The organism is Macellibacteroides fermentans, from assembly GCF_013409575.1.
GTDB lineage: Bacteria > Bacteroidota > Bacteroidia > Bacteroidales > Tannerellaceae > Macellibacteroides > Macellibacteroides fermentans.
Genome location: NZ_JACCCY010000004.1, coordinates 57672 through 173014 on the forward strand (window position 1 = coordinate 57672; position 115343 = coordinate 173014).

Annotated in this window: 105 protein-coding genes, 5 tRNA genes and 1 pseudogene (2 of these 111 cut by a window edge); 58 read left to right on the forward strand and 53 right to left on the reverse strand. The window is 43.5% G+C overall.

From position 1 onward, the window contains the following. The 4 genes from F5613_RS13005 to rsgA all read left to right on the forward strand — a co-directional run. Positions 1-20, forward strand: partial view of a biotin--[acetyl-CoA-carboxylase] ligase gene (locus F5613_RS13005; RefSeq protein ID WP_179400083.1) — the 3' portion only. Its footprint begins 712 nt before the window's first position; only the last 20 of its 732 coding nucleotides appear in the window; its start codon lies off the left edge, out of view; the stop codon is at positions 18-20. 275 nt (positions 21-295) lie between these two features. Beyond that, complete coding sequence (gene pyrH / locus F5613_RS13010) at positions 296-1006, forward strand: UMP kinase (RefSeq protein WP_079684408.1); 711 nt, start codon at positions 296-298, stop codon at positions 1004-1006. A gap of 72 nt (positions 1007-1078) precedes the next feature. Continuing rightward, entirely contained in the window at positions 1079-1639 is a 561-nt protein-coding gene (frr, locus tag F5613_RS13015; RefSeq protein WP_079684407.1) for a ribosome recycling factor, read from the forward strand. A gap of 76 nt (positions 1640-1715) precedes the next feature. Next, on the forward strand, positions 1716-2648 hold the full coding sequence (rsgA, locus tag F5613_RS13020) for a ribosome small subunit-dependent GTPase A (protein WP_179400084.1): 933 nt from the start codon (positions 1716-1718) through the stop codon (positions 2646-2648). Here the strand turns inward: rsgA and dgt are convergent. The 5 genes from dgt to F5613_RS13045 form a co-directional block, all read right to left on the reverse strand. Next, complete coding sequence (gene dgt / locus F5613_RS13025) at positions 2645-3970, reverse strand: dGTP triphosphohydrolase (protein ID WP_179400085.1); 1326 nt, start codon at positions 3968-3970, stop codon at positions 2645-2647. The genes rsgA and dgt overlap by 4 nt on opposite strands. Before the next feature lie 135 nt (positions 3971-4105). Next, complete coding sequence (locus tag F5613_RS13030) at positions 4106-5299, reverse strand: pyridoxal phosphate-dependent aminotransferase (RefSeq protein ID WP_179400086.1); 1194 nt, start codon at positions 5297-5299, stop codon at positions 4106-4108. 81 nt (positions 5300-5380) lie between these two features. After that, complete coding sequence (locus tag F5613_RS13035; protein WP_179400087.1) at positions 5381-6598, reverse strand: bifunctional 3,4-dihydroxy-2-butanone-4-phosphate synthase/GTP cyclohydrolase II; 1218 nt, start codon at positions 6596-6598, stop codon at positions 5381-5383. Positions 6599-6600: 2 nt separating this feature from the next. Continuing rightward, complete coding sequence (locus tag F5613_RS13040; RefSeq protein WP_246303415.1) at positions 6601-8538, reverse strand: LptF/LptG family permease; 1938 nt, start codon at positions 8536-8538, stop codon at positions 6601-6603. A gap of 73 nt (positions 8539-8611) precedes the next feature. Continuing rightward, positions 8612-8995, reverse strand: a complete 384-nt coding sequence (locus F5613_RS13045; RefSeq protein WP_079684401.1) for an START-like domain-containing protein — start codon at positions 8993-8995, stop codon at positions 8612-8614. Positions 8996-9183: 188 nt separating this feature from the next. Here F5613_RS13045 and F5613_RS13050 point away from each other — a divergent pair. From F5613_RS13050 to F5613_RS13070, 5 genes are all read left to right on the forward strand, one after another. Next, positions 9184-9257 (forward strand) — tRNA-Met (locus F5613_RS13050). A gap of 1030 nt (positions 9258-10287) precedes the next feature. Further along, positions 10288-10776: an RNA polymerase sigma factor gene (locus tag F5613_RS13055; protein WP_179400088.1), complete on the forward strand. Its 489-nt coding sequence runs from the start codon at positions 10288-10290 to the stop codon at positions 10774-10776. Positions 10777-10835: 59 nt separating this feature from the next. Further along, positions 10836-11381 (forward strand): hypothetical protein, encoded by a 546-nt coding sequence (locus F5613_RS13060; RefSeq protein ID WP_179400089.1) that lies wholly within the window; start codon positions 10836-10838, stop codon positions 11379-11381. Between the two features lie 53 nt (positions 11382-11434). Continuing rightward, on the forward strand, positions 11435-12292 hold the full coding sequence (locus tag F5613_RS13065) for a helix-turn-helix domain-containing protein (RefSeq protein WP_179400090.1): 858 nt from the start codon (positions 11435-11437) through the stop codon (positions 12290-12292). A gap of 118 nt (positions 12293-12410) precedes the next feature. Further along, positions 12411-13124, forward strand: coding sequence for a pirin family protein (locus F5613_RS13070; RefSeq protein ID WP_179400091.1), 714 nt, complete (start codon positions 12411-12413; stop codon positions 13122-13124). A gap of 82 nt (positions 13125-13206) precedes the next feature. Here the strand turns inward: F5613_RS13070 and F5613_RS13075 are convergent, their stop codons facing one another. Continuing rightward, positions 13207-13527, reverse strand: coding sequence for a heavy metal-binding domain-containing protein (locus F5613_RS13075; RefSeq protein ID WP_068184722.1), 321 nt, complete (start codon positions 13525-13527; stop codon positions 13207-13209). Positions 13528-13565: 38 nt separating this feature from the next. Continuing rightward, a complete protein-coding gene (locus F5613_RS13080) occupies positions 13566-15779 on the reverse strand; it encodes a GH92 family glycosyl hydrolase (RefSeq protein WP_394353476.1) in 2214 nt (737 codons plus the stop codon). A 180-nt stretch (positions 15780-15959) separates the two neighbouring features. Here F5613_RS13080 and F5613_RS13085 point away from each other — a divergent pair, with 180 nt between their 5' ends. The 7 genes from F5613_RS13085 to F5613_RS13115 all read left to right on the forward strand — a co-directional run bounded on the left by F5613_RS13085 (position 15960) and on the right by F5613_RS13115 (position 22217). Continuing rightward, complete coding sequence (locus F5613_RS13085; protein ID WP_179400093.1) at positions 15960-16481, forward strand: RNA polymerase sigma factor; 522 nt, start codon at positions 15960-15962, stop codon at positions 16479-16481. Then, positions 16459-16962: a hypothetical protein gene (locus tag F5613_RS13090; RefSeq protein WP_139376666.1), complete on the forward strand. Its 504-nt coding sequence runs from the start codon at positions 16459-16461 to the stop codon at positions 16960-16962. The genes F5613_RS13085 and F5613_RS13090 overlap by 23 nt, the downstream gene beginning before the upstream one ends. Then, positions 16959-17474, forward strand: coding sequence for a DUF4252 domain-containing protein (locus F5613_RS13095; protein ID WP_179400094.1), 516 nt, complete (start codon positions 16959-16961; stop codon positions 17472-17474). Before F5613_RS13090 ends, F5613_RS13095 begins: the two co-directional genes overlap by 4 nt. A gap of 3 nt (positions 17475-17477) precedes the next feature. Continuing rightward, the gene (locus F5613_RS13100; RefSeq protein WP_179400095.1) at positions 17478-17861 is read left to right on the forward strand and encodes a hypothetical protein; all 384 of its coding nucleotides are present in this window, start codon (positions 17478-17480) and stop codon (positions 17859-17861) included. A 68-nt stretch (positions 17862-17929) separates the two neighbouring features. After that, positions 17930-18208, forward strand: coding sequence for a LysO family transporter (locus F5613_RS13105; RefSeq protein WP_179400096.1), 279 nt, complete (start codon positions 17930-17932; stop codon positions 18206-18208). Continuing rightward, complete coding sequence (locus F5613_RS13110; RefSeq protein ID WP_179400097.1) at positions 18205-18807, forward strand: lysine exporter LysO family protein; 603 nt, start codon at positions 18205-18207, stop codon at positions 18805-18807. The genes F5613_RS13105 and F5613_RS13110 overlap by 4 nt, the downstream gene beginning before the upstream one ends. Positions 18808-18947: 140 nt before the next feature. Next, complete coding sequence (locus F5613_RS13115; RefSeq protein ID WP_179400098.1) at positions 18948-22217, forward strand: S41 family peptidase; 3270 nt, start codon at positions 18948-18950, stop codon at positions 22215-22217. 89 nt (positions 22218-22306) lie between these two features. Here the strand turns inward: F5613_RS13115 and dacB are convergent, their stop codons facing one another. Then, a complete protein-coding gene (gene dacB, locus F5613_RS13120; protein WP_179400099.1) occupies positions 22307-23764 on the reverse strand; it encodes a D-alanyl-D-alanine carboxypeptidase/D-alanyl-D-alanine endopeptidase in 1458 nt (485 codons plus the stop codon). A gap of 60 nt (positions 23765-23824) precedes the next feature. Between dacB and F5613_RS13125 the strand changes: the two genes are divergently transcribed. Together F5613_RS13125 and F5613_RS13130 are read left to right on the forward strand one after the other, a co-directional pair. Next, on the forward strand, positions 23825-24970 hold the full coding sequence (locus tag F5613_RS13125; protein WP_179400100.1) for an AI-2E family transporter: 1146 nt from the start codon (positions 23825-23827) through the stop codon (positions 24968-24970). 80 nt (positions 24971-25050) lie between these two features. Then, positions 25051-25126: transfer RNA gene (locus F5613_RS13130), tRNA-Lys, on the forward strand. A gap of 49 nt (positions 25127-25175) precedes the next feature. On the opposite strand, the gene F5613_RS13135 is transcribed toward F5613_RS13130, so the two are convergent. The 17 genes from F5613_RS13135 to F5613_RS13215 all read right to left on the reverse strand — a co-directional run bounded on the left by F5613_RS13135 (position 25176) and on the right by F5613_RS13215 (position 43390). Continuing rightward, on the reverse strand, positions 25176-25898 hold the full coding sequence (locus F5613_RS13135; protein WP_179400101.1) for a hypothetical protein: 723 nt from the start codon (positions 25896-25898) through the stop codon (positions 25176-25178). Positions 25899-26062: 164 nt separating this feature from the next. Next, positions 26063-26713: a dethiobiotin synthase gene (gene bioD, locus F5613_RS13140; protein WP_179400102.1), complete on the reverse strand. Its 651-nt coding sequence runs from the start codon at positions 26711-26713 to the stop codon at positions 26063-26065. After that, the gene (gene bioC, locus F5613_RS13145) at positions 26703-27467 is read right to left on the reverse strand and encodes a malonyl-ACP O-methyltransferase BioC (protein WP_179400103.1); all 765 of its coding nucleotides are present in this window, start codon (positions 27465-27467) and stop codon (positions 26703-26705) included. The genes bioD and bioC overlap by 11 nt, the downstream gene beginning before the upstream one ends. Beyond that, the gene (locus F5613_RS13150; RefSeq protein WP_179400104.1) at positions 27452-28126 is read right to left on the reverse strand and encodes a pimeloyl-ACP methyl esterase BioG family protein; all 675 of its coding nucleotides are present in this window, start codon (positions 28124-28126) and stop codon (positions 27452-27454) included. The genes bioC and F5613_RS13150 overlap by 16 nt, the downstream gene beginning before the upstream one ends. 2 nt (positions 28127-28128) lie before the next feature. After that, positions 28129-29289, reverse strand: a complete 1161-nt coding sequence (locus F5613_RS13155) for an 8-amino-7-oxononanoate synthase (protein WP_179400105.1) — start codon at positions 29287-29289, stop codon at positions 28129-28131. Beyond that, positions 29286-30581: an adenosylmethionine--8-amino-7-oxononanoate transaminase gene (bioA, locus tag F5613_RS13160; protein ID WP_179400106.1), complete on the reverse strand. Its 1296-nt coding sequence runs from the start codon at positions 30579-30581 to the stop codon at positions 29286-29288. Before bioA ends, F5613_RS13155 begins: the two co-directional genes overlap by 4 nt. After that, a complete protein-coding gene (gene bioB / locus F5613_RS13165) occupies positions 30571-31524 on the reverse strand; it encodes a biotin synthase BioB (protein WP_179400107.1) in 954 nt (317 codons plus the stop codon). The genes bioA and bioB overlap by 11 nt, the downstream gene beginning before the upstream one ends. A gap of 12 nt (positions 31525-31536) precedes the next feature. After that, positions 31537-31932 carry a hypothetical protein gene (locus F5613_RS13170; protein ID WP_179400108.1) on the reverse strand — a complete coding sequence of 132 codons (396 nt, stop codon included), beginning with the start codon at positions 31930-31932 and terminating at the stop codon, positions 31537-31539. 78 nt (positions 31933-32010) lie between these two features. Continuing rightward, positions 32011-32472, reverse strand: coding sequence for a nucleoside-triphosphatase (locus F5613_RS13175; RefSeq protein ID WP_179400109.1), 462 nt, complete (start codon positions 32470-32472; stop codon positions 32011-32013). A 6-nt stretch (positions 32473-32478) separates the two neighbouring features. Continuing rightward, on the reverse strand, positions 32479-34473 hold the full coding sequence (locus tag F5613_RS13180) for a TonB-dependent receptor plug domain-containing protein (protein ID WP_179400110.1): 1995 nt from the start codon (positions 34471-34473) through the stop codon (positions 32479-32481). Continuing rightward, entirely contained in the window at positions 34470-35141 is a 672-nt protein-coding gene (gene narI, locus F5613_RS13185; protein ID WP_068184658.1) for a respiratory nitrate reductase subunit gamma, read from the reverse strand. Before narI ends, F5613_RS13180 begins: the two co-directional genes overlap by 4 nt. Next, positions 35138-35686 carry a nitrate reductase molybdenum cofactor assembly chaperone gene (gene narJ, locus F5613_RS13190; protein WP_179400111.1) on the reverse strand — a complete coding sequence of 183 codons (549 nt, stop codon included), beginning with the start codon at positions 35684-35686 and terminating at the stop codon, positions 35138-35140. Before narJ ends, narI begins: the two co-directional genes overlap by 4 nt. A 23-nt stretch (positions 35687-35709) precedes the next feature. Beyond that, positions 35710-37179, reverse strand: a complete 1470-nt coding sequence (gene narH / locus F5613_RS13195; protein WP_179400112.1) for a nitrate reductase subunit beta — start codon at positions 37177-37179, stop codon at positions 35710-35712. Then, positions 37176-40901 (reverse strand): nitrate reductase subunit alpha, encoded by a 3726-nt coding sequence (locus tag F5613_RS13200; protein ID WP_179400113.1) that lies wholly within the window; start codon positions 40899-40901, stop codon positions 37176-37178. Before F5613_RS13200 ends, narH begins: the two co-directional genes overlap by 4 nt. 9 nt (positions 40902-40910) lie before the next feature. Further along, entirely contained in the window at positions 40911-42194 is a 1284-nt protein-coding gene (locus F5613_RS13205) for an MFS transporter (RefSeq protein WP_079684376.1), read from the reverse strand. Further along, positions 42191-42760: a molybdenum cofactor guanylyltransferase gene (mobA, locus tag F5613_RS13210; RefSeq protein ID WP_179400114.1), complete on the reverse strand. Its 570-nt coding sequence runs from the start codon at positions 42758-42760 to the stop codon at positions 42191-42193. The genes F5613_RS13205 and mobA overlap by 4 nt, the downstream gene beginning before the upstream one ends. Positions 42761-42763: 3 nt before the next feature. After that, entirely contained in the window at positions 42764-43390 is a 627-nt protein-coding gene (locus F5613_RS13215) for a hypothetical protein (protein WP_179400115.1), read from the reverse strand. Positions 43391-43562: 172 nt separating this feature from the next. Between F5613_RS13215 and F5613_RS13220 the strand changes: the two genes are divergently transcribed. After that, positions 43563-44255, forward strand: a complete 693-nt coding sequence (locus tag F5613_RS13220; RefSeq protein ID WP_079684373.1) for a Crp/Fnr family transcriptional regulator — start codon at positions 43563-43565, stop codon at positions 44253-44255. A gap of 531 nt (positions 44256-44786) precedes the next feature. Continuing rightward, on the forward strand, positions 44787-46943 hold the full coding sequence (locus F5613_RS13225; protein ID WP_179400116.1) for a TonB-dependent receptor plug domain-containing protein: 2157 nt from the start codon (positions 44787-44789) through the stop codon (positions 46941-46943). A gap of 41 nt (positions 46944-46984) precedes the next feature. Here F5613_RS13225 and F5613_RS13230 read toward each other — a convergent pair whose 3' ends face one another. Next, positions 46985-47653: a bifunctional 4-hydroxy-2-oxoglutarate aldolase/2-dehydro-3-deoxy-phosphogluconate aldolase gene (locus tag F5613_RS13230; protein WP_068182015.1), complete on the reverse strand. Its 669-nt coding sequence runs from the start codon at positions 47651-47653 to the stop codon at positions 46985-46987. Between the two features lie 51 nt (positions 47654-47704). After that, the gene (locus F5613_RS13235) at positions 47705-48748 is read right to left on the reverse strand and encodes a sugar kinase (RefSeq protein WP_179400117.1); all 1044 of its coding nucleotides are present in this window, start codon (positions 48746-48748) and stop codon (positions 47705-47707) included. A 218-nt stretch (positions 48749-48966) separates the two neighbouring features. Here F5613_RS13235 and F5613_RS13240 point away from each other — a divergent pair, with 218 nt between their 5' ends. From F5613_RS13240 to F5613_RS13260, 5 genes are all read left to right on the forward strand, one after another. Then, positions 48967-49842: an AraC family transcriptional regulator gene (locus F5613_RS13240; protein ID WP_068182021.1), complete on the forward strand. Its 876-nt coding sequence runs from the start codon at positions 48967-48969 to the stop codon at positions 49840-49842. 110 nt (positions 49843-49952) lie between these two features. Then, entirely contained in the window at positions 49953-50315 is a 363-nt protein-coding gene (locus F5613_RS13245) for a BlaI/MecI/CopY family transcriptional regulator (RefSeq protein ID WP_068182024.1), read from the forward strand. 19 nt (positions 50316-50334) lie between these two features. Next, on the forward strand, positions 50335-51717 hold the full coding sequence (locus F5613_RS13250) for a M56 family metallopeptidase (protein WP_246303416.1): 1383 nt from the start codon (positions 50335-50337) through the stop codon (positions 51715-51717). Between the two features lie 107 nt (positions 51718-51824). Continuing rightward, positions 51825-52496, forward strand: coding sequence for a DUF2461 domain-containing protein (locus tag F5613_RS13255; RefSeq protein WP_179400118.1), 672 nt, complete (start codon positions 51825-51827; stop codon positions 52494-52496). A gap of 226 nt (positions 52497-52722) precedes the next feature. Then, positions 52723-53133, forward strand: a complete 411-nt coding sequence (locus F5613_RS13260; RefSeq protein WP_179400119.1) for a DUF3836 domain-containing protein — start codon at positions 52723-52725, stop codon at positions 53131-53133. 88 nt (positions 53134-53221) lie between these two features. Here the strand turns inward: F5613_RS13260 and F5613_RS13265 are convergent, their stop codons facing one another. After that, complete coding sequence (locus tag F5613_RS13265; RefSeq protein ID WP_068182032.1) at positions 53222-54583, reverse strand: TrpB-like pyridoxal phosphate-dependent enzyme; 1362 nt, start codon at positions 54581-54583, stop codon at positions 53222-53224. A 160-nt stretch (positions 54584-54743) separates the two neighbouring features. Here F5613_RS13265 and F5613_RS13270 point away from each other — a divergent pair, with 160 nt between their 5' ends. Then, positions 54744-55982 carry a hypothetical protein gene (locus F5613_RS13270; RefSeq protein ID WP_179400120.1) on the forward strand — a complete coding sequence of 413 codons (1239 nt, stop codon included), beginning with the start codon at positions 54744-54746 and terminating at the stop codon, positions 55980-55982. Positions 55983-56061: 79 nt separating this feature from the next. On the opposite strand, the gene F5613_RS13275 is transcribed toward F5613_RS13270, so the two are convergent. Further along, complete coding sequence (locus F5613_RS13275) at positions 56062-57348, reverse strand: UDP-N-acetylmuramoyl-tripeptide--D-alanyl-D-alanine ligase (RefSeq protein WP_179400121.1); 1287 nt, start codon at positions 57346-57348, stop codon at positions 56062-56064. 103 nt (positions 57349-57451) lie between these two features. Between F5613_RS13275 and folP the strand changes: the two genes are divergently transcribed. The 4 genes from folP (at position 57452) to F5613_RS13295 (ending at position 61458) form a co-directional block, all read left to right on the forward strand. Beyond that, positions 57452-58297 (forward strand): dihydropteroate synthase, encoded by an 846-nt coding sequence (gene folP, locus F5613_RS13280; protein WP_179400122.1) that lies wholly within the window; start codon positions 57452-57454, stop codon positions 58295-58297. A gap of 4 nt (positions 58298-58301) precedes the next feature. Continuing rightward, positions 58302-59087 (forward strand): diadenylate cyclase CdaA, encoded by a 786-nt coding sequence (gene cdaA / locus F5613_RS13285; protein ID WP_068182045.1) that lies wholly within the window; start codon positions 58302-58304, stop codon positions 59085-59087. 125 nt (positions 59088-59212) lie between these two features. After that, positions 59213-60229, forward strand: a complete 1017-nt coding sequence (gene pta / locus F5613_RS13290) for a phosphate acetyltransferase (protein WP_079683975.1) — start codon at positions 59213-59215, stop codon at positions 60227-60229. A gap of 26 nt (positions 60230-60255) precedes the next feature. Beyond that, entirely contained in the window at positions 60256-61458 is a 1203-nt protein-coding gene (locus F5613_RS13295) for an acetate/propionate family kinase (protein WP_179400123.1), read from the forward strand. Positions 61459-61592: 134 nt separating this feature from the next. Here F5613_RS13295 and F5613_RS13300 read toward each other — a convergent pair whose 3' ends face one another. The 6 genes from F5613_RS13300 to F5613_RS13325 form a co-directional block, all read right to left on the reverse strand. Then, complete coding sequence (locus F5613_RS13300; protein ID WP_179400124.1) at positions 61593-62348, reverse strand: UDP-2,3-diacylglucosamine diphosphatase; 756 nt, start codon at positions 62346-62348, stop codon at positions 61593-61595. Between the two features lie 10 nt (positions 62349-62358). After that, positions 62359-62676 carry a metal-sulfur cluster assembly factor gene (locus tag F5613_RS13305; protein WP_179400125.1) on the reverse strand — a complete coding sequence of 106 codons (318 nt, stop codon included), beginning with the start codon at positions 62674-62676 and terminating at the stop codon, positions 62359-62361. 39 nt (positions 62677-62715) lie between these two features. Beyond that, positions 62716-63438, reverse strand: a complete 723-nt coding sequence (radC, locus tag F5613_RS13310; RefSeq protein ID WP_079683979.1) for a RadC family protein — start codon at positions 63436-63438, stop codon at positions 62716-62718. Positions 63439-63513: 75 nt separating this feature from the next. Then, positions 63514-64077, reverse strand: coding sequence for an elongation factor P (efp, locus tag F5613_RS13315; protein WP_079683980.1), 564 nt, complete (start codon positions 64075-64077; stop codon positions 63514-63516). Positions 64078-64204: 127 nt separating this feature from the next. Next, on the reverse strand, positions 64205-64903 hold the full coding sequence (locus tag F5613_RS13320) for an LrgB family protein (protein ID WP_079683981.1): 699 nt from the start codon (positions 64901-64903) through the stop codon (positions 64205-64207). Continuing rightward, positions 64896-65246, reverse strand: coding sequence for a CidA/LrgA family protein (locus F5613_RS13325; RefSeq protein WP_179400126.1), 351 nt, complete (start codon positions 65244-65246; stop codon positions 64896-64898). Before F5613_RS13325 ends, F5613_RS13320 begins: the two co-directional genes overlap by 8 nt. A 284-nt stretch (positions 65247-65530) precedes the next feature. Here F5613_RS13325 and rimP point away from each other — a divergent pair, with 284 nt between their 5' ends. The 7 genes from rimP (at position 65531) to sufD (ending at position 74507) form a co-directional block, all read left to right on the forward strand. Then, entirely contained in the window at positions 65531-65998 is a 468-nt protein-coding gene (gene rimP / locus F5613_RS13330) for a ribosome assembly cofactor RimP (RefSeq protein WP_176134074.1), read from the forward strand. Between the two features lie 9 nt (positions 65999-66007). Beyond that, a complete protein-coding gene (gene nusA / locus F5613_RS13335; protein WP_179400127.1) occupies positions 66008-67273 on the forward strand; it encodes a transcription termination factor NusA in 1266 nt (421 codons plus the stop codon). A gap of 24 nt (positions 67274-67297) precedes the next feature. Then, positions 67298-70288, forward strand: coding sequence for a translation initiation factor IF-2 (gene infB, locus F5613_RS13340; protein WP_179400128.1), 2991 nt, complete (start codon positions 67298-67300; stop codon positions 70286-70288). Next, positions 70288-70815, forward strand: a complete 528-nt coding sequence (locus F5613_RS13345) for a CvpA family protein (protein ID WP_079683986.1) — start codon at positions 70288-70290, stop codon at positions 70813-70815. Before infB ends, F5613_RS13345 begins: the two co-directional genes overlap by 1 nt. 84 nt (positions 70816-70899) lie before the next feature. Further along, the gene (sufB, locus tag F5613_RS13350) at positions 70900-72354 is read left to right on the forward strand and encodes a Fe-S cluster assembly protein SufB (protein ID WP_079683987.1); all 1455 of its coding nucleotides are present in this window, start codon (positions 70900-70902) and stop codon (positions 72352-72354) included. Between the two features lie 52 nt (positions 72355-72406). Continuing rightward, positions 72407-73162 (forward strand): Fe-S cluster assembly ATPase SufC, encoded by a 756-nt coding sequence (gene sufC / locus F5613_RS13355; RefSeq protein WP_079683988.1) that lies wholly within the window; start codon positions 72407-72409, stop codon positions 73160-73162. Between the two features lies 1 nt (position 73163). Beyond that, positions 73164-74507 (forward strand): Fe-S cluster assembly protein SufD, encoded by a 1344-nt coding sequence (gene sufD, locus F5613_RS13360; RefSeq protein ID WP_179400129.1) that lies wholly within the window; start codon positions 73164-73166, stop codon positions 74505-74507. Positions 74508-74592: 85 nt separating this feature from the next. On the opposite strand, the gene F5613_RS13365 is transcribed toward sufD, so the two are convergent. Further along, a complete protein-coding gene (locus F5613_RS13365; RefSeq protein WP_179400130.1) occupies positions 74593-76422 on the reverse strand; it encodes a glycoside hydrolase family 13 protein in 1830 nt (609 codons plus the stop codon). Positions 76423-76624: 202 nt separating this feature from the next. Between F5613_RS13365 and F5613_RS13370 the strand changes: the two genes are divergently transcribed. Continuing rightward, positions 76625-77839, forward strand: coding sequence for an aminotransferase class V-fold PLP-dependent enzyme (locus F5613_RS13370; RefSeq protein ID WP_179400131.1), 1215 nt, complete (start codon positions 76625-76627; stop codon positions 77837-77839). 15 nt (positions 77840-77854) lie between these two features. Then, a complete protein-coding gene (locus F5613_RS13375) occupies positions 77855-78454 on the forward strand; it encodes a ribonuclease HII (RefSeq protein WP_068182097.1) in 600 nt (199 codons plus the stop codon). On the opposite strand, the gene F5613_RS13380 is transcribed toward F5613_RS13375, so the two are convergent. From F5613_RS13380 to F5613_RS13415, 8 genes are all read right to left on the reverse strand, one after another. Further along, positions 78455-78880 carry a SufE family protein gene (locus F5613_RS13380; protein WP_179400132.1) on the reverse strand — a complete coding sequence of 142 codons (426 nt, stop codon included), beginning with the start codon at positions 78878-78880 and terminating at the stop codon, positions 78455-78457. It lies immediately after the preceding gene. A gap of 14 nt (positions 78881-78894) precedes the next feature. Then, positions 78895-79881 carry a M20 family metallopeptidase gene (locus F5613_RS13385; protein WP_179400133.1) on the reverse strand — a complete coding sequence of 329 codons (987 nt, stop codon included), beginning with the start codon at positions 79879-79881 and terminating at the stop codon, positions 78895-78897. A 3-nt stretch (positions 79882-79884) separates the two neighbouring features. Next, on the reverse strand, positions 79885-81681 hold the full coding sequence (locus tag F5613_RS13390) for a gamma-glutamyl-gamma-aminobutyrate hydrolase family protein (RefSeq protein WP_179400134.1): 1797 nt from the start codon (positions 81679-81681) through the stop codon (positions 79885-79887). Between the two features lie 6 nt (positions 81682-81687). Further along, positions 81688-83643: a DNA topoisomerase (ATP-hydrolyzing) subunit B gene (gene gyrB / locus F5613_RS13395; RefSeq protein ID WP_179400135.1), complete on the reverse strand. Its 1956-nt coding sequence runs from the start codon at positions 83641-83643 to the stop codon at positions 81688-81690. Positions 83644-83838: 195 nt separating this feature from the next. Continuing rightward, a tRNA-Glu gene (locus F5613_RS13400) sits at positions 83839-83910 on the reverse strand. 60 nt (positions 83911-83970) lie between these two features. Further along, entirely contained in the window at positions 83971-84231 is a 261-nt protein-coding gene (gene rpsT / locus F5613_RS13405) for a 30S ribosomal protein S20 (RefSeq protein ID WP_068182113.1), read from the reverse strand. Positions 84232-84272: 41 nt separating this feature from the next. Beyond that, positions 84273-84344 (reverse strand) — tRNA-Glu (locus F5613_RS13410). A gap of 132 nt (positions 84345-84476) precedes the next feature. Further along, positions 84477-84872, reverse strand: a complete 396-nt coding sequence (locus F5613_RS13415) for a DUF2721 domain-containing protein (protein ID WP_179400136.1) — start codon at positions 84870-84872, stop codon at positions 84477-84479. Between the two features lie 93 nt (positions 84873-84965). Here F5613_RS13415 and recO point away from each other — a divergent pair, with 93 nt between their 5' ends. Beyond that, the gene (recO, locus tag F5613_RS13420; RefSeq protein WP_179400277.1) at positions 84966-85691 is read left to right on the forward strand and encodes a DNA repair protein RecO; all 726 of its coding nucleotides are present in this window, start codon (positions 84966-84968) and stop codon (positions 85689-85691) included. Between the two features lie 65 nt (positions 85692-85756). Then, positions 85757-85828: transfer RNA gene (locus F5613_RS13425), tRNA-Arg, on the forward strand. A 74-nt stretch (positions 85829-85902) separates the two neighbouring features. Here F5613_RS13425 and F5613_RS13430 read toward each other — a convergent pair. After that, complete coding sequence (locus F5613_RS13430; protein ID WP_179400137.1) at positions 85903-86604, reverse strand: precorrin-2 C(20)-methyltransferase; 702 nt, start codon at positions 86602-86604, stop codon at positions 85903-85905. 102 nt (positions 86605-86706) lie between these two features. Between F5613_RS13430 and F5613_RS13435 the strand changes: the two genes are divergently transcribed. From F5613_RS13435 to F5613_RS13445, 3 genes are read left to right on the forward strand one after another with little or no spacing between them, the layout of a single operon-like run. Next, positions 86707-87855, forward strand: coding sequence for an ABC transporter substrate-binding protein (locus F5613_RS13435; protein ID WP_179400138.1), 1149 nt, complete (start codon positions 86707-86709; stop codon positions 87853-87855). A gap of 6 nt (positions 87856-87861) precedes the next feature. After that, a complete protein-coding gene (locus F5613_RS13440; protein ID WP_068182122.1) occupies positions 87862-88899 on the forward strand; it encodes an iron ABC transporter permease in 1038 nt (345 codons plus the stop codon). Continuing rightward, complete coding sequence (locus F5613_RS13445; RefSeq protein ID WP_179400139.1) at positions 88892-89935, forward strand: ABC transporter ATP-binding protein; 1044 nt, start codon at positions 88892-88894, stop codon at positions 89933-89935. The genes F5613_RS13440 and F5613_RS13445 overlap by 8 nt, the downstream gene beginning before the upstream one ends. A gap of 110 nt (positions 89936-90045) precedes the next feature. On the opposite strand, the gene F5613_RS13450 is transcribed toward F5613_RS13445, so the two are convergent. Then, positions 90046-90657 carry an HU family DNA-binding protein gene (locus tag F5613_RS13450; RefSeq protein WP_179400140.1) on the reverse strand — a complete coding sequence of 204 codons (612 nt, stop codon included), beginning with the start codon at positions 90655-90657 and terminating at the stop codon, positions 90046-90048. A 331-nt stretch (positions 90658-90988) separates the two neighbouring features. Between F5613_RS13450 and F5613_RS13455 the strand changes: the two genes are divergently transcribed. The 9 genes from F5613_RS13455 (at position 90989) to brxL (ending at position 106863) form a co-directional block, all read left to right on the forward strand. Next, positions 90989-91630, forward strand: a complete 642-nt coding sequence (locus F5613_RS13455) for a DUF1819 family protein (RefSeq protein ID WP_179400141.1) — start codon at positions 90989-90991, stop codon at positions 91628-91630. Beyond that, complete coding sequence (locus F5613_RS13460) at positions 91623-92213, forward strand: DUF1788 domain-containing protein (protein ID WP_179400142.1); 591 nt, start codon at positions 91623-91625, stop codon at positions 92211-92213. Before F5613_RS13455 ends, F5613_RS13460 begins: the two co-directional genes overlap by 8 nt. Before the next feature lie 7 nt (positions 92214-92220). After that, on the forward strand, positions 92221-95799 hold the full coding sequence (gene brxC / locus F5613_RS13465; protein ID WP_179400143.1) for a BREX system P-loop protein BrxC: 3579 nt from the start codon (positions 92221-92223) through the stop codon (positions 95797-95799). 20 nt (positions 95800-95819) lie between these two features. Beyond that, entirely contained in the window at positions 95820-99245 is a 3426-nt protein-coding gene (pglX, locus tag F5613_RS13470) for a BREX-1 system adenine-specific DNA-methyltransferase PglX (RefSeq protein ID WP_179400144.1), read from the forward strand. A gap of 79 nt (positions 99246-99324) precedes the next feature. After that, positions 99325-100494 carry a DUF262 domain-containing protein gene (locus tag F5613_RS13475; protein ID WP_179400145.1) on the forward strand — a complete coding sequence of 390 codons (1170 nt, stop codon included), beginning with the start codon at positions 99325-99327 and terminating at the stop codon, positions 100492-100494. After that, positions 100463-101605, forward strand: coding sequence for an AAA family ATPase (locus F5613_RS13480; protein ID WP_179400146.1), 1143 nt, complete (start codon positions 100463-100465; stop codon positions 101603-101605). Before F5613_RS13475 ends, F5613_RS13480 begins: the two co-directional genes overlap by 32 nt. Before the next feature lie 32 nt (positions 101606-101637). Then, the gene (locus F5613_RS13485; RefSeq protein WP_179400147.1) at positions 101638-102279 is read left to right on the forward strand and encodes a hypothetical protein; all 642 of its coding nucleotides are present in this window, start codon (positions 101638-101640) and stop codon (positions 102277-102279) included. 55 nt (positions 102280-102334) lie between these two features. After that, positions 102335-104827: a BREX-1 system phosphatase PglZ type A gene (gene pglZ, locus F5613_RS13490; protein WP_179400148.1), complete on the forward strand. Its 2493-nt coding sequence runs from the start codon at positions 102335-102337 to the stop codon at positions 104825-104827. 8 nt (positions 104828-104835) lie between these two features. Beyond that, positions 104836-106863, forward strand: a complete 2028-nt coding sequence (gene brxL, locus F5613_RS13495; RefSeq protein WP_179400149.1) for a protease Lon-related BREX system protein BrxL — start codon at positions 104836-104838, stop codon at positions 106861-106863. A gap of 101 nt (positions 106864-106964) precedes the next feature. Here brxL and F5613_RS13500 read toward each other — a convergent pair whose 3' ends face one another. From F5613_RS13500 to F5613_RS13510, 3 genes are all read right to left on the reverse strand, one after another. Next, positions 106965-107993: a hypothetical protein gene (locus F5613_RS13500; protein WP_179400150.1), complete on the reverse strand. Its 1029-nt coding sequence runs from the start codon at positions 107991-107993 to the stop codon at positions 106965-106967. A gap of 574 nt (positions 107994-108567) precedes the next feature. Then, on the reverse strand, positions 108568-109389 hold the full coding sequence (locus F5613_RS13505) for an IS3 family transposase (RefSeq protein WP_179398646.1): 822 nt from the start codon (positions 109387-109389) through the stop codon (positions 108568-108570). Continuing rightward, positions 109386-109685, reverse strand: coding sequence for a transposase (locus F5613_RS13510; protein WP_179399000.1), 300 nt, complete (start codon positions 109683-109685; stop codon positions 109386-109388). Before F5613_RS13510 ends, F5613_RS13505 begins: the two co-directional genes overlap by 4 nt. Before the next feature lie 17 nt (positions 109686-109702). On the opposite strand from F5613_RS13510, the gene F5613_RS13515 reads away from it, so the two are divergent. The 5 genes from F5613_RS13515 to F5613_RS13535 all read left to right on the forward strand — a co-directional run bounded on the left by F5613_RS13515 (position 109703) and on the right by F5613_RS13535 (position 111540). Further along, on the forward strand, positions 109703-110011 hold the full coding sequence (locus tag F5613_RS13515; RefSeq protein ID WP_179400151.1) for a hypothetical protein: 309 nt from the start codon (positions 109703-109705) through the stop codon (positions 110009-110011). A 275-nt stretch (positions 110012-110286) separates the two neighbouring features. Further along, a complete protein-coding gene (locus tag F5613_RS13520) occupies positions 110287-110550 on the forward strand; it encodes a hypothetical protein (protein ID WP_179400152.1) in 264 nt (87 codons plus the stop codon). Between the two features lie 17 nt (positions 110551-110567). After that, positions 110568-110882 (forward strand): hypothetical protein, encoded by a 315-nt coding sequence (locus F5613_RS13525; protein ID WP_179400153.1) that lies wholly within the window; start codon positions 110568-110570, stop codon positions 110880-110882. 10 nt (positions 110883-110892) lie between these two features. Next, positions 110893-111258 carry a hypothetical protein gene (locus F5613_RS13530; RefSeq protein WP_179400154.1) on the forward strand — a complete coding sequence of 122 codons (366 nt, stop codon included), beginning with the start codon at positions 110893-110895 and terminating at the stop codon, positions 111256-111258. 15 nt (positions 111259-111273) lie between these two features. Further along, entirely contained in the window at positions 111274-111540 is a 267-nt protein-coding gene (locus F5613_RS13535) for a hypothetical protein (protein ID WP_179400155.1), read from the forward strand. A gap of 328 nt (positions 111541-111868) precedes the next feature. Here F5613_RS13535 and istB read toward each other — a convergent pair whose 3' ends face one another. The 4 genes and pseudogenes from istB to F5613_RS13550 form a co-directional block, all read right to left on the reverse strand. Then, positions 111869-112642: an IS21-like element helper ATPase IstB gene (gene istB / locus F5613_RS13540; RefSeq protein WP_179398589.1), complete on the reverse strand. Its 774-nt coding sequence runs from the start codon at positions 112640-112642 to the stop codon at positions 111869-111871. Between the two features lie 2 nt (positions 112643-112644). Beyond that, positions 112645-114174, reverse strand: a complete 1530-nt coding sequence (gene istA, locus F5613_RS16555) for an IS21 family transposase (protein WP_179398702.1) — start codon at positions 114172-114174, stop codon at positions 112645-112647. A gap of 350 nt (positions 114175-114524) precedes the next feature. Then, positions 114525-114667: pseudogene (locus F5613_RS16650) on the reverse strand (sugar phosphate isomerase/epimerase); the annotation flags it as partial. A 211-nt stretch (positions 114668-114878) separates the two neighbouring features. Beyond that, a protein-coding gene (locus F5613_RS13550) for a hypothetical protein (protein ID WP_179400156.1) crosses the window boundary here: on the reverse strand, positions 114879-115343 show its 3' portion. The gene runs 138 nt beyond the window's last position; the window shows 465 of its 603 coding nt (coding positions 139-603); the start codon falls outside the window, past its right edge; its stop codon occupies positions 114879-114881.

Below are 115343 nucleotides of genomic sequence, written 5' to 3' on the forward strand. Positions count from 1 at the left end.
AGGTGAGCTATGTAAAATAGCGGCAGCCACCACTCCGCTGAGTGTATGCCTGCCGCACAAAGTTAGGAATAGGCTTTGGTCTTTTTGAAAATGTTATTTAATGAATCAAATCACAAGTAACAGCGTGTGTTTCTATTTCTACATTACAAAAATACAATCGTAAAATTACATGCATGTGTCGTTAGCCTTACGTGTTTGTTACATGCGAATAATGAATAAAAACAGCTTCCTGTAATTGGTTACTTAAACAAATAGTTTACTTTTGTAAACTGAAACGATTAAACAACAGATTTTCATGGCTCAATACAAAAGAATACTTTTAAAACTTAGCGGCGAATCGCTCATGGGTGGCAAATCGTATGGAATTGACGAGACACGCCTTTCCGAATATGCTGCGCAGATTAAAGAGATTGCCGATATGGGCATCCAGGTAGGTATTGTGATTGGCGGAGGGAACATCTTTCGCGGATTAAGCGGTGCTTCCAAGGGATTCGACCGGGTGAAGGGAGATCAGATGGGGATGCTTGCCACGGTCATCAATAGTCTGGCCTTAAGTTCTGCGCTGGTATCCATGGGGGCGAAAGCAAATGTGCTTACAGCGATTCGTATGGAACCTATCGGTGAGTTCTATAACAAATGGAGAGCCATCGAATTATTGGAAAAAGGACACATCGTTATTATGTCCGCCGGAACTGGAAATCCATTCTTCACCACCGATACCGGCTCGTCGTTACGAGGTATTGAAATTGAAGCCGATGTGATGCTGAAAGGAACCCGCGTGGATGGAATCTATACGGCAGATCCGGAAAAGGATCCTACGGCTACTAAGTTTTCTGAAATTACCTACGACGAAATTTATACCCGTGGATTGAAGGTGATGGACCTCACCGCTACCACCATGTGCAAGGAAAACAACTTGCCTATCATTGTGTTCGACATGGATACGAACGGCAATCTGAAAAAGGTGATGAGCGGGGAGCCGATTGGAACGCTGGTTCATAATTAATGAATAGTTTGCTATATCGGAAAAGTTTATTATTTTTGTTAGTTGTAATAAAATCAAATTTTATAAGCAGTTATGGTAGATACGAAACAGTTCGTAAAGGCAGCGGAAGAGAAAATGACATTCGCGATCGAATATCTCGATGAACAATTGGCTCATATTCGTGCCGGAAAGGCTAATCCCAAAATTTTGGACGGTGTACGTGTTCCCTATTACGGAAGTCTGGTGCCACTTACCAATGTTGCATCGGTAAACACACCGGATGCAAAGACCATTGTGATCACCCCGTGGGAAAAGCCGCTTATCAAAGAAATTGAAAAGGCAATTATGAACTCTGAAGTAGGGATTACTCCCGAAAACAACGGAGAGATAATTCGTCTTGGAATTCCACCGTTAACGGAGGAACGTCGCCGACAGCTTGCCAAGCAATCCAAACAGGAGGCAGAAACTGCCAAGATCAGCGTGCGTAATGCCCGCCGCGATGCCATTGATGCATTGAAGAAAGCCATCAAAGAGGGCTTGCCCGAAGATGTTGAAAAGGACGCGGAAGCAGAGGTTCAGAAGATTCATGATAGATATATCAAGAAAATAGATGATCTTTACGCAGCTAAAGAAAAAGAAATTATGACTGTATAATTTAGTGGAGGCGTCAGATACTGACGCCTCTGTTTTTAAAAGAATGCACCGGACAGGCATTTAAAAATAGATTCGCATGAAAGGATTGGTTATTAAGAATACAGGTAGCTGGTATTCGGTTCGTACGGACGACGGTCGGACAATCGAAAGCAAAATTAAAGGGAATTTCAGACTGAAGGATATCCGTAGTACGAATCCTGTGTCTGTGGGCGACCGCGTGGATATCGATATTAATAACGAAGGAACTGCCTTTATTACGGAGATCGAAGACCGCAAGAACTACATCGTCCGTCGTGCGTCCAACCTGTCTAAGCAGTCGCATATCATTGCCGCGAATCTGGATCAGGCGATGTTGATTGTTACCGTCAACTACCCCATAACCACCACTGTATTTATAGACCGTTTTCTGGCAACAGCCGAGGCCTACCGCGTGCCTGTAAAGCTAATATTTAATAAAATAGACCGGTATCATGCCGATGACCAGGAGTATATGGAGGCGTTGATCCATCTGTATACCACCATTGGCTATCCTTGTTCCAAGATCTGTGCCAAGAAGGAGATCGGTCTCGACGAGCTGCGTGAGGAGCTGAAGGGGAAGATCACCTTGCTTTCAGGTCATTCGGGTGTGGGAAAATCTACGCTGATTAATAAACTGCTGCCGGGGGTAAACCTCAAAACCGGTGATATTTCAGAGTATCACAACAAAGGGATGCATACAACCACCTTCTCTGAGATGATCGAACTGCCTGACGGCGGCTTTATAATTGATACTCCGGGGATCAAAGGTTTCGGTACCATCGAGATGGAAGACGCGGAGATTTCACACTATTTCCCCGAAATATTCAAACACAGCGACAAGTGTCGTTTCGGCAACTGCTCGCACCGGCACGAACCGGGTTGTGCGGTTATCGAGGCGGTAGAAAATCATTACATCAGCGAATCACGTTACCGTAGTTACCTGAGTATCCTTACCGACAAGGGAGAAAGTAAATACCGGGAGGATTTTTAAACCGCCGGCAGACTCATTCCTGTAATCTTTCTGTACAAATCAAGGGCATATACATCGGTCATCCCCGATATGTAATCGAGTACGCACTGTATCTTACCGTAGGTAGTAGTGGCGTTGATGTTGTATTGCTCCGGGATTCTCTTCAGCAACAGCTTGCTGTAGGCCCTTTCCTGGTTCATCACAGCCTCTGTTAGACTGTCTATCAGGTACCCGAATATGCGGTAACCGGCCAATTCGATGTCGAGTACCTCTTTCGCCTTGTATATTTTTCTGAAAGCTGTTTCCGAACAACGGGCATAGGCCTCTTTTGCTTTGGGGTTTACCTGTTTGATCAGGGTGGTGTTGAATGTTCCTTCCAGCAACTCTTCCTCGTTTTCCAGAAATACACGCGAACATTCGTCTACCAATAGTCCGATGATGCTGGAGCGCAGGTAGGCTATCTTTTCATTCACATCGTCAACCATATCCATGATCCGCTTGATGTGCGGTAGTTTCTCGTCGTCGAAAAAGTTCAGCAGCAGCCCGATGGTTTCTTCGCAGGTGAGAAGTCTCAGCTTGAAGGCATCTTCGATATCCATAATCTGGTAGCAGATATCATCGGCCGCTTCAACCAGATACACAAGCGGGTAACGTACGTACCTGGATGGGTTTTCCTGCAGGGTGTGAATGCCCAGTTCGTTGGCGATTTGGTTATAGGTTTCTTCTTCCGACTGAAAGTAACCGAATTTACCCTTTGTTCCGGACAATTCCGACGAATAGGGATATTTTACAATGGAGGCAAGCGTGCTGTAGGTCATCGCAAACCCGCCTTTTCTGCGTCCGATAAACTGGTTGGTAAGCAACCTGATGGCATTGGCATTGCCCTCGAAATGGATAAAGTCTTCCCATCGGCCACCCTCGTCGCGTACCTTCATTTCAAGATTTTTCCCGTTTCCTTCCATAAAGTAGGAGGAGATAGCTCTTTCCCCCGAATGCCCGAAGGGAGGATTGCCCATGTCGTGCGCCAGGCAGGCGGCCGCCACAATAGATCCTATTTCGAAAAAGGAGGCACTCTGATCGGGATATTTGTTCATCAAGCCGCGGGCAACGTTGTTTCCCATGGATCTGCCAACACAGGAAACCTCCAGACTGTGGGTAAGGCGGTTGTGTACAAATATATTGCCCGGCAGCGGAAATACCTGCGTCTTATTCTGTAACCGGCGGAATGGGGCCGAAAATATCAGCCGGTCGTAATCCCTCTGAAAGTCCGTTCTATCGTGCTTCCTGTCGTGGTATTCTTCCATTCCGAAACGTTTGTCGGACAATAATTGGTTCCAGTTCATTTGATTTGAATTTATCGGATCATCTTTCTACAAAGATATAAAATAAAGATATATAATAATGTATAGACACAAAAACAAAGCCCGGGTCAACTATTACGAAGAACCGGGCTTTACCATATGTTAACGGTTGTCTGCTTATTTCAATGCAGCCAATGCGTTTTTGATACGTTTGATTGCTTCAACCAGGTTTTCGTCTGATGTGGCATACGAGAAACGAATACACTCGGGAGCTCCGAAAGCAGCTCCGCCAACTGTTGCAACGTGTCCTTCTTCTAACAGATACATGGCCAGGTCGCCTGCATCCTGTATAACACGGTCGCCTGCTTTTTTACCATAATATGAACTCACTTCGGGGAACAGATAGAATGCACCCTGGGGATTGTTTATTTTGATACCCGGTATATCCTTGCACAATTTTACAACCAGGTCGCGACGGCGCAGGAATGCATTGCGCATTTCGGCTACACACGACTGATCGCCCGAGAATGCAACTTCGGCAGCTTTTTGAGCTACGGAACAAGGACCTGATGTATACTGACCCTGCAGCTTGTTACAAGCTTTGGCAATCCACAGAGGAGCGGCAATAAAGCCAATACGCCATCCGGTCATCGCATAAGCCTTGGATACTCCGTTGATAACCACCACGCGGTCTCTGATCGATTCGAACTGAGCAATACTTTCGTGTGCTCCAACATAGTTGATATGTTCGTAAATTTCGTCGGACAATACGATGATATTAGGATACTTTGCCAATACTTCGGCCAATCCTGCCAGCTCTTCCTTGCTGTAAACACTTCCGGTTGGATTGGAAGGAGAGCAAAGGATGATCGCTTTCGATTTAGGCGTAATGGCTGCTTCAAGCTGAGCTGGTGTAATCTTAAAGTCCTGTTCGATTCCGGCAGAGATAACCACGTTGGTACCTTCGGCCAGTTTAACCATCTCAACGTAGCTTACCCAATAAGGAGCAGGTACGATTACTTCGTCGCCCGGACCGATAATACTTAGTAATACGTTGCAAACAGATTGCTTTGCACCACCTGATACAATAATCTGGTCTGTTGTATAGGTCAGACCGTTCTCGTTTTTCAACTTAGCAACGATAGCCTTACGCAGATCAAGATAACCGGGAACAGGAGAGTAGAACGAGTAATTTTCGTCTACGGCTTTTTTTGCTGCTTCCTTAATATGATCGGGTGTAAAGAAATCTGGCTCACCTACACTAAGGTTGATTACATCAATTCCTTGTGCCTTAAGTTCGTTACTCTTTTGAGACATCGCCAATGTTTCCGATGGCGATAAACTTGCTAAACGATCTGAAACTTGTGTCATATCACTTCTATTTGTATTGAATGTTTTGTTATATCGTGACAAAAATAGATAATAGTATCGGCTTTTGCAACTAATTGACAATTATTTGATGTTATGTAGCACGTGTCCCATACGCTCTTTCTTTGTTTTCATATAGAAAGCGTTGTATTCGTTGGGCGTAATCTCCATGGGAACATTCTCAACGATCTGCAGACCATAGGCTTCCAGACCGATTCTTTTAACCGGGTTGTTGGTTATCAGACGCATTTTAGTTACACCGATGGAGCGTAAAATCTGTGCACCCACGCCATAGTCGCGTTCGTCGGGCTTATGACCTAAATGTACGTTTGCATCTACTGTATCGAGGCCTTTTTCCTGCAACTTATAGGCTTTGATCTTTTCCATCAGTCCGATACCGCGACCTTCCTGATTCAAATAGACTATAACACCTTTACCCTCTTTTTCGATAAGCTGCATCGATTTGTGAAGCTGTTCGCCGCATTCGCAACGCATGGATCCGAAGATATCTCCTGTAGCACAAGAAGAGTGAACCCGTACAAGGATTGGCTCATCTTTGGTGAATTCGCCTTTTATCAATGCGATGTGTTCTTGCCCGTTGCTTTTCTGACGGAAAGGAATCAGACGGAAATGTCCGAATAGGGTTGGCATATCCACCTCTTCACCTTTGTCAACGATAGATTCGGTTTTAAGACGGTATGCGATAAGGTCTTTTATGCAGATAATTTTGATATCGAATTTCTTGGCAACCTCCATCAGTTCGGGAAGACGCGACATGGTGCCGTCTTCGTTAATGATTTCGATCAGTGCTCCTGCAGGATACAAACCGGCAAGGCGAGCCAGGTCTACGGCAGCTTCGGTATGTCCGGAACGGCGCAATACACCACGCGAACGTGCCCGCAAGGGATTGATGTGTCCGGGTCTGCCAAGATCGGATGGTTTGGTGTTGGGGTCGGCCAGGGCCAGGATGGTCTGTGCCCGATCATACATGGAAACGCCGGTTGTACAGCCGTCTCCTAACTTATCCACTGTAACCGTAAAAGGGGTTTCAAGGATAGATGTGTTATTGGATACTTGCATCTCAAGATCTAATTCACGGCATCTCTCTTCAGTAATGGGTGCACACAATACCCCTCTACCGTGAGTAAGCATGAAGTTTACCTTTTCGGGGGTAATTTTTTCTGCAGCTACAATAAAGTCGCCTTCGTTTTCGCGATCTTCATCGTCTACAACAATTAAAAACTTTCCGTCGCGGAAATCTTCTATCGCTTCTTCGATGGTGTTTAATTTAATCTCGCTCATATTTATTTTGCTTGAATGTTTTCAATAATGATTTGTTTTACTTCGTTGCTCACCTTCTGAACCACCCCTATGTCGTGTATCAACAGTTTCCGGTTGTACATTTCAAACAGGTAATAGGTTACGCCCACAGGCAACAACAGGGCAATCACCAGGTTCAACCCCTGGGGGATAGCCTCTCTTCGTTTGCTGTATCCGTTCAGGAACGGATAGTCCATCAACTTGTTGAGAAGCAGGATATGATCGGAGTTGGAAAGCTCTTCCACAAGTTCTTCCAGCAAGGTGGCAATTTGAACCGCTCCTTTGTTTTTTTCTCCTTTTTTCCAAAAAGAGATATAGCTTATTCTCGATTTGTTCGATTCGAGGAATGTGCTGCAAAGCGCAGACAGCTCGTCGATCCGTGCCGTTGCCTTTGTATAATCGGGAGGAGTCATAATCACCTCTTTCTGTTCAATCTTCCTTCCTTCGCTTTTACCTACCACCTTTTTGAACCAGTTGATATAGGTATCCGCATTCAGGATAACCGAATCTTTGGCCGCTTTGTAAGTGAGGAAAATGCCTAAAGGAGCCAGAACTGCCGAACTCAGCCACATGCCTTCCCATTCTTCCCATACGCCGCTTCGCGCCATTTTAAAGCCAATGTTATCTATAATGTAATAGATAATGAATAGAAAAACGGAAATCACCACCGGCATACCGAGTCCCCCTTTCCGGATGATGGCACCCAGAGGCGCCCCGATAAAGAAGAAAACCATACAGGCGAAAGAAAGTGTAAACTTCTTATGCCACTCGATGATATGCCTGCGTATTTTGTAATCATCGTCCTCCAGCGTAGAGGCCCGGAAGTAATACTCTGATTTTATAGATTCAATGGCACTCCTTGCCCTGTTAAGCAGAGATGCTTTGCCGGAAGGGTCGTTTGCCTGATAGAGACTATCGAAATTGAGTACTACAGGTGCTCCCTTTTCTACAGCTTCAACCACCGGTTCATTGCCCGGCTCCGGAATAGCCGCTCTGTTCCTGAAGGAGGCGAACGACTTCTTATAAGAGAAATCGTAGATGCTGCGGGCATTGTCCAGTTTAACGCTGTCCAGACGCTGAGTCATGGAATCGATGGACGTACGCAGATCCTTCAGGTTCTTTCCAACATATTGATTTTGCAGGAACGACTCGTCGGTACGTGTAAAATTGGCATTGAATTCAATCAGCACTTCCCGGTACCTGAAAGATTCCCTCCGGTAGGGTACGGCAGTTGTAATATCGGAGGAGCCCTGACTTTTAAGATTCTCAAAAGATTCTCCGTTGTATAGCGACAGAACCAGGAAGAGCTTGTCGGCCGACGTTTTCAATCTTCCCGAATCGGCTACAATCACTCTGGCGTTGTTGAACCCTTCGGAATAATCGTAGATCATCATGTCTTTAAGCAGTCCGGTTTTATTGTCCTTCTCCTTTACATACACATTAAAGCCGGTAATGCCGTTATAGAAAGTGCTTTCGGGGATGTCGAGTTCGGGCGACTTCTCTCGCATGGAGTAGAGGAGCGAGAAGAGCTTGACCTGTACCACCGGCATGATGTTGTTTTGGAATACAAATGCGGTAATGCTGACGATAACCAGGGTTATAATAAGCGGACGCATGATGTGCGTAAGCGAGATGCCGGCAGCCTTCATGGCCAGTAATTCCAGACGCTCGCCCAGGTTTCCGAAGGTCATTAAGGATGCTAACAGAATGGCAAGCGGCAGTGCCATGGGTACCATGTAGAGCGCCGCGTAAAAGAACAATTCGGCAAGTACAGGAATTTCAAGTCCTTTCCCTACCATATCGTCAATGTACCTCCACAAGAATTGCATAAGTACAATAAACAGACAAATGCCAAATGTCATAGCGAACAATGGCAGAAATGTCTGCAGCATAAATGTATATAATCGTTTTGCTCGAAACATTGCCTATTCAGGTTGAATGGACAAAAGTAGTGGAAAAAACGATACAAAAGCTAATTCTTTATGTGAAACTACTCTAAATGCCCAGAGTACGTTTAAGTTCATCTACCTGTGTGTCCCACAAACTGATGGAATCGCTCTTCTCCGAAGGTTCTGAAAAGTCGGTTATCTCCAGAGATGTGGCTCCGGTAAGCTCGATGGTATGAATAATAAATTCGAAATAGGCCGATTCGTCCTCTTCATCCTCCCAACGGTATCTTACACTTACCTCGGGCTTCATGGAAACCACCTGGGCACGTTCTTCAACCTTGTTCCATTTAAATGTGTACAGCGAGTCGTCGATTGTTACATCGTCTGCAAACCAGGCCGACAATCCGGGAGGTGTCGTAAGATGATTCCACAAGCTTCGTTGTGAAACTTTATCAAAAATGTATTCAATATGAAACTTCTCTTTCTTCATCAGGATCAACTGTTTTATGCGGAGCAAGATAAAAAAATAATTCAAGAAACCCAAGGATTCAAATTAAAAAAACACTTAACAATGAACGTATTAACTGAAACACTACTAAAATGGGCAATTTTTTTTCACTAAAGAGTTGCATAATATAAAAAGAAGCACTACTTTTGCACCATCAAAATGAAAATGATGGCGAGATAGCTCAGCTGGTTAGAGCGCATGATTCATAATCATGAGGTCCCCGGTTCAATCCCGGGTCTCGCTACAAATAAGAAATAAGGCATTTGGGAGGCTCCACTCCTGGGTGCTTTTTCTTTTTTCTCCCCCCCCCCTCTGTATCTCAGCATATATTTTTGCATAATCTGGATAGGAAGAATTAGATCAGCGACAAAAGTTGGGTCAAAATTAAAATGATTTATCTAAGTGTTCCTAAATAAGATTAAATGGATAAGGATCCCAACCAATCATGATTTGAGTTAATAATACCCAAAGGGATACTTGAATACCTTACTATAGTAGGTTTTGATAAAGGGGATAGTGGAAAGTCTGTTTATGATAAAACTGAGGATCAAGGACCAATTCTGAGTTTAAATATTATTATCGCTAAAATATCCTTCATATCCTTCACATTTTCAAGTAAGTCGTTTTATAACAGTGTATTAGTATGGTGGGTGGTGACTGATATCCTTCACTTTTTTCCGAATATCCTTCACTTTATGTTTCACCTATTGAATTATCCTTCACTATTTCATTGTTTTGTTCGAATCCAGCACTCTTTATTCGTAATAAATCCTGTAAGCTTACGAAGGATTTATTAACCGGCTTCTTCCTTTTATATCTATTGGTGTACTTAATCCCGGATTATGGATCGGATCCTTTATCTATTATCCCGATCCCTTAAGTGAACTAACCCTAAGGATGCGGGAAACTATTCCTTTCATAACTATGAGTTATTCGTTTAACAGCTGTTGAATGCAAAGTAGTCATATGGATAACTTGCATTCAACAGCTGTTAAACGAAAGGTAGTCATATCGCAAACGAATAGTTCTTCGTTATGCCCGGAATAAAAGTCTTAAATGAAAGAACTATCTCTTCGTATGGATTTGTCTAATACTGTTATATGCGACACTTTTTGAAGCATTCTTTTTATTTAAATTTCCTATCCTGCATTGTCATCGTTTCTGTCTAAAATTGAACTTGGATGTATTCCCGGAAAAAATAAATCATTATTTCTTCCTTCTTCATTGTAATTCTTTTCAATTTTGAACGACTAATATTGAAAAAGGAAAAACAGATGAATAATATAGATCTTGAAAAAGCATTTATCGAAATAATCCAACAAAACGAACGAATTATATATAAGGTGTGTTCGTTTTATATTTCTGATGATGCTACGCTAGGTGATCTTTATCAAGATGTTGTAAGTAATTTATGGGTTGCTTACCCTAAATTTAGAAGCGAATGCGCAATTTCAACATGGATTTATCGGATTGCTCTTAATACATGTATTTCAAGTGTAAGAAAGGAACTGAAGAAACCACAGAGGGTGCCATTGTCTCAGTTGCCGGATATATTCGAACAAACGGAGGATTCTAGTCCGGACGTTTCAGAATTATATCGTTTAATTTATCAGCTGAAAGACATGGAACGAGCTATCATACTACTTTATCTAGAGGAAAAAAGTTATCAACAGATTGCAGATATAGTTGGATTAACCGTATGTAATGTGGCCATAAAACTGAAGCGGACCAAAGAGAAGCTGCTTAGTATGTCTAACAAATAATAATAATAAATATGGAACTGGATGATTTAAAAAAAACATGGGATTTAATAAATGATCGCATGAAGCAAAAAGAGAAAATGGATGCAGCCATTATAAAGGAAATGCTGCTTGCAAGATCTGATAAAGCATTTAGCCGGATAATAAATTATGATTTCTTTAGTGCGATAGTCTGCGTAGTTGTTATAGGGTTACTTATATGGCAAATGAACCGGTTCTATTTTGGTCCGTTTAAAACAGGAATCTTTTTATTTGCCATTGCCTTTTCAATTGTAGGCGCGCTGCGTAGTATCCGGAATATTCTTATTCTGAATAAAATCAATTTTACGAATCCGGTCAATGAAAACATCCGTCTGGTTCAACATTATAATATTACAGTAAAGCGAAGCAGAATAATAAATTATAGTGCAGCTGTTATTCTGATAGCCCTGGTAGTTGTGGCTTGTCTTTTGTCTCCCAATATGGAGATGTGGCGATGGATAGCGATAGTAATAAGTGTTGTAGTAGGATCAATAGGGGCCTGGTGGGAATATAAGCAAATGTATCGAAAGAATATTGATTCAATATTAAAGAGTCTGGAAGAATTGAAAGACTTAGAAGAGAACTAATATTCTTACTTCGAATCTATTTGATTATATTTGTAGGAAGTAACATCGGGAGAATGAAAACATATACGCAGACAGAGGAATGGAATGAAGAGATGAACTTTTCATTTTACAGGATGGAGACTCTTTATGAGCTGAGTAATGGTGAGCCGGACGTGCCTCATCGCCACGATTTCTATACCATTTTACTGGTTTGCAAGGCCCGGGGGAAACATTTTATTGATTTTCACGAGTACGAGTTGACGGACAACCAACTGTTTTTTGTCAGTCCCGGACAGGTTCATCAAATGGTGGAGGAGGTAAAGCCCCGGGGATACTGCATCATGTTTTCGAGCCAGTTTCTGTTGGATAATCAGATCCCCATTTGTTTTATAGACGAGCTTCGGCTGTTTCATGATTATGGAGATTCTCCCCCGCTTGCTTTAAATCAGGATGTGCTTGAAAGGCTGGTCAATTATGCCGACGAGATGGAGCAGGCCGTTCAATCGAATATGAAATTCAAAGAACAAGCTGTAGCCTCTCTGTTGAACCTGCTCCTTATAAGATGCGATAATCTATGTGCACTTTCCAATGAGAATCCTCAGACGATAGAGGCAAAGAATACACTGCTGAAATCTTTCAGAAAGATGGTGGACGAGAGGTTTGCCGAATGGCACCAGATAGCAGATTATGCTACGGCATTGAACGTGACTCCCGACCACCTGAACCGGGTGGTGAAAAATATAATCGGTGTTACGGCCAAAGAGTATGTCCAGTCGCATATCATTGTGGAGGCCAAACGGTTGCTTTACTTCTCCGACCAATCTGCCAAAGAGATAGGTTATCGGCTGGGCTTTAGCGAACCGGCTAACTTTAGTGCCTTTTTTAAGAATATCACCGGTATTTCTCCTTCAAATTTTAAATTAAAACGCTGATATCGGATTTTCATATGTTTTTCCTGTTTATTCGTATTTCCGGACCATCCGCCCGGTAGTACCTTTGTATTGTAATCAAAAACAAGCGATTGGATATAAACAAATAAACAGAATAGATATGAAAACAGTATTGCATAAAGCGGCATCGAGAGGACATGCCAATCATGGATGGTTGGAAAGTTATCATACGTTTAGTTTTGCAAATTATTACAATCCTCAACGGATTCATTTCGGTGCCCTGCGGGTGCTGAACGACGATAAGGTGAGTGCCGGTATGGGTTTTGGGAAACATCCTCACGACAATATGGAGATTATATCGATTCCGTTGTCGGGCGAGTTGGAGCATAAAGACAGTATGGGCAATGTTGCTGTAATAAAAGCCGGAGAGGTACAGGTGATGAGTGCCGGCTCCGGAATTTATCACAGTGAGTTTAATAAAAGGGAGGATAAGGAGGTGCGTTTCCTTCAGATATGGATTTTCTCAAACAAAAAGAATGTGACGCCCCGCTACGATCAGATATCCATCAAAGAAATTGCGAAGGATAATGCTTTCTATCAGATTTTATCTCCCAACAGCGACGATCAGGGTGTGTGGATCTATCAGGACGCCTGGTTCCATTTGGGTAAATTTGAAGCGGGTAAATCGGATACCTACGAGTTTAAGAAAAAGGGTAACGGACTGTATGTGTTTGTGCTGGAAGGACAGGTTGAGGTAGAAGGACAGTTGCTGGACCGTAGGGATGGTCTGGGAGTATGGGATGCCGACCAGCTTACGGTTAAAGCCAGTGCCGATTCGGAGGTGTTGTTGATGGAAGTACCGATGACGGTCTGATTCCAGTCTTATCATAGGTATTAATAAATAAGAGGGTTGACTTCAAAGCGAAGCCAACCCTCATCTGTTTTATAGAATATGATTAAACATATTTTACGGCAGTCCCTGCAGCAGTAACCATAAGCATGCTTCCGTTGGCTCCTACAGTTTCATAGTCGAGGTCGATGCCTATTACAGCATTTGCTCCCATGCTTTTGGCCTGTTCGCTCATCTCTTTCATGGCGATCTCTTTGGCTTCGCGCAAAACGCTTTCGTACGATCCGGCACGTCCGCCAACGATATCTCTGATTCCTGCAAAAAAGTCTTTAAACATATTTGCTCCGATAATTGTCTCGCCAGACACAATCCCGTAATACTGCGTGATTTGTCGGCCTTCAATGGTGTTTGTGGTGGTAAGTAACATATGAATTGATTTAATTTACGAAGCAAATATACGTTTTTTTATAATTTATCTGTCATAGTAAACTCCAATAATCCACCATTCACAATATCATTGTAGGTAATAAACAGTTTGTCAAGTTTTTTGCCATTCAGTTTTACCTCCTTAACATACTTGTTGGCAGCACTGTTGTTGTTCACTTTTATCTGGAATGTACCTCCTTTTACCGGGATGGATGCCTGATCTACCATGGGACGTCCAATGGCAAATACTGGTTCGCCCGGGCACACCTGATAGATACCCAGTGCACTCATTACATACCAGGCCGACATTTGTCCGCAGTCTTCATTTCCAATAATGCCATCGGGCGCATTGGTATAGAAGTTCCGCATAATCTGATCGAGACGTTCCTGTCCTTTGTGTGGCGCGTCTGTCCAGTTATACAGATAAGCCATGTGGTGACTTGGTTCGTTGCCATGTGCATACTGGCCGATCAATCCGGTTATATCTCCGGAAGCTTCGGCTCCGTCAATCTGCGAAGAGGTGGTGAATAATGTATCCAGACGGGTTTCAAATTCGCCTTTCCCACCAATGGCATCAATAAAATTGTCCATATCGTGAGGTACAAAGAAGCTCCACTGGAAGGCGTTGCCCTCGGTGTAATCGCTCTTCATATGAGCCGAATAACGAGGATTGAACGGGGTGCGGAATGAACCGTCGGCCATTACGCCACGCATCATCTTTGTTTCCGGATCAAGGTAGCGCTTGTAGTTTTGTGCTTTAAGAGCGTAGGCTTCCGCCACCTCTTTATTTCCGGCATGCTCGGCAATCTTTGAAACGCACCAGTCGTAATAAGCCATTTCTACTCCCCATGAAACCGATTCCGGCAGCGAATCGGCCGGAACGAATCCAAGCTTTTCTTTAAAGTAAGTATGGCGGGTGATCAGATCCAGTTCGCGCGTTCCTTTAAATTTCTCTGCCAGATCTTCTCTGTAGACAGACGAGCGTGCGGCTGCTTCTGCCCAAACGGAAAGATCTCCTTCTGCCAGTCCCTTCGAAACAAGATCGGCCAATACTGATGTGGCAGGATAGCCCACCATGCAACCTGTATAGCTGGAAGCAAGAGGCCACTTCGGAAGGATGCCACCTTCTTTATATCCATGTACCATAACTTTGCCCCAGTCGGCCGCCAATGCGGGATCAATGATTGTCATCAGCGGATGCAAAGCCCTGAAGGTGTCCCACAAAGAGAATACGGTATAATTGGTATAACCTGCTTCGGCTGTGTGTACCTGCTTATCCATTCCAAGGTATCTGCCATCCACATCCTGATAGGCAAAAGGTGCAATCATAGAGTGATAAAGCGCGGTGTAGAAGTTTTTCATCACCACTGGATCCGAGCTTGTCATCGATACTCGGTTCAAAGCTTCGTTCCATACCTGTTCCGATTGAGCCACGGTTGCGTCGAAGTCCCATTCAGGCAGTTCGCTTTCCATATTTTTTACAGCACCGTCAGTATCTACCGGTGACAGAGCCACTTTTACAAGCAGAGGTTTGTCTGATGCCGGAAACTTGAAGTGGTATTTCAAATCTTTGTCCGAATGCATCTTGGAAGGAACGGAGGCCGGGGTTTCTTTACCATCGGTAAACATACGGATGGAATCGGCCGGTTCAGAAAAAAGAATACGGTACGAAACAGAATGGAAATGAGCCCATCCCTGAGTACGGAATGTTCCCCGGATCTCTTCGTTGGAAACCACTTCCACATCATTCGATACCAGTTTATGTCCCCAGTTTGGCTGAAGGATATGTCCCAGATCCAGCATCATCCTGCGGTCTGACGTGTTGCTGTAGGTGTATTTATGAAATCCTACCCGATCGGTGGATGTAAGCGCTACGTCGATACCGAAATTATCCAGGCGGACTTTATACAATCCCGGCGAAGCCTGTTCAGTTTCTTTCGTAAAGGTGGCTACGGGTTTGATGGAATCGCCTCCCGAGAAGGGAAGTAAAGCCACATCGCCCAGGTCGCCGATGCCAGTACCGCTTAGATGCGTGTGACTGAAGGCGTAGATCTGGCGGTCATCGTAATGATAGCCGCTGCTGGCATCCCAACCCATAATATGTGTATCCGGACTAAGCTGAACCATGGCAAAAGGACGGGTGGCTCCGGGAAAAGTATGACCGTGAAAACCGGTTCCGATAAACGGATCTACGTATTGTATCTTGTTTTCCTGTTCCTTTACAACCTGTTTAGTCTGGCATCCGAAAAATATTAAAAAGGAGAATGCAATAATAGATGCAATTGTTCTTTCCACTTTCTGAATAATTGATTTAATTTGTACTTAATAAAAATAACGAGAATTTAGGCGAAAAGTTGATACCTGGCAACAAAGTTACTAAAAAGTTTCTGGAACTTGCAACTTTCAATTGACATCAGCGTCTTACTATTACAGATGAAAACAGAAGAGTTTACAACGAAAATACTTCCTCTGAAGAATAATCTGCTACGGGTTGCATACCGGATAACGGGCAACGCGGAGGAGGCGGAAGACGTTGTACAGGAAGTGATGTTGAAAATGTGGAGCCAGCGGGATAGCTGGGATACGATAGATAGTCTTCCTGCTTACTGTATGATGATGAGCCGAAACCTGGCTTTGGACAGGATTCGCCATTGGCGCAGCCACGAAGAAGAGGTAACGGACGATCAGCTGGCTGTAGTATCTGATGCAACCCCGTTTAGTGAGGTTGCCTATAATGACCAGCGTGAATGGGTGTTGCGCCTGCTGGAAACGCTTCCCGACCTGCATCGTAAAATGATTCAGTTACGGGAAGAAGAAGAGCTAAGTTATGCCGAAATTGCCGGCGTACTTAATATAACGGAAAGTAAAGTTAAATCAGACCTGTTCAGAATACGCCAATACCTGAAACAGGCATTTGAAAAAGTAAATAGTTATGGATTACGCAATGATAAATGAACTATTGAACAAATACTGGCTATGTGAAACTTCGCTTGAAGAAGAGCGTGAGTTAAGACGATTTTTTGCTTCGGAAGAAGTTCCGGAACATCTACTCGCATACAAAGCCTGGTTCTGTGGCCGCGACGAAGCTGCTATTCCTGTGCTGGGAGCCGATTTCGATAAGCGAATCCTGAAAAAAATCAAACCCAAAGAACGCCTGTCGTTTCATTTGGGCCGAAGATACGTTACGGGTATCGCTGCATCTCTTGCGATCCTTGTTGCTGCTTCTCTCTACGTGTATAATCAAACCGACTGGGCGGATCCCTCTTACCAGGATACCTATCAGACTCCCGAGGAGGCGCTTAGAGCAGCCCAGGTGTCGCTGTCTTTTGTCTCTTCCGAAATAAACAGGGGACAAAAAATGGTTTACAATGAAATGAAGAAAACAGCACCTATTACGGATCTCATAAATAATATTGATAAACTTGAAGGAGAATGAGTATGAGGAGTAAGACTTTGCTTGTCACTTTGTTGCTGATCACTGCAACGGTAGCCTCTTATGGGCAGCAGTTTGCGGGAAAATTTCTGAAAGAGTTTGATTACGACCGGAATTTCTCTGTAGTAAATATTACTCCCGAAATGTTTGGCATGATGGGAAACATGGACATAGATGACCCCGATTTAGCCTCTTTGATTAAAAATATTGACGGACTTCGTATTGTTTCCGCACCGAGTAATAAGCCCGTTTACGAAAAATGGTCTCTTAAATCTTTATCCGGTTTTGAAGAGATCATGTCCATCCGCAGCCCCGGAGCTTCGGACATGCGGCTGATGGTGAAAAGATCTAAGAATAAGGTAAAGGAGCTGGTGATGTTTGTGAAAAACGACACCTCTTTCGTGGTAGTAAATATTGCGGGTAATATGGAGATGAAACAGTTATCCAAATTATCCGGTATTACAGGTGTGAAAGAACTGGAACAACTAGATAAAACCAAAGACAAAGACAAATAAATTATGAAAAACTACATTGTAACACTTGCATGCACCCTGGTGTGCCTTTTTACATCCATCGGTCTGTCTGCCCAGCAGTCGGCTAAAAAGGATTTATCATTGATTGGAAAATGGAATTACGAAGCTACTTCGGCTCCGTACGGTTATAATCAGGGGGTGATAGATTTCATTGAGAAAGATGGAAAGTTGTCGGCTAAACTGGATATCCAGGGTAACGTTACTCCAATCGAATCATTTACAGTAAAAGGGAATACCTATACTTGTACTCTTTATATGGATGGAGCATCTATCGATGTTACTATTCTGAAAGAAGGAAAGAAGCTGACCGGTAAAGCTGAAGTGAATGGTGATGTAATGCCTGTTACATTCTCGCGCGCCAAAGAATAGCCGATTTGAGCCCTTTCGTTTGCTCTGCTTCGGGGTTTCGCGTACCTTTGCCGTAAACAATTTATACAATGTTTACAGTTATTGGCATAATGCTATCAGGTATTCTGGCAGGTTATCTGCTCAGAAGCCGGAAAGAGATGCGTTTTACAGGGCGTTTAATTTCTTATACTATCTTTTTATTGCTGTTTCTGCTGGGTATCTCGGTGGGGAACAATGAGGCAATTGTAAATAATCTTCCGGAAATAGGAGGCAAGGCTTTTCTTATTGCTGTATCGGCAACTTTGGGAAGCCTTGTCTGTGCCTGGGTGGTGTACCGTTACTTTTTTAAGAAAGAGGGCGAATCATGAAAGGCAGTATAATCATCGTATCTTTTTTTGTACTTGGGGCTGTATTGGGCTGGGCCGGATGGTTGCCCGACTTTTTGTTGGAGGCCGATCATACCAGGTATGCTTTATACCTGCTTATGTTTTTAGTTGGGCTCAGCATTGGAGCGGATAATAAATTACGTGAAATTTTTCAAAGGCTTCGTTTCGATGTATTGCTGGTTCCCCTGGCTACTATTGTGGGTACCCTGGTGGGATCTGCCCTGATCAGTGTAGCACTTGCCGATGTGTCGCTTACCGATTGTCTGGCTGTGGGGTCTGGCTTCGGTTACTATTCGCTTTCATCCGTTTTTATTACACAATATAAAGGTGCTGAGATGGGAACCATTGCCCTTACAGCCAATATCATCCGCGAAATTCTGACATTACTTGCAGCCCCTTTAATGGTGCGTTATTTCGGCCGACTGGCACCGATTTGTGCCGGAGGGGCAACAACCATGGATACCACTTTACCTATCATCACCCGTTATTCGGGAAAAGATCTGGTGTTTGTTGCCATTATTCACGGATTTGTTGTAGACTTTACAGTTCCGTTCTTTGTTACATTCTTTTGTACCATTTAGTAACGAAAGAGACTTGTTTGCTTTGGATTGATTGTGCAACGATTCTTGTTAAAAGATTGTTTATCTTTTAATGCTTGAAATATAAGTTTTGTTTAGCAGAATTGATTATTTTTGTTCATCATGTTTAAATTATATATTTTATGAATAAACAATTCATTCTTGGGCTTTTGGCTTTAACTTCCACACCGTTTGTGTTGCAGGCGGCCGATGAAGCGAGGTTGTTGCGCTTCCCGGCCACCAATGGCAGCGAAATTGTGTTTTCTTATGCCGGCGATTTATATAAGGTTGCTGCCTCGGGGGGTGAGGCGAAGCGGCTGACTTCCCACGTGGGATACGAAATGTTTCCCCGCTTCTCTCCTGATGGAAAAACCATTGCTTTCACCGGACAATATGATGGTAATACTGAGGTATATTCTATGCCTGCAAGTGGAGGAGAGCCTCTGCGCGTTACCTATACTGCTACAAACTCACGCGATGACCTGGGGGATCGTATGGGTCCCAACAATATCGTGATGACCTGGACGCCCGATGGTTCTTCCATTGTGTACCGCAACCGCATCAGCGATGGTTTTGCCGGTAAACTTTATACCGTTTCTCCCGAAGGTGGACTGTCTCAGGTGATTCCTTTACCCGAGGGCGGCTTCTGCAGCTATTCGCCGGATGGTAAGAAATTGGCCTACAACCGCGTATTCCGCGAATTCCGTACCTGGAAGTATTATCAGGGTGGTATGGCGGACGATGTATGGGTGTACGACGAGCAAACCAAAAAGACCGAAAATATCACTAATAACGTGGCACAGGATATTATGCCGATGTGGATTGGAGATGAGATTTTCTACATCTCCGACCGCGACCGTACCATGAATATCTTTGTGTACAATACAAAAACAAAGCAGACCAGCAAGGTGACTAATTTCACCGAATACGATGTGAAGTTCCCGAGTTGCAACGGCAACATGATTGTGTTTGAGAATGCCGGTTACATCTATAAACTGGATGCCAATACTAAAAAAGCGGAGAAGGTTACCATCAGTCTGTCGTCCGACAATATCTATGCCCGTTCCGAGGTGAAGGATGTGTCCCGTAACATCAGTGCGGCCAGCTTGTCTCCGGCCGGAGAGCGCTTGGTTGTAACTGCCCGTGGTGAGGTATTTAATATTCCGTCCGATAAAGGGGTTACTAAAAACATCACCCGCACTCCCGGTGCCCACGAACGCAATGCCAGCTGGTCGCCCGATGGTAAGTATATTGCCTATATCTCCGACGCAACCGGCGAAACAGAACTCTATATCCAACCTGCCGCCGGTGGGGATGCTATCCAGCTTACAAAGAACAACGACAGTTATATCCGTTCGTTGCAATGGAGTCCGGATGGTTCGAAAATCTATTATACCGATCGTAAAAACCGGATCAACCAGTATACCGTTGCCACCCGGAACGTTAGCCTGGTTATGCAGGATCCTGTTGGCGAGTTCAGAGACGTATCCATTTCACCCGACGGAAAGTGGCTTACCTACAGCCGTACGGCCGACAATGAATTCAACATCGTGTATGTGTATAACCTGGATACTAAGAAGGAATATCCTGTAACCGACAAGTGGTACAGCTCTTATAACCCGGTGTTCAGTGCCGATGGCAAATACTTGCTTTTTGTTTCTGCCCGCGACTTCAATCCTACTTATGGTTCTACGGAGTGGAATCATGTATATAATAACATGTCAGGTGTATACATGGCTCTTTTATCTAAAGACACCCCTTCTCCCTTCCTCGAAAAGGATGATGCGGTTGCTGCCAAAAAGGAGGTTTCTGTAACAGTTACAGATGCCAAGGCCGGAAATAAAACGAACAAGGCTGTTGATAAAGGTGTTGATAAGTCTGTTGATAAGTCCGCAAATGCCGTTAAATTCGATGCCGAAGGTATTGCCGACCGTATCATCCGTATTCCGGTTCCGGGAGCAAATTACGACAATATTTATTCCGACGGAAAGAAGGTTTACTATTATGGCAGAGGAGCAACTCAGGTATATGATCTTGAAAAGCAGAAGGAAGATGTAGTTGCCGAAGGTGCACGTATGTTTGCCGAAAATGGATATAAAAAGGCGATCTTCTTTAAGAACGGATCTATTTACGTAAAAGACATTCCTTCAGGCAAGGTGGATCTCAGCGACGCTGTAAATACTTCCAACATGAAGGTTACTACAGATTATGCTAAGGAATGGGCTCAGATTTACGATGAGGGATGGCGTCACATGCGTGATGGTTTCTATCTTGAAAATATGCATGGAGTGGATTGGAAAGCCATGAAAGCTAAATACGAGGTGTTGTTGCCTTACGTTAAAACCAGACTTGATCTGAATTATCTGATTGGTGAACTGATTGGCGAACTTAATTGCGGTCACGCTTACATCAATCCGGGTGAAACGGATCGTCCTGAAAGATTGCAGACTGGTCTGCTTGGCGCTGAGGTGTCTCGCGATAAGAGCGGATATTTCCGGATCGAGAAAATTATTCCGGGTGCTTCCTGGAGTAAGGAGCTGCGTTCGCCGCTTACAGAACCCGGAGTAAAAGCTGCCGCCGGCGATTATATTATTGCTGTAGACGGAGTAGAGGCCAACACGGTGAAGGATCTTTATTCGTTGTTGGTTGGCAAGGCAGGTGTTCCTACCGAACTTTCCCTGAATAGTACACCTTCAGCTGCAGGTGCTCGTAAAGTGGTTATCAACCCCATTGCAAACGAATATCCGTTGTATCATTATAACTGGATACAGAATAACATCCGTAAAGTGGATGAGGCTTCTAACGGAAAGATCGGATATATTTACATCCCGGACATGGGCCCGGAAGGATTGAACGAGTTTTCCCGCTATTTCTATCCTCAGCTGGATAAAGAGGGGTTGATTATTGACGACCGTGCCAATGGAGGTGGAAATGTTTCGCCTATGATTCTGGAGCGTTTGTCGAGAGAAGCCTACCGTGCAACCATGCGTCGTGGTTCTACCCGTATCGGAACTGTGCCAGATGCCGTGCAGATCGGCCCGAAGGTTTGTCTTATCAATAAATACTCGGCTTCGGACGGCGACTTGTTCCCATGGGGTTTCCGTGCGTTGGGATTGGGTAAGCTAATCGGTACACGTACCTGGGGTGGTATTGTGGGAATCAGCGGATCACTGCCGTTTATTGATGGTAGTGATATGCGCGTGCCTTTCTTTACAAGCTACGATCCTAAAACCGGTCAGTGGATTATCGAGAATCACGGTGTTGATCCGGATATCCTGATTGATAATGACCCTGCCAAACAATGGGCTGGCGAAGACGAGCAGCTGAATCGTGCCATCGAAGAGGTTAAAGCTCAGTTGAAAGACCGCAAACCATTGCCTCCGGTTCCTGCTCCAAGAGATTTCAGCAAGTAATCGGGATATAGAAACAAAGAAGCCCTTCACCTGCAGACCGTATTTAACAAGCGGTTGTCCGGTGAAGGGCTTCTTCTTTTATATGATGTCTATTCAAATAGATTCCGTAGCAACCTATCCAGTTCGTAGGTCATTATTTTACCATCACACGAATAGTTGTTCACGAATAAAGTTACACAATAACGTTTGCCATCTTTGTCCACATAGCCGGCATATCCCTTAACCCGACTCATACTTCCGCTTTTAAGCCGGATATTTCCTTCCAACGAATAGCCTTTCATGAAATTCCGGACACTTCCCTCTATTCCCGTACGGGGCAAAGAGTTGTAAAAGGTCTGCGATGAAGAGGCATCCGTGGCCATATAAAGCAGGATGTCTGCCAGAAAACGGGCCGAAAGCTTATCACTGGATGAGAGTCCGCTTCCATCAAACATCCAAAGCGGGTAGGTGTCGATACCCTTTGCATCCCAGAATTGTTTTACCCGTTTGATTCCCTTCCCGAAAGAGGAGATTACTTCGCCTGCTTCCGGAGTATAGGAATGTCCGATTGTTTTAAGTAAAGCATCAGCATACAGATTCTGACTTACTTCGTTGGTAATACGTACTATTTCGCTAACGGGTGGAGAGTAGGTGGTAACTAAGTTTACTCTTTTAGCTGAGGTGGACTGTTGGCTTTCTTCCAGCAGTCTGAAGCAGGACGGCTGACCGCCAACCTGGATTCCTTTGCCTTTTAAAAAGCGACTGAAGTAGTCGGCCAAGAAGTAAGGAGGATCGGGGATATCACCCTTCATGGTATATAACGGCCGGTTGGCAGGCACCACGCCGTACAGGTAGCGGTCTGCGGCAAAGGGCGCTCCCAGGGTATAGGAACTGTCGGTTGCAACGGCTCCGGCAACTAGATAATTGTGAAAACGCAACCCGCTCATGTCGGGTTCCGAGTGCTTGATAACCGGTTTTGTGCCCACTGCTCCGGTTTGGACAAACACCTTGTACTGATTGTCGAAGACCGAAAGACCGTAACTGCCGGCACCGAAATAACTACCCAAATCTTCTCCCACCCATTTGATGGAGACACCTTCGGTATCAAAGCAACGCTCGTCGGCAATCATAGATCCTTCAATGGATCGTATTCCTGCCGCTTTGATTCCCTGCAGCCAATCATTCAGAAACTCAGTGTTGTTATCCTTTACAAAACGGGATCCCAACGTAGGATCGCCACTTCCTTCAATGTAAAGATTGCCATGAAGTACTCCATCCTTTATATGTCCGTCGTAAGTCAGCGAAGTGGCAAAGCGATAGTCGTTACCCAGCAATTCGAGCGCGGTGGCTGTTGTTACCGTTTTCATTACAGATGCCGGAATAACAGACAGGTCGGGTGAAACGGCATATTTTGCCTTATCACTTCCAACCTCCTGGATTACAAGCGAGAAAGAGGCACCTTTCATGTAGGGCATTTTGAGTAAACGCTTAACAGGCTGGGGCGTTTGAGCCAGGATTGCCAAAGTGAAGCAGCATAATATAGCCGGAAATAATATTTTTTTAGTCATCCTTATAAGGTTAATTTCTTTATTCTATCTTTGTAGAAAGCAAAGATAAAAACTTTTGGAATGAATCCGTTGTTTGATAAGCCATTTACATTCGACCGTGTATCCAGGATTGTATTCAGTGTCCTGATGATAGGAGGGTTGATTTATTTGTTGGCAGTGCTGAAAAATGCCCTGTTACCTTTCCTTGTTGCCTGGCTGATGGCCTATATGATGCAGCCTTTCGTCCGTTTTTTTCAGTATAAATTGAAATTTAAAAGCCGGGTTCTCTCAATTACAGCCGTTTTAGTATCGTTGGTAGGGTTACTGATTTTACTTTATCAACTGGTGGTTCCTTCCATAATAGATGAAATCCAGGGTACATTCCAATTGCTGCAAACACACCAGGGCAATCCGGAAAATATTCCGCTGATACCCGAATCCTGGAGAATCTACATCGTCAATCAGATGGATCTGCTGCATTTAAGCGAATTGATAAGTCGCGAGAACCTGCTGAATACCCTGAAACAGATTGCTCCCAGGATGTGGACGCTTTTGTCCAGTACCTTCTCCTTGCTGTTTAGCGTTACAATCCTGTTTGTTGTAATGCTGTATTTCATTTTTATCCTGTTGGACTATGAGAAGATAGCCGAAGGATGGATTAAGCTGATTCCTGAAAGGTATCGCCCCTTTGCACAAGGTCTGGCCGAAGATGTGGAGGTGAGCATGAACCGATATTTCCGTGGACAGGCACTGATTGCGTTATGTGTAGGGGTCTTGCTTGCCATTGGTTTTAAAATTGTAGATTTCCCGCTGGCTGTTTCATTGGGCCTTTTTATCGGATTATTGAATCTGATACCTTACCTGCAAACTCTGGGATTAATTCCCATGTTGCTTCTTAGTCTCTTAAAGGCCGCCGAAACCGGCGGTAGTTTCTGGCTTATTTTTGGATCGGCATTGTTGGTTTTGTGTGTTGTGCAGGGAATACAGGATCTGTTTCTCACTCCTAAAATAATGGGAAAGGCTATGGGACTCAATCCTGCCATCATTTTATTATCTCTTTCCATATGGGGAACCCTTTTAGGGTTCGTAGGACTTATTGTTGCACTACCTTTAACAACACTTTCCTTATCCTATTATAAACGTTTTATCTTGATGGAACAGAGTAAGATAGAGTCGGAAAAAACCAGAAGGCAGCTGAAGCGGGGAAAAATAAGTGGCGATCAATAGTAAAAAAGTTGCTCCAATGCTTGCATATATAAAAATAAACCGTACCTTTGCACCCGCATTACAGAAGTAACGCATAGGATGATTCGCTAGCTCAGCAGGTAGAGCACATCCCTTTTAAGGATGGGGTCCTGGGTTCGAGCCCCAGGCGGATCACCAGGTAAAAAAGAGTATTCCGAAAGGATACTCTTTTTTTCGTTTAAAGCGTTCAGCTTAACTTGAATTGCTTCATGAATTCCTCTTTACGTAGTCCGGACTTAATGGCGGGCGAGTATAACATTTTAATCACCATCTTTTCCTGTTCCGAAATGTAGAATTGAGCCGTGCAACTGTCGGATTCTTCGAAAGACCTGAATATATAGGGCTTTTGCGGGGTATTGGAATTGATATTTGTATAAAATGGATATTGCTTGGTTGGCTCATCTAAGCCGAGGGCATGTTCAAATTCTTTGAAAATGTGTTTCGCCCCGTTATAGTGGTGCGTATCGTATATTTCGGAATACGTATTACTCCATGAAAGTGTTTCAAAGAGGTTTGAGTTCTCACAGCCACTTGATCTCCTATACTTTCCTGATGTTTGCTTATTCCGGGTTACAACTAAATTTCCTTTCTTCTCCACCCTGTATATTTTAATTGGATGAACCAGAGGCGCTAGAATGGCAATAATAGAGTCCACCTCATGTATGGATGCATCATTCAGGTATTCTTTGTTCTTTATAACTACCCTGATGTCTTCATCATACTTTCGTATTCTGTCATTTGGAAATGCAAAATCGGCAAACAAAAGAAGTTCTTCTTTGGTATATTCCTTTTCTTTTTGGAAGGCACCTGCATCGACGGTAATGAAATTGCACTGAAGCAGTCCGACAACTAAAAAAATAAATACGGCAACCGGAATCATTGCCAGGAGTGTGGCTTTACTATTGCTCATAGTTTGTATAAGATTAAAATTTAAGATCTAACTATGCAAACCTAATCATAATTAATTGATTGCGAAAGGATAAAGTGGTTAAATAAATATAATAACTAAATAAGAGATTTATTTCAGGCCTTCGAAAACTAATCCGAAGGCCTGAATAGCTTTGGGTAGTTCACTTATAAATCTATAAGAGGCAGCTCCATTATTTTTGTTTCAGGAAAGAAATCCTTGATATATTGATGAATGAAGGTTTTAGTATCTTCCCGTATAATGGGGTCTCCGTCCCTGTCTTCATACAGATTATATATCAGCGTGTGCAACTGAATGTTTCGCTTTTGAATTGCTTCTAGGCTCAATAATATATGATTTATACTCCCTAAACGACCCGAAACTACAAAAATCAATGGATACTGATTGTCTTGAATATAGTCTATTGTAAGATATTTTCGGGTGAGCGGAACCATCAATCCCCCGGCTCCTTCAAGGAGAACCGCGTCAAAACGTTCACTCAACTGCTGTGTGGCATGCTTAATTTTATTAAAATTAATAGCCCGTTTATCTATTTCCGATGCCAGATGAGGTGAGCAAGGATAGGTGAATACCTCAGGCATTGTTAATCTTTCATCGTCTTCCGGCAGCCATCCGCACCCCATAATGTGCCGGTGCAGCTTAATATCTTCCGAAACGTGGCTGTTGCCGGTCTGAATCATTTTTTGAGTGATTGCTCTGATTCCTTTAGCATTCCATTCTCTGGCCAAATATCCGGTAGCATAGCTTTTTCCTATATTGGTATCCATACCGCTAATAAAATATACCTTATTTTCCATCGTCTTTCTTTTTTAAAATGATATAAACAGGATGATAGGTTAAGGTTATTCCTTCTTCTTCAGACTGATATAGTTTTTCATATTGGTTTGAAAAATGAGATAACTTAGCCTTGGTCCATCTTTGTTTACTTATTCCTGTAACTCCTGTTGCTTTAAGGTGGCGCAATACTTCCACCGGGGTTTTAAATGTCAATTTCTGCAACTCCTCATGTGAATATATCACATTAAAGGAGTCTGATAAAGAGAGCAGGAGATTATTCAGCGTTGGATAACGCAGGGATATCCCCGTCAACGTACCCACTTCTTTTAAATTTTGAGGGCCAAAAGTGCTGATTGCCACACATCCCTTTTCATTGAGCAAAGCTTGGCAGTTACGTATAAAATTCACGGGGTTTTCAAACCATTGAATTGCCGAACAGGAAACTATCAGGTCCAGTTTGTCAGGTAAACGGATTGATTCTGCATCCCCTTCCCAAAAATAGATACTATCAGAAAGTAAGTCGGATAAAGAATGTTTATGATCAGAGCATAAATCGTTCAGAAATACTTTCTGTGGTTTGCAGTTGGTTAAAAACAAGCGGCTGAACATTCCGCTACCGCATCCAACCTCAAGCATACGTTCAACCTTATTGATGTCGATGAACCTGTTGACCAGGCATGCCAAGTGTTTTGCAATTTTAGATTGTATAACAGCTTCGGTGTCGTATGTGGGTCTTGCTTTTGAAAACCTGTTCATTATTAATGTCTTGTCCATAAACTATCCTCCCCCTGAATACATAATGTAAAAAATGAAGCATCGTAATGCGGCATCTCACGCAATTCAAAATTATGACCTGCCCAGGCATTCATCTGGTTTTTAAAAGGAAAAATCAAATCCTGACGTCCGATAATTATCTTATCCCATGTAAAGGATAGTTTTTCTTCTGCAGAACGGTCTATCTCCCGGTTTAATGTAGTCAGCTCTTCTTTCAAACTTTCAATGCTCCGGTCTGCCGTTCTGCTTGAGTACAGTTCTGCCTGCTGCGATGAGGCACACATCCGTTTTCGGAAACGAGACAGGGTATTTGCCGAGAATTGATTTAAGGTCCCTTCAAAGATTGCTTTGGGAATGCCGTTGCAATCGTCTTTGGGTGACAGGGTACCATTGATCGCCATCTTCATTTCCCAGTCGAACGGCCTGTCCAGGAATGTTTTTGCAGCCACCCAGACGCCCATTGACCATGCCATCAGACGGATGCTTTGGTAATTCGCCAGGACTGTAAAGTCGAAATCCATCGAAGAATAATCATAACAAAGCATGTAGTCGTATCCGGATGGGACCCTTTCTGCAAAAAGATTTTCATCGCACCCCCATCCTGCAAAGAAGAGCAGTAACCCCGGACGATTCTCATTCACTATAAATTGTTGTTTCATCTCTATAAGTTCTGTATTAATTGATTTAGTTCGGTGGATGTGATGCCGGCAGTAAGTGATATTCGTAGTCTGGAGGTTCCCTCGGGAACCGTAGGAGGGCGTACCGGAAGCATATAAAACCCTTTTCGTTGCATCTCTCCGGCTTTTAGGATGGTTTCTTTACTGTCTCCTATAACGACAGGCAGTATATGGCTGCTGGATGTAGAGGTGAATCCTTTTTCCTCCAGGGCCTCTTTTACTGTTTGAGACGATTTCCGGAGCCACATACGTTCCTCTTTCATATTTATCATCTGGGTTAATACAAAGAAACTCCATTCCAATTGAATGGGCGGAAGGGCCGTTGTGAAGATGAATGTCCGCATCCGGTTGATCAAATAATCGCGGAATATTTTGCTGCAGACAACAAATCCTCCCATAGATGCAAACGCTTTCCCAAATGTCCCGCAAAGGAGGTCTATTTCTGGGATACAATCTTCCTCTTCGGCAATTCCCAGGCCGTTTAAACCCCTAACGCCCACAGCATGTGCTTCGTCTACATAAAGAAAGGTGTTCGGATATTTTTTCTTGAGCTGAACCAGTAACGGAAGAGGGGAAACATCTCCATCCATACTGAAGATGCTTTCGGTAACAATAATCATACTTCTAAAGCCGGCATGATGCTTATCCAGTAATTCTTCCAGTTGTCGGTAGTCCTGATGCCGGTAGCGGATACACTGAGCTGACGATATTCTTATTCCGTCAATTATACTGGCATGAACTAATTTATCTGCAAGGATAAGGGTGTTTTTATCTGCTATTGCCGGAAGTATTCCCATATTCATATGGTACCCGCTGCTAAAAACCAGGGCACTTTCTTTCTTATACAAATCGGTCAGCAAACGTTCCACTTTTTGATAAACAGGATAATTGCCGGTCAATAATCTTGACGAAGACGACGAGAATATTGCTTTGTCAATGTCTAGATTCGATAAAAAGTCTTGTCTCATCTTCTGATCGGACGCAATTCCTAAGTAATCATTGGATGAAAGATTCAGCATTTTCTTTTCATCCAGATGAATCCATTTGCCATCTAATTCAATGCCGGGTAACCCTCGTAAGTTCCCTGTTTGTTCCAATTGAATCAGCTCCTGTTTGCAGGCTGTTTCTTTATCTGTATAATTCATACTATTTCTTTTACAATTTTAATTAAGGATGTAGTGAGCTTATGTAATTCGTCTTTGCTTATTATGTACGGAGGCATAATGTAGACCAGACATCCAAAGGGACGCACCCAAATGCCTTCATCAACAAAGCGCTGTTGCATCCAGGCCATATCTACGGGCTTCCGGGTCTCAATGACCCCGATAGCCCCCAGCACCCTTACATCTTTAATCTGAGGCAACAACAGTGCCGGAGACAATTCATCTCTCATTTGATTTTCAATCGTCCGCACTTTCTCTTCCCATCCTGACGAAAGTAATAGTTCGATAGATTTTATAGCTACCGAACATGCCAATGGATTTCCCATAAAGGTGGGGCCATGCATAAATACTCCGGGAGTTCCATTTGAAATACATTCCGCCACCTCATTGGTGGTGAGAACAGCCGATAGGGTCATATACCCACCTGTCAGCGCTTTGCCGACACAAAGAATGTCAGGCTCAATTGCCGCATGCTCACAGGCAAACAATTTTCCTGTACGTCCAAAACCAGTTGCTATCTCATCTGCAATCAACAGTAAATCGTATTCTTTACATAATCTGTAAGCCTCTTTCAAATACTCCGGATGGTAAAACCGCATACCTCCTGCTCCCTGTACGATGGGTTCTAAGATTAATCCGGCCAGCTCCCGATGCCTTTCTTTAATTAAATTCTGCAGAGGTTCGATATCCTTCGGATCCCATACGTCGGAAAAACCGCATTGAGGAGATGGCGCAAAATACCGGATTGGCAACGAAGAACCAAATAATCCATGCATACCAGTTTCCGGATCACAAACCGACATGGCATTCCATGTGTCTCCATGGTATCCGGAGCGTATTGTAACAAAGTTATTTTTTGTTGGAAAGCCTTTTGCATACTGATACTGAACAGCCATTTTCAAAGCAACTTCAACGGCCACAGAGCCGCTGTCTGCATAAAAAATCTTTTGAAGATTAGAGGGGACTATCTGTAATAACAGTTTCCCCAGATCTATTGCCGGACGGTGCGTTAACCCTCCGAACATCACATGAGACATATTACGAATCTGATCTTCAGCCGCTTTATTTAATAACGGGTGGTTGTAGCCGTGAATCATACACCACCAGGAAGACATCCCTTCAATTAGTTTCTGTCCGTTGTCCAACGTTATGGTACACCCTTCGGCTTTTTTTACTAAGAAGGTCGGCAAAGGATTGGTAGCGGAAGTATAGGGATGCCACAAATGTTCGCGGTCGAATGTATTGTAATTATTAGTTGTAACGTCAGAGTACATAGCCAGCTTCTTTAAATCGTTGTTTGTCTTCATCAATATTCGAACCAACAGTGGTTAACAAGTCTCCCACAATTGCGGCATTTGCACCCACATACAATGCTTTATTTAGTGCATCGGCTGAAAGCCGGGCCCGTCCTCCCGCCAATCTCAGGTAAACGGTTGGATGTATAAGTCTGAATAAAGCAACGGTGCGTACCAACTCTTCTTCCTTTAGAAGCGGAGTGTTCTCCAGAGGTGTATTGGGGACGGGATGTAATAGATTTATGGGAATTGATTGTACCTCCAACTCCCTTAGTTTGAATGCAAGTTCGATGCGTTGGGCTTCGGTTTCTCCCATCCCGATGATGCCGCCGGAACAAATATCCATACCTAAACGCTTGGCTGTAAGCAGAGTGTTTATTTTTTGTTGTTGTGTATGGGTGGTGCATAATTTCCCAAACATGGAAGGGGCCGTTTCCAGGTTGCAATGATAACGTGTAACACCTGCCTCCTGAAGTTGTTTTAGTTGCGATTCGGACGCAAGTCCCAACGAAGCACACACTTTCATTCCGCAATTAGCTTGCAGCCTGCTTATATGCTTACAAAGTGCGTCCAGGTCTTTTCTTGCCGGTCCACACCCGCTTGCCACCAAGGAAATACGGGTAATTCCTTTTTCCTCGTTGTGCCTGGCCTGGTTGAGAATTATTTCCTGATCTACCAACCCATAGATTTCTGTATCGGTTGGGTAGTGTCCGGATTGAGCGCACCATTTACAGTCCTCGCTGCAATGTCCGGATTTTACATTTACGATGGAACATAAATCGAACTGCCTGGATGCAAATTTTATAGTCACCTTATGTGCCATTTCATACAACTCATCCGATGTGAGATGTTTAGCGATATAGGTTACCTCTTCAACACTTAAAGATATTCCCTGTCCGATTTTTTGTTCTAGGTCATCCATCCTCATAATTCTTTAATTTTTAGTGATACAAAAAAACCGTATCAAAATAGAACCCAGTTCTAAAATGATACGGTTTGAATATTTAAGATTGTAATTTCCGGTTATAGCATACGTATTAGCAGCTGTTTCTGATATTAAAACAGCTGTTAAAGCAAAAAGAGTGTCAGGTAAAAGATACGAAAGCGGAGGGTCCGGATAGGAGGCATCATTTTCTGCTGTCTCCTCCTGCGTAATAAAAATAAAAAATTGTTTACCCTTTTTCTCTTTGGAAAGGGAAGCTTCGGTAATACTTTTTCCAACCCGCGAGATAAGGACCTGTTTATGCAGACTTGCAAAAACGGCATACGACTTTCGGCTCCATCTGCGAAACCAAACCTTCGATTCACTATGTCGTATCCCGATCTTCATACGTGCAAAAGTATATAAAAATCTGATACTACATTTTTTTAAACGATAGTCCGGTTCATAATCCCACCGGATTTCTTTTCAGAAAAGGATGTATTCTGTGATGTTGTATCGGTCTAAGATACTCTTTAACAGACTGGTTCGTACTGTAAAGGTTACATCCCGGTGGCTGTCTATTAATGTGCGTAATAAGAAATCAAAACCCAACCCTTTTAGTTCAAGTCCGCCTACCTCATCAATCCAGACTGCCTTTTCGGAAGGGGAACCTAAAATATAATCTTCGCCTTTTTTAAAAGCCTCTTTCCAAAAGGCAAACCGGCCTTGGGTGTAATAATCTCCATGGCTTGCAACGGACTCTTTCAGACATATAAAAGGAATTTCATCCATGATCGGCAGCAGAACCAGGTTGTAGCCTGCTATAGTTTGGTCGGGGGCATACAACTTTTTAGCATACAACCCCACTTCCCGGTTCCCTTGGGAGTATAAATTCAGGAATCTTGTACTTTTCCCACTGTGGATGTCACCTGTTATAATATGTACCATCTCAAGCTACTGTGAATTAAATGTATAAGAAAGGGAGGCATAGAATAAACGACCTTCCATCGGATATCCTTCCGAAAGATAGTAAAGTTTATCGAACAGATTCTTTACCCCCAGCTTAGCTTCGATGCGATTGAACCGTTTACCGATGCTGGAATGAAAAAGAGCATAACCGGGAATAGACAGGTCGCCGTTGCTGCTTACCATGGTGCTGGTTACGGCAGTCATATGGGCTATCAGAACCAACCGGTGCCAAAGAGATACCTCCAGCATGGCATTCCATTTATGATCCGGAACTCCGGTGAAGCTGACTTTTGTGTCGCTCTTGTTCGTCCGGTTTATAAACGTATAATTTGCCTCGGCCTTTATCCAATTATAGTGGTAAGACAGTCCCGCTTCCACGCCCCGGTGATGAGCTTTCCCTTTGTTCTGGAGCTGCCAGATAAGCGGATCACTCTCAACCACACCCGTAATTTCCTGGATCGTATTGCTCAGAAACATATAATAGGCACTGGCATACCACCGGAGGTTGTTGTAGTTTCCGTTGTAGGTGATATCAAGGTTGAACGAACGCTCCGTCTTCAAATCCGGATTCGGAATCGCCCTTCCCCGTTTGTAGGAATAGCGGTCTTTCAACGAAGCGAAACGGGCATTCCTCGAAAAGGAAAACCGAAACGAATGGTTGCTGTTGTGCTTGTAGTCCACGGCGAACTGGTAATTGATATCCTGATCGGATGAGGTGGGATAGCTTACAATTCCATAGTTTTTAGATCCGGGCAGGGGTTCATACATTTCGGCCTTATTCCCTTTATGATAAAAGAATCCGGCTCCAGCCAGGAAAGATAATCGGCTGCTCGCTTCCCAGGTATCTTCCAGGGCTACAGAGGCTGTATATTCATCCTGCGTCGCTACCGGATCAAGGTCGTCATGACTCCTGTGAACATCCCTTTTATAATTTGTCCCTAATTTCAGGGTATGGTTCTGTATTCCATCCCATGCCAGAATGAACCGGGCACCAGCCGAGTAGTCATCATAATAGCTGTTGAAGGCCGATTTACTCTGCTGACTGTTATACTCTTTGTTATCGTACGCCTTCAGCAAGTTATAATACCGATCGTAGAACAGCCTGCTTTCAAAACTCCAGTCCGGATGGATGGCCGTTCTTGAAAAGAAATGGATCTGCTCTTTATCCCAGTCCTTATATCTCCAGAACCGGGGCATTCCGTTCGTACCTAAATAAGGAGGCACATATTTGTCGGCGGTTATCCGGCTGTAACCAACCATGTATTCGTCACCATCCTTCGGCGTAAAACCGAATTTGCCATTAAACTGATAGTCGGTGGTGCGGGAGTGATGCCGTATATCACCTTCCTGCAGGCCTGTTACGGGAGTATAGCCGGAAGGCAGCCTGAAATCATTTCTATGCAGCCAACTTCCGTCCAGCTGCACATACCATTTGTCGTACCTGCTTCCCAGACTTGCGGCCGTATTCCACAACGTGCTGGCCTTCACCCCAAACTCGAACCTCTTTGCCGGAGTTGTACTGATTATATTGACGGCGCCACCCATGGTGTTGCCTCCCAGAAGAAGCGACGAAATCCCTTTGGACACCTGTATCTTTGAGATGGAGGAGGTCTGAATACGGCCCAGGTCGATCAACCCGTCAAAAGGAACCGAAACCGGAATCCCATCCATAAAGACCGGAATACGGGTCTGGTCGAATCCTCTCAGAAAGAGCAGGCTCTCTCCACGGGATGAGGCTTCCGACAGGGTTATCCCCGGAATCCATTCCAGCGCCTGACTTACCCTCGGTAAATCCATCCGGTCCATTTTAAGAGCCGAGATCTCGGACCCTGTGGAAACCGGAAGTTTTTCCAGGATGATGACTTCTCCTAATGTAGTGTATCTAATACTGTCGTTTTCAACGGGATCAGCCAGGATCCTGCAACTAAACAGGATCGTCATCAGCAGTATCTTACCTATTCTTCCTGTTCTTCCTGTCATTTTCTGAAATGGTCTATTGCATACAGAACAGGAACCATAATCATATGCATCAGTTTGGTAAATGGGAAGATTATAAATATGAGAAAGCCGTTTACGATATGTAGTTTATAAATCAGATCGGCATCGGCAATATATTTCCATGAATCGGGCTCGAAAATAAAGATACCCTGTGCCCAGTATTCCATGGCCATATAATCTTCCAGCGAGGATTGGGTGGTGATATAGGTACACCATAGGCCCAGTGAGATCTGTACCAACAACAAAACCACGATAACATAATCCTGAATTTTGCTTGTGGCCCAGACTCTTTTGTTGCTGAACCGCCTCACCACAAGCAGGGTGATGCCCACCAGGGCAGCTGCTCCGGAAATACTTCCCATCAGGATTGCCAGCAACCGCTTTGTTTCATTAGTCATAAACCAGTTGTAAAGCCATTCGGGGGTGAGCAGTCCCAGGATATGTCCCAGTAAAACCAGCAAGATCGCGTAATGAAACAGCGTGCTGCCCCACCGGAGACTCTTATCATTGCTTATAAATTGCGACGAACTTGCCTGTATGGTGTTGTTTCTACGAATGGTCCGGTAGATAAGTCCCGTCGCCAAAACCGTCAGCGCAACATAGGGCAAATACCCTAAAAAGAAATTGTTCAGGTATTCGGCAGCTATCATACTTCAATCCCTTTCTTTTGTTTAATATCATATTTATCTTCATTACACAATGAACACAGCAGTTCAAGCAAATAGGAATAAGGCGTCTCCTTCTTTTGCAAAGCTTTATGCATGTTCTCCAGTATATGAGAAACCTCCTTAAGTAATTTCAGGCTCTCTTCTTCGTTTTGAAGAAGAGAAAGATACTCAAGAAAAAGAGGCAGATAGTCCGGCAACTCGTCGGAACAAGGCATAAATCCAGCTTTGTTATACATTTCTGTCAGGTCCACCATGGCTTGCCCCCTTTCCCTCGAATCGCCGTAAACGTGGTCGAACAGGTACAAATTGGTGGAAGAGGAGAAATCGAACTGCTGAACATACAGCATCTGCCAGTCGGACAACGTAATAGCCTGTATCGGACCGAGGAACTGGCCGAGCAAATCACACTGCGTTTTGTCCAGCACGCTCTCTTCTTCAACAACAGCTTTTATTCCGGATAGATTCTCTTTCACGTCTTCATTGGGATAATCCAGCAACAGAGACAATATTTTATATATATTTTGCATAGCGCTATTATTTAGATGAAACCTTATCTGCCACCGAATAAATTGCGACCCTCATCGGTCTTACCCGGATAATCGTATCCCAATCCGGCACGAAGATTGGCAAAGTCGGCATCCTCCGAATGAGTGGGTGCCGTGGGAATAACAAACCGGTCTTTATAGTTTGCAATCGCCAGGTAGCGATACATTGCCTCGTAATCCGATCTGTCCAGTCCCAATGCCGCTTCGATGGACGGGTTTTCATTTTTTTCCACCGTAACCTCGCGCATATACTGCCTCATGGCCAACAACTTTGCCAACGCCTTCCGGATAGGCTCCTCGTCGCCGGCAGTCATCATCTTGGCCAGGTAATCTACAGGGATGCGCATATCATTTACTGCCCCGAAGAAATCTTCGGTAACCTCTTTCTGCTGTAAGACGGGCGACATGGGCGGAATGTACCACACCATAGGCATGGTACGGTATTCGGGATGTAACGGAAAGGCCACCTTCCAGCGTTTCATCATCTTATAAACCGGCGAATCCTGCGCAGCTTTGATAACCTGATACGAGATACCCTGCTCTCCGGCCAGTTTAACAACCGCAGGATCGTTGGGATCAAGGATCAGTTCCAGCTGCTTCTCGTACAATTGCCGGTCGTTTTCCGTAGCCGCATACTCTTTGATCGAGTCCGCATCGTAAAACAACACACCTATGTAGCGGATACGGCCTACGCAAGATTCGGAACACACGGTGGGCTTCCCGTTCTCGATCAGCGGATAACAAAAAGTACACTTCTCCGATTTCTTCCTCTCCCAGTTGAAATAGACCTTCTTATAGGGACATGCACTCACACATTCGCGCCACCCGCGGCATTTGTCCTGGTTGATAAGTACAATCCCGTCCTCTTCCCGCTTATATATGGCACCCGAAGGGCACGAGGCGGCGCAGGCCGGATTCAGACAATGCTCACATAGCCGGGGCACATAAAACATGAAGGACTTCTCGAATTCCTCGTATCCTTTGGTGTCGAGCTCTTTCAGGTTGGGATCTTTCTTCCGCTCTTCAAACTTTCCGCCCAGATTATCTTCCCAATTGGGACCGTATTCTATTTTTTCCATCCGCTTACCGGTAATCAGAGAGTAGGGGCGGGCGCTGGGTGCCGTACGAAAACGTTTGGTACCCGTAAGTTTGGAAAAGTCGAATGTATATGGCTCGTAGTAATCCTTTATTTCGGGCATATGCGGATTCGCAAAAATAGACGAAAGGATGCTCATGTTGCTTCCCTGCAGCAGTTCGAGCCTCTTCTTCCGCATCGTCCAGCCTCCTTTATAACGTTCCTGGTTTTCCCATTCCACCGGATAACCCGGACCCGGCTTGGTTTCCACGTTGTTAAACCAGACATATTCCATCCCTTTACGGCTTGTCCATACGTTTTTGCATGTAACCGAACAAGTGTGACAGCCGATGCACTTGTCCAGACTCAATACCATGGCGATTTGTGCTTGTATTTTCATTTTGCAGACTCCTTTCTATCGTTACTATCCTCGTCTCCCCAAAGTACGGATGCACATTTGCGGATTATCACAAACTCATCCCGGTTTGCACCGATTGTTCCGTAGTAATTAAGACCATACGATAATTGGGCATATCCGCCAATCATATGCGTAGGTTTGAGACATAGGCGGGAGATGGAATTATGAATTCCACCCCTGTTCCCTGTAATATTGCTGAGCGGTACATTGACGGTCCTTTCCTGGTTGTGGTACATAATAAGCGCCCCTTCCGGAATACGCTGCGAAACGATGGCCCGGCAGCTTGCCGTACCGTTGTCGTTAAATACCTCTACCCAGTCGTTGTCCTGAATGTCGATCTTTGCCGCATCCGCTTCGCTGATCCAGATTACAGGTCCCCCTCTTCCCAGGGTGAGCATCAACAGGTTGTCGCTCCACGACGAATGGATGGTCCATTTGTTGTGCGGAGTGATCAGATTCAGCGTAAGGGTGTTGTCTGTAATGTGCAACCTCTCTTTCACGTTGTTGATCTCCTGTTTGGACAAGGGCGGTTTATAGCACACCAGTCCCTCGCCGAAGGCCCGCATCCAGGGATGATCCTGATAGATGGATTGCCTGCCGGTTACTGTGCGCCAGGGGATAAGTTCGTGCACATTGGTGTAGTTGGATGTATAATTCACCTCGTGCGATTCGATACCGCTCCAGATAGGAGAGTTAAGCACCCGGCGGGGCTGCTGTACCAGATCGTCGTACCGGATCTGTGTATCTCCCCCCTCCTCGGTAAGGTGTTTCAAGTCAAGCCCGGTTGGTTTTTCCAACGCTTTCCAGGCCTTGCGCGAGGTTACTCCGTTGCTTTCAGGCGCAAGGGTGAGGATGGTTTCTATGGCCTGCAGGTCGGATTCCATGGCCGGCATGCCGTGGGTGCTTCCTTCGCTCTGGATGGTCCCGTTGAGGTGTTTCAGAAATTCGTATTCCTCGTCCGACCTCCACGTAATGCCTTTGCCCGTAATACCGGCCTGTTTCAATAAAGGTCCCAACGAAGTGAAACGCTTGTATGTATTTGGATAGTCGCGTTCCACAACAATGAGTTTTCCCATGTTTCTGCCCGGTTCCGGACGATTGCCGCTCTCTTTCCAGTCATCCACAAACAGCGGCTCCGAGATTTCTCCGGGCGAATCGTGCATTAACGGCTGCATGATTACATCTTTCTCCACACCCAGATGTCCTTTACAGAGCTCGGAGAATTTGGCGGAGATACCTTTGAATATTTCCCAATCGGTACGCGATTCCCAGACCGGATCCACTGCTTTGGAGAAGGGATGCAGGAAGGGATGCATATCGGTGCTGCTTATATCGTTCTTCTCATACCAGGTGGCAGCGGGCAGTACGATATCCGAATGCAGCGACGAGGTGGTCATCCTGTAATCGATGGTAACTACCAGATCCAGCTTGCCTTTGGCTCCCTCATCGTGCCATTTCTGGTACAAGGGAAGCGGTTCGTCCATCTCCTTCAACTCTTTTCCGAACACACTGTTCTGTGCACCCAGCAGATGCTTCATGAAATACTCCACCCCTTTGGCGCTGCTGCCTATAAGGTTGGCACGCCAGATAAACAGATTCTTCGGACAGTTTTTGGTATCGTCCAGGTCTTCGGAGGCCAGGTTGAGTTCTCCGCTATGCAGTTTGCTTGTAACATAACTTGGTACATCCATCTGATTGGCGGCAGCCTCCTTGCATAATTGCAGCGGATTACGATCAAATTCAGGCGAAGCCGGCAACCATCCCATACGCTGCGACTTTATATTGCAATCCAGCAGGGTAAGTTTACTCCATTCATCCTTCTTGTACAAAGGAGAAACCAGACTGTCCACCTTTACCTTCTCGTAGCGCCACTGGTCGCTATGCATGTAAAAATAGCTGGTGGTGTTCATATGCCGGGGCGGCCGTACCCAGTCCGACGCAAAGGCCAGCGTAGCCCAACCCGACTGCGGACGAACCTTTTCCTGTCCCACATAGTGTGCCCATCCGCCACCCGACTGACCGATGGTTCCGCAAAGAATAAGCAGATTCATGGCAGCCCGGTAAGTCATATCCGTATTGTACCATTGATTTACGCCGGCACCGATTATAATCATGCTCTTTCCCTCCGTCTTCGCAGCGGTTTCTGCAAACTGCCGTGCAATGGTTATCACACTTTCGGCGGCAACACCGGTTATCTGTTCCTGCCATTTGGGCGTATAGGGAATATTATCGTTGTAACTGCGGGCTGTCTGCGGATCGTCCAAACCCCTTTCGACTCCGTAATGAGCCAGCATGATGTCGTAAACGGTGGCGCAGAGCACTTCACCTTCCTCCGTCCGGCACTTTATAACAGGAACGTTGCGTACCTGCACTTCGGTATGGTCTGATGTGTTGAAGTGCGGATTTTTATACTCCTCCCCCCCGAAATAAGGGAATGAAACCGCTGCCACATCACTCTTTCTATCCATCACACTTAACAGCGGCGTATAGGCCTTACCCGTACGAAGATCTTCGTTACGCAGATTCCACTTCCCTTCATTATTCCACCGTGAACCGATACAGCCATTGGGAATCACCATTCCGCCGTCTGCCTCGTCCAGCAGGACCGGATACCACTCCGCATTTTGGGTAATCCCTAAATGATCCGGGAAGTCGCTTGCCCGCAACATCATACCCGTACGGTATCCGTTTTCGCATGGCTCCAGCTTTACCAGAAAGGGCAGATCGGAATATTTTTTTACATAAGAGTCGAAATAGGGCGTTGTCTTATCCACAAAGAACTCTTTCAGGATAACATGCCCCATCGCCATTCCCAGGGCCGAGTCGGTTCCCTGTTTCGGGTTCAGCCAGATATCGGCAAACTTGGATGCGTCGCTGTAATCGGAAGAGATGGTCACCACCTTCGTTCCCTTATATCTTACCTGCGTAAGGAAGGGAGAATCGGGCGTTCGCGTAACAGGCACATTAGACCCCCATAGCATGATGAAAGAGGAGTTGTACCAGTCGGCACTTTCCGGAACATCCGTCTGCTCACCCCAGGTTTGAGGAGAGGCCGGCGGCAGGTCGCAATAGAAATCGTAGAAGCTTAGCACCGTACCGCCTATGAGGCTCAGATACCGGGTGCCCGAAGCATACGAAACCATCGAAAAGGCCGGAATAGGGGTAAAGCCGACCAGGCGGTCGGGACCGAATTTCTTAATTGTATAGATGTTGGCTGCCGAGATGATCTCCTGAGCCAGATCCCAGTCAAGTCGTAAGAAACCGCCTAAGCCCCGTCTCTCCTTGTATCTTAATGAGGCAGCCGGGTCGTTCATCACAGCTTCCCATGCCAGTACGGGGTCGTGCAGCAACGTCTTCTGCTGCTGGTAGGCCTCCAGCAGTTCATGCCGGATCATCGGATGCTTTACGCGCCCCGAATTGTAGAGGTACCATGAGTAGCTGGCACCGCGGGGACAGCCACGGGGTTCGTGGTTGGGTAATCCGGGACGGTTTTGCGGATAGTCCGTCTGCTGAATCTCCCAGGTAACAATACCCTTCTTCACAAATATTTTCCATGAACAAGAGCCTGTGCAGTTAACACCGTGTGTAGAACGGACCTCCTTATCGTGTTGCCAGCGGTTCCGATAGAAACTTTCCCAGGCTCTCTTTTCGGAAGCAGTCACTTCCGAAAAGAATTTCTTTTTTTGTAAAAGAGACTTTATCATAGGGGTATATTATTTATTTTTATTGCGAACCACCAGTCCGAAATAAAGTATTAACATTACAATCACACTAAACAGGGAGAAAATGAGAAATCCCCGGTAATAACCGGTAGCGCCCATCGTATCTACCACCTTACCAAGTACGGGAGGGATCACAAATCCTCCGAAAGCACCCAATCCGCCTACCCATCCCGATGCACCGCCCACCGATTTGGATACATATACCGGAACCAGTTTCATGATCGCCGCATTGTTCAGTCCGAATGCTACGGCAATAATCAGCGTGCAAAGACCGGAAACTGCCAGATTGCTAGAAAAGGCCATCACTGCCGCCACAGTGCCCAGCAGGGAGATGGCGAAGAGACTTACTTTAAGTCCCCCTATCTTATCGGCCAGGTTTCCGCCCGGAATACGTAACAAGGCAGCCAGGCAGGCGTAGACCGAGGTGAAGAGTCCGGCTTGTGTAACCGAAAGTCCGTGTGCCTTCTGCCAATAGGTAGGCAGCCACGCTGTTAAAGCCATGAATCCACCGAATGTAACGAAGTAGGCAATCACCAGAATCCAGGTTTCAGGGATACGGGCGGATAACAGCAGACTCTGTTTCATGTTTCCGGCCGGAAAAAGCTCCTGTCCGGCTTCGATAGCCATTGCTTTACTAGCCTCTTCGCTGTATCCTTGTTTTCTGAACTGAAAATGGTAGGCATTGCAACTAATTATAAAATAGAGGATGGTGCCAGCTATCATAAAGGCAGTCCAGATGTAATAGGCAGACACAAACCCCACGGAGTGCAGTAACAGAGGCAGAACGATGGCGAACACACCCGCCCCCAGGGTACCCAGTCCCCCGAAAATACCCAGAGCAAAGCCCTGTTTGTTTTTTGGAAACCAATAAGATGACTGACCGGCCCCCACCGAAAAGGTGGCCACGCCGCATCCGCTCAGACAGCCGAATACCAATATCAGCCAGTATGTTCCCTGCATGTTGGACGGATAATGAGTCCCCAGCAAGATTGAAAGTCCGGCCAGTCCGATAACCGACAGGATCATCAGCAATAAAAAGGATTTTCTCCCTCCGTTTTCATCAACCGAGGCTCCAAAAGGAATCCGCAGCAACGAACCGGAAAGGGTAGGGATGGCCACTAAAAGGCCCATCATCGATGGAGACAAATCCATTACTTCGTTTAATTTGGTGGCCGACGGGCCGAACAACGAGATGGCTGCCGAACCAAAAAAGAATCCGATGGTGGCCGCAGTCAGTCCCCGGACCGGTGAACCTGATATTTTTGCTGTATTCATGATAGTATTCTATTATATTCCTCTTGGTTATTAATATTTGCAAACAGATGCTGTAACTCATCGGGGATGGGTATAAGACAGGCATTGCCCCGGTCGAATAGCTGTTTCATCCGGAATCTTTTTTCTTTGATGGCCTCTTCTATGTGGGGAAGCAAAGATTTGGAAAGCAGTAGAGGGAACACACCCGGAGTCGATTCACGCTTCCATCCTATGATGGCTTCACCTCTGCCGACAGCCATCATCTGCATGATAATCTCGTTGGAAATTAAGGGCATGTCGCAGGTAAGAACCAATATCCAGGGAGTGGAACAGTAGGTAAGCGCTGTAAGGATACCCCCCAGTGGTCCGGAATCCGGTATCACATCCTTCAATACAGGAACGCCCAGCTTTTGGTATTCGGGATAAAAGCCGGCAACGACCACCTCTTTGGTGTAGGGCTGAATCTTACGGACGATGTGTTGCAGAAAATAGCTCTCCCCATACCGGCTGAGGGCCTTGTTGGATCCGAAACGCGAACTTTTGCCTCCGGCCAGCACAACTCCGGTTATATCTTCCGGGTGTAACATGGTTTATAAGATTGAATTTAATACGATGGATAGTGTCAGAAAGGGAACAGCCAGACGGGCGGTCCACCTTGCCAGATGGATGGGCTGACCGGTAGATTCAACCAGTTGAGCCGCTCCAAGAAGCATGGCTCCCTGTATAACCGAACGACCTATCCAGAGACTAAGCAGGCCGGTTCCTCCAGATTTGTGGATACCCGGATTTATGGATACATAGGCATCCATAAAAATCTGCCATCCCCTGAATAGCAGGATTGAGACAAATACCATACCAATGGCCAGGGGAATCTTTAGCATCCAGCGGCTGCTCTTCCGTTGGGCATACATACAGAAACCCCAGGTAACCAACCCTTCAATGAAAATGGCGAGAGCGGGATTGGTAACATGAAAAACCGGAACCGCCGGATGCATCACCAAATTAATAAGCTTTACCGTGGCGGCCACAAAGGCTACTTTAACAATGGTTGCCGTTTCGCCGGTTTGCCTGGCTGCCATCATCATACATAGCAACCCGAAGGGATAGAGAAGCAACACCTCTCCCTTGAAATGGATCAAGTGCAACACCCATCCCAGACTGGCTTCCAGAATTCCCCATAACGCTCCCCAGAAAATGATTGTTTTTAGTTTATTCATACTTGTATGTATTATTCGGATATAGGATACACAAATATAGGAATGCCGGTTTCTATAAATATGTGTTCTTTATTACAAAAGCTAATTTTATTTACCAAAAAAGAGTTGGTTTTCAATTAAAATGGGCCTGTATTGTTTTTTTTATTTAAGTTTGCACAACAGAGTGTTAAATATGGAGCAGACAGATTTCACCGAAAAGTACGAGGCTTTATTGTTTCAGATTCCTTTATTCAGGGATTTACCCCTGAACATCAAACATTTATTAGTGGATAAGCTGGATTTTACGGTTTATGCCATTAAGAAAAATGATATTGTAGCCAGACAGCATACCCACTGCAAACGGTTGATGGTCTTATTGGAAGGACGGCTGAGGGTGGATAGTATGGATGCGTCTGATAATGAAGTACTGATCGAGTATATCATTGCTCCGAGGGCATTTGCGACTCCCTATCTTTTTAAACTGGATACAACCCTGCCCGCAACTTTCAAGGCTATGGAGGATGGGGTACTGCTGACTGCCACCAACGAATCGGTTTTCAGGTTAATGAGCGAGATTCCGGACTTGTTAAAGAGTTTTCTGGGGGTGGCCGGCAATTGCACCAAATGTACTGACTTGCGACTGAAGGCTTTGTCGTACAAAAATATCCGCAGCCGGTTTGTGGCCTACCTGTTTGAATACAAGGCCGAAAACAGCTCTGTGGTGAAGATTGAACATAACCAGGTTGAGTTGGCCGACTATCTTTGTGTTACCCGTCCGGCGTTAACAAGAGAGATCAATAAGATGATGAAGGAGAGACTTATTTCAATGAAAGGGAAAACCGTGGAACTTCTTCAGATAGCCGAACTGAAGCGTGTTATTTTATAACTATCTTTTAGCACCTTCCTTTAAATGAATTAATCCTTTTATAACGGGGCTTTATCTTTTTCATAACGAAGAACTATTCGTTTGACAGCTGTTGAACGCAAAGTCAACATATGGATACCTTGCGTTTGACAATTGTTGAATGCAAAGTGTCCATATCGCAAACGAATAGTTTACTACTGTGTCCGGAATAGTTCTTCGTTGTGTTTGGATTAGTTGTCCGTAATGATGGCCCTACTTCATCGTATCCATGCGCTTTACGAGTCGTTGCGGATTGATCTTGTCCCGTCTTTTGGATAGGGACGAGGCTAAATAAAAGGCTGACAGATGAGAGATGCGAAGCATCTGTCACCAGCCATCTGTCATTCCCCAAAGCCGCATCCATAAAGGGATCTGGGCCAAAAAATGAGGGATGACAGATGGTTTCGCTACAAACTCCGTACGGAGGATGTTTCAGGAGGGTGAATTAATTTTTTAAAAAGTTTGCATGTTAATTTATTAATTCTGATATTTAACGCACAAACTTTGATTCCGATGAAAATACCTGCTTATAATCTCCAGCGTGTGTTGTTACTAAGTTTTATGTCTGTCTTCTCCGGATGGAGACATGCAACTTTGATCCGTATGAAGAAATATTATTGTCTCTGTATTGCGTTACTGGCTCCCCTGATGGGGTTTGCCGTGGTGAATGCCGACTATCCCGAATTGCAGGCCGAAAAGGTTTTTCTCAATGTAGAACATTCAAAGTTGTGGCCGGGAGATACACTGGCTGTCTCGGGAGGGCTCACAGATGCGTTTTTACTGGACTCTACCCATTACAGCAGGTATGTATACCTCGAACTTGTGGGAGCCAATGATTCTGTTTTTGTAAGACATAAGATTCGGGCGGAAAACGGATTGTTCTGCGACCGTATCCCCATCGATAAATTTATTGTTTCGGGCGATTATTACCTGCGGGGCTATACCCGTTTTATGGCCAATTACAAGGTTACCTCTTTTCCGATGGTGCCGGTGGTGGTAGGGAATGCCCAAACCCGGACCGATTCATTAACTCTTGCCGACAGCCGCCTCTCTTTTTACCCGGAAGGCGGACATCTGGTATCTGGAAAGTTACAGAATATGGTGTTCCGGATTACAGATCCGAAGGGAGCTCCCCTCGAAAAAAAGGGTATTTTGGTAAGTGCTTCAGGGGATACCATTTTAAGTGGAATCAGCAGCGACCGTAACGGATACGGTTGTATAAGCTTTGTTCCTTCAGAGGGGAAAGAGTACCTGCTTTCGATGAAAGGAGAGGATAAAGAGGAGCTGTTCAAGGTTCCGTTGTGTAATAGTAATCCCGTATTACAGGTTAACCTGAACCGGCATCAGTTACGGTATATGGTTCAAGCACCGGCAAAGCTGACCGAATCCTATCAGTTGGTGCTGATGTTCAGAGGGCAGGTTTGCCTGCAAAAAAAGATTTCGGGCGATGCGCTTTCGGGTATTATTGATGTGTCTGAATACGAACAGGGACTTTTTGCTTTTGCTCTTATCGATGATGCCGGTAAGGTGGTTTCGGAACGTGTTATATTTAATCACGCAGGAGCCAGACCGGCCTTGCCCGACCATTCACCGCTTGCCGCAGCCCAGCTGTTGGTTACAACCGATTTAAATTATCCGCTTATTGATGCCGCGTCTTGTTTTGAGAATCTGGATACGGAAGCGGTCTCCCAACTGGACAGGATGCTGATAGCCAATACCTGGGGGCGGTTTGACTGGGCGGATCTGTTGCAGCAACGGTTCGATTATCGTTACATGCCTGAACAACTGCTCACTTTCCAGGGGAAGGTGTTTACCGAGCTTAACAATAAGCAGAAAGAGGGATCGGTTATTGCATTTAATCAGTTGAACGGATTTACCTACGATGCCGAAATTAAGGATGGTGCATTTGAGGTGGCGGTGGATGATTATGGCGTTGGCACTACATTCTTCATTCAGGCATACAATGCCAAGGGTAAGAGTCCGGCTCTGAAGGTGGAAGCAGACGAGTTTGAATTTCCAACGGTCTATCCGCATGTGTTCGTATTTGCCGGTACCGATTTTACCGGAACAAGCTATGCGGTGGAGTCGGCCGCAACCTACAACAAGAAGCAGCGAATAGAATCGAGATATGATGAAGATCAGAATAAAGTATACCAGATTCCGGAGATTACCCTCTCGGCACGCAAAAAGATCAAGCATGTAGAATCTAAGCCCTTTTACGGAGTGAATGTGATCACCCGGGAAATTATTGATACTCAGAATTACACATCCGATATAATTTCATTGCTGGACAGAATGATTGGGTTTAAGGTTTCGAAAATTTATAAGGAAGATGGTACTGATACGTGGAGGTACGGACTGATTTCCACCCGGGGAAAATCTACGTTTGAGGTAAAGAGTGATGCGGATTTTTACGATAACTTAAAACCCGGCGAACTGGTTGTGTTGGTGGATGGGGTGCGTACAAGTGCGGATTATGTGATCCGGACGATGGACCCTAAACAGGTGGAATCTATCGAAAGACTTACTCCGGGCCAGACGCTCAAGTATGTGGCCAATGCCTTGGATGGGGCGCTGCTGATAAAGACCCGTGTATATCAGGAGGCCGAGTTTAAAACGAAAGGGGTGAAGCTGGAACCGCTTGGGTTAAGCAGGGGGTGCAGCTTATAGAGAAAACAACAAGGGCAGCTCGTTGGAACTGCCCTTGTTGTTTAGCGTACACTGGCTATGATATCCAATGCTTCGCGGCAATAGGCCGTGATGGTCTCCCACGATTTGGAGGCGATAACATCCGCCGGAAACAGGTTGGAACCCATACCGACGCAGGTCGCCCCTGCCTTCATCCACCCCGAAAGGTTTTCTTTGGTGGGCTCTACCCCTCCGGTAACCATCAGCAAAGACCAGGGCATAGGAGCTTTTACATTCTTTACAAAAGAGGGTCCCCCCACGTTGCCTGCGGGGAATACCTTGCAAATGTCGCATCCTGCCTCCTGGGCAAAGCCGATCTCCGAAACCGATCCGCATCCCGGAGTGTAAGGTACCAACCGGCGGTTGCATACTTTGGCGATTTCGGGATTAAACAGAGGGCCGACAACAAAATTGGCTCCCAGCTGAATGTACAGTGCAGCGGTTGCCGGATCAACAATAGATCCTACACCTACAATCATTTCCGGACATTCCTTTTGTGCAAATTTTACCAGTTCGCCAAATACCTCGTGGGCAAAGTCGCCCCGGTTGGTAAATTCGAACGCCCTTACGCCACCTTTGTAACAGGCTCTGAGCACCTCTTTGGCTACTTCAATGTCTTTATGATAAAATACAGGTACCATCCCTGTCTCGGTCATGGCTGTTATAACCTGTACTTTCGAAAATTTTGCCATATTATAATGTATACGTTTTTTGTATCTTGACTCTTTATGCGTATCGGGCGGTTAACGTGAAACGCGTCCCGAACCATCACCCTTCATCAGGTTTTCCACCTCTTCTACGGTAACCTGGTTGAAGTCTCCGTAAATGGTATGTTTCAGACAGGAGGCGGCTACGGCAAAATGAAGCGCCTTCCGGCTGTCTTCCGGATAGGAGATCAGTCCGTAGATAAGACCACCCATGAATGAGTCGCCGCCACCTACACGGTCCACGATATGTGTTATATTATAGGTAGGAGCCGTAAACAGTTCTTTGCCGTCGTACAGCACGCCGCTCCATGTATTGTGATTGGCATTGATAGATCCGCGCAGGGTGATGATCACCTTTTTGGCACGTGGGAAACGGGCCTGTAATTGTCGGCATACCGATTCAAATTCGGCAGCATCCACTTCCCCTTCCGTTTGGCTTGCATCAAACCCTTCGGGCTTGATCCCGAATACCTTTTCGGCATCCTCTTCGTTACCCAGCAGCACGTCGCAACCCTCTACCAGCTGAGGCATTACTTCCGAAGCCGTTTTTCCATATTTCCACAGGTTTTTACGGTAGTTAAGATCGCACGATACGGTAACTCCCATCTCGTTGGCTGTGCGGATAGCCTCCAGGCAGGCATCTGCTGCTCCTTGCGACAAAGCCGGAGTGATTCCCGTCCAGTGAAACCAGCCTGCATCTTTCAGTACCTCTTTCCAGTTGATCATACCCGGCTTTATATCTGCGATGGATGAGTGCGCCCGGTCGTATACCACCTTGCTGGCTCTGGCAACTGCTCCGGTTTCGAGGAAGTAGATGCCCAGTCGTTCGCCCCCATACACAATGGAAGAGGTGTCCACCCCGTATTTGCGTAAGTCCATAACACAGGCACGGGCAATATCGTTTTGGGGAAGGCGACTCACAAAAGAGGCCTCTATTCCATAATTTGCCAATGATACGGCAACGTTTGCTTCGCCGCCGCCAAATGTTGCTGTTAGCTGATTGCTCTGATTAAAGCGAAGGTAATCGGGGGTTGCCAAACGCAACATTATCTCGCCGAATGTTACAACTTTCTTTTTCATAATATGCTGATTTTTATCTTAATTCCTACTGATGCAAATGTAAAGCAATTAAATAGAGCGCTACTTTGTTATTATGGCTATTTACTGTATTATATTATCTTTATTTTCTATGTTATTTGGCAGAATACTGTATATTATGCCGTTTTTTATGCGCGAAGATTAAAAAAATAGTGCATCTTTGCCTTTCAGAAAGTACCACCTAAATACAGCTGAATGATATGAAACCTGCATTGAGACGTGTAACACGGAACCCGGAGTTTTCTTTTAACGTTAGAAAAGATACCGGACCTAATTCACAGTATAATCTTTGGCACCATCATCCCGAGATTGAGTTCTTGCTGATTCGCGGAGGGAAAGGCATCGAAATTGTGGGGGATAATACCCGGGATATAACCGAGGGATGCCACATGATTATCACCGGACCCTATCTTCCTCATGCCATCTCTTACGAAAGAGCGGATGCCGGAAAGGAAGTTGAGGCGATTGTGGTTCATTTTTCGCCCGACGTACTGGGTAATACGTTTCTGGCATTACCCGAGATGTCTCCAATCAAAGAGCTTTTTTCGCTTACCACCTATGGTTTGTCTGTGAAAGGAAATACCCTTGCCTCCATGGAGCAGGAGATGTATGCTTTGTTTGAAGCCGATTATGCCGACCGGTTGCTTATCTTATTGCGTATTCTGCAGCGTATTGCCCGTGAGAAAGAATACGACCTGATTGCCAGCAAAGGTTTTACAAACAACTTTTCTTTCAATGACAATTCCCGTATCAATAAGATCTATAATTTTACCTTCAATAATTTTCAACGGGATATTTCCATATCGGATGTTGCCGACCAGTTGAATCTTTCCAAAGAATCTTTCTGCCGTTACTTCAAACAAAAAACGGGGAAGACCTATGTGCAGTTTCTAATGGAGGTACGTATCGGCTATGCATGTAAATTGCTGATGGAAAACGAAATGAATGTGGCGGAAGTATGCTATGCCTGCGGATATAATAATGCCTCAAACTTTCACCATCAGTTTAAGGAGTTTAAAGGTAAGACCCCGTTGCAGTATCAGAAGGACTATTTGCAGGCCGCTATGGTTAAATAAACCTCTTTTATCTTTATAATAAAAGTATTTAACACTATTTAATTGTCTTTCTTGTTGTTTATTACGAAATACTCGTAGATTTGCGAAGTAATCGTAATAAACAAGGAGATATGGAAAAACTGACTGCACAGGAAGAGGAGGCAATGCTTGTACTTTGGCAAGCTGCTCCATGTTTTGTAAAGGATATCTTAGCTAAATACGACGACCCGAAACCGCCGTATACTACACTGGCATCGGTTGTGAAGAATCTGGAACGTAAGAAGTATGTAAAGGCTAAAAGGTATGGCAATACCTATGAATACACTCCGCTTGTAAGCGAAGCCGAATATAAGCGTATGTTTATGAAAGGGGTGGTTCATAATTATTTTGAAAACTCGTACAAGGAGTTGGTCTCCTTTTTTGCCAAAGAGCAAAAGCTTTCGGCCGATGATCTGAAAGAGATTATCGATATGATTGAAAAAGGGAAAGAGTAACCATCTAATACATACAGCTATGAGTCCCGATATGATTTATTTTATGAAGGTGAATGCCGCCATTTTGTTTTTCTACGCTTTTTATAGGTTATTCTTTTACAGTGATACTTTTTTCAGACTGCGTAGAACGACTTTGATAGGGCTGTTGTTGGTGGCTGTTGTCTATCCTTTGCCCGACTTTAGCGGCTGGATGAAGGAGATTAATACGGTAACAGAAGCGGCTACGGTTTATTCGACCATGCTTCCGGAGGTGATTGTAAGTGCCGGTAAAACAACGGCAGCTGCTCCCGACGGCTGGTTGTTACAGTCGGCTTTTCTCCTTTACCTGGCGGGAGTGGCAGTGCTTGGAATACGTTTTGCGGTACAACTGGGAAGCATCCTGTTATTGTCTGTGCAATGTAAGACAGCCCGTATCAACGGAGTGTATGTTCATTTACTGAACCATCCGGCCGGACCATTCTCTTTCTTTCATCTGATTTTTATTCACCTGCCTTCTCATACGGAGCAGGAAGTGGATGAGATACTTACGCACGAAATGACTCATGTAAGGCAATGGCATTCATTGGACGTAATCCTGAGTGAACTGTTGTGTACGTTGTTCTGGGTGAATCCGTTTGTCTGGCTTCTGAAAAGAGAGGTACGTCAGAACCTGGAATACCTGGCAGATCAGACAGTTTTATTAAGCGGTCACGACCGTAAAAGCTACCAGTTCCATCTGTTGGGGCTGGCTAATCAAAAGGCTACAGCAAATTTATATAACAGTTTTAATGTATTACCCCTAAAAAACAGAATTCGTATGATGAATAAAAAACGTTCACATCAAATCGGAAGAACCAAGTATCTTCTGTTTGTTCCTTTAGCTGCTCTATTATTGATGGTAAATAATCTGGAAACGGTTGCACGTGTTACTACGCTTCCATCTGATATCCAACCAACCGATTCGGTGATGCCTGAGGTGGTTGTGGTTGGATATGGATCGGCTGATGCGAAACCGGCAGTTCCGGCTAACGATAATCAGAAAAAAACAGTACAAAAGAATGAGCCTAAAATAATGAAAGATACTCCTCCCAGAGAGTATAATGGAGAGAAGGTATTTACAAAGGTAGATCAGATGCCCTCTTTCCCTGGAGGTGACGCTGCTCTTTTGCAATACATTGCAAGAAGTATCAAATATCCCGTAGAATCGCAAAAAGCAGGGAATCAGGGACGCGTTATAGCTTCGTTTACCGTTGATAAAGAAGGTAATATAGCACAACTTGAATTGGTTCGCGGTATTGAACCGCTGTTGGATGCCGAGGCTTTGCGTGTACTCTCTCTGATGCCGAAATGGACTCCCGGAGTTCATAAAGGAAAAGCCGTAAATGTGAGATATACGGTTCCAATCACTTTCCGCCTGCAATAGATCATATAAGTATTTTTGTTAAACAGGTATGACACAAGTATGCTGCGCAGAGCAGATACTTGTGTCATTTTTATGTTTATCTTTGATGAAATTAATACATAGTATATATGGTACCTGAAATGCTTTCTTTTTTAAAAGAATTACAAAAAAACAACAACCGCGCATGGTTTCAGGAAAATAAGGGACGCTATGATGTGTTACGTCAGTTATTTGCCGATGATGTGCAGAGTCTTATCAACCGCATCGCCCTTTTTGATCCGGAGGTTGCCGGCCTGGAGGCGAAAGATTGTTTATTCCGTATCTATAGGGACATCCGTTTCTCTCCCAATAAGCTTCCCTATAAGAATCACTTTGCTGCATACATTGCCCGGGGTGGAAGATCCAGCGAAAGGGGAGGTTATTACATACATATTGAACCCGGTAATTGCATGTTGTCGGGAGGTATCTGGTGTCCGCAACCTAAATTATTGAAATTACTTCGTCAGGATATATACGATCATATGGACGAATTTGTGGCAATTCTGGAAGATCCATCCTTTAAAGCCTCTTTTCCTGCACTCGAAGGTGACGCACTGAAACGGATGCCTGCCGGATTTCCTTCGGATATACCCTTTGGTGACATTTTGAAACATAAAGATTTCTGCGTGGCAAGTGTTAAACCCGATTCATTCTTCACCGAAAGTACCTGGCTGGAGACTTCTGTTAGCGAATTTCAGAAGTTATTGCCTTTAAATCGCTTTTTGAATTATACGATAGATGAGTATTATGGAAAATTGTAAGTTTATAAATCTTCGTTTTTACAGGGGTAATTAGCCTAAATTGTAAAATATAAGAATTATAGCTTTCAAATCGTAAGTTAAGTGTTAAAATCAAGATCCGTGATTTCTTTAAATATGTTAAATAGTAAAATTTAACTAACAAAATGTCTGCTTTGTTTGTGTAAATCAACTTTTGTACGGATATTTGCATATCATTTTGTTAGTAATCTTATTAATGATAAATTTTATGAAAACAACGATTTTGAGAAAAAGCATCTTTGCTTTGGTAATTATGTTTGCTTGTGGTTTGTTTGCTTCGGCAGCTTCTCCTCGTAACTATTTGTATGATACGAAAGAGGTGGACGGCAAGATTGTCTCAAAAGTAGTATTCCTTAATGAGGAAGGCTTGCTCAATAAAGAGGTAAAGTATGAATTCTCTTATAATGAGACAGGCAAGGTTTCTGAAAAGAAGGCCTATAGATGGAATAAAGCCACGGGGGAGTGGGATCCCTATTATTTGATCTCATATCAGTATAATCAGGAAACCGGAGAAATCAATTCTGATTACGGAATGTGGGACAAAAAGAAAAAGGACTTTAGTTTTAATAAGCAACAGTTGGTTAGCCCGGCATCTGCTTATGATTCAATATTCTCTTAATGTTTACTTACACACACACACAACGCACAAAAAAAGCTTTAAGGATTTTCCTTAAAGCTTTTTTTATGAAACAGAGAACCGCTCTGGCTTAGATCAGGTGCTCCAATTCGTTCAGGTTTTTGCCAATCTCATCGTCAGACAGCTCATGGTTGCTCAAGTCGCCCGACAAATACTGATCGTAAGCAGCCATATCAATTAATCCATGTCCGGATAGATTGAACAGGATCGTTTTCTGCTTTCCTTCTTCTTTACATACAAGCGCTTCGTTGATAGCTGCTGCAATGGCATGAGAAGATTCAGGAGCAGGAATAATTCCTTCCGTTTTTGCAAATAACAGTGCTGCATTAAATGTATCCAATTGTTTGATGTCAACAGCTTCCATCAGGTTGTCTTTTTTAAGCTGACTTACAATTGATCCGGCGCCATGGTAACGAAGTCCACCGGCATGAATGTTGGCAGGAGCAAAGTTGTGTCCCAAAGTGTACATAGGAATCAGCGGGGTATAGCCTGCCTCATCGCCGAAGTCGTACTGGAACTGTCCACGTGTAAGCTTCGGGCATGAAGCGGGTTCTGCCGCGATAATCCGGATGTCTTTCCCTTCGTTCAGCTTATGACGCAGGAATGGGAAGGAGATACCCGAAAAGTTTGAACCGCCGCCGAAACATCCGATTACAATATCCGGATATTCACCTGCCATTTCCATCTGTTTTTCGGCTTCAAGTCCGATTACAGTCTGGTGCAGCATAACGTGATTCAAAACACTACCAAGGGTATATTTGCAGTTGGGGGTCTGCATGGCCAGCTCTACTGCTTCTGAAATGGCGGTTCCCAGACTGCCCTGATAGTTGGGGTGTTTGGTGATGATATCACGTCCGGCACGTGTACTCATACTGGGTGAGGCGATAACCTCGGCTCCATAAGATTGCATAATGGAACGACGGTAAGGTTTTTGGTGATAGCTTACCTTTACCATATATACGGCCAATTCCAGTCCGAAGGCCTTGGCGGCAAAAGATAAGGCCGCTCCCCACTGTCCGGCTCCGGTCTCGGTGGTGATATTGGTCACTCCCTGTTTTTTGCAGAAATAGGCCTGAGCAATGGCCGAATTAAGTTTGTGTGAGCCAACCGGACTTACACTCTCGTTCTTGAAATAAATATGGGCGGGTGTGTCCAGCGCTTTTTCAAGGCCATAGGCACGTACCAACGGGGTGGGGCGCCATATTTTGTACATGTCTCGTACCTCCTCGGGTATTTCAATCCATGCATCAGTCTGATTCATTTCCTGTCTGGCAAGCTCTTCCGCGAAAAGAGGATACAGATCCTCGGCGTGAAGGGGTTCTTTCGTTTTCGGATTTAAGATAGGAAGAGGTTTATTCTTCATATCAGCGGCAATGTTATACCAGGCGGTTGGTATATCTTTTTCCTGTAATAAAAATTTTTTTGTACTCATTTTTCAATATATGATTTACTTTGTTAACTATTTTGACTTGTTTACTTACAAGGTGGAAGCAAAGTAACAAATAATATTTCGTTAATCAAATCAGATAGGAAAAAATATATATCTTTGCACCCCGATTCAGGTAGTGAAACCAAGTTTTCCCCATATATAAATGAAACGATTTTTTCTTCTTATTACGGCTACATTTGTGTTTGTATCCGTAAGCGCCCAGGTGAAGGATTTTAGCTATAAATTCTATGGTCGCGTTCGTACTGATGTGTTTTATAATAGCAGACATAATGTAGAATCGGTGGAAGGTGCATTTTTTATGTATCCGAAGGATGTTCAGCTTGACGCCAATGGCGAAGACTTAAACACCGTTTCGAATTCGGGTGATTTTATTTTTTGTACGCGTTTAGGGTTGGATATTACCGGACCCATGTTGTTTAACGCCAAGACCACTGCCAAGATTGAAACCGACTTTGGTGGTTTCTCTACTTCCGTTCTGGGGAACTTTACCACGCTGCGTATAAGACATGCCTATGTGAATCTGGATTGGGGACGCTCTTCTCTGTTGGTGGGACAGACCTGGCATCCTTTGTTCGGTGAGGTTTTGCCATCTATTGTGAATCTGAACACCGGATGTCCGTTCCAGCCCTTTAGCCGTAGTCCGCAGTTACAGTATAATTATAAATTCAGCCGATTCAATATAAAGGCAGCCGCTGTCTTCCAGAATCAATACAGATCGTCCGGACCTTTGGGATCTAAGATGTTGGAATACTCCAGAGATGCTGTGCTGCCGGAAATGTTTGCCGGAATAGATTATCGGAAAGAGGGTTTTATAGTAGGTGTGGGTGCAGATGTGCTTACCCTTACTCCGCGTACCCAATCGACCAAAGGAGAGCTGACTTATAAAGTTTCTGAACGGAATGTTTCAGCGTCTCTTCTTGCTTTTGCGAGCTATAGCAGCGAATGGTGGAAGCTGAATGCGAAGACTATCTACGGACAGAACAACGTGCATACTTTGTCGTTGGGAGGATACGGGGTTACTTCCATCGATCCGGTGACCGGAGCATACGATTATGTGAATTTTAATCATAGTACCAGCTGGGTGAATGTGGTATATGGTAAGAAGTGGCAGGTGGGCTTGTTCGGTGGGTTTACTAAAAACCTGGGCACCAATAAGCCATTGGTTTCAAGTTCGATGACCTATGGTATGGGTATGGATATCGATAAATTATATAATATGAGTGTTCAGACCGATTATAATATAAAGAATTTTACGATTGGGGTCGAATATTCCTATTCGGTTGCCGATTACGGAACGATTCAGACTGCTACAGGTAAGGTGACCAATACACATGCTGCCGATAATCATCGTATAGCTGCATTGTGCAACTATTCCTTTTAAAGAGATGAATTAAATATAAAAAAGGGGGATGTTCAGTTTGTTGAACATCCCCCTTTTTTATATCTGTTTAGTGCCGGAACTATAGTAATGAAAGCGTTTTTTCGAGGGTCATACCTCTCGATCCCTTGATGAGGATATGGTATCCTACCAATGGTTTTTTAGTAAGTTCGCTCATAAGCTCTTCTATATTCGGAAAATGCATGAAACTGGAGCCGGTCGACGAAAAATGTTCGCCGCAAAGATATACCTTATCGAATCCGGCCTGTTCAATTTGCTTTACAATTTCGGCATGCAGAGCGTCGCTTGTTTCACCCAACTCACGCATATCGCCCAGAATGACTGCCTTAGGGGTATCAACCTGCATGGCTGCAAAGTTGTCGATAGCTGCCTTCATGCTGCTTGGATTGGCATTATAGGCATCGATGATAAGCTTGTTATGTTCGGTCTCTTTAAATTGAGAGCGGTTGTTGTTGGGTTCGTAGGATGCAATGGCTCGGCTGATCCGCTCGGCAGGAATCTTAAAATACCGGCCGATAGCTACGGCCACCAGCACGTTGTCGAGGTTGTAGCTGCCAATCAGATGAGTTTCCACGGTATGAATTTTCCCTTGTTGCTTCCAGTCGAAGATTAAAAACGGACTGCAGGATGCCACTTTGCCAGAAGCAAAAGAGCTTTCGTCTGTGCCGTAGCTAATTTGTTCAATTCCTTTAGCGATGGGTTGAAGGTATTCGTTTTCTTTTTTAATGAAAATTTTCCCTTTGGTCTGGCGTATATAATCGTATAATTCGCCCTTGGTCTTTATTACTCCTTCGAAGGATCCGAATCCTTCCAGATGTGCTTGTCCCACGTTGGTGATTATGCCGTAGTTTGGGGCTGCGATTTCTGCAAGTTCTTTGATATCGCCTGGATGACTTGCTCCCATTTCTATGATGGCCATTTCATGTTGGTGATTTAGCCTTAGAAGAGTAAGCGGAACTCCAATATGATTGTTCAGGTTTCCTTCGGTGTACAACAGGTTGTATTTGGTTGATAACACAGCAGCCAGTAATTCTTTGGTAGTTGTCTTGCCATTACTTCCTGTTATTCCTATAACCGGAGTTCCCAAAGCTTTCCGATGTCTGTGTGCCAGTTGTTGAAGCGTTTTGAGCACGTTATCCACAAGGATGGTTCTGTCTCCGGTGATATAGTCAGGGTTGTCGATGACGGCATAGGCGCATCCTGAGTCCAATGCCTTGGATGCATACTGGTTACCATCAAAATTTTCACCTTTGAGAGCAAAGAAAATAGAGCCAAACGGACAGTTCCGACTGTCTGTCGTCACCTTAGGATTGTGCAGATATAATTCGTACAAATCAGAAATAGTCATAGCCTTACCTCATTAACAGATTATCGCGATGCAAAAGTAAGCATATTATATTATTTCCTTACATTTGTAGAAAATTGTTTGAAACTTCAGGGAGAATAAACATATGACCGCTACTAAAACATTAAATATTAGAGGAACTCTTCTCGAACTTAAAGAGCCCCTGGTGATGGGGATATTAAATATTACTCCCGATTCGTTTTATTCGGGCAGCCGTAAACAGACTGAAAAAGAGATAACAGAACGCATTGAAACCATTCTTGCAGAAGGTGGAAGAATGATTGATCTGGGTGGTTATTCCTCCCGCCCGGATGCAAAGGAGGTTAGCCCGGATGAAGAGATGAATCGTCTGTCGTTGGCTCTGGATATCATTTTACGTCATTACCCGGATGTAATAACCTCTGTAGATACATTCAGGGCCGGAATAGCAAGAGCTTGCGTTGAAAAATACGGTGTGGCTATCATTAATGATATATCGGGAGGAGAGTTGGATCCGGAAATGTTTTCGACTGCTGCCGATCTGCAGGTACCCTACATATTGATGCATATGCGTGGTACGCCGCAAACCATGCAGCAAAAAGTAGATTATGTCGATTTTATGGGAGAGGTAATGTTGTACTTTTCAGAAAAAATACGACAATTAAATGAATTGGGAGTAAATGATGTAATCCTGGATCCTGGGTTCGGTTTTAGTAAAACCCTTGATCAGAACTACGAACTGATGGCCCGGATGAATGAGTTCAGACTTTTTGATATGCCATTGCTGGTAGGTATCTCCAGAAAGAGTATGATCTACAGATTGCTTGATACAGATCCTTCTGAAAGTTTGAACGGCACAACGGTGCTGAATACGTTTGCATTGCAGCATGGTGCCGATATCTTAAGGGTGCATGATGTTAAGCAGGCGGTTGAGGCGATTCGAATAATTGGTAAACTTTCTAATATACAGTAATCGTATGTGGATGAATTTTGGCATAAAGGATCTCATTGATGTCTTACTGGTAGCCTTTTTCCTTTACCAGACCTACAAATTGATGAAGTCGTCCGGAACGTTAGGTATATTCAGTGGGGTGGTTTCATTTGTGGTAGTCTGGATTCTAATGTCTCAGATTCTTGAAATGCGTTTGATGGGAGCTATCCTGGATAAATTTATCAGCGTAGGTTTTGTTGTTTTAATCGTATTATTTCAGGATGAGATCCGTCGCTTTCTGCTTGCATTGGGTTCTCACAAAGGCTGGAAGTTTCTGGCGAAGCTTTTTTCTACCCGTGAGGATGCCGGCGAAAAAGAGGGAAAGTACATTGCGCCGGTTGTTCTGTCTTGTATGAATATGGCAAGGAAAAAAACGGGAGCCCTTATTGTGGTCGAAAGAGATATGGATTTGGCTCTATATGAACATACTGGAGAAATGTTTAATGCCGATGTTAATGCCCGATTGATAGAAAATATTTTTTTTAAGAATAGTCCCCTTCATGATGGCGCGATGATAATTTCGGATAATAAAATAAGGGCTGCCGGTTGTATTCTCCCGGTTGCTCAGAATGCCAATATTCCGAAAGAATTGGGGCTAAGACATCGCTCGGGATTGGGAATGTCTATGGAAACAGATGCGATGGTGATTATTGTATCCGAAGAGCGCGGACGTATCTCCGTTGCACACTTAGGCAATCTTTGTGTAAATGTGTCAGCCGAAGAACTCCAACAGATACTTTCCGGCGAACGGGAGGTGACAAATTTCTGTTAATGTTTGTGAAAGTGCCAAGTTGAGGTGTAAATATCTTGCTTATTTTGTAAACTCTATATTGCATTTTGCCTAATTTTGTAGTCGAAAACAGATAATTATCTTAAAATATATAAATATCTTCCGCTATGGACTTATTGCAAGACATTATTACACGCGCTAAAGCTAACAAACAACGTATTGTTCTTCCTGAAGGTACCGAAGAAAGAACGCTTCGTGCTGCCGACAAACTATTGGCAGACGGTGTGGCTTCTATTATTTTGATTGGAAATAAGACGGAAATCAGTCAACTGGCTGCTTCTTATGGATTGAAGAATATTGATCTTGCTACGATTGTAGATCCCCTGAATCATGAAAAGAAGGAGGCTTATGCCGATTTGCTTTTTCAGTTGAGACAAAAGAAGGGAATGACTCCCGAAAAGGCCGCTGTTTTAGTAGAGAATCCATTGTATCTGGGTTGTCTGATGATTAAAGCAGGAGATGCGGATGGAGAAATTGCCGGAGCTCAAAATACAACAGGGGACGTGTTGAGACCTGCTTTGCAGATTGTAAAGACTGCTCCGGGTATTAGCTGCGTTTCAGGAGCTTTCCTGATGTTTTTGAAAGATAAGTCCTATGGCGACAATGGTCTTTTGGTATTTGCAGATTGTGCTGTAATGCCTAACCCAACTGCTGCCGAACTTGCACAGATTGCTGTGTCAACTGCACAGACAACCCGTGACATCGTTGGGGCGGATCCTAAAGTGGCAATGCTAAGTTTCTCAACGAAAGGAAGCGCATCTCACGAGATGGTTGATAAAGTTGTGGAAGCAACCCGCCTTGCAAAAGAGATGGCTCCCGATTTGAAAATTGACGGTGAGTTGCAGGCTGATGCAGCTATTGTGGATGTTGTTGCTGCTCAAAAAGCACCGGGAAGCGAGATTGCCGGCAAAGCCAACGTATTGGTTTTCCCTACGCTTGAAGTGGGAAATATTGCTTATAAGCTGGTTCAGCGTCTGGCTGGCGCACAGGCAGTGGGACCTATCCTCCAGGGAATTGCAGCCCCGGTAAACGACCTTAGCAGAGGTTGTTCTGTTGATGATATATATAAAATGGTTGCTATTGCTGCCAATCAGGCAATCGGGTTAAAAGCATCAGCGAAATAAGAAACTGAATAACAAAAATAAAGATCATGATAATTTTAGTATTGAATTGCGGTAGCTCATCGGTAAAATACAAACTGTTTGATATGTCCAAACAGGAGGTGATGGCTCAGGGTGGTGTGGAAAAGCTTGGCTTACCTGGATCATTTCTGAAATTTACTTTGCCTAGCGGCGAAAAGGTAGTTTTAGAAAAAGAGTTGCCGGAGCACAATGTGGCAATCCAGTTTATTTTGAGTACACTTACAGACAATAAATATGGATGTCTCAAATCATTGAATGAAATCGATGCCGTTGGTCACCGTGTAGTTCATGGGGGCGAAAAGTTCAGCAGCAGTGTACGTATCACCAATGAGGTGATCGGTAAAGTTGTTGAATGTATTGATTTGGCTCCATTACATAACCCGCCCAACTTGAAAGGTATTCGTGCCATGGACGCAATTATACCGGGTATTCCCCAGGTAGCTGTTTTTGATACGGCTTTCCACCAGACTATGCCTGATTATGCTTATATGTATGGTTTACCTTATTCTCTTTACAAGAAGTACGGTATCCGTCGTTACGGCTTCCATGGAACCAGTCACCGTTTTGTTTCTCAGCGTGCATGTGATGTACTTGGTGTTCCTTATGAAAAACAGCGTATTATCACTGCTCACATCGGTAACGGGGGTTCAATTACTGCCATTAAAGATGGAAAGAGTATTGATACTACCATGGGACTTACTCCGGTTGAAGGACTGTTGATGGGTACTCGTTGTGGTGACGTGGACGCTGGTGCTTTGTCTTTCATCATGGATAAAGAGGGGCTGAACGCTGCCGGATTGTCTGATCTGATTAACAAACAGAGTGGTGTGATGGGACTTTCAAGTATTTCGTCTGATATGCGTGAGATTGAAGCTGCGATTGAAGATGGCGACAAGAAAGCAATTTTGACCATGAATGTTTACAATTACCGCATCAAGAAGTATATCGGTGCCTATGCAGCCGCTTTGGGAGGTTTGGATCTCCTTATATTTACAGGCGGTGTAGGTGAAAACCAATGGTCTACACGTACGGCTGTTTGTCGCGACATGGAATTCATGGGCATCAAACTTGATGAGGCAAAGAACGACCATATGCGTGGACAAGAGATGATTATCAGTACGCCCGACAGTAAAGTGACCGTAATGGTTGTTCCAACTGATGAGGAGCTGACTATTGCAAAAGATACACTTGAAATACTAAGCAAAGAGTAGTACTTATTTATTATAAAAAAGAGGGTGAATCACATTTGAGATTCACCCTCTTTTTGTTTATAATATGCTGAATAGTCCCTTGATAACCAGGTTTTATTACCTTTCGGCGATTCTTTTGGGTTTAATATTTAGCCTTATCCTTCAAACTGATCCAGGAACAACGTTGTTCCGTCCCATTCTATATACGAGAAAAACTGCATCCAGTCGCCTCCGATCAGCATACGTGAAGTATGGGTGAGTTGCAGGTCAAGCATAACATGCCGGTGACCGAAGATGAAGAAGTTTATATCCGGATGTGTCTGTAAATAGTCCTTCGAAAAGGCTACCAGGTATTCCGAAGCTTCTCCTTCGTACTTGTCTTCCCTGTCAAGACCGCTTTTACGGCTGCTAAGGGACCATCCCATCGCAAATCCGAAACTCCATCTCGGATGAATACCTGCATATAACCACTGACAGAATTTGTTTCTGAACAGGCTCCTGATAAAACGGAAAGCCAGGCTTCGGTTGTCCACCTCGTCTCCGTGAGCCAGGAAAAAGCGTTTACCCAGCAGGTCGACCGTTATCGGCTCCCGGTGTATAATGGCACCGATCTCCTTTTCAAGGTAATCAAACATCCAGATGTCGTGGTTGCCAATAAAGAAATGTATCTCGATTCCTTTGTCTGAGAGTTCGGCCAGCTTGCCAAGGAAGCGGACGTGTCCTTTAGGTACGACATATTTATATTCATACCAATAGTCGAACATATCTCCCAGCAGATAAAGTGCAGCTGCATCCTCTTTGATGCTATCCAGCCACCTGACCAGCTTGTTCTCTATCGCCCGGGGATCTCTATGAAAACGGGCACCCAGATGAGCATCCGAGATAAAGTATATTTTATTGCCTTTTCCCATTTATGAACGCTTAGAGGAATCCCAGTTCAAGTTTAGCCTCTTCAGACATCATATCCCTATGCCATTCGGGCTCAAAAACCAGGTTTATATCAACGCTTTTAACACCGTCTACACTCTCAACCTTCATTCGTACATCCTCTACGATGAAATCTACCGCCGGACAGTTGGGAGCTGTGAGGGTCATGTCAATGCGAACGTTCTTTTCATCATCGACATCTACTTTATATATTAATCCCAGGTCATATACATTTACAGGGATTTCAGGATCATATACTGTTTTAAGCATCGCTACGATAGCTTCTTCAGTTTGCAGAAATTCGTTATTCATAATGCTACTTTTTTATTAGTGCAAATATACATTAATTCTTCAAATTCTCTCATCAGTCGGAATCAATCGCCCTTCATCAGCATAGCTATAATAACTTCCGTCGCATACAATTATATGGTCAAGAAGTGAGAGATCCATCAGTTTGGCAGATCTATATAGTTTGTGTGTCAGACGGTCGTCGCTCTGACTGGGATGATAGTTGCCCGAGGGGTGGTTGTGACAAAGAATTATACCCGATGCCAGATTGCTAATGGCCGCTTTTAGCATTAATTGGATATCAGCTGTTGTCTCGCCTGTCCCTCCCTGGCTTATTTTTACTTTAACAATTACTTTGGCTGAACGGTTCATGAGTGCAATCCATAATTCTTCGTGCGGAAGATCGCAAAGATGCGGATGAAACAGCTGATAAGCATCGTTGCTACATCTGATTACCGATCTCTGTAGTATTTCGCTCACATTTCTGCGTTTCCCCAATTCCATGGCTGCACAGATGGTAACAGCCTTGGCCTGGCCAATTCCTTTGAATTCGCGCACCAGATCATTAACGGATAGTTTGGCAAGTGAGTTTAGATTGTTATCTGCATGTAACAGGATGCGTTGGGCTAATTGGACGGCACTTTCATTACTGTTCCCAGATCCGATCAGAATGGCAAGAAGTTCGGCATCTGTAAGAGATGATACTCCTTTCTGGAGCATTTTTTCACGTGGCCGGTCTTCGGTAGCCCACGATTTTATTGGAAGGTTGTTGGTTTTTTCAGACATAGTTGATGGTTTTGTGAAAAAAGAAAAGCATAGATGTAATTACACATCTATGCTTTAGTTATATTAGTTTATTCCTTAGCGAACACGACCGAGGTATGAACCGTCGCGTGTGTCGATTTCAATAAATTCACCTTCTGTGATAAACAAAGGAACACGAACTTCTGCACCTGTTTCCACAGTAGCAGGTTTCAATGTGTTGGTTGCAGTGTCTCCTTTAATTCCGGGTTCGGTGTAAGTAACCTGAAGTGTTACCTTTACCGGAAGTTCGCAGGTAAGAACTGTTTCAGTGGCAGCGTGAACCATTGCTTCTACGGTATCTCCCTCTTTCAGGAACTGAACACCATCGATTGTTTCTCCAGGAATGGAGATTTGTTCGAATGTTTCAGGGTGCATAAAATTGTAACCCATTTCGTCCTTGTAAAGGAACTGATAAGGGCGACGCTCGATACGAACCTCTTCAACCTTAACTCCTGAATTCCATGTTTTATCTAAAATGCGACCTGTTGTAACATTTTTTAGTTTGGTTCTTACGAAAGCGGGACCTTTACCTGGTTTTACATGTAAGAATTCAACGATGAAATAGTATGTTCCATCAATATCAAGGCACATGCCATTTCTGAAATCTGCTGTAGTAGCCATAAATATTTTATATAATTAGTTTAATAGTTTATCGAACAGACCGCAAAAGTAGAATTTTTCATTCAATAAAGCAATATTTGTATTCCTTTTCTGAATAAAATAGGTTGCAAATCAATAAAGTAGGGTATCAAAAGAGGGTTAGGAAAGCTTGTACCAGAGGTACGAGAATGGCTGTCATGATTCCCATAATACCAATTGCCAATCCGCTGATTGCTCCTTCAATGGCTCCAATCTGTATAGCTACGGATGTTCCGATGCCGTGAGCAGAGGCTCCAAGGGCTAATCCCTTGGCAATCCGGTTTTCGACACCTAATTTTTTTAGGATGAAAGGACCGGCCATACTACCGAATATTCCAACGGCTACAACTATCACTGCTGTAAGCGATGGGATTCCGCCTGTTTTTTCTGCTATTTCGATGGCGATTGGCGTTGTGACAGATTTAGGCTGGATGGATGCAATCAGTATGTCGCTGGCTCCCATTGCCTTACATATAAGGATGACGCTGATTATCCCTGTCAGCGACCCAACGAATAGGGAGGTAAGGATTGATACGACATTCCCTTTCAGATTTTTCATCTGTTCATAAAGGACATAACCTAAAGCTACAACAGTAGGCCCGAGCATGAAATTAATGATCCTGCTTCCCTCCCGAAAGGTCTCATAAGAGATGCCTGTAATTTGCAAAACCGCGATTATCACCAAAATAGATGTTAGGAGCGGATGAAGCAGACCTATTTTTGTCTTTCTGTAAAGTATCGTCGATGCAACATAGGTTCCAACTACCAGCGTAAGAATAAAAACTTCCGATTCGAGCAGGTTATTCATCTTCTTTTATCTCCTTTCCCATTTTTTGTTGAACAATTCCTACCGTTGCAATAACAAGAACAGTACTTACAACGCATGCCGTTACGATGACAACCCAGTATTCGGAGATGATGCCCAACGCATTCATCAAACCCACTCCGGCGGGGAGGAAAAATATACCCATGTTTTGGGTGAGAAATGTAGATATCTTTTTTACTTTAAGCGGTTTCACCCACCCAGCTACAAGAGCGAGGAAGAGTAATATCATGCCGATAACGCTGCCTGGAATAAAACCTCCAAGGAAATGACTGACAAATTCCCCAGCAAAGAAAAAGAAGAGAATATAAAAAACTTCTATAAGCATAAGCCTCTTTATTAAGTCGTTGCAAATATAACAATATTAAATCAATTTATGTTGTAAAACATGTTTATAGGCGCTAATAATTGTTTATTGTTCACTAGAGGAAGAAAAAACAAAACGCTGATTTTATATTTATTTAATGAATTTTAATACACCAGCAGCCTATATAGCAATAAAAAGGCATATTTTTTTTGCAAACAGGCTGATAATTTGTATATTTGCAAGCGATAAAGAGAAGATGAGGAGGGGGCGGGTAGCCCCCTTCTTTTGTTCTTAACCATATGTATATGATAGAAAAAAGTAAGATTACCCAGTTAGCGGAAGATTATCTGGCTTCCTCAGCCAATTATCTGGTTGATGTTGTGATTAAACCAGGAAACTTGATTGTCGTCGAGATTGATAATGACGATGCAGTGTGTATAGATGATTGTGTGGCTTTGAGCCGTTATCTGGAAGACAATCTGGACCGTGAAGCCGAAGACTTCGAACTGGAGGTTGGTTCAGCAGGCGTAACTTCTCCTTTTAAAGTTCTTCGTCAGTATCTTAAGAATGTGGGGAACGAGGTAGAAGTCTTGTTGAAAAACGGGATAAAACTTACTGGTTTGCTAAAATCGGCTGATGAGAAAGGTATAGTTATTTCCATTGAAAAACAGGTGAAGCCGGAAGGCGCAAAACGGAAAGTTACTGTTCAGGAAGATGTGATTTATACTTTTGATGAAATAAAAAATACAAAATACTTAATACGATTCAAGTAAAATAAGATTATGGCCAAGAAAGAGGAAACAATCAGCATGATTGATACATTAGCAGAATTCAAGGATTTAAAAAATATCGATAAAGACACCATGATCAGCGTTTTGGAGGATTCTTTCCGGAACGTGATTGCAAAGATGTTCGGAACGGACGAAAACTTTGACGTTATTATCAATCCTGAGAAAGGCGACTTTGAAATCTGGAGAAACCGGACGGTTGTGGCTGATGATGAGTTGGAAAACCCAACGTTGCAGATTACACAGACAGAGGCCCGGAAAATTGATGCCGACTGTGAAGTTGGAGAAGAGGTTACTGATGAGGTACACTTCGCTGATTTCGGTCGCAGAGCTATTTTGAATCTTCGTCAAACGCTGGCATCTAAGATTCTTGAATTACAGAAAGATAGTTTGTTTGCAAAATATAAAGATAAAATCGGTCAGATTGTATCTGCAGATGTATATCAGGTTTGGAAAAAAGAAATTTTACTGCTTGATGACGACGGTAACGAATTGTTGTTGCCTAAGACAGAACAGATTCCTTCCGACTTTTATCGTAAAGGAGAGACAGTACGTGCTGTAGTGTTACGGGTTGATAATTTAAACAACAATCCTAAAATTATTCTTTCGAGAACAGCTCCTGTTTTTCTGGAAAGATTGTTTGAATTGGAAGTGCCTGAAATAAACGACGGACTTATCACAATAAAGAGAATTGCCCGCATACCGGGAGAAAGAGCAAAAGTGGCTGTAGAGTCTTATGATGACCGTATCGACCCTGTTGGTGCCTGTGTAGGGATGAAGGGGTCGCGTATTCATGGAATTGTACGCGAGCTTCGCAATGAGAATATTGATGTGATAAACTTTACGTCTAACGTGTCCTTGTTTATTCAACGTGCACTGAGTCCTGCTAAAATATCTTCAATCCGAGTAAGCGAGGATGATAAAAAAGCGGAAGTTTACCTTCGTCCGGAAGAGGTTTCATTGGCCATTGGTAAAGGTGGTCTGAATATCAAGCTGGCATGTATGCTTACAGAATACACAATTGATGTGTTCCGCGACATAGAGGGTGCAGACGAAGAAGATATTTACCTGGATGAGTTCTCTGATGAAATCGATAGCTGGATTATCGATGCACTTAAGAACATTGGTTGCTATACTGCCAAGAACGTGTTGGCTATGAGCCGTGCAGAATTGATCGAACGTGCGGATTTGGAAGAAACAACAGTAGATGAGATACTGGCGGTTCTGTCTGCAGAGTTTGAAGATCAGGATAATGAATAAATAAGTATTACGACAAAGTTAGATATGCCTATAAAATTAATAAATGTAACGAGAGATTTAAATGTGGGAATCACCTCCGTGGTGGAATTCTTACATAAGAAAGGTCATCATGTTGAGAGTAATCCCAACACGAAGATCAGTGATGAACAGTATGCTTTGCTCGTAAATGAGTTTGGAAAAGGATTACATGACGGGAAAGACCGCGATCGGTCATCTTCAGACCGTTTTCAAAAAGATAAACGCAAAGAGGTGATTGAAGAGGTTGGTTCAGCCAAACCAGAAAAATCTTATGAGATTAAGACTGAAATACCTGAAGAATACAAACCCCGTATTGTAACTAAAGGCAAAATCAACCTGGACGAGCCCTTTAAAAAACAGGAACCTCCTGTTGTTAAAGAAGCTCCGGTTATTAAAAAAGAAGAGAAACCTGTCAGACACGAGGTTGCTCCGGAAGTTAAAGTGCAATCAGAGCCTGTTGCTGAAACTACGCCTGTTAAAACTCATTCACCTAAAGAGGAAAGAGTTGTGTCTGAACCAGTGCAAAAAGAGATAGTAGTGGATAAAGTAATAGTCGAAGATAAACAACCGATGCTTAAAGAAACTCCAAAAGATAATCGACCTGAAAAAATAGAAGATAAACCTGTTGAGACACCTTCTGCTGAGACAGAAAACGAATCAGAAGAGGTTTACCGTATTAATACGACCAAGTTTGAGTCGAATATAAAGGTTACCGGAAAGATTGACCTAAATGCACTCAATCAGTCAACTCGTCCCAAAAAGAAGACGAAGGAGGAAAAGAGAAAAGAACGCGACGACAAGCGCTTCCCTGAACGGAAGGTCGTAGTAACACACAAAGGACCTAAGGATGCTTCTTCTCCAAGACCAGCGGCTCCGGTTAAAGTGGGCGATGCTCCTAGACCTGGTGCTCCCGTAAAGGCTGGATCTGGACCTGTAAAACCAGGCGATGATGCAGAAAAGAAGAAACGTAAACGTATCAAGAAAGAACGTGTGGATGTAGCTTCTACTCCCGGTTCAAATAATTTTGCACGTCCCACCTTGCGAAGTGATCAGAAGCCGCGTCTTAAGAAACCGGTAAAGGCAGAAGTAAGCGAAGAGGATGTTCAGAAACAGATAAAGGAAACTTTAGCACGTCTTACCAGTAAGGGAAAAACCAATACAAAGGGTGCGAAATATCGCCGTGATAAGCGTGATGCGGCATCTCGTCGCGAGCACGAACTGCTGGAACAGGAAGAACGCGAAAGCATGGTATTGAAGCTTACGGAGTTTGTAACTGCAAACGACCTGGCCAACATGATGGATGTTCCTGTTACCAAAGTTATCGGTACTTGTATGAGTATCGGTATCATGGTTTCAATCAACCAACGTTTGGATGCTGAAACAATTAATATTGTTGCAGAAGAATTTGGTTTCAAGACGGAATATGTAAGTGCAGAAGTTGTTGAAGCAATCAATGCCGACGAAGAAGATAATGAAGAAGATATGGTAACCCGTCCGCCAATCGTAACAGTGATGGGACACGTTGACCATGGTAAAACTTCGTTGTTGGATAATATCCGTAATGCCAATGTAATTGCCGGTGAAGCCGGAGGTATTACACAGCACATCGGTGCTTATAATGTGAAATTAAAGAGCGGCCGACGAATCACATTCCTGGATACTCCCGGTCACGAGGCATTTACAGCCATGCGTGCACGTGGAGCAAAGGTTACCGATATCGCAATTATCATTGTTGCGGCAGACGATAATGTGATGCCTCAGACAGTTGAAGCGATTAATCACGCTGCAGCGGCCGGCGTACCTATGGTATTTGCTATTAATAAAATAGATAAGCCAAGTGCAAATCCTGAGAAGATCAAGGAAGAGCTGGCTAAAATGAATTACCTGGTTGAAGATTGGGGTGGAAAATACCAGTCGCAGGAAATCTCGGCAAAGAAAGGACTCGGAGTGGAAGAGCTTCTTGAGAAAGTCTTACTGGAAGCCGATATGCTGGATCTGAAAGCCAATCCAAAGAAACGTGCGGTAGGTTCTATTATCGAATCATCCTTGGATAAAGGTCGTGGCTATGTTTCAACCGTTTTGGTAGAATCAGGTACACTTCGCATGGGTGACATCGTATTGGCTGGTACCCATCACGGAAAAATCAAAGCAATGTTCAACGAACGTAATGTTCGCATTGAGGAAGCTAAACCTTCTGAACCTGTATTGATTCTTGGTTTGAATGGTGCTCCTCAGGCAGGAGACACGTTCAACGTACTTGAAACAGAACAGGAAGCCCGCGAGATTGCAACCAGAAGAGAGCAGTTGCAGCGAGAACTTGGTCTGCGTACCCAGAAAATGCTTACTTTGGATGATATCGGACGTCGTATTGCCGTTGGAAACTTCCAGGAACTGAATGTAATTGTGAAGGGCGACGTGGATGGTTCGGTTGAGGCATTGGCCGATTCGCTGATTCGTCTTTCTACTCCTGAAATTCAGGTTAATGTGATACACAAGGCTGTAGGTCAGATTTCAGAGTCGGATGTTGTTTTAGCAGCTGCTTCAAACGCCATCATTATCGGATTCCAGGTTCGTCCGGCTGTTGCCGCCCGTCGCCAGGCTGATAAAGAAGGTGTCGAGATTCGTCTGTATTCAATTATCTACGATGCTATTGAAGAGGTGAAATCGGCTATGGAAGGTATGTTATCACCGGATATCAAGGAGGTTATAACTTCCAACGTAGAAGTACGCGATGTCTTCAAGATTACGAAAGTTGGTACGGTTGCCGGATGTATGGTTAAGGAAGGTAAGATTAAACGTTCTAACAAAATCCGACTCATTCGCGATGGTATCGTAATCTATTCGGGCGATCTTGGCTCATTGAAACGTTATAAAGATGATGTAAAGGAAGTTGCTTTCGGTTACGAATGTGGTCTGAATATTACCAATTACAACGATATCAAGGTTGGAGATATTATCGAATCATATGAAGAAGTGGAAGTAAAGAAAACATTATAATGAATTGGTTGGATATAACATTGGTATGTTTAGCCGGCTTAGGATTTGTGAAAGGCCTGTTTGATGGATTCATCAAACAGGTTGTTTCGCTTCTGGCCCTTGTCCTGGCGATCTATTTTTGTGGACAGATTGCTTTATGGTTTCAGGCATTTTTCATGGAATCGGGTTGGTTCTCTGGAAAAACATCCGTTGTTATGAGCTATATCATTGGTTTTTCTTTGATTGCAGGAGTCATCTCATTGGCAGGCTGGGTTGTGGACAATGTTGTGGACGCCACACCCCTTGGAATATTGAACCACCTTTCAGGAGGAATTCTTGGGGTGCTGATCACGACATTTTTTCTAAGTCTTTTTATCAATTTTTATGAAACTATAGATAAGGAGAACAAATTGATATCTAAACAGACCAAAGAAAATTCCCGCTTCTACTATTTTACCGGCTCTTTAGTCCCCACTCTTTATGCTCCCTTCCATATTTTCGACAAAAATGAACCTGAAAAGGAAGAAGGAAATCTTCTATCGATTTGATTTATGAGGATATAAATCAGCCTATAGGAACAAAATGAGCATAGTGGTTGTTTTTATGTAACATGTAAAGTTTAAGATTAATATATGCAGGATTCAACAGATATTCTTAATGAGGTAACATCCGGCGATTACAAGTACGGTTTTGTTACCAACATAGATACGGAAGTAATACATAAAGGTCTGGACGAAAATACGGTCCGGATTATTTCAGCAAAAAAGAACGAGCCCGAATGGATGCTCGAATTCCGTCTAAGAGCATTCCGCCATTGGCAGACACTCGAAATGCCAACCTGGCCTCACTTATCCATCCCGGAAATCGATTATCAGGATATTATCTATTATGCAGCTCCTAAACAAAAGGAAGGTCCGAAAAGTCTGGATGAAGTAGATCCGGAGTTATTAAAGACTTTTGAAAAGCTGGGTATCCCTTTGCACGAGCGCGCAATGCTGGCCGGAGTATCCGGCATGGCTGTTGATGCCGTAATGGATAGTGTTTCTGTAAAGACTACCTTTAAAGAGACGCTGGCAGAAAAGGGTATCATATTCTGTTCTTTCAGTGAGGCAGTACAGAATCATCCTGATTTGGTACAGAAATACCTGGGAAGTGTCGTTTCTTATCGTGATAACTTCTTTGCAGCCCTGAACTCCGCTGTGTTTAGTGATGGTTCGTTTGTGTTTATTCCTAAGGGCGTTCGCTGTCCAATGGAATTATCAACCTATTTCCGAATCAATGCGGCTAATACCGGACAGTTCGAACGTACGCTTATTGTGGCTGAAGACGATGCCTACGTAAGTTACCTGGAAGGTTGTACCGCACCAATGCGTGACGAGAACCAGCTTCATGCCGCCATTGTAGAGATTATAGCGCTTGAGCGTGCCGAAGTTAAATATTCGACCGTTCAGAACTGGTATCCCGGAGATAAAGAGGGTAAAGGTGGTATTTACAATTTTGTAACCAAACGGGGTCTTTGCAAAGGCGATTTTAGTAAAATATCGTGGACGCAGGTCGAGACCGGTTCAGCTATTACCTGGAAGTACCCCAGTTGCATATTGGCAGGAGATAATTCGGTAGGCGAATTCTATTCGGTTGCCGTTACCAATAACTATCAGCAGGCAGATACCGGAACAAAGATGGTACACCTGGGCCGAAATACGAAAAGCACCATTGTTTCTAAAGGTATTTCTGCCGGTCACAGTCAGAACAGCTACCGTGGATTGGTTAAAATTTCTCCCCGTGCCGAAAATGCACGAAACCACTCCCAGTGTGACAGCCTTCTGCTGAGCGACCACTGCGGTGCACATACATTCCCTTATGCTGATGTGCAAAACGAAACAGCCATTATCGAACACGAGGCAACCACCTCCAAGATCAACGAAGATCAGATCTTCTATTGTAACCAGCGTGGTATTTCAACAGAAGAGGCTGTTGGTCTGATTGTGAATGGTTATGCCCGCGAGGTAATGAATAAACTACCGATGGAGTTTGCGGTGGAGGCCCAGAAGCTTCTCTCAATTTCATTGGAAGGCAGTGTAGGATAATCGGAATAGCAACCTAAATATAGAATTAATAAATATAGTTCAACATATCAATATGTTACAAATAAAAAATTTACATGCCAACATTAATGGCAAAGAGATATTGAAGGGGATCAACCTCACCGTGAAACCCGGAGAAATACATGCAATCATGGGTCCTAACGGATCCGGAAAAAGTACGTTGGCATCGGTTTTAGTAGGTAATCCTGCCTTCGAGGTAACCGAAGGTGAAATAACATTCAACGGAAAAGATATTATGGAACTTTCTCCCGAAGATCGTTCCAGAGAAGGAATGTTTCTGAGTTTCCAGTATCCGGTCGAGATACCGGGTGTAAGTATGGTTAACTTTATGCGTGCCGCTCTTAACGAACACCGTAAATATAACGGACTGGAGCCTGTATCGGCATCCGATTTTCTTAAGCTGATGCGCGAAAAGAGAGCTGTTGTGGAGATGGATACCAAATTGTCCAACCGTTCGGTAAACGAAGGTTTTTCCGGTGGCGAAAAGAAGCGTAACGAAATATTCCAGATGGCCATGCTGGATCCGAAACTTGCCATTCTCGACGAAACAGACAGCGGTCTTGATATCGATGCGCTGCGTATCGTTGCCAACGGTGTGAATCAATTGAAAACACCTCATAACGCTGCCATAGTAATTACACACTACCAGCGTTTGCTCGAGTATATCAAACCGGATGTGGTACATGTTCTTTATAAAGGTCGCATTGTGAAAACTGCAGGTCCGGAACTGGCACTTGAGTTGGAAGAGAAGGGATACGACTGGATTAAGAAAGAAATGGGAGACGAATAATATGGCAGCCGAACAACAATATATCGACCTCTATTCGCAATGTGAAGCCCTGGTGAACCGCCATGCTTCGGAAGTGCTTAACGCACCCCGGAAAAAGGCTTTGGCCGATTTCATCGCCAACGGTTTCCCCAAAGCGAATTCGGAAGATTATAAGTATACCGATGTCGACAAGGCATTTGCGCCCGACTTCGGTCTGAATATTAACAGACTGGATATTCCGGTGAATCCGTACGACGTGTTTCGCTGTGACGTACCTAATCTGAGTACCTGTTTGTATTTTATGGTGAACGACTCGTTTTACGACCGTGTAAAACCTGATGTTAAGTTGCCGGAAGGAGTTTATGCCGGAGGTTTGCTTAACTTCACGAAAGAGCATCCCGAAATTGCAGCCAGGTATTATGCCAAGGCGGCACCTTCCGAAAAGGATGGTATCATCGCCTTGAACACTCTTCTTGCTCAAGATGGTTTCGTGTTGTATGTACCCAAAGGTGTGGTGGTTGAGAAGCCGGTTCAGCTTATCAACGTACTTAGATCCGATGTGGATACAATGGCAAACCGCCGTGTGTTGGTTATCCTGGAAGAAGATTCTCAGGCCAAATTGTTGGTGTGCGAACATACAATGGATCCCAAAAACTTTCTGTCTACCGAAGTCGTTGAAATATTCGCCGCCGAACGCAGCCATTTCGACTACTACAATCTGGAAGAAAGTAACCCAACCACAGCCCGTTTCTCGTCGTTGCATGTTAAACTGGAGGCTCAGGCCAATGTGCTGGTAAACGGTATATCGCTAAACAACGGCATTTCACGCAACAACTATTACGTGGAACTGTTGGGAGAATATGCCGAAGCTACCTTGTGCGGTATGGCCATCATCGACCAGGAGCAGAAGGTGGATACGTACAGCCATGTTACCCATGCAGTCCCCAATTGTACCAGCACCGAACTATTCAAGTACGTGCTTAACGATAAGGCGGTGGGTGCATTCAGCGGTAGAATCCTTGTAAAGGAGGGAGCCCAGAAAACCATGGCGTACCAGACCAACCGGAATCTTAGCTCCAGCCGCGAAGCCCGTATGTATTCGAAACCTCAGTTGGAAATATATGCCGACGATGTTAAGTGCTCTCACGGGATGACAACCGGTCAGCTCGACGAGAATGCCCTGTTCTACATGCGTAGCCGAGGTATACCCGAAGCTGAGGCTCGTATGCTGTTAAGTGTAGCTTTTACAAGCGACGTGATCGATTACGTACGTATGGATGCTCTTAAAGAGAGGTTGCATCATCTTGTGGAAAAACGTTTCCGTGGCGAGCTTGCCAGCTGTGCCGGATGTCGCGGTTGTAAATAATCTGTAGAGAATATCTATAAAATAATAACCCCTTGCTATACGTATCACTACGTTGGCAAGGGGTTTTCTTTGTAAATCAATGAACCTATAATTCCAACACTAACACATCTTTTGCTCCCAGCGTCAGCTCTTTCTGCAGACTAACTACTTTTCCAGTAATCACATCTTTACCCGATGTATATCCTTTCAGGATTTCGTCGTATCTATCAAGAGGAAGCACACTTTCCTTCGCATTTCCGTTCATGATGACAACCACCTGCTTTCCGTTCAGGTTACGTGCGTACACGTATACCCCGTTTTGCGGAACAAAGTGTTTCATCTTACCTTTGGCGATAACCTCGTTGCCTTTTCTCCATTTCAACAACTTCTGCATGTAATTCCAGGCTTCGTTCTGTATATCGGTACGTCCGGAAGCCTCAAACTGATTTACAGCATCACCCGGCCATCCGCCCGGAACATCCAACCGGATATAGCCATCACCCTTTTGTTTGGTCCCGTTCATCAGCAACTCGGTGCCGTAGTAAAATTGCGGTATACCAGGTATGGTAAGCATGAAGGCAATGCCCTGTTTAAATGCATCCAGCTTCTCCGGCATGGCAGGCAAAAAGCGATCGGTGTCATGGTTATCCAGAAATCGCAATACATTGTAAATATCAGCATAGGCGTAATCGTAAGCAAGGTGTTCGTATAGCGCCTGCATACCTCCGGCATCTCCAAAAAATGCAGAATGCGAAAGTCCCATCAAACGGAAGTCCATCACCGACTTCAGCATCGTGTTGCCCCGTTCGTTTAACTTGCTGTCTTTTTGCCAGAAGGCTGTACCCATGGTCTGATTCATCCAGGCTTCACCCACGATATTATAGTCAGGATATTCCCTGTAAATGGCATTGCACCAATCCACCATCATCTTATAATCCGCATAGGGATAGGTGTCTTGTCGTATGCCGTCCACGCCGCTGTATTCTATCCACCAGATACTGTTTTGTATCAGATAAGTCGCCACATGCGGATTCCGTTGGTTCAGGTCGGGCATCGACGGAACAAACCAGCCATCAACCATCCTTTTGGTGTCGTATTCCGAAGCATATGGATCAAAGTACACCTCTTTAACGTGACTGGTTTCTACATACTTGTCCAGGTTGTTAAACCAATCCTTGCTGGGTACGTCTTTCATCCATATGTGATCGCTGCCGCAGTGATTAAAAATCATATCCATCACCACACGCATACCCTTCGCATGCGTCTTGTCGATCAAGCGCACATAATCCTCGTTTGTGCCGAAACGCGGATCCACACGGTAATAATTCGTTGTGGCATAACCGTGATACGAACCACCCTGCATATCGTTTTCGAGAACCGGATTCAGCCAGATGGCAGTCACCCCCAGATCCTCAATATAGTCCAGATGCTTTTCGATACCGGCCAAGTCACCGCCATGACGTGCACTCGGGTCGTTACGGTCGGTTTTGTAGGTAGTCTTCATCACCAGGTTATCGTTTGAAGGATCGCCATTGGCAAAGCGGTCGGGCATAATCAGATACAGCACATCCGACGAGTCGAAACCCTTTATCTTGCATGCATCTTTTTTACGGGCCTTCAACTCGTAAGGCATCTTGATTTGTTTCTTGTCTTTTGTAAAGGTGATATCGAACGTGCCGGGTTGGGCATTTTCTACATCCAGATAAACCAACAGGTAATTGGGACTTTCCAGAGCAACCGAACTTTTAAGTTTCACTCCGGGATAAGAGACCGAGGGACGGAAAGAAGCGATGTTCTCGCCATAAACCATAAGCTGCAGTTCAGGATTTTTCATTCCGCTCCACCAAAAAGCGGGTTCTGCGGTTATTCCTTTAGCCGATAAGAAGCCGGGGAAAAGGAGACAAATGATCAGACTCAGAAGCAGATTTTTTCTCATAATAAAAAATATTAGTTTGTAATGCAAAGGAACTCAATTACAAATATACCGGATAATACCGGATATTCTTTCTATCCTATTTGATTATAACATCAAATGCAATGCAATCGTTTGCAGGAAACTACCTTGTTGATCGTATCCGTTTTACAAATAAACATAGTATCTTTGACAACTGTTATACAGTCAATAAACGAAAGCAACTATGTTAGATATTCAAGCTATCCGTTCGGATTTTCCTATTCTTTCCCGTAAGATATACGGAAAGGATCTGGTTTATCTTGACAACGGAGCCACAACCCAGAAACCTCGTTGCGTTGTGGAAAAGATCGAAGAGGGTTATTACAATGTAAATGCCAATATACACCGTGGGGTGCACTTCCTGAGTCAGGCTGCCACCGAGGCACACGAGGAGGCTCGAAAAACAATCCAGCAATTTCTCAATGCCCGCCATGCCCACGAGATTATACTTACACGGGGTACCACCGAATCCATCAACCTGATTGCATCCTCCTTTACCGATGCATGCATGAATGAGGGCGACGAAGTGATTCTGTCGGTCATGGAACACCATTCCAACATCGTTCCCTGGCAGATACAGGCTGCCAAAAAAGGAATCACCCTCAAGGTGATACCTATCAACGAGCAGGGCGAATTGTGTATGGATACCTACCGGAGTCTGTTCTCAGAACGAACCCGACTGGTTTCCGTAATGCATGTATCCAATGTATTGGGTACGGTAAACCCAGTTAAGGAGATGATTGATATCGCTCACCAGCACGATGTACCGGTACTGATAGACGGAGCACAGTCGGTTCCGCACATCAAGGTAGATGTGCAGGATCTGGATGCCGAGTTCTATGTATTTTCGGCTCATAAGATATACGGACCAACGGGAATAGGTGTGCTTTACGGCAAAGAAGAGTGGTTGGACAAACTTCCTCCCTATCAGGGAGGAGGCGAGATGATCGCCACGGTTTCCTTCGAGAAGACAACCTTCAACGAACTTCCTTTTAAGTTCGAGGCCGGTACACCCGACTATATCGGAAGTACCGCCCTGGCTGAGGCGTTACGCTATGTAAATGCTATCGGACTTGACAACATTGCCGCCTACGAAGACGAGCTGTTGCGCTATGCAACCGAAAGGTTGTCGGCTATCGAGGGATTGCGCATCTACGGCACCTCTTCCCATAAGAGCAGTGTAATCTCTTTCCTTGTAGGAAACATACACCATTACGATATGGGGATGCTGCTGGACAGACTGGGAATTGCGGTCCGCACCGGTCACCATTGCGCTCAACCCCTTATGCAGCATCTGGGCATAGAAGGAACGGTACGTGCATCCTTTGCGTTTTACAACACGAAAGAGGAAATTGATGCGTTGGCTGCTGGTATTGTACGGGTAGCCGGTATGTTTTAATAAAAGGAACGGTACATGTTGGAAGCCTACTATACGAAGGATGTTATCGAGGCCGGATGCGACGAGGCCGGCAGGGGATGTCTGGCCGGTCCGGTATTTGCTGCGGCTGTGATTCTTCCTCCCGATTTTAAGAGTGAACTGTTGAACGACTCCAAGCAGCTGAGTGAGAAAAACAGGTATGCCTTACGCCCGCTTATCGAACAGGAGGCCATCGCCTGGGGGATAGGGGTGGTTACAGCCCCCGAGATTGATGCTATCAATATTCTGAAAGCCTCTTTCCTTGCCATGCACCGGGCCATCGAACAGCTCAAGGTACAACCCCAGGCACTTCTTATCGACGGCAACCGGTTCACTCCTTATAAAGAGATCCCCTTTACCTGCATGGTAAAGGGAGACGGCCGCTTTCTGTCCATCGCCGCCGCATCCATTCTGGCGAAGACCTATCGCGACGACTATATGCTGCAGTTGGCGGAAGAGTACCCGTCTTACGGCTGGCAACAAAATAAGGGTTATCCAACGCGTGCCCACCGCGAAGCGATCAGCAAGCATGGGATAACCCCTTATCACAGAAAAACGTTTACGTTATTGCCTTCGCAACTTACGCTGGATTTCTGATCAGGCCTCTTCCCTGGATTTAAATGCCATGGCGTACAGACGCATCTGCTTCAACATGGCAACCAGTCCGTTTGAACGGGTGGGAGATAAGTGCTCTTTCAATCCGATCTTATCAACAAAATAAAGATCGGCATTCAATATTTCATCGGGCGTATGACTCGAAATAATCTTTATCAGCAGGGATACAATTCCCTTAACAATCACAGCATCGCTTTCGCCCTGGAAATGGATCAACCCATCTGAATAATCGGCTTGCAGCCATACACGGCTCTGGCACCCTTCGATCAGGTTGCTTTCCGTTTTGTATTTGTCGTCCAGCGGAGCCAATGAATTTCCCAATTCAATAAGCAAGGCATATTTGTCCATCCAGTCGTCGAAGGCCGAAAACTCTTCAATAATCTCGTCCTGAATCTCGTTAATCGTCATCTTTTTATATCCATTTATTGATTATATACCACTTGAAGAACCGTTTGTCCCACTGCTTTCAGTGTTTCACGGTCTATATTATCCATTGTATCGTTTTGTGTGTGCCAGTGGGGACCGAAACCATTGTCCGACTCGGGATCGGTATAAATGATGTCGATGCAGGGAATGTTGCGTCCCAGAATCACATACTGATGGTCGTCTGTAATGGCACCACCTTCCGCATTGATAAAAAACTTACCGTATCCTAAATCCCGTGCGGTACTCCAAACCAGTTCCACAATCTGCGGAGCATAACGCATGGATGTCGCCTCCTTGAAGAAGGAGGCATTCTTTGCACCAACCATGTCGAGCAATATACCGAAGTCGGCTTTATACCCTTTCACATGCGGATTCTTTGCCCAGAACTGAGCACCCAGGCACCAGGTGTTTTCTTTATATTCCTTTACAAATTCGGGAGTCCCGTAATCTTCCGCATCAAAGAAGATGATGTCTATACCTATGGCCGGCGACTTAATCGAAAACTGACGGGCCATTTCCAGCAGTACACCTACACCGCTCGCACCATCGTCGGCACCATCTATCGGCTTCTTATGGTTGGCAGGATCCTTGTCATGGTCGGCATACGGACGGCTGTCCCAATGGGCAAACAGCAACACCCGTTTACTGTTCTCCGGATTGTAAGAGCCGATAATGTTTTTAGCCTTCAGCTGCGTGCCGTTATAGGCAGTCAGCGTAGCCTCCTGTTCGTACACCTGTGCCCCGAAACGTTTCAGTTCGCTGGTCAGGTAGTTTCCACAAGCCACATGCGCTTCCGAGTTGGGAACACGCGGACCGAATTTAACCTGATTCTCAACAAACACCCAGGCACTGTCGGCATCAAAAGCCGGTACGTTCTGCTGTTTAACCGGTTGCGATTCCACTTTTGCTGAAGAGGAAGAAGGAGTCTGACTGCAGGATATCATGGCAGCGGCAAATAAGATATATAGCATTTTTGTAAACATAATTCAATTATTTGAAAGTTGATCCACACCGGCAGCCTGTTGCACCGCGTTCATCACACGCAACAAGTTACCACCCCATATCTTTTCAATCTCCGGTTCCGTATATCCCAGTCCCAGAAGTTTAACTGTAATCTGAATCAGTTCGTTGGAAGAACGGCAACCCAACAGTTCACCCCCTCCGTCAAAATCGGAACCGATACCCACATAGTCTACACCCACCAGGTCGGCCACATACCGGATGTGCTCCAGCGCATCGTCGATGCTTGCTTTTGCCGGTTCAGGATTGATAAATTCGTTGTAAAGGCAAATCTGCACCACACCCGCTTTGGCGGCAATGGCACGTATCTGATCGTCGGTCAGGTTTCTCGGATGATCACATAAAGCACGCACCGAAGAGTGCGAAGCGATAACCGGAACCGAACTCTCCTTCATCACATCGTAAAACGTAGCTTCCGAAGCATGAGACACATCCACCATGATTCCCAAACGGTTCATCTCCTTAACCGCCTCTTTCCCAAGAGGACTCAACCCGTTCCACTCCGGTTCACCCACAGCCGAATCACACAGATCGTTGCTGCCGTTGTGACAAAGCGTAATGTAGGTAACCCCTTCCTCTTTGAAACGTTCCAGATTCCTGAGATCCTTTCCCATGGCATAACCGTTTTCCACAGCGATAAAGAAAGCCTTCTTTCCCTCCTTCTTCAGTTGGATGAAGTCGGCAGTATTAGTGGCAACACCCACCCGCTGTTCCTGAAGCGCCACCTGCTCCCGTATCTGGCGGAAACGCCTGAAAGCGAAGTTGGATGCCTCCTGCAGCGACTGGTCATCCCGCTCACCCTGAGCCTGGTAAGCCACCAGAAATGCAGCATCGATATGCCCCATCTCCATCAACGGAAGGTTAACCTTACCGGGGCCTTGCTGACCAATATCAAAGTCCTCGTCAAAAAACTGCGGAGTATCGCAATGCGAATCGATGGAAAGAATCGTGCGGTGTATCGATTTGGCCAGGTTATAAAGCGTAGCCTCCTCTATGTGGAAACGAAACAGTTCGCGCATCAGCTCATCACCTGCGGCAGCCATGGTTTCGGGATGCCACTGCACACTGATAAGCGGATAAAAAGGATAGGCCTCCATCCCCTCGTTGATACCGTCGGACGCTGTGGCATTGGCTTTAAATCCAGGAGCCACCTCCTTTACGGCCTGGTGATGCAGCGAATTCACCTTAATCTTATCCTGGTTGTCCGTCAGAATCCCCAACAGGGAGTTGGGTTCTACTGTAACGGTGTGCGAAGCGAAAGCCTTGTCGTGTTGCTGACTATGCTTGATAGTCTCCGTTGGATGTTGGGTCCGTATATCCTGATACATGGACCCTCCAAAAGCCATGTTGATAAGCTGATGCCCCCTGCAGATCCCGAAAACCGGCATACAGCGGTCGGCCGCCAGCTTCAACAACATAAAATCGTAGGTATCCCTTACAGGATCACCCTCCTGAAGAGCCGGTATCGGTTCTTCCTCCCACATCAGCGGATTAATATCCCCACCGCCGGAAAGAAGCAGTCCGTCCAGTTGAGAAACAATGGCCGACAATGCATCCAAGTTGGTGGTAACCGGAATAAGTACCGGAGCACCTCCGGCATCGGCAACCGACTGAATGTATGTATTATTGATACAGGAAAGCCCCTCCTTCTGATTAGCCGAAACCCCGATCAGCGGCCGTACGTTCTCTCCCCGGGGAGATAGGCCCGCCTCCACTGCCCGGTGCAGTTCGTTAATTGTTAGCAGAAGCGCTTCCCTGTCCATAGTCTTTTAAGCATCAATTCTTGCGTAAGTCGCATTCTCTTCGATAAATTCGCGGCGCGGAGCAACCTCTTCACCCATCAACATGGAGAAGACAAGATCGGCTTCGGCAGCATTATCAATCGTAACCTGACGCAAGGTCCGGTGTTCCGGATTCATAGTCGTATCCCACAACTGGTGGTCGTTCATCTCTCCCAAACCTTTGTATCGTTGTGTATGGATCTGGTTTTCGTTACCGTTACCATAGCGGTCGATAAAGGCCTGACGCTGCTGCTCTGTCCAGCAATACTCTTCCGTTTTACCCTTCTTGCAGAGGTAGAGCGGTGGAGTGGCGATGTACACATAGCCATTCTCGATAAGCGGACGCATGTGGCGGAAAAAGAAAGTAAGAATAAGCGTTGCGATGTGGCTTCCGTCCACGTCGGCATCGGTCATGATTATCACCTTCTGATAACGAAGTTTGGCAATGTTCAGCGCCTTCGAATCCTCTTCGGTTCCGATGGTCACACCCAGTGCCGTATAAATATTGCGTATTTCCTCGCTTTCAAGCACCTTGTGCTGCATAGCCTTCTCCACGTTCAGGATCTTACCACGAAGCGGCAGGATCGCCTGGAAGTTACGGTCGCGGCCCTGTTTAGCCGTTCCACCTGCCGAGTCCCCTTCGACAAGGAACAATTCACACATGGCAGCATCTTTAGACGAGCAGTCGGCCAACTTACCCGGAAGTCCACCTCCCGACAGCGGCGACTTACGCTGTACCATTTCGCGTGCCTTACGGGCAGCGTGACGAGCCGTAGCGGCCAGAATCACCTTGTCAACAATAATCTTTGCCTCCTTGGGATGCTCTTCCAGGTAATTACCCAGCGCCTCACCGATTGCCATATCCACAGCACCCATCACCTCGTTGTTACCAAGTTTGGTTTTGGTCTGTCCCTCAAACTGAGGCTCGGCCACCTTGATAGAGATAACAGCCGTCAACCCCTCGCGGAAGTCGTCACCCTGAATATCCACCTTCACCTTATCCAGCATCTTCGAATCTTCCGCATACTTTTTCAGTGTACGGGTAAGACCTCTGCGGAAACCTGCCAGGTGAGTACCCCCTTCAATGGTGTTGATATTGTTAACGTACGAATATACATTCTCGTTGTAAGAGGTGTTGTAAGTCATCGCCACTTCCACAGGAATACCCTGTTTTTCGGTAATGATATGGATGCTATTATCCACCAGCTTTTCTTTGGTGCGGTCCAGGTAGCGAACAAACTCCTTCAAACCCTCATCCGAATGGAATGTTTCGGTCTTAAAAGTACCATCTTCCTTAGGCGAGCGTTTGTCGGTCAGCGTAAGGGTGATACCCGCATTCAGGTAAGAAAGTTCCCGCAGGCGGTCGGCCAACGTCTTGTACTGATAGTCGGTTGTGGTAAAAATGGAACCATCCGGTTTAAAGGTGATCTTAGTACCTGTAACAGTAGACGTTCCTACAACCTGCACTTCGTGCAGCGGCTTTCCGCAAGAATACTCCTGCATATACAGGTTGCCGTTACGACGTACTTCGGCCTTCATGTAAGACGACAATGCGTTTACACACGAAACACCTACACCATGCAAACCTCCGGAAACCTTGTATGAATCTTTGTCGAATTTACCACCGGCATGTAAAACGGTAAGTACCACCTCCAATGCCGATTTGTTTTCTTTCTCATGAAAATCAACAGGAATACCACGTCCGTTGTCAGCTACAGAAATTGAATTGTCTTCGTTAATAACCACATCAATCTTGTTGCAATGACCGGCCATGGCCTCGTCGATAGAGTTGTCTACTACTTCATACACCAGGTGATGCAGACCTTTTTCACTGATGTCGCCAATATACATGGCAGGTCTTTTTCGTACAGCTTCTAACCCTTCAAGCACCTGAATACTATCCGCTGAATAGGAGCCGGACGTATTCTTTAATTCTTCACTCATGAGTTTGTTTTTATTTTAATTCTGTTAGTATCTTTCTTCTATCAAAAAACTAACAAATGTAGTGATAATAATTGACTTGGCATAAGGCGGAGATGTGAAAAATAGTGTAAAATGGGTAAGCTTCCGAAATGCAGGGGAGGGTGGGGTATAGATACGAAAAAAGCCGGATCAATTTGATCCAGCTTATGCTTTCGGTAGCCCATAGGGGAATCGAACCCCTCTTTCAAGAATGAAAATCTTGCGTCCTAACCGATAGACGAATGGGCCATTCAGGTTTAAAACCGGATACAATAATCCGGATTCTACTTTAAAAGCAGTAAACCTTTATTATGCTATAGCAAGTTTGCTAACGTGCTTAGACAGTTTTGATTTCAAGTTGCCAGCCTTATTCTTGTGAATAACGTTCTTCTTGGCAAGCTTATCCAGCATTGAGCAAACTCTAGGATATAAAGCCTGTGCTTCAGCTTTGTCCAATGTGTTGCGTAAAGCCTTCACAGCATTTCTTGCAGTTTTTGCATAATATCTGTTGTGCAAACGCTTTTTATCGGTCTGTCTGATTCTCTTGATTGATGATTGATGATTTGCCATTTTTTAGCTATCCTCTTTAATTTTTTTAATCTTGTTTATTGTAGCCCATAGGGGAATCGAACCCCTCTTTCAAGAATGAAAATCTTGCGTCCTAACCGATAGACGAATGGGCCATCATGTCAAAGTGCTATTTTTCAAGCGCTTTGGGGAAGCGTTTCCCTGATTGCGAGTGCAAAGATAGATCATCTGTCCGAACTACCAAAACATTTGAACAGAAATTTTAATATAAATGAACATTTTAACTTCTATTTAGAACCCATGTCCTGCAGGTTAATCTCCAGTGCTTTTACTGAAATGTTTATCTCCCAGATACATACGCATAAAGAAGCTGCCAAAAGCAGTAGTCCGATTCCGAATATATAAGCTGCCGCAATTTGCCACGACACATAGATAAGGAACATGGCGAGCACACAAAACAGCAGACTAAGGAGTCCGAGTATCTGCATCGAGCGGGTAAGGTAGAGTCTTTTTTTAAGATTTGCAATCTGCGCCACTGCTTTCAGGTCCGGATGTTCCCTGTATTTGTCCTGCAAGGTACGCACCAGCTGGGCGTACGACAGAAACCGGTTGGTATAGGCAAGTAAAATAAGCGAAATGGCCGAAAACAGCAACGCCGGATCGGTAAGCGTAAGTTCAAACATCTTCCTTCTTTTTTAATCGATTGCTATAATAACTGTTTTGGATGGGTTTTGGTTTACAGTTTTTATATCTTTGTGAACGAAAAGAGAAAAAGTATGCTTTACAAGACCCGGGGAATCGTGCTTCATTCCATCCCCTACAACGACAAGTACTCCATTATATATATGTACACGGAATCTTTTGGCCGCGTAGCATACCTGGTGTCCCGCACCCGTGGTAAGAAAAGCAACCTTTCCAGGGCACTGTTCATGCCCCTTTCAGTGTTGGAGATGGAGGTAGACCATAAACATAACCGCGACCTGCACCGGGTGCGCGAAACCAAGAGCTGCTTTCCCATCAACGAACTCTCGTCTCATCCGGTAAAGAATGTACTGGCCCTGTTCTTGTCGGAGGTCCTCTTCCGGGTCGTGAAGGAGACCGAGCCGGACGCTCGTCTCTTCGAGTTCCTGTATCAGTCGGTTCAACTGCTGGAGCTGTCAGACAAAGGGCTGGCCAACTTCCACCTGGTCTTTTTACTGCGCCTGCTGCATTACCTGGGGATATTCCCCAACTCGGAATCCATCGTCCAAAACAGCTACTTCGATATGCTTAACGGTGTATTTGTACCGGAGATACCTATGCACAAACATTACCTGGACAAGCCCGAAAGCGACGCATTCGCCACCCTGCTCCGCATGAGCTACGAAAACATGGCCTACTACCATTTCTCGCGCCACGATCGTACGCAGATTATCCAGCGCATCCTCGAATATTACCGGTTGCATCTGCCTGAATTTCCGGAAATTAAATCCCTGGCGGTGATGCACACGCTTTTCGATTAGCAGAATAGTTCGCTAATGTTTGCCTGTTAAAGGAAAAGATTATACTTTTGTACTCCAAATACAGCGGCTCTGTAGTTCAATGGATAGAACAAAAGTTTCCTAAACTTTAGATCCGGGTTCGATTCCCGGCGGAGCTACTCTTTTTGAATTTGCACTCCTTAAAACGTCTGAAAAAGAATCTGTACAGATTCTTTTTCAGACGTTTTTTGTTTTAGGGCTTTATGATAAGCAACGAAAAGTAGGGAAAGCCACTCCCGGCAATCTCCTCCCGTTTATCCGAATAGTATTCCTTTGCCGTACCCACCTGTTCGAAATAATGATACTGATAACCGTCGTGCTCCTGTATAAAGGCAGGCAACATCCCGGCGCATTGCGATAATTTCATAATCACCACCGTTACACCGCTGGTAAGATACCCGTCCAGCTCCTCGGCGGTAACCACCCCCGGCAGCACCACCAGTTTCTCTTCCTGTTTAACTACATGGATGCCGCCCAATGCCCCGGCCGCAATAAAGGCAGGCACACCGGCAACACGATGGGAAGTCAGTCCGGCATCCTTCAGCCTGTCTTGTATATAATGTATGGACGAATAGAATCCCGCATCCCCTTCGGCAACGATGGCAATCTTTTTTTGTCCGTCGTACAACTTCACCACCTCCTCGTATACCCCGTCATAGGCCTGATGGGCCAGACTGCGGTCCTTGCTCATGGGCAGGATGAAAGGGCATAAAGCCGACTCCGGGATGTCCAGTGCCCGGAGGATATCGGCGGCACGCGAAATCACCTCTCCCTGCCGGGTGCGGGTAGCCGGATAAAAGATTGAATGAGACTGCCGGAGGATATTCAGCGCCTTCAGCGTGATCAGTTCGGGGTCGCCCGGACCCAGTGAAACGAAATATACGGGAGTTTGCATAAGCCGACTTACTTCTTGTTTAGGGACGCAAAATTGGATAAAATGCGCCAGACAAACAAGTATAATATTTATCTTTGTCCGTAAATAACAAATTATATCTTTATGAAGCTATTCCTTGCCGGTCTGTGTTTTGCTGCACTATTGTTGATAACCGGCTGCCACTCAAATACGAAAGGAACCGAGGTGCAGTCGGCTTCCGCCCTGCAGGATACCACCTCTTCATCCCTCAATCCGCACCACGCAACCGGGTTTAAGGTTACCGAAGGCAACGGCTACCACCTGCTCGATATACAGGATCCGCAGCACGAAGAAGGTACCTCCTACCATTTTGCTTTGGTGCCGAGGGGAACCAAACCCGAAGGCATTCCGGCCGACTATACCGTAATCGAAACGCCGGTGCGCAGTGTAATCTGCATGACCGCCCTTCAGCTGTCCAACTTCATCACCCTGGAGGCGTTGGACCGGGTAATCGGCATCACCAGCAGCCGTTTTCTGTTCAACAAGGAGATGAAACAGCGGCTTAAAGAGGGAACAACGAAAAAGATAGGCATGGAGGGAAACTTCGATGCCGAGGTAATTATACAGGCCAATCCGGACCTGATCCTGATCTCGCCCTTCAAACGCGGCGGATACGATTCGCTCAAGGAGCTGGGTATTCCTTTGCTGCCCCATCTGGGATACAAAGAGATGACACCCCTGGGTCAGGCCGAGTGGATCAAATGCATGGGACTGCTGGTGGGCTTGGAAAGCGAGGCCATCGCCCGGTTCGAAACCATCGAAAAACGTTACAACGAATTATTGCAGCTTACCGCCGGTGTTAAAAAGCGTCCGGTCGTGTTCAGCGGCGAACTACGGGGCGGCAACTGGTATGCCGTGGGCGGCAAAAGTTTCCTTGCCCAGCTGTTCCGCGATGCGGGAGCCGACTACTTCCTGAAGGATGACACCCGTTCGGGCGGGGTTACGCTGGACTTCGAGACTGTTTATAGTCAGGCGGACAAAGCCGACTTCTGGCGGATACTGAACAGCTATCCCGGCGAATTCTCCTATAACGCCCTCAAAGCAGAAGATTCGCGGTATGCCGACTTTCGGGCTTTCCGCGAAAAGGGGGTGGTTTACTGCAACCTGCGCGAAAGGGCCTTTTACGAATCGTCGCCCACACAACCCGAAGTGGTACTGGCCGATCTGATCCGGGCGTTCCATCCGGACCTGCTGCCCGATCATTCTCCGGTTTATTACGAACTGATAAAATAAGCCGGCATGAAGCGACCTACCACCCTGTTCATGCTGTTGATTGTGGCATCCGTCTTTCTGTTCTTCATGCTTAACCTGCTGTTGGGCTCGGTTGCCATTCCCCTTAAGTCGGTTTGGCATATCTTGATGCACACCGGCGACGAACCGCAGGTGTGGCAGAACATCATCCTTAAGTCGCGGGTGCCGCAGTCGCTCACCGCCCTTGTGGCAGGAGCGGGACTGGCCATCAGCGGGCTGCAGATGCAGACCGTATTCCGCAATCCCCTGGCAGGTCCCTCGGTATTGGGTATCAGCTCCGGAGCCAGTCTGGGGGTAGCCTTCGTGGTACTGCTGTCCGGCAGTCTGGGCGGGGTAGCCCTCAGCAAACTTGGTTATGTAGGCGAAATCGCCTTGTCGGTCGCCGCCATTGCCGGTGCCCTCTCCATCATGGCCCTCATTGTTTACGTATCGCAGAAGGTGAAGGGCAACGTCACCCTGCTAATCATCGGAGTGATGATCGGCTATGTGGCCAACGCCATAATCGGGGTGCTGAAGTATTTCAGCGTGGAAGAGGATATCCGGGCGTATGTAATATGGGGACTGGGCAGCTTTTCGCGGGTGTCGGGCGATCAGGTCATCCTCTTCGTCATCCTCATGTCGGCGCTTATCCCGCTCTCCTTCCTGCTTATCAAAACAATGAACCTCATGTTGCTGGGTGATGGCTATGCACGTAACCTGGGACTAAACATACGGCGTTCCCGACTGCTGGTAATCACCTCGTCGGGTGTACTGGTCGCCATCGTAACAGCCTACTGCGGACCGATAGTCTTCCTTGGTCTGGCGGTTCCGCACCTGTGCCGGGCCATCTTCCATACCTCGGACCACCGCATCCTGATGCCCGCCGTATTATTTGCCGGAGCCTCCCTTGCACTGGTCTGCAACCTCATTGCCCGCATGCCGGGACTGGAAGGAGCGCTGCCCGTCAATTCGGTGACTGCCCTGGTGGGTGCACCCGTGGTAGCCTCGGTATTATTTAGAAAACGTAAAGACGACCTCAATGAGTAAGCACGCAAATTTACATACCATCCAGCTCTGTTCCCTTTCCATAGGCTATGCCGGAAAGAAGCAGACCAAAGTTGTGGCACAAGATATAAACGCATCCATCCACGGAGGCGAACTTACCTGCCTGCTGGGAGCCAACGGGGCAGGCAAATCCACCCTGCTGCGCACACTTTCTGCCTTCCAGCCCAAGCTGAATGGGCAGACCCGGGTGATGGGGAAGGAGATAGGCTTGTATACCGATAAGGAGCTGGCCACCATAATAGGTGTGGTGCTGACCGATAAATGCGATGTACGCAATATGACTGTTGAGGAGTTGGTGGGCATGGGGCGTAGTCCCTATACCGGCTTCTGGGGCAGGTTGCGGGGCCGCGACCGCGAGATCGTGAAAGAATCCATCTCGCTGGTCAAGATCGAGAACCTTACCCACCGGATGGTACATACCCTGAGCGACGGCGAAAGACAGAAGGTGATGATTGCCAAAGTACTGGCACAGGAAACGCCGGTAATCTTCCTGGACGAACCCACCGCCTTCCTCGATTTTCCCAGTAAGGTGGAGATCATGCAACTGCTGCACCGCCTTACGCGGCAGACAGGCAAAACCATTTTCCTGTCCACCCACGATATGGAGCTGGCCTTGCAGTTGGCGGACAAGATCTGGCTGATGGACAAGGAGGGAGGTATTGCCACCGGCACCCCCGAAGACCTGTCGCTGGACGGCAGCCTGAGCGGATTCTTTGCCCGCAAAGGCATAGTATTCGATACCGAGATAGGCCTGTTCCGCATAGACAACCAATACGACGCACAGATCCGGTTAACCGGTCACGGACAGAAATTCGCCATGGCCCGCAAAGCCCTGCAGCGTAACGGAATATTAGCCGGACGAACCCTCGAATCTGACTACTACATTGAAACCGCCAACCTGCAAACCCCCGGCTATGTGTTCTGCACCCCTACGGGAGTCCGCATACCCGTTGCCACCATCGAAGCCCTGCTCGAAACGGTGGAACAATACCGCACCCAGCTGCAACCAACCCATTAAAACCGATTTATACGAAAACCATCTGTCATCTATCATTTATTGCCCCCAAACCCTTTCCAGGCCTACGTTCCGAAGCTGACAGATGCCCTGTGACAGATCCATTTCATCTGTCATCTGTCATTGGTATTCTGGCGCAGCATATATAAAACATTCTTCCCGTAGCCTAGTTTCTCTACTTTTTCAGCATTTATAAGAGCACGTAAATCACTCATGGTACTAAAATGCGAACACTGATTGAAGGCACAACATTGCGAGGAGGTAACTGTACGATTGGATTGAAGGTAGTTCTGTATATGCTTCATCCGTTGTTCGGCCGAAAAACGTTGTTTTTTCTTTGAAGGTTCCCGCTCCAGGGTCATTGACTTCAGACTATCCTTCATCTTAGCCGAGCAACGGAAATTCACGTTTTTGAAACGGACCGAAGCCGACCGTATCTGTTTATCACTGGTAACCCCTTTGGGGCACTCCAGCGAGACCGAGTAGTACCCTAGCTCTTCCAGATTCACATTCTCCCCATTTTTGAGGCGGCGTATAATCACCTCACTAAAACTAGTCAGCAACCCTTTGATGTCCCCCGGCGAAAAAGAAGAGATAGTTGAAATCTCTTCTGCCAGATCATCCATCGTAGCCGTACGCGAAGCAACGATACGCGCATGCAACTCAGTAACACCCTCTTTCCTCGACGCAGGAGGATTCTCAACCAACCGATATTTAGCACTCATTCAATTATAAAGTATTAGAAACAATGTAACAATCTAATTCCGAAACAACGAACAACTATCCGGTAGCCACTTGATATCCTTGCAGTATGCAGCTGCCTACTGCAAGTTACCCAGCGGTAAAACTTCCAGTATGCAGCTGCATACTGAATAGCAGTTCGTAAGCAAAGATACTAAACCCAACCGGGAAAACCTTACTTTATCGTATAGTAATGGCTTATTTGGCTTATTTTGTTCAAATAATATATATTGATTAATGGTTTAGCAATGCAAAGTTTCTATCTTTATGGCAAAATAGATAAAATTTAAACTTGATTGATATATCTGTGTAAAGATGGAACATTCTCCTAAACACTATAATTTCTCTTTTACTGCAGGTGCCGCTTTATTACAAGAAACGGTTACCATCGCTCAGACACTTTTGGAAACCAATTTCGATTGGGACAAAACGAAACAAGAAATTAACAACAACAATTTGCTTCAAAAAGATAAAAGGCAAACCAGTACGCGTCAGTTTTCCTTGGTGAAGTTTCGGTTGGAGCAACTCTCCAAACAACAAATTAAGATGCTCTGTTCGGAATCCATGCCGGACAAGAAAATCATGGTAATTCTTTCAATTATTAAGTCTCATCCATTGGTATTCGATTTTATTGCAGAGACCATTCGATCCAAATATTTTGCGTTCGATTATAAGTTGACCTATGCCGACTATAATGCATTTATCAACGAAAAACAGGCGGAGCATCCGGAACTAAACAGCATAACCGAGGGTACTGCAAAAAAGATACGGCAGATGGTATTTAAAATTCTTGAGCAGACAGAGCTGATCGATTCGGTTAAATCCGGTACTATCAAGAAGCCGTATGTTTCACCCCAATTGGAACAGGTAATAGTAAAAGATAATCCTTTTTTACTGGCAGCCCTGCTTTACAACAACGAAGAAATTATATTAGCAACCCAAAAACACCATGCGTAAAAAGGTCAACATAGGTCAGCTTTTTGAGGAAACTTTTCTCAAATTGTCTTCTCCAACCTTTGGAGAAGGGCTGGGTGGCGAACTGCCCATATATATTCAGCCCGTACCCATCGAACAATATGATGAAGTAGAAATACAGATCCCTTTTCTTATTAAACGGCTCAACGAAGTAAATAAATCAACCATCGAGATTAACCTGTACAATCTATGTATTGAAATGTTACGGGAGAGTGATACGTTGGATATCATTTTGGAATCCGAAAAAGAGATCGATCATCAAATATTGGTAGAGACATTGGATAGCATCTTGAATATTGACGATGTTATTCAAAAAATTGTAAACCAGATAGAAGCTAGTAACCAGGTTCCATCCATTGTAGTATTTACAGGGGTTGGCAATGCGTACCCCATGCTGCGTTCGCATTCAATACTGAATAATATTCATGGATTAGCTGGAGATATACGCTTTGTTTTAATTTTCCCCGGTAGTTATAACAACCAGCAACTTTCGCTTTTTGACTGTATTCACGATGAAAATTATTACCGGGCCCATAATTTGAATAATGTTACCCGAGAAATATAAATGCCTTATGAAACAACAAAATATTTACTTAAAAGACATCACCCGCCATATTGAAGGAGTGATTAAAGCTGGTGACGAGAACAACATCAGTACCGAAATAAATGAATATGTAATTACAGCCGAACTGGCAGGTAAGAGTAAACCCGGCGGTATGTTACCCGGATTATTCAACCAATTGGCTCAACAGAATTTTAATCAATGCGTGTGGATCTCGGGCGACTTTGGAAGCGGTAAATCTCATTTGCTGAAAATCCTTTCGTACGTTCTTGAGAACCGCTTGGTAGATAACAACTATTGTGCGGAGCTTTTTGCCGAAAAAGCAAAGGATATCGACTTTGAATTGGAAGGAAATATCAGGCGGGCTGCCAAAATACCCACACAATGTATTTTGTTTAATATACAGGCTAACCATGACGGGATAGCCAGCAACATTAAAATTGATCCCATATTGAATGTTTTTCTTAAAGTGTTCAATGAAAAGTTGGGATACGATAAAACCAAGCCTGCCCTGGCAGAAATAGAACGCCATATCGACCGGAAAGGTAAGTTGCAATTTTTGTATGATGAATATCGCCGCAGGTTTGGCAAAGAATGGATTGAAGCACGTAAAAATACGGCTTTACAGCCACAGAAACTAGGTGAGATTTATGCCGAAATTGAAGGTGTTTCAGTAGAAAGTGCCACCCAGACCATACAAGATGCCTTTAAAACCTATACGCTGGATATTGATGGTTTTGCCGATATGATTAAAGCCTATCTGGATACACAAACAGTTGGCTCACGTTTGATATTTTGTGTGGACGAAGTGGGGCAATTCATCGCTAACGATGTGCAACGGATGCTTAGTTTGCAAACCATAGCCGAAGCGCTTGTAACCAAAACCGCCGGGCGTGCTTTTATGATGGTTACTTCGCAGGTAGATATTAATGCAACGATAGGCGATTTGAATAAGCAACAGAAACACGACTTTTCACGTATACAGGGGCGTTTCAGTTTGAAAATTCCTTTGACCAGTGCCAACGCCGACGAGGTGATTCAAAAACGTATTTTGTTGAAAAACGAAGCGGGAAACGAATACCTGGCTAAGGTGTTTGAACGGGAACAAAACAATATCAAGGTGTTTTTTAATTTTGGCGAAAGCAGTCAATTCAAAACGGAATACCGTACGGTACAGCGGTTTCAAAATACATTCCCGTTTATGGCGTATCAGTTTGATCTGTTGCAGCAATCCATTATCGAACTAAATAAAAACAATGCTTTTATTGGAAATCAGCAATCGGTGGGCGAACGGTCTATGTTGGCCATTACCCAACAGATAGCCAAAGAATATAAAGACAAGGATTTGGACCATTTTGTTCAGTTTGGCGATATGTTTACAGGTATCCGCGACATTCTGCAGGTAAAAATTCAAAGCGATATTCTGCAGGCCGAACGCTCATTGGGTAACGAGTTGGCATTGAAGGTGCTAAAGGCTCTATTCCTGGTTAAATATGTAAAAGGATTCCACTCTACAGTAGATAATATCACTAAAATTATGTTGCCTACCTTCCATGTAGATTTTATTGAATTCAAAGAACAGATACAGGTTGCATTAAATAAACTCGAGCAACAATCCTATATCGAAAGAGCTGCAGGAGACGAATATCACTTTCTTACCAACGAAGAGAAAGATATAGAGAATGCGATTAAAAGTACCGATCTTGCTCCGGATGCAGCAGGGAAAGAGCTGTCTAAAATCTTGTTTACTGAAATATACAGTGAACCCAAAATTCGCATTAACAACAACACCCGGCTTAACTATTCATACGGACGATTTATCGATGAGGTGCAAGACGGAAGGGAACAAGATTTTTATCTGCATTTCTTTACGCCCATGGCAGAAAATCAATATACGGATAGTGCCACTTTGCTGATAAAGTCCATGCAATATTCAAGCCATTTGATTGTAGCTTTGGGCGAAGACAAAACGTTGGGACGCGACTTGATAATGTATTTAAAAGCAGAGAAATGTTTGAATTTCATTCAGTCGGCTGCAGCCGACGAGTACAAAAGGCAAATTATAATTGACAAGCGCAAGCTAAATGCCGAGCGCCGTCGCGAGGTTGTACTTCGCATGCAGGAATTAATCTCGGACGCACGTTTGTATATTGCCGGACAAGAACTTACAGATATCACAGCACGCGATATACGCCTTCGTATTTCGGGAGGTCTGCAACAGTTGGTAACAAGTGTATATACTAATTTACGTCTGCTTACTAAAGATTACGACGAAAATACCCTCCGCACCATATGTAACGATAGTCACGCAACCGATGCTTTTGGCTATCAGCTGGAAGAGTGCGACAGCGAAGTGCTTGGTTTTATAAACCGCAACAAACAAAACAGTGTGCGAAGCACGGTAAAAGGGGTGGTAGATTTATTCAAATCGAAACCTTACGGCTGGTACGACCTGGCTACGGTTTGTATTCTGGCCAAGCTCTTTAAGATGAATAAGCTTTCGTTTCGGTACGATGGCTCTATGCTGGAAGATCGCGATTTGGTAAACTACCTTACAGCATCTGCCCGTCAGGCAAATATCATAATAGACTTGGAGGAAGCCATCCCCGAATCGCAGGTGCGCAAATTGAAAACCCTTTTCCAGAATTATTTTGGCAGACCTTGTACTCAAACGGAGGCTAAAGCGATTCATAAAGAGTTTATAGAGGCACTTGCTGTAGTAAACGCTGAGCTTTTATCATTAAAAAATCGTTATCATTATAAATTTACCGATTCGCTTATTCAGCCCATCGATCAACTACAAGCCTATTGTAAGTTTACCCACCCGTATGTTTATACTCATTTGCAGCAGGTAGAGGATAAATTGCTTGATGACAAAGAAGACATTCTGGATCCGGTTACAAATTTCGTAAACGGCCCCCAGTTTGCTATTTTTGAACAGATTGTGGCTATTAAACAAGGGAATCAAGCAAATCTGAAATATGTAGACGAACAGCTGAAAGAGACTATCGAAAAGGTATATGTATCACCAAAACCGTGGACATTAATGAAGGATGCCCGCGAAGCGGTTGATCAGATTGCAAAAGAAATTGAAGAGCGGCGGGGAAAAGAAAAGCAGCAAACATTAGCAGCCATTCAAGACAAGAAATCGGCTTTGCAAAGTCTGGATGCCTTCCATAGTTTGGAAAAAGATAAACAATCCCAATTGATACAAGCCTACGAACATCTGGAAGTGAGCCTTAACACAGAACGCTATGTTGGGAATATCATAACTACCCGCACGTATCAGCTGGCAGAAACCCATACCTTTTGCATTGAAAAACTAAATGACTGGACGGCTCTGAATGTGGCAGAACACAATGAGCCCTATATCGTGAAAAATAAACAAGTTGGAGATAAAACACCGGATATTGATGTTGCCGATTCTTCCAAACAAAAGCCCCGTATTACCGTACAACGCGAAAAAGCCCTGAATGTACCCTTCAGCAAAAGGGTGCTGTCTACTCCGCAAGACGTAGATGCTTATGTAAATGCAATACGTGAGAATATGATGAAGATTATCAACGACGACAAGAGCATTATGCTTTAGTTTATGTAACTATTATACGCATGAATACCAACGCACTAAAAATATTTGCACAGCAAACACGAAAGAAGCTTCGCGAACTGGTTCAAACCAAATTAAAGCTTGTACTAACTACAGACTCCGCGGAGCTGCGCGGCCGCGAAAAAGATATTGAAACGCTTAAAACTAAGATTGCTCTCAGCGGAGAAGATGCCGTGGTGGAAGAGGTAGCCTACACCTGGTTTAACCGCGTGATGGCATTCCGCTTTATGGATGCTAACGGCTATACTAATCCCCGAATTGTAACCCCTGCCGAAGGACAACAACGTCCCGAAATTTTACAAGACGCACTAAGCGGCTCTGTACTGGAGGAGTTGTTTATATCTGTGGATGAGGTAAACGATCTGTTGAGTGGTCGTACCGGGGTTGCCGATCCTCAAGCGGCACTTTATCGCCGTTTGTTGGTGGCAGAATGTAACCGTTGGGGCGAAGTGATGCCCTTCCTGTTTGAACGAATTGCCGATTATACCGAACTGCTCTTGCCAGACGACCTGCTTTCCGAACGCAGTTTTGTAACCGACATACGCCAAGGGATGAGTGACGACGATTGCCAGGATGTTGAAATTATTGGTTGGCTATATCAGTTTTACGTCAGTGAAGAAAACGAGAGATTGATACAATCCAAAAAGAAATACAAAAGAGAAGAATTGGCTCCTGCTTCACAGTTATTTACACCCGAATGGATAGTCCGATATATGGTAGATAATACGTTGGGACAATATTGGAGTGAAATGTATCCAGATAGTAATTTAGCGGACACGTTGGAATTTTATATCACTCCGGATGATGTTTCGGTTTTGCCAAAACGTAAAATAAAACCGATTGAGGAAATAAAATTTTATGATCCCTGCGTAGGTTCTGCACATATTTTGAGTTATGCGTTTGATGTCTTTTATAAGATGTACGAGGAGTTGGGATATAGCCATTCAGAGATACCAAAATTAATTATCGAAAATAATCTTTGGGGGACTGATATTGACCCTCGTGCTGCACAGCTATCATCCTTTGTCCTTTCAATGAAAGGACGCAAATGTTATAACCGCTTGTTTCGTAAAGGGGTAATGCCTAATATTACTTACTATCGTGACTTCGAAGAGGATGAAAAGTTTGGTCAGGCTGCAAGTCTGGGATCATTGATTACAGTCACTGAAGATGATGTTGCCGAACGGAATGTATCATCACAAGAGATTGATTTATTTAATCAACGATATGAATCCGAGCATTTGAATAAACTGTATCAGATTTTAGGACAAAGATATGATTTAGTTGTAACTAATCCACCTTACATTTCTTCATCTCGGATGGACGATACAACAAAATCTTATGTGGAGGCCAATTATCCAGAAACAAAATCGGATTTATTTGCTACGTTCGTGTTTCGATGTTTAGAGCTTTGTAATCCCGACGGATTAACAGGTTATATGACCCCATTTGTGTGGATGTTTATATCCAGTTACGAGCAAATGCGTAAAAGATTAATAGAAGATCATTTTATTAATAATCTGGTTCAGCTTGAATATTCTGGATTTGATGGAGCAACTGTTCCTATCTGTACTTTTACAATTCGCAATAAACCACTGAATGCCAAAGGTTGTTACATCCGTCTAAACGATTTTAAAGGATCTCAAAATCAAGCACCTAAAACACTGGAAGCTATTCAAAACAGAAATTGTGGATGGTTCTTTACTGCAAACCAAAATGAATTTGAAAAGATTCCAGGAAGTCCTATTGGGTATTGGGTGTCAAATTCAGCAATTTTAAATTTTAAAAAAGGAGTAGTTCTTGATAAATTATGTACGATGAGACAAGGTATGGCTTCTGGTGATAATAATAGATTTATAAGGGATTGGTTTGAAGTGGAAATTAGAAAGTGTAATTTCAATGCAACTAACAAAAATAATGCGTTTCAATCTGGCTGTAAGTGGTTTCCAATAGATAAAGGTGGAGGATTTAGAAAATGGTATGGATTAAACGAAAATTTAATTAACTTCAATTTTGATTCATATACTATCCTTAAAAAAATGGGGAATAAATGTCCTTCAGAAGATTTATATTTTTATAATGGACTTACGTGGGGTAAAATATCTTCTTCAAAGTTTTCTGTTAGGTATAGTGATACTGGGGCAATTTTTAGTGATGCTGGTATGAAAATAGTTTTTAAGGATTCTTACCCAGATTCCAATTTATTAGCGTTTATGAATTCAAAAATATCACTTCTTTACCTTAAAGTCTTTTCAGAAACATTCAATTTCGAAAAAGGAAATTTAGCAAAATTGCCAATAGTAAATATAAATAAAGATATTATTGGTGGTTTATCTGAAAAATGTATTATAATATCTCGTCAAGATTGGGATGCACATGAAATTTCGTGGAATTTTAAAATATCTCCACTTATTGAGCCTGTTTTATCCGATACACGGATTGTGGAAAGATGTAATTTCTCGTTGATGAATTCTTCACTAAAAAATCGATATGGAAATTATGTGAATATTTGGCGGGAAAGATTTTTTCAACTGCATGCGAACGAAGAGGAACTCAATAGGCAGTTTATTGAGATTTACGGTTTGCAGGATGAATTGACTCCGGATGTGCCTCTGGAGGAGATTACGATCCTTCAGCAGGGTGAAATAAAGTTTGTGGATGGAGATATAGAATTTCAGGCGGATGTGGTGATGAAGCAGTTTATCAGCTACTTAGTGGGCTGCTTTATGGGGCGCTATTCGGTTGATAAGCCGGGGCTGATTATTGCGGACACGAATGTTGATTTACATAGCCTTGGGTTGAAAGTACAAGGTTTGGAGGGTACTCCCCAAGATAGTACGTTGGAGATTGATGATGATGGTATTATTCCTATATTGGACGATGAATACTTTAATGACGATATGACGGTTCGCATACAGGGGGCGATCGAAAAATTGTTTGGACGCGAGAGCTATGCGGAGAATATACGCTTTATGGAAGAGGCTCTGGGTAAGGAGTTGCGCAAATATATGGATAAGGATTTCTATAAAGAGCATGTGCAGCGTTATAAGAAACGTCCTATCTACTGGATGTTCTCGTCGGCCAAGGGTACGTTTAAAGCATTGGTTTATATGCATCGCCTGCAGAGTGACAGCCTTTCGAAGATGCATGCCGATTATGTGTTGCCCTTTATTTCCATGCTGGAACAAAAACGGGCGCACCTTGATGAATTGCAGGTACGTGAAGATATTAGTTCGGCAGAGATGAACCGTGCACGGAAAGAGATCGAACAGCTCCGCTCCAAACTGATGGAGGTGCGTGACTTCGAACAGCGCTTGGTAGCAATGGCAAGCCGCCGCATCACCATCGACCTGGACGACGGCGTACGCATTAACTATCCAAAGTTTGGCGATTTACTAGTGAAAATACCAGGCCTTGAAAAAGAATAAATAATTTAAATTCAATATTTTTAAAATAAGTAATATAGTTTGGAAAGATTTATTTTTAATAATTTAGATATAGAATTATATGGAAGAAAAAGATATTTCAATAGAGAATCCTGAGATAGATAAAGAAGATGTTTCATCGGACGAAGTGATCACTCAACCTTTTTCACCAAATGATATAAAATTGAGTAATCCTCCTATGAATCTTGGTGATTTGATTGATATGATTACCTATGGATGGGTTAATTTTAATACGGAATATCAGCGTGCAGATAATTTATGGTCAGATAAAAAACAAAGTAGATTGATAGAGTCTGCTTTACTTGGTTTACGCCTTCCTGCTTTTTATTTTGAAGAGGTAAATAAAAGAAAATGGAATATTATTGATGGTTTGCAACGCTGTAGTGCAATTCGTAATTTTTGTATTGACGAAACTTTGATTCTTAGTGATTTGGAATTTCTGAATTTCAACGGAAAGAAGTATAACGAATTTGCTTTTGACTTAAAAAGAGATATTCGTATGCTACCAATTACCGTTAATGTATTGAGCGCTGGAGTACCAGATGAAGTAAAATATATTTTGTTTAAAAGATTGAATACAGGTGGTATAGAGTTAACGCCTCAGGAAATAAGAAATGCTATGTTCCAAGGGACTGCGATTGATACAGTGAAAAAAATATCTAAGGAACCGTTATTTATTAAAGCAACAGAAGGTAAAATACCAACAAATAGAAAACAAGATCAAGATTTCGTATCTCGATTTATTGCCTTTTATATGTTAGGGTATGAGAGTTATACTCCTGATTTAGATGACTTTATCAATAAATGCATGCACAATATTAATAAAATGTCTTCAAATAAGGAAATTGAGCAAATGATTATTGATTTTCAAAAAGCGATGAGTTTATCTATTTCTATTTTTGGTAATGACGCTTTTAGAAAAAGAGAAAACTTGAATGATAACAGAAAGCCATTAAATAAAGCGTATTTTGAAGTAATAGCAGTTTCTTTTGCACGCTTAAAAGATCAAGAAATAGAATTTCTCTTGAATAATAAAGAGTTGTTGAAGAAAAATTTAACTAAGGCAATGTGTGAATACAAATCTTATAATAATTCGTTTTCTGGTGGTACTGGTAAAAGAGAAAGTGTAAAGAAGCGTTTTTCCGTCTTTAGCGAGATACTTAATAAGAGTATGAATGGAATTGAAATAAGTATAATAGATGATAACACAATTGAAGATAGAAAACTTTAAATCACATAAGAACACTGATTTACAGTTGAGGAATTTAATTTTGTTGACTGGAGTAAATGGATGTGGAAAGACAAGTATTATTCAGTCTTTGCTATTAATGCGACAATCTTTTTTAAAAGGAAGGTTGGCTGAAGGGTTAGATTTGAATAAGCCACTTTGTAGTGTTGGTATCGCTCATGATGCGCTTTATAGATTGGCTAAGAATGGCATTCTCTCTTTTGAATTTAAAGACGAGTCGAGCAATATTTATCAACTCAAATTTAATGCTGAGCATAATTTAAATGATTCCTTCATTATAAAGCATAATTATAGTCCTAATATTGTACCAGAAGAATTAATTAAATTATCGTTGTTCAATAATGACTTTCAATATATAAGTGCATCTCGATGGGGTGGACGGAGTGCTTTTCCCAAAGAGACATATGCTGCTGAAACACAAAAACAGATTTCATTGGATGACGGCCAGGGTGAATTGGTAGCGCAGTTCTTATACAAATATGGAGGAGATGTTGTTCCAAATTATACAGATGAAGTACTTGTTTCAAAGCTGCATTTATTAGATCAAGTAATATATTGGGAGCAGAAAGTAAGTCCCAGAGTAACTATCAGGGTAGAGTCCGGTAATGATAATAATTCATATACAATAAATTATGGGTTTGAGGGCGATGAAAATAATAAACCACTAGAGAATTTAAAAGCCCAGAATATAGGTTATGGAATTTCATATACTTTGCCTGTTATTGTTGCTTTACTTTCAGCAAAGCCTGGAGCATTGATCATTTTGGAAAATCCAGAAGCCCACCTCCATCCTGCTGGTCAAGCAGAATTGGCAAAATTAATGACACGGGTAGCAGAAAATGGCATTCAAGTAATAGTAGAAACGCATAGTGACCACATCATTAATGGAGTATTGGTGGCATGTAATCAATTTGAAAAAAAGATGCGTGGTATAAATAAAGATAAGGTTTGTATTTATTATATGAATAGTAAAGATGAACAGCATGCAACAAAAGTCCAAGAAGTAAAAGTCCAAGAAAAAGGAGTTGATTATCAACCAGAAGGTTTTTTTGATCAAGCAGAGAAAGATATGTATAAACTATTCAATGAATAAGAACTAATCTAATGTTAAATGTTTATTTTAGAATGATAAATAGCAATACATTAAAGATATTGAAAGAATTAAGAAGTCTAAGACATCGTTCAATTAAGCTTTGGTTTAACAAAAATGACTGCGAAGATGTTCCTAAATACTTTATGGATAAAAAATGTATTGAGCACGATTCTATTGACAATAATATATCATGTTTTGATTGGGATGTCAAAGAAACTTCAATAGTGCCTGTCTTTGATGGGCTTAATCATCTTGTTTACCGATTCTCAATAGATAAAACAAACTTCGTATGCATAGATAGTATATCACATTGTAATGATCAGTTAGTTTTGTTTCGAGATGCTGTGCATATGTCAAATTTTCCTCAAGAGTTTGTAAAAGTTCCTTGTTTTTGTTCCTTAGAAAAATTCTTAGATTATTGCAAAAGTCAACATATCTTTTCTTTTTCTTTAGAAGATACAAGTAGGTTTGTTGAGGCATCAGGGATTGGACCAGTTCAAGGAGCTGCTGTATATAAAGAAATAAATACGCAAAGATATTGGTATTTAGATATGTTGCATAAAACACATTATGAAGTTTATGATAAAACAGGTAAAAATCATTTAGGAGAAGCCGATTTAGATGGGAATTTAGATGTCTCTAAGAAAGATTCTTCTAAAAGCCTGACTCTTTAATCTTAATAAGTTTTTATTATTAATGAGATCATAGCTATTTAAAAATAAATAATAAATGAGCGAAGCCTATATAAATCGCATTTCAGATGCTCTAAAGAAATTGTTTGACCGTCATCGTATCGTCTTTTGGTATGATGAAGGTGCGACGATGTATGATATTTTTCAATCGCTGGATCTGGAGGGGGTAAGTAAGCTGGAATTCGATGGAAATGCATTTTCCTTGAAATATAACATGGTGGTTGCATATCCGGATTCACGCTTTATTGTGTATAGCCGGTTTGCTGTTCCAGATAACGAAGCGAACTGGTTGCTTGATCTGCAGCTTGCCGGAGGAATGTTTTATGCCGACCTGAGTTCGCTTTACGCCGGCGAGTGCCATATCCCAATGGAGCTTCGCAGCGAGATAGTGGATGGCCATGAGGCTTTTTTCAAAGTTGCCGAGAATAGGTTGGCTTTGGCTGAGAAATTAACCGGATCTGAAAAGAAGCAGGCGATAGAGTGGTGTATGCTTTTGATTGCTTGCCGATGTGATGGCACGTTGGATGATTTGCTTTTTGCGTTGTTCGAAGAAGAAAAGAAGGGTAAGTCTACGTTGTACAAACGCATTGTTAGTTATAAGTTGGAGGATACGCTTTGGAACAAGTTATCGGATAAATTCCGTTATAACCGCGAACGAGGTGTGAAGAATCTCATTATTGTATTGTTTCAGGCAGATCTTCAGCGCTATTTTGGTTCTGCTGAATTGGCTGGTGATGCGTTGCTGTTTATGAGTAAATGGAAAGACAGTTCGCGGCATAGTGAAACATTTACATACTGGAGTCATGAACTGGAGCAGGATTTGAACATTGCTTCCGTGTTGATGCAGCATCCGGTTGAGTCTATACTGAAAATAGATACGTATGCTTGTGTCAATTGGATAGTTGCTACTACGTTGCAGTCGCATATATTGAATAATACGATTGCGGTGGATACCGCGGAAAAATGGATTGCCATGCGGCAGCAACTTTTGTTTTTCAACGAGGCGGAGCACACTTTGCTGGCTTTGTTGGAGGCCTGCAGAATGTTGGACGAAGTAAGGAAAAGTGATTTTAGTGTTACTTCGCCTACTGGTGCATTTCAGACTTATTACAAACAGTGGTTTTTAATTGACCAACATTACAGGCATTACTTTCAGCAAGTAGCTCAAGCAGAAAATGCTTCTATGTTGGGGCTTATCACAGAACAGATACAGAATGTGTATAGCAATTCTTATTTATTGGTGTTAAACAATAATTGGCAGAGTCTGGTTGATCGGTTGGATTGTTGGCAAATAAGTGGGATAACGCCTCAAACCAGTTTCTATAATAGCTATGTGAAGCCGTATATTGAACAGAAGAAACGTATTTTTGTAGTTATAAGTGATGCCTTGAGGTACGAGTCTATGGTGGAATTGGATGGGATGATTGCCGGGCTTAATATGTTCAGTACTTCGATGTGTACTCCTATGCTTGGAATGATTCCTTCGTATACACAATTGGGTATGGCGGCACTACTCCCACACCAAATGCTTTCGTACGAGAATGATAACGATATTGTTTTTGCCGATGGTGTTAGTACACAAGGAACCGATCAGCGGACTAAAGTGCTTCAGTCTGCTTATAAAGAGAGTATTGCGCTTACGGCCGAAACGTTCTTATCAATGAGCAGCAAAGATGCCCGCGAATTCTTTAAGGATTTCAATGTAATTTACATCTACAGCAATGTGATAGACAAAGCGGGTGATAATAAAACTTCCGAGGGGACTGTTTTTGCTGCTACTCAAGATGAGCTTAATCATATTGTGCGTATGGTGAAACATATTGGGAATTGCAATGGATCCAATATGCTGATTACGGCCGATCATGGATACTTATACCAAAATGAACAATTGGAGGAATCGGACTTTGCTGATTTTAAACCTATGGGAGATATCTTTAAGGTTAACCGTCGTTTCGTGATTGGGAATAATCTTGTGGAAGGGAAAGCGGTTAAGACTTGGCGTAGTGAACAGCTTGGATTGAAACCGGGTGTTATGTTGCAGACTGCCAAGTCTATTTCCCGGATAAAAGTGCAAGGTGCCGGAAGCCGGTTTGTTCATGGTGGATCCTCGCTACAGGAGGTAGTCGTTCCAGTGCTTGAAGTTAATCGTAGCCGTAAAACGGATATTTCGCAAGTTGGGATTGATGTAATAGGGGGAGCGTCCCGAATTACCAGCAACCAGCATACGGTGAGTTTCTACCAGACCGAACCTATGAGTGAAAAGGTGAAAGCCCGGTCTTTGCGTATGGGGTTCTATGATGACAAGGGTGGGTTGATTTCTGATTTGGTGACTCTTGTTTTTGACAGTATGGCAACGGAGTCTGTTTTACGCGAAAAGAAGCATACGTTTACTTTTAAGAGTAGTGTATCCCGATTGAACGGCAAAGAGGTGGAGCTCCGTTTAGAAGAGCTTATTACCGGTAGTGATCAATATAAATTGTATAAAATGGCTTCTTACAGAATATCTATTCTATTTTCAGCCGAATTTTAAAGAAAATCATGAACGAGTTAGATAGTAAATTGAATCAATACTATGGCGGTAAGGTGGTTCGGAAAGACCTCACCAAATTGATAAAGGAGGGTGCCAATGTGCCTATTTACGTATTGGAATATTTGTTGGGGATGTATTGCGCTACCGATAGTGAGGATGATATCCAATACGGAATAGAGAAGGTGAAGCGTGTTTTAGCCGAAAATTATGTTCGGCCGGATGAGGCTGAGAAAATTAAGTCTAAAATTCGTGAGCTGGGCAACTATAAGATTATTGATAAGGTTTCAGCAAAACTGAATGAGCATGCCGACAGGTACGAGGCGCTTATTTCAAATATCAATATCAAAGGGATTGTGGTAGACGATCATTATATTCAGAAATACGAAAAGTTGCTCTCCGGTGGAATTTGGTGTATAATTGATATGGAGTATTTGTATGATGAAAATGCAAAAGGAACTCCATTCAAGATAACACAACTTAAGCCGATTCAGATGCCGGCAACAGATATAAACGAATTTATTGAGAATCGGAGCTATTTCTCATTGGACGAATGGATAGAAGTGGTTTGTCGCAGTGTGGGTATGGAGCCTGACAATTTAGATGAAAAAACCCGTTGGCATCTTATCGCTCGTATGATTCCGTTTGTGGAGAATAACTTTAATATTTGTGAGCTGGGACCGAGAGGGACTGGTAAGTCGTATGTGTATGATGAAATTTCGCCGTATTCTATTCTGATTTCCGGTGGACAGACTACAGTTGCCAACTTATTTTACAATATGGGTTCGCGTACGGTTGGATTAGTGGGCATGTGGGACGTGGTTGCTTTTGATGAGGTGGCCGGAATCAATTTGAAGGATAAGGATGGTATTCAGATAATGAAGGGCTTTATGGCTAATGGTTCTTTTAGCAGGGGCAAGGAGAGTATCAATGCGAATGCTTCTATGGTATTTGTTGGTAATATTAATGGCAGTATCGAGAATCTGGTAAAGGTGAGTCATTTACTGGCTCCTTTCCCAAAAGATATGATTGATTCGGCGTTTTTTGATCGTTTTCATCATTATTTGCCCGGATGGGAGATTCCCAAAATGAAACCTGAGTTTTTTACAGATTCATTTGGCTTTATCTCTGACTATTATTCGGAGTGTTTGCGTGAAATGAGGAAGCGTAATTTCTCCGATGCGATTCAAAAATATTTCCGTCTTGGGAAGGATCTGAACCAGCGGGATGTTATTGCCGTAAAAAAAACGGTTAGCGGATTACTTAAGTTGTTGTTTCCTGATGGGGCTTATCAGAAAGAGGATGTGCGTAGGTGTTTGGAGTATGCGTTGGTGGGACGCCGCCGCATCAAAGAGCAGTTAAAGAAAATTGGAGGCTTGGAGTTTTACGACGTGCATTTTAGTTACATTGATTTGGATGATAATGAAGAGCATTATGTAAGTACTCCCGAATGTGGTGGTTCGGCTCTGATTCCTGAAGGTGATCTTCCGGCAGGTACGCTTTATACCGTTGCCAACCAGCTGGATGGTGGAAATAAAGGGTTAGTGAGAATAGATTTGCAAAAGATGCCGGGTAATGGTAAATTTAGCCATACCGGTTTTGGAAGTGGTAAGGCTATAAGCGACGAATTGAAGGAGGCTGTTAATTATTTACGCTCCAACCTGAACAGGGTTACTCAGAATGCCCGGTATTCGGATTATGAGTTTCACATGAAAGCCACGGATATAAACGGCTTGGGTACGCTTAATGGTTTGGAGTTGGCTATATTTATCTCGTTGGTTTCGGGAATAACAGAACGAATTTTACAGCCTCAGATGTGTGTTCTCGGATCGATGAGTATTGGAGGTGTTGTGCTTGGAACGGAAGATTTACCCGGCGCACTTCAGGTTGCCCATGATGCCGGAGCCAAAAGGATACTTATACCCGCCGTAGATATGGCTCAATATTCCAAAGTGCCGGCAGATCTGATTTCTAAGTTTAGTCTGGAAGTCTATGCTGATCCTGTTGATGCCGCTTATAAAGCATTAGGAATAAGATAGTGTGAGTGTTTAGTCGCAGATGTTAGGAGTCCATTCATAGCAAAGCCATTTTATCATTGCTGAATAAAATGGCTGATGCTGTGAATGGACTCCTATTTATGTTAAGGCACCGGATTAATAGGTGTATCTGTACTTGATCCTCCTCCAATTGAGATGGTGTCGCCAACTACCATCGGTTTATCTTCTGTTATAATTCCAATACTATTAGCCATGGTACTATCTTGCACCCTTACCTTGATAGTGGTAAGCTTGTTACGTGTAAAACGAATGTTTTGCGTCGCAATAGGAACTTTTACGCTATCTGCATTCAACCAGTTTATAGAAACGGATATGTCTTCGTAATAGTCTACGTATTTACCTGTCATCGGATCATCCCATCCTGGATAACTAACACTAGAAAATGTAAATATATCTTGTACTTCAGTATTGGGAGCTTCTAATGTTAAAAGAGGGGCATCTTGTATTTGAATATATAGTTTTCCACTCTCCATTCCTTCTGCAACAAACTTAGCTCCAAATACCATTCGATTCATATTGATGGTAACCGTACTGTCTTTAGTGGGTACATAGTTTATTGTTTCACCGTAGTAGCGGTCGACGTTTGGTCTGTAACCAAAAAAATCTCCGATTGAAGCTGATAATTGAGTATATCCAGATTGAAGATTGAAAAAGTAGTTATACGTACTGTAGTTGAAAATTGAGAATTCTTGTTGACTGTTGTTGCCCGAAATGTTAAATGGCATAATATTATAATAGCTTCCGTAATAAGGAAGCCTACTTTTCGCATCTACTAACATTGTGCAAACAAAACGATATTTATATCCTGCCATCAATTTTATACTCATTTTTGCTTTGTCATCAAAAATGCCGTATGCATAAGGCTTTTCTGACTGATAAGTACCTCCTGCAAAGGTAGAATCGGGTATTGAATAAACCTGAATACCATAGAGATCATTTGAAACAGCACGCGTTAAGGGTGAATCTGTAATGCTCGTAATTTCGCCTGTTAACCCAAAAGAAACCGTATAGGTTTTTGCATCCAATGGTGGTGTTAATTCTGGTTCGTCTTGGGTACTGCAACTGCTAAGTAAAAGCAGGATTGAAAACATCGATAATAATTTCTTTTTCATAATTTAAAATTTAGTTGTTATAAGAGTGTTCACTGTAACACATTGAAAGTGCAAAGCTTAAGATTATTTTTTAGTATAAGTCTGGTTGGTCTATTTTGTATTACGTTTGAATTATAATATGCATCGCAAATATATCTAATTAATTGATATGAAACAAATGATTAATGTGCTTATTTGTCATGTATTTTACACTTCAAATTAAAGAAGCTTACAAATATGTTTAGCATTTTAATTTATCTTACAGAATCTGGAACGGAGACTAAGCTTCGGTCAATCTTTATTCCTTTTTCTTTTGCTCTTTCTCTTTAAGGCTCTTTTAAAAACATACCAAATAGCACTTACCTACTCGTATCACAACACCTATATAGTACTCCCTCTTTTTCGACCACTTGATCAGCCTTTTACCTATATGAAGGCCTTTTAATATTTTTATTCGTTTTTTTCTTTTCAATGCTTTTTTAAGGTATGAGTAGATTCATGCAAGGCCAACCCGTAGCTTTAGCGAAGGGTTGTTCATTTTAGCCTTTCAAGAATCGGAGCATACCTTTTCTTTGCATTTAAAAGAAAAGAACGCTCAGGCAACCGTTTTATACACCACACCGGGAATTTGTCTTCCTATCCCCTGATGCGCCCGGTTGTAGTTGTAATATTGCATATATTTCCTGATTCCCTTATAAAGCTCCAGTCCGTCATCACACGGATTCAAATATACATACTCTTGTTTGATCGTGCGCCAAAATCGTTCAATCCAGATATTATCCTTGGCACGTCCTTTTCCATCCATGCTGATTTTAACGCCTTTTTCTTTAAGCGTTTGGATCCAGGACGGATTGGTGAACTGAACACCTTGGTCGGAGTTGATGATTTCCGGTGCACCATATTTTCTGATCGACTCTTCAACCAGATCCAGGCAAACACTTTTCTCAAGCGTATTTGACAAGCTCCAGCCCACAATGTAGCGACTTCGCACATCCATGATAGCTGTTAGATACATAAATCCCTGTTTCATTGGAATGTAACTGATATCTATGGACCATACCTGATTCGTCTTTACAATGTCAAGACCTCGAAGCAGATAAGGGAGGATGTACTTGCGGGCACCCGGATTACTCAAGCTTTTTTGAGGATATTTGACCCGGATATTCATCAAGCGCATCAATCGTCGGATTCGTTTGTGGTTTATCTGAAATCCATTTAAACGAAGCATATCCTGCATCCCCAACACGCCACAAGTGGGATGTTCAATATGGTGCTTATCCATCTTTTGCATTATTTCCAAATTTTCAGGACTTTCTCCTATCGGTTTGTAATACAGTGTACTTCTTGGTATTTCCAATAATTCCGTTTGTGAACGAACGCTGAGCTCTTTATGCCTGGGATTTACAAGTTGTCTCATTTCTTTTTTAGACCGGCTCTCTTGCAGGCATCTGCTAAAAAATCCCGTTCGACGGTTAGGCGGCCGATCGTAGCATGTAGTTTTTGAATTTCCTCCTCACTGTCCTCTTTTTCAGCTGATCGAGCACCCTCAAAAACCTTGCTGCTGCCATTTAAAAACTCTTGTTTCCATTTACTGATCGTCATGGCACTTACTCCAAAGCGATGAACCAACTCACTTAGCGTTTCTTGTTCCTTTAAGGCTGAAATAGCAACCTTGGCCTTAAATTCGGCCGTGTAATGTGTTCTTTTCCCCATCTCTAAAATACTCTTTTTTGATTCAAATTAAACCCTTTTTATTCGACTTCACAAGTGGTCCAGGTTTTGGGGAGTATTATACCTATTCGCCTGGTTTTGAATCGCAGGCTGATTTTGCAGGAGACATTCTTTACATTACAGACAAGAAAACATGCATAAAAACAGCCGTGGTTGTATTGTGCTGTATACTTCCCTGCAGCTCGCTGTCGTTTGTTATGGCTTTGGTGAACGCTACCAAGGAACATTTTTATTATGGACTAGATAACCCTGAGAATATGTACCCATTTTTAATTCGCATATTGGTCTTATATGAATTAATTAGATGACTTATGTTGCAATATTAAAATATTCATTATATTTGTGGTGATTTGTTAGCGGATTAATCAATGTTTGCATAATTGAAAAATACCACTTTGAGCACTATATGTTAACCATGAATTAAAGGAAAACCACATCTTCCACCCGGTTTAACTTGCCTCATTTAGTATACAATCAATACAAGCCTTGTTTATTTCTGGCATAAAGAATATGAGATTTTCATTAATTTATTGATCGTGGAGTTAGTAGAAAATATGACTACTATAAACTAATATATATTATTATGGAATTGACTAAAGAAGAGCAAGTGCTTTGGAATAACTTTAAAGAGGTTGTAATGTCTGAATTAGAAAAACAATTTACCAATAACAATATGGAAGTTGATTTTTTTATTATGGAGTCTATGATTGACACAACTGTTGATTTATATGCCTATACATATAGTAATGTTCCAGTAAATGGAATAAGTGAAGAAAGAGTAAAACAACTAATTTTTGCAGAAGCTTCTCTTATTAAAAGAAAAGTAAAAGAAATGCTTTTTGGGTAACATTTGTAAAAATCGGTATGAAAGCTTATTATAGTAAATTAGGTTTGTTTGTGGATGTTCTTTATAGTAAAGTATCAACAAATAACGACAGAATTACAATTTGTTCCGTCGGTGTTGCACAATATTTAAATTATTTAATTGATAAAGGATTTATTGTATTCTCAGAGAAAAGAGAATATAGCAATGCTGCATTAGATTTAATAGAACAAAAGTTTGGTTCAGCTATTCCTTCGTTTGTAAAAGAAGGAATGGTTGAGTTAATGCAAGAAGTAAAAACTTATGACTATGAAGTTGTAGGTCAAATTATTAATAAAGTTAATAAATCATTTTAATAATAGTCTCATGATACCATTTACAATTACAACATTCAATGAAACTTATAATGCCTATAAGAATTATTATATTTCCAGAAATGGAAGTAATAAATTTGAGAAAGTCTTTGATGTTATTTCTACATCAAGTAAAATAAATAGTATTTTGAATTGGTCTATTAATAATCGGCAGGCTCCAACATCTCGCGATTTTTTAATAGAGATCCATACTATTGGATTTTTTATATTTGCAAAAAACGAAACTAGAGCTATGGGTGCATTAGTTGCTTTATATTATTGGAATGAAAAAGTAAATAAAAATTATCACTTAGCTACTGATCAAGAAATGTCTGATAAAATAAAATCTGTTTTTGGACAATTATCAATGTTGTATTAATAATATAAATATTTTATGAATGATTCTTTAATAAAGGAAGTAGAATTGATACTTGAAGAAATGCGAGTAAATATGATTCAATCAGCAAAAAGTAAAAATTTAGAATGGGTTAAATCTGAAAAAAATATCAATGGAGTAGTTATGGCTAATTTTAGTATTTATGGCATTCATATTATTGCGGAAATAACCAAAAGATTGGGGTTAAGCCAGGATGAGGCGGAAATATTATTTGAAAAAGCGAAAGCTAACTTGTATGATAAGTATAATGAATTAAAATATTAATATTCAATATATTATATAGGTTATAATGTTCTCTATATTGAGTCCGAATTACATACTCTCTTCAAAAATAATTTAAAAAACGAATTGAAAATACTTAAAAGCTGACTTACAAGAGAGCGAATGGTTAAATGACAATACAGAATAGCTAGTCTGTTTCGAAAGAAGGAATTTATAGATATAGTTTCTGGTCGCAGGGATATAATGATGTTGTTTTTGAACTAGAAATGAATCACATGTATATAACAATTGAAAAGTATACCATATTCCAGTTGAAAAGTATACCAGTGCTCATTGTTTGCGAAGATAAAAAAAGTTATCTAAACGCAGGTTAGATTCTTTTATTTTTGATCCATTTTTGAGTTTCTTTCATTCTAAAAGAATCACCGTTCATATTTATTAGATATGCTTTATGGGTTAATCTATCTACCATTGCGGCCGTGAGGATTGGATCTCCGAAGATTTCTTTCCATCGATCGAAAGCCAGATTGGTAGTAATAATTGTTGCTTTTCGTCCAGTCCTTAAGGAAAGGTGATTGAACAAGGCTTCAGCACCATCTTTGTTAAAGGATACATAACCAAACTCATCACATATTACCAGATCGTATTTAATAAACTTCAACTCCAGCTGGTGCAGCGTTCTGGCCGAACGGCATTCCCGGATCTGAGTAAGCAACTGGGGGATGGAAGTAAACAACACATTATATCCCATTTTACATGCATTAATACCAAGGCCGATGGCTATATGGGTTTTTCCGGTTCCCGGATTGCCGGCAAGGACTATATTCTGAGCGTTTTTAATAAACTCAAGAGTTTCTAATTCAGGCAATACGATTCTTACATCATCGGGCAGTTCTTCCCGGTTCAATTCCTGCAGGTATTTATACTGAGGGAATCCGGCACGTTTAACATGAGCTTTTTTACGATTCTCTTCTCGATGTGCGTCTTCATTCTGAAGCAGGGTGAAGAGGAACTGTTCATAGCTCCAGGAGTGGCAAACAGCTTCCTGTGTGGTATCTTGCAATGTTTTGCGAATGGAAGGCAACTTCAGCGTTTTCGACAAGTCTGTTATTTGCTGCCTTAGGTTGGATTCATTTTCTTTCATTATTATACTATTTTAGAGTTGTTGTTCATCATCATAGACCACATGGATAATTGCTTGATGGCAAAATCTTCTATCTCGTCTTTTTGTTCATGCTTGTAAAGCGGAGGTGTTTGATTGAGCCTGTTATATAGCAAGGTTGTAATATGTGCTGCTGTAACTGTTTTGATTCCGGACTGTTCGGCTTCTTTGCCAGCAAGAGCGATTTCATCGTAAGAGATTGCATGTTCTTTTGCGAAGATAAGCAGGTCAACAAAAGACTTTCCATTATCCGTAAAGTACTTATAATACAGCTCTTTGATTGATTCCGGAGCTTGTGATAACGCAACAGAACCACTTAAAGCACCCGGTTTTCGCTTCAGTGTCTGTAGATAATGATTGAGATTGAGCGACCAGGTTGAATAATAAGAACGTTCATGTTCCGCCACAGGGGCATTGTCCATATATATCAGTAACTTTTCACTGAATATTTTAACCTCGACCATTCTGCCTACCAACGTGTCGGGTACAGAGTAATGGGAGGTATTCAATGTGATGGTAGACCATTTATCTACTTTGAGTTCTCGCCTTTCAAAACAACCCATTGGTGTTGTATAGGGTAACAGCGAGCGAAGATCTTCCTCCAGTTTTGGCCTGATATCTTCGGATGCGTTTAGCTTCCTGCAGGTCTGGTGCAGATGCTCCGTTGCCTGTTCTATGGTATCAAAAGTGTCTTTTAGGCAGAAGGCTTTGCGGCGCAAAACCTCCACCGTACGTTCCACATGTCCTTTTTCGTTTCCTCGTCTGACATTACAGAACCGGTATTTGAAGCCATAGAATGCCGTCATTCGAAGAAGAGCCTGGGTTGGTTCCTTTTCATTTCCGGCAAAAGAAGCTACGGCTACACGCATATTGTCGTATACAACTTCATGGGGAACACCTTTACATTCTTCAAAATAGTTGGCGTGAGATTCCATAAAGGCCAGCGTGTCTTGCCGGTGAAACAGATCCCCCCAACGGCCATTGCTGCTACATAAAGCAAATGCGGACATGTACAGTTTCTGCCAACGACCCGCTATGCAAAGCTTTACTTCCCCCCAATCGAACTCCGCCTTCTCACCCGGGATATAACCCTGTTTGATAAAGCTTTCCTTTTCTTTTTGACTGCTTTGGTTGCTGATATAACCACATACTGTAGAATAGGATATGTCATAACCTTTTTCCACTAGCAACTCATGTATATCTTGTTTGAACATACGCTGCTTATGACGCCCGGACCGTTTCTTAATTTCGTTTTCCTCCAGACAATGGTCTATAATACGGATGATATTCTCGGTAAGACGTCGTTTGGGACGATTTTCTGTTTTATAAATTGGGGGCGTTAATATATACGCCTCTATCCTGGATTTATCCCCTTCCTGTTCCTTCAGGGCTTTGGTATACTCATCCAGGATACGGTGAACCGTAATGCGGCTAAAACCTAGTCTGCGTGAAATTTCCCTTTCACTCAAACCCTCATAATTTCGTAATCTGATAATTTCTGATTTGTCTTTCATGCTAATCATTTTATCTCTGTGCTGGTTTTTACATCACAAAGAAATTAAACGTTATGGAAGTAGTGCTTAATCTTGATTAATTATGTCAGCACTTGATTCCGTTTCGGCTACGCCTGCACTCCATCAAGTGCTGACATTAGCCTCTATTTTTTCTGATTAGCTGGTATACTTTTCAATTGGAATGGTGGTATACTTTTGAACTGTTATTTATAATCACAAAGATAGTACTGTTCAATACAACTAAGAAATTTGGTAATTTCTTCCTTACCCGATGTGATTTGTCATAAAAAAGAGAACCCAACAAATTGGGTTCTCTTTTTTATGACATTATAAATGGAATTTGTTGTTCATTAAGCGAGGTCGCTAACGGCTTTTAAATATCCTATTGATTCGGCAATACAGAGGAAGGGATCTTTCATGTCTTTTTGTATCCCAAACTACATACGCCTGTATAGTTTACTTTGTGTAGTAAACGTACCAAAGCCAGAAAATTTTTTATTCCGGTGAAACAGAACCACTATTCTGGAGCAAACAGAACCACTAGAAAGCACTGAGATGGAGGCGTAAATATAATTGCTAAAAATAAAATAAATAATTACTTTAGCAATCTAATTACAGCCTGTGAAAAGTGGCACATTTAAGAGTGATACACCTGGCACATTTGGTGTGATATATTAAAACTAGCAAGGAATTTATAACTGCTTTTATGTATTTTCTTCCAATTCGGGCTTAACTTCACTCCCGTCTTGTCGTTTTGGAAATGGGGAGATTGAAGTCTTTATGATTTCGTCTCCTTTTTTGCGATAGTTGTCCGGGTATTCTAAAAGTAGCATGTAAAAGATGTCTTTGTTCTTGTTGAATACCATTTTTTGATAGAAGATTTTACCATTCGGATTGATTCCCGACAGGATATAAGTGTCTTTTATTCTCTTCTCGTAGGTTATTTCGCTTTTATCATCCACATAGCATTGTTTGCGGAATGCAAATTCTTCCTCAGGTGAATTTGAAAAAGAGAGGGTGTTTTTATTGCCCCAAACGGATAGATTTATCCCGTCTGAAGAACGAAACACTTGCCCATCGCTGTTATCCGATTCTCCCTGAGGTATGAGATAGGATGGATAATAGAGAATATAGCCATAGCTTAAGTTTATGTACTGTTCAATAGTATG

Excerpts from the sequence above, each read along its gene's own strand:
- sufC (WP_079683988.1), top strand. The coding sequence starts at position 72,407 with ATGTTACAAATAAAAAATTTACATGCCAACATTAATGGCAAAGAGATA.
- dacB (WP_179400099.1), bottom strand. The coding sequence starts at position 23,764 with ATGACTAAAAAAATATTATTTCCGGCTATATTATGCTGCTTCACTTTG.
- brxL (WP_179400149.1), top strand. The coding sequence starts at position 104,836 with ATGAACGAGTTAGATAGTAAATTGAATCAATACTATGGCGGTAAGGTG.
- F5613_RS13255 (WP_179400118.1), top strand. The coding sequence starts at position 51,825 with ATGGTACCTGAAATGCTTTCTTTTTTAAAAGAATTACAAAAAAACAAC.
- F5613_RS13215 (WP_179400115.1), bottom strand. The coding sequence starts at position 43,390 with ATGAATAAACTAAAAACAATCATTTTCTGGGGAGCGTTATGGGGAATT.
- sufD (WP_179400129.1), top strand. The coding sequence starts at position 73,164 with ATGGCAGCCGAACAACAATATATCGACCTCTATTCGCAATGTGAAGCC.
- F5613_RS13070 (WP_179400091.1), top strand. The coding sequence starts at position 12,411 with ATGAAAACAGTATTGCATAAAGCGGCATCGAGAGGACATGCCAATCAT.
- rpsT (WP_068182113.1), bottom strand. The coding sequence starts at position 84,231 with ATGGCAAATCATCAATCATCAATCAAGAGAATCAGACAGACCGATAAA.
- rimP (WP_176134074.1), top strand. The coding sequence starts at position 65,531 with ATGATAGAAAAAAGTAAGATTACCCAGTTAGCGGAAGATTATCTGGCT.
- F5613_RS13180 (WP_179400110.1), bottom strand. The coding sequence starts at position 34,473 with ATGACAGGAAGAACAGGAAGAATAGGTAAGATACTGCTGATGACGATC.
- cdaA (WP_068182045.1), top strand. The coding sequence starts at position 58,302 with ATGTGGATGAATTTTGGCATAAAGGATCTCATTGATGTCTTACTGGTA.
- F5613_RS13100 (WP_179400095.1), top strand. The coding sequence starts at position 17,478 with ATGAAAAACTACATTGTAACACTTGCATGCACCCTGGTGTGCCTTTTT.
- F5613_RS13300 (WP_179400124.1), bottom strand. The coding sequence starts at position 62,348 with ATGGGAAAAGGCAATAAAATATACTTTATCTCGGATGCTCATCTGGGT.
- F5613_RS13065 (WP_179400090.1), top strand. The coding sequence starts at position 11,435 with ATGAAAACATATACGCAGACAGAGGAATGGAATGAAGAGATGAACTTT.
- istA (WP_179398702.1), bottom strand. The coding sequence starts at position 114,174 with ATGAAAGACAAATCAGAAATTATCAGATTACGAAATTATGAGGGTTTG.
- dgt (WP_179400085.1), bottom strand. The coding sequence starts at position 3,970 with ATGAACTGGAACCAATTATTGTCCGACAAACGTTTCGGAATGGAAGAA.
- F5613_RS13270 (WP_179400120.1), top strand. The coding sequence starts at position 54,744 with ATGAAACGATTTTTTCTTCTTATTACGGCTACATTTGTGTTTGTATCC.
- F5613_RS13385 (WP_179400133.1), bottom strand. The coding sequence starts at position 79,881 with ATGTTTACAAAAATGCTATATATCTTATTTGCCGCTGCCATGATATCC.
- pyrH (WP_079684408.1), top strand. The coding sequence starts at position 296 with ATGGCTCAATACAAAAGAATACTTTTAAAACTTAGCGGCGAATCGCTC.
- F5613_RS13245 (WP_068182024.1), top strand. The coding sequence starts at position 49,953 with ATGGAAAAACTGACTGCACAGGAAGAGGAGGCAATGCTTGTACTTTGG.
- pglX (WP_179400144.1), top strand. The coding sequence starts at position 95,820 with ATGAATACCAACGCACTAAAAATATTTGCACAGCAAACACGAAAGAAG.
- F5613_RS13175 (WP_179400109.1), bottom strand. The coding sequence starts at position 32,472 with ATGGTACATATTATAACAGGTGACATCCACAGTGGGAAAAGTACAAGA.
- bioA (WP_179400106.1), bottom strand. The coding sequence starts at position 30,581 with ATGTACTCTGACGTTACAACTAATAATTACAATACATTCGACCGCGAA.
- F5613_RS13530 (WP_179400154.1), top strand. The coding sequence starts at position 110,893 with ATGATACCATTTACAATTACAACATTCAATGAAACTTATAATGCCTAT.
- pta (WP_079683975.1), top strand. The coding sequence starts at position 59,213 with ATGGACTTATTGCAAGACATTATTACACGCGCTAAAGCTAACAAACAA.
- F5613_RS13040 (WP_246303415.1), bottom strand. The coding sequence starts at position 8,538 with ATGTTTCGAGCAAAACGATTATATACATTTATGCTGCAGACATTTCTG.
- mobA (WP_179400114.1), bottom strand. The coding sequence starts at position 42,760 with ATGTTACACCCGGAAGATATAACCGGAGTTGTGCTGGCCGGAGGCAAA.
- F5613_RS13125 (WP_179400100.1), top strand. The coding sequence starts at position 23,825 with ATGAATCCGTTGTTTGATAAGCCATTTACATTCGACCGTGTATCCAGG.
- narI (WP_068184658.1), bottom strand. The coding sequence starts at position 35,141 with ATGATAGCTGCCGAATACCTGAACAATTTCTTTTTAGGGTATTTGCCC.
- rsgA (WP_179400084.1), top strand. The coding sequence starts at position 1,716 with ATGAAAGGATTGGTTATTAAGAATACAGGTAGCTGGTATTCGGTTCGT.
- F5613_RS13045 (WP_079684401.1), bottom strand. The coding sequence starts at position 8,995 with ATGAAGAAAGAGAAGTTTCATATTGAATACATTTTTGATAAAGTTTCA.
- F5613_RS13430 (WP_179400137.1), bottom strand. The coding sequence starts at position 86,604 with ATGCAAACTCCCGTATATTTCGTTTCACTGGGTCCGGGCGACCCCGAA.
- F5613_RS13250 (WP_246303416.1), top strand. The coding sequence starts at position 50,335 with ATGAGTCCCGATATGATTTATTTTATGAAGGTGAATGCCGCCATTTTG.
- recO (WP_179400277.1), top strand. The coding sequence starts at position 84,966 with ATGCTTTACAAGACCCGGGGAATCGTGCTTCATTCCATCCCCTACAAC.
- F5613_RS13110 (WP_179400097.1), top strand. The coding sequence starts at position 18,205 with ATGAAAGGCAGTATAATCATCGTATCTTTTTTTGTACTTGGGGCTGTA.
- F5613_RS13320 (WP_079683981.1), bottom strand. The coding sequence starts at position 64,903 with ATGAATAACCTGCTCGAATCGGAAGTTTTTATTCTTACGCTGGTAGTT.
- F5613_RS13500 (WP_179400150.1), bottom strand. The coding sequence starts at position 107,993 with ATGAAAAAGAAATTATTATCGATGTTTTCAATCCTGCTTTTACTTAGC.
- F5613_RS13205 (WP_079684376.1), bottom strand. The coding sequence starts at position 42,194 with ATGAATACAGCAAAAATATCAGGTTCACCGGTCCGGGGACTGACTGCG.
- F5613_RS13460 (WP_179400142.1), top strand. The coding sequence starts at position 91,623 with ATGCGTAAAAAGGTCAACATAGGTCAGCTTTTTGAGGAAACTTTTCTC.
- F5613_RS13325 (WP_179400126.1), bottom strand. The coding sequence starts at position 65,246 with ATGCTTATAGAAGTTTTTTATATTCTCTTCTTTTTCTTTGCTGGGGAA.
- F5613_RS13535 (WP_179400155.1), top strand. The coding sequence starts at position 111,274 with ATGAATGATTCTTTAATAAAGGAAGTAGAATTGATACTTGAAGAAATG.
- narJ (WP_179400111.1), bottom strand. The coding sequence starts at position 35,686 with ATGCAAAATATATATAAAATATTGTCTCTGTTGCTGGATTATCCCAAT.
- F5613_RS13075 (WP_068184722.1), bottom strand. The coding sequence starts at position 13,527 with ATGTTACTTACCACCACAAACACCATTGAAGGCCGACAAATCACGCAG.
- F5613_RS13085 (WP_179400093.1), top strand. The coding sequence starts at position 15,960 with ATGAAAACAGAAGAGTTTACAACGAAAATACTTCCTCTGAAGAATAAT.
- F5613_RS13230 (WP_068182015.1), bottom strand. The coding sequence starts at position 47,653 with ATGGCAAAATTTTCGAAAGTACAGGTTATAACAGCCATGACCGAGACA.
- radC (WP_079683979.1), bottom strand. The coding sequence starts at position 63,438 with ATGTCTGAAAAAACCAACAACCTTCCAATAAAATCGTGGGCTACCGAA.
- F5613_RS13445 (WP_179400139.1), top strand. The coding sequence starts at position 88,892 with ATGAGTAAGCACGCAAATTTACATACCATCCAGCTCTGTTCCCTTTCC.
- F5613_RS13150 (WP_179400104.1), bottom strand. The coding sequence starts at position 28,126 with ATGAAACAACAATTTATAGTGAATGAGAATCGTCCGGGGTTACTGCTC.
- F5613_RS13105 (WP_179400096.1), top strand. The coding sequence starts at position 17,930 with ATGTTTACAGTTATTGGCATAATGCTATCAGGTATTCTGGCAGGTTAT.
- F5613_RS13030 (WP_179400086.1), bottom strand. The coding sequence starts at position 5,299 with ATGACACAAGTTTCAGATCGTTTAGCAAGTTTATCGCCATCGGAAACA.
- F5613_RS13345 (WP_079683986.1), top strand. The coding sequence starts at position 70,288 with ATGAATTGGTTGGATATAACATTGGTATGTTTAGCCGGCTTAGGATTT.
- F5613_RS13415 (WP_179400136.1), bottom strand. The coding sequence starts at position 84,872 with ATGTTTGAACTTACGCTTACCGATCCGGCGTTGCTGTTTTCGGCCATT.
- F5613_RS13055 (WP_179400088.1), top strand. The coding sequence starts at position 10,288 with ATGAATAATATAGATCTTGAAAAAGCATTTATCGAAATAATCCAACAA.
- F5613_RS13275 (WP_179400121.1), bottom strand. The coding sequence starts at position 57,348 with ATGACTATTTCTGATTTGTACGAATTATATCTGCACAATCCTAAGGTG.
- bioB (WP_179400107.1), bottom strand. The coding sequence starts at position 31,524 with ATGGATGACCTAGAACAAAAAATCGGACAGGGAATATCTTTAAGTGTT.
- F5613_RS13225 (WP_179400116.1), top strand. The coding sequence starts at position 44,787 with ATGAAAATACCTGCTTATAATCTCCAGCGTGTGTTGTTACTAAGTTTT.
- F5613_RS13450 (WP_179400140.1), bottom strand. The coding sequence starts at position 90,657 with ATGAGTGCTAAATATCGGTTGGTTGAGAATCCTCCTGCGTCGAGGAAA.
- F5613_RS13390 (WP_179400134.1), bottom strand. The coding sequence starts at position 81,681 with ATGGACAGGGAAGCGCTTCTGCTAACAATTAACGAACTGCACCGGGCA.
- F5613_RS13455 (WP_179400141.1), top strand. The coding sequence starts at position 90,989 with ATGGAACATTCTCCTAAACACTATAATTTCTCTTTTACTGCAGGTGCC.
- F5613_RS13435 (WP_179400138.1), top strand. The coding sequence starts at position 86,707 with ATGAAGCTATTCCTTGCCGGTCTGTGTTTTGCTGCACTATTGTTGATA.
- istB (WP_179398589.1), bottom strand. The coding sequence starts at position 112,642 with ATGAAAGAAAATGAATCCAACCTAAGGCAGCAAATAACAGACTTGTCG.
- bioC (WP_179400103.1), bottom strand. The coding sequence starts at position 27,467 with ATGGACAAGACATTAATAATGAACAGGTTTTCAAAAGCAAGACCCACA.
- F5613_RS13365 (WP_179400130.1), bottom strand. The coding sequence starts at position 76,422 with ATGAGAAAAAATCTGCTTCTGAGTCTGATCATTTGTCTCCTTTTCCCC.
- F5613_RS13505 (WP_179398646.1), bottom strand. The coding sequence starts at position 109,389 with ATGAGACAACTTGTAAATCCCAGGCATAAAGAGCTCAGCGTTCGTTCA.
- F5613_RS13375 (WP_068182097.1), top strand. The coding sequence starts at position 77,855 with ATGTTGGAAGCCTACTATACGAAGGATGTTATCGAGGCCGGATGCGAC.
- infB (WP_179400128.1), top strand. The coding sequence starts at position 67,298 with ATGCCTATAAAATTAATAAATGTAACGAGAGATTTAAATGTGGGAATC.
- F5613_RS13090 (WP_139376666.1), top strand. The coding sequence starts at position 16,459 with ATGGATTACGCAATGATAAATGAACTATTGAACAAATACTGGCTATGT.
- F5613_RS13260 (WP_179400119.1), top strand. The coding sequence starts at position 52,723 with ATGAAAACAACGATTTTGAGAAAAAGCATCTTTGCTTTGGTAATTATG.
- F5613_RS13440 (WP_068182122.1), top strand. The coding sequence starts at position 87,862 with ATGAAGCGACCTACCACCCTGTTCATGCTGTTGATTGTGGCATCCGTC.
- F5613_RS13060 (WP_179400089.1), top strand. The coding sequence starts at position 10,836 with ATGAAGCAAAAAGAGAAAATGGATGCAGCCATTATAAAGGAAATGCTG.
- F5613_RS13115 (WP_179400098.1), top strand. The coding sequence starts at position 18,948 with ATGAATAAACAATTCATTCTTGGGCTTTTGGCTTTAACTTCCACACCG.
- F5613_RS13480 (WP_179400146.1), top strand. The coding sequence starts at position 100,463 with ATGATAACACAATTGAAGATAGAAAACTTTAAATCACATAAGAACACT.
- brxC (WP_179400143.1), top strand. The coding sequence starts at position 92,221 with ATGAAACAACAAAATATTTACTTAAAAGACATCACCCGCCATATTGAA.
- F5613_RS13035 (WP_179400087.1), bottom strand. The coding sequence starts at position 6,598 with ATGAGCGAGATTAAATTAAACACCATCGAAGAAGCGATAGAAGATTTC.
- frr (WP_079684407.1), top strand. The coding sequence starts at position 1,079 with ATGGTAGATACGAAACAGTTCGTAAAGGCAGCGGAAGAGAAAATGACA.
- F5613_RS13200 (WP_179400113.1), bottom strand. The coding sequence starts at position 40,901 with ATGATAAAGTCTCTTTTACAAAAAAAGAAATTCTTTTCGGAAGTGACT.
- F5613_RS13095 (WP_179400094.1), top strand. The coding sequence starts at position 16,959 with ATGAGTATGAGGAGTAAGACTTTGCTTGTCACTTTGTTGCTGATCACT.
- F5613_RS13370 (WP_179400131.1), top strand. The coding sequence starts at position 76,625 with ATGTTAGATATTCAAGCTATCCGTTCGGATTTTCCTATTCTTTCCCGT.
- F5613_RS13380 (WP_179400132.1), bottom strand. The coding sequence starts at position 78,880 with ATGACGATTAACGAGATTCAGGACGAGATTATTGAAGAGTTTTCGGCC.
- efp (WP_079683980.1), bottom strand. The coding sequence starts at position 64,077 with ATGGCTACTACAGCAGATTTCAGAAATGGCATGTGCCTTGATATTGAT.
- F5613_RS13520 (WP_179400152.1), top strand. The coding sequence starts at position 110,287 with ATGGAATTGACTAAAGAAGAGCAAGTGCTTTGGAATAACTTTAAAGAG.
- nusA (WP_179400127.1), top strand. The coding sequence starts at position 66,008 with ATGGCCAAGAAAGAGGAAACAATCAGCATGATTGATACATTAGCAGAA.
- F5613_RS13475 (WP_179400145.1), top strand. The coding sequence starts at position 99,325 with ATGGAAGAAAAAGATATTTCAATAGAGAATCCTGAGATAGATAAAGAA.
- pglZ (WP_179400148.1), top strand. The coding sequence starts at position 102,335 with ATGAGCGAAGCCTATATAAATCGCATTTCAGATGCTCTAAAGAAATTG.
- narH (WP_179400112.1), bottom strand. The coding sequence starts at position 37,179 with ATGAAAATACAAGCACAAATCGCCATGGTATTGAGTCTGGACAAGTGC.
- F5613_RS13305 (WP_179400125.1), bottom strand. The coding sequence starts at position 62,676 with ATGAATAACGAATTTCTGCAAACTGAAGAAGCTATCGTAGCGATGCTT.
- sufB (WP_079683987.1), top strand. The coding sequence starts at position 70,900 with ATGCAGGATTCAACAGATATTCTTAATGAGGTAACATCCGGCGATTAC.
- folP (WP_179400122.1), top strand. The coding sequence starts at position 57,452 with ATGACCGCTACTAAAACATTAAATATTAGAGGAACTCTTCTCGAACTT.
- F5613_RS13235 (WP_179400117.1), bottom strand. The coding sequence starts at position 48,748 with ATGAAAAAGAAAGTTGTAACATTCGGCGAGATAATGTTGCGTTTGGCA.
- F5613_RS13265 (WP_068182032.1), bottom strand. The coding sequence starts at position 54,583 with ATGAGTACAAAAAAATTTTTATTACAGGAAAAAGATATACCAACCGCC.
- F5613_RS13295 (WP_179400123.1), top strand. The coding sequence starts at position 60,256 with ATGATAATTTTAGTATTGAATTGCGGTAGCTCATCGGTAAAATACAAA.
- bioD (WP_179400102.1), bottom strand. The coding sequence starts at position 26,713 with ATGGAAAATAAGGTATATTTTATTAGCGGTATGGATACCAATATAGGA.
- F5613_RS13510 (WP_179399000.1), bottom strand. The coding sequence starts at position 109,685 with ATGGGGAAAAGAACACATTACACGGCCGAATTTAAGGCCAAGGTTGCT.
- F5613_RS13170 (WP_179400108.1), bottom strand. The coding sequence starts at position 31,932 with ATGAAGATCGGGATACGACATAGTGAATCGAAGGTTTGGTTTCGCAGA.
- F5613_RS13135 (WP_179400101.1), bottom strand. The coding sequence starts at position 25,898 with ATGAGCAATAGTAAAGCCACACTCCTGGCAATGATTCCGGTTGCCGTA.
- F5613_RS13525 (WP_179400153.1), top strand. The coding sequence starts at position 110,568 with ATGAAAGCTTATTATAGTAAATTAGGTTTGTTTGTGGATGTTCTTTAT.
- F5613_RS13240 (WP_068182021.1), top strand. The coding sequence starts at position 48,967 with ATGAAACCTGCATTGAGACGTGTAACACGGAACCCGGAGTTTTCTTTT.
- F5613_RS13220 (WP_079684373.1), top strand. The coding sequence starts at position 43,563 with ATGGAGCAGACAGATTTCACCGAAAAGTACGAGGCTTTATTGTTTCAG.
- gyrB (WP_179400135.1), bottom strand. The coding sequence starts at position 83,643 with ATGAGTGAAGAATTAAAGAATACGTCCGGCTCCTATTCAGCGGATAGT.
- F5613_RS13155 (WP_179400105.1), bottom strand. The coding sequence starts at position 29,289 with ATGAATTATACAGATAAAGAAACAGCCTGCAAACAGGAGCTGATTCAA.
- F5613_RS13485 (WP_179400147.1), top strand. The coding sequence starts at position 101,638 with ATGATAAATAGCAATACATTAAAGATATTGAAAGAATTAAGAAGTCTA.